Origin of the sequence: Streptomyces changanensis (assembly GCF_024600715.1) — a bacterium.
GTDB lineage: Bacteria > Actinomycetota > Actinomycetes > Streptomycetales > Streptomycetaceae > Streptomyces > Streptomyces changanensis.
This window is the reverse complement of the sequence record NZ_CP102332.1, coordinates 2,404,835-2,518,790: the sequence shown is the minus strand read 5'-3', so window position 1 is coordinate 2,518,790 and position 113,956 is coordinate 2,404,835. Positions and strand designations below refer to the sequence as shown.

Here is a 113,956-nt window from a genome sequence, read left to right as displayed (position 1 = left end):
GGTCGACGCGGGACCAGTCGGCGCCGCAGGCGGCCAGCAGGAAGTCGACGAGCTGGCGGTTGGTCAGCTCCGTGCCGCCGCCCACGTGGTAGACCTCGCCGGGCCGGCCGCGCCGCCGGACCAGCTCGACTCCGGCGACGTGGTCGCCCACGTACAGCCAGTCCCGCACGTGGGAGCCGTCCCCGTAGAGCGGCACCCGGCCGCCGGTGAGCAGACGCGTGGTGAAGAGGGGGACGGCCTTCTCCGGGTGCTGGCGCGGGCCGTAGTTGTTGGAGCAGCGCGTCACCCGCACGTCCAGGCCGTGCGTGCGGTGGTAGGCCAGCGCCATCAGGTCCGCGGCCGCCTTCGACGCCGCGTAGGGCGAGTTCGGCAGCAGCGGCGCGTCCTCGGTCCAGGCGCCCGTGTCGACCGACCCGTACACCTCGTCGGTGGAGACCTGCACGAACGTGCGGACGCCGCCGCGCAGCGCCGCGTCGAGGAGGGTCTGCGTGCCGAGGACGTTGGTGCGGACGAAGGGGGCGGCGCCGGCGATGGACCGGTCGACGTGCGACTCGGCGGCGAAGTGGACGACCTCGTCGTGCTCGGAGAGCACCTTGCCGACGAGCTCGGCGTCGCAGACGTCGCCGTGCACGAACGCGAAGCGGCGGTCGCCGCGGACCGCGTCGAGGTGGGCCGGGTCGCCGGCGTAGGTCAGCGCGTCGAGGACGGTGACCTCGACGGACGCCGCCGGGTCGGCCAGGAGGGTGCGCACGTAGTGGGAGCCGATGAAGCCGGCGCCGCCGGTGACCAGGATGCGCGTCACGGTGTTCATGCTGAGATCTGCACCTTGCTGTGATCGCCGAGCACCAGGCGGTGGGCGGCCGGGATGGGCGGGGCCGGGGTGATCTCGACGTTACGGCCGATCAGCGACGCCTCGACGCGCCCCACGCCGAGCAGCGACGAGCCGCTGAGCACGATGGAGTACTCGATCTCGCTGTCGGTCACCCGGCAGTTCTCCGCGATGGACGTGGACGGGCCGATGTAGGAGTTCTCCACCACCGTGCCCGCCCCGATGACGACCGGGCCGACGATCCGCGAGCCGCGCACCGTGGCGCCGGGGCCGATCTGCACCCGGCCGATGATCTCGGTGGTCGCGTCGACCGAGCCCTCGTTGAGCGGGGTCAGCAGCTCCAGCACCGACCGGTTCACCTCCAGCATGTCCGCCACGTTGCCGGTGTCCTTCCAGTAGCCGGAGACGATGGTCGACTTCACGGTGCGGCGCGCGTCGATGAGCCACTGGAGCGCGTCGGTGATCTCCAGCTCGCCGCGGGCCGACGGCTTGATGGCCCGCACCGCCTCGTGGACCGCGGGGGAGAACAGGTACACGCCGACCAGGGCGAGGTCGCTGCGCGGATTGACCGGCTTCTCCTCCAGCCGGGCCACCCGGCCGTCGACGTCCAGCTCCGCCACGCCGAACGCGCGCGGGTCGGCGACCTTCGTCAGCAGGATCTGCGCGTCGGGCCGGCGCGCCCGGAACTCCTCCACCAGGTCGGTGATGCCGCCGACGACGAAGTTGTCGCCGAGGTACATCACGAAGTCGTCCTCCCCGAGGAAGTCGCGGGCGATGAGCACGGCGTGCGCGAGGCCGAGCGGGGCGTGCTGCGGGATGTACGTGACGTCGAGGCCGAACCGCGCGCCGTCGCCGACCGCCGCGCGGATCTCCCGTTCGGTGGTGTCGCCGACGATGAGACCGACCTCCCGGACCCCCGCCGCGGCGATCGACTCCAAGCCGTAGAAGAGGACCGGTTTGTTGGCCACCGGCACGAGCTGTTTCGCCGATGTGTGGGTGATCGGGCGGAGCCGGGTACCGGCGCCGCCCGAGAGTACGAGTGCTTTCACTGGACTCAACCTGACCTGATCTGGAACGTGACCGGGACCGACGCGCCGGGCCGCGGAGAAGGGGCAGGTTGTGAACGACAGTTGAACGCCACGAATTACGTCGGATCATGGGCCATACGTGTGATTCGGCAATTCACCCGCGCGGCCAGGACAGGCGCCCGGGAACTTCGGCGCGGATTAAGTGTGTTAATCGGTGCTTCGCTCGTCCCCGGTGCGTTGCTACGTTCGTCAACCATGTACGGACGAATGTCGTCTCTGTCCTGGGACGCGAGGAAAGCCCGGATCGTCGTCCTGGGGGTCGCGGCGGTCGCGTTCCTCTCCAAGATGGCGCTCGCCGCCGCCACACAGGGCCCCGCTGACGTGCGGTTCTTCTATGGATTCGCGCGTGCCATCGCCCTGGCGGGACCCGTGCGCATCTACGCCGAACCCCTCCCGCACCTGCCGGTCTACAACCATCCGCCGCTGGCGAGCTGGATGCTCCTCGCCATGGAGAAACTCATGGGGATCGGGGTTCCGTTCGCCCCGATGATCCGTTTCCCGGCGTGTCTCGCGGATTTTCTCACCGTTCTTCTCGTGTTCGAGGTCGTACGGCGCAGGAGAACCCTGCGGACGGCCACGGCGTGCGCGCTCGGCGCCGCCCTGTGCCCCGTCCTCTTCGGAACGTCCGGCTATCACGGGAACACCGATTCCGTCGCCGTCATGTTCGCCCTCGCCGCCGCCTGGCTGCTCGCCGACCGCGCCCGGTTCGCCACGGCCGGTGTGGCGGCGGCCCTGTGCATCAGCGTCAAGTTCGTCCCCGTGGTGGTCGTCCCGCTGCTGTTCGTCGCCGCCTGGCGGGTCGGCCGCCCGGCCTTCGCCCGCTTCACGGCCGGCTTCGCGGCGCTGTTCCTCGCCGTGTGGGGCCCCGTCCTGGCGACCGTGCCGGCCGGGCTGAAGGCGAACGTCCTCGAGTACGCGGGCGGCAACTTCAGCTTCTGGGGCGTCGTGCAGTTCGCCCGCTGGGCGGAGGTCCCCGAGCCGTACATCGCCCTCGTCCGCGGCCCCGGCCACTACCTCGTCGTCGCCGCGATCGTCACCCTCGGCGCCTGGCTCGCCTGGCGCCGCCCCGCCGACACACCCGTCGCGGTCGCCGTCACCCTCGGCACGCTGCTGCTGCTCAGCACGGCCTCCGGGGTGCAGTACCTCGCCTGGCCCGCCGCCGGCCTGTTCCTCATCGGCCTGTGGCCCGGCCTCGCCTACGGCCTCGTCGTCGGCGGCGTCACGACCTCCGTCTACGGGATGCAGCGGCCCGTCCACTGGACCGACACCGAGATGGCGTTCGGCGCCCTCGGCTGGGCCCTGCTCGGTGCCTCCGTCGCCGTCGGCGTCCACCGGATCCTCACCGCCGCGCCCCTCGACATCACCCGCCCGCGCACCGAACCGCGGCCCTGGCCCGCCGCCCGCCCGGCGGCCGCCGCGCCACCGGGACCGCACCCCCCGGCCGCCGCCCCCGACCAGACCGCCCGCCCCGCAAGAGTGGAGAAGCACCCGTGACGGAAGGCCAGAGCCCCAGCCGCACGCCCCGCATCGGCATCCTGGTGGTGGCGTACAACGCGGAGTCCACCCTGGAGAGGACGCTCGACCGGATCCCGGACGACTTCCGCCCGAGGATCGCCGAGATCCTCGTCCTCGACGACGCCAGCCAGGACGCCACCTTCGCCGCCGGCCGCCGCTGGTCGCAGCGGCCCGGCCGGCCCCCCACCGTCGTCATGCGGCACACCAAGAACCTCGGCTACGGCGGCAACCAGAAGGCCGGGTACGCCCTCGCCGCCCGCCGCGGGCTGGACATCGTCGTCCTCCTCCACGGCGACGGCCAGTACGCCCCCGAACTCCTCCCGCAGCTCGTCGCCCCGCTGGAGCGCGGCGAGGCGGACGCGGTGTTCGGCTCGCGCATGATGCACCCCCGCGACGCCCTGCGCGGCGGCATGCCGCTGTACAAATGGGTCGGCAACCGCGTCCTGACCCGCGTCGAGAACGGGCTGCTCGGCACCGACCTGAGCGAGTTCCACTCCGGCTACCGCGCCTACCGCGTCGACGCCCTCGACCGCCTGCCCCTCGCCCACAACAGCGACGGATTCGACTTCGACACGCAGATCATCGTCCAGCTCGCCGACGCCGGCCTGCGCATCCGTGAGATCCCCATCCCCACCCACTACGGCGACGAGGTCTGCTACGTCGACGGACTGCGCTACGCCAAGGACGTCGTCAAGGACGTCCTGTCGTACCGGCTCGCGAAGAAGGGTTTCGGCACCTGCGAGTGGATCCCCCAGCCCGCCGGATACGCCTTCAAGGAGGGGGACGGCTCCTCGCACGCCCTCCTCCTCGACCGGCTGCGCGGCCTGCCGCCCGGCCGCGTCCTCGACGTCGGCTGCTCCGGCGGGCTCTTCGCCGAACGCCTCGAAGCCCTCGGCCACCAGGTCACCGGCATCGACGCCGTCGAGGTCGACGGCGTGCGCGACCGCTGCTCCCGCTTCCTCCTCGCCGACCTGGAGCAGGGCCTGCCCGAGGGGGTCGGCGACGGCTACGACTACGTCGTCGCCGGCGACGTCATCGAGCACCTGTCCCGGCCCGATCGGCTCCTCACCCAGCTCCAGGACGTCCTGCGCCCCGAGGGGCTGGTCCTGCTGTCCGTGCCGAACATCGGCCACTGGTACGCCCGGCTGCGCATCGCCCTCGGCCTGTTCGACTACGACCGGCGCGGCATCCTCGACACCACCCACCTGCGCTTCTTCAGCCGGGCCAGCCTCCGGCGCACCCTGCGCTCCGCCGGGTACGACGAACTGTCCCTCACCGCGACCGGCGCCCCCTTCTGGTCCGTCCTCGGCGGCGGGCCCCTCGCCCGGCTCCTCGGCCTGCTGTCCAGGGGCCTCACCCGGCTCCGGCCCACCCTCTTCGGCTACCAGTACGTCGCCCAGCTCACCCCGCACGCGGCCCGCACGGTCGTCGCCGGGCAGCACGTGCCCGTCCAGGACATCCTCAACCGCCAGTTCGTCCCCGTCGACCGGCCCACCGACCGGCCCGCCGACCGCGTCGCCGTCTGAGCGCCCGCCCACCCCACCGCCCCCCGACAAGGACCGCCCGTCCCCATGCTCAAGCTCAGCGTCATCGTGTCCGGCCGGGGCCCGCTGCCCCACCTGCGCGCCTGCCTCGACAGCGTCACCCGGCAGGCGTACCCCGGGCTCGACGTCGTCGTGGCCGCCCCCGAGGGCGGCACCGGCGACGACCCCGCCGCCCGCGCCCTCGCCGAGGCCCACGCCCTGCGCGACCCGCGCGTCACCGTCGTCCCCGTCCCCGCGCAGGCCCCGGCCGCCCGCGCCCGCGCCGCCGCCGCCCGGGCGGCGACCGGCGCCTACCTGCACTTCCTCCACCCCTCCGACCGGCTGCCCGCCGGCGCCGCCGAAGCCCTCGCCGACCGCCTCGCCCGCCACCCCGAGCCGCCCGACGTGCTGCTCTGCGACCACCACCGGGCCACCTGGCGGGACGACGCCGCGCCCGGCGGCGACGCCCCCGTCCTCACCCGCGGCCACGGCACCCCCGCCACCAGCCCCGCCCGGCGCCCCGACCTCCTCGACGTGACGCCCCTCCTCGGCAACCGCCTCGTCCGCGCCGGCCTCCTCACCGCCCACCCCGGGCTCCTCGACGGCGACGACCCCGACGAGCTGTACCTGGCGTACGCCGTGCTGCTCCTCGCCCGCCACGTCGCCTGCTGCGACACCGCCGCGGTCGTCCACCGCCAGGAGCGGCCCGCGCAGCGCCGCGCCGCCGGACCGGACCGGCACTTCGCGGTGTTCGCCCAGTACGAGCGGCTGCACCGGCTCGCCGCCGCCGTGTCCGCCCCGGCCGCGGTCCGGGCCCGGTTGTACGACCGCATGGTCGACGACCACCTCGCCGTGCTCGGCCGGCGCGACGGGTTCACCGGCGCCGAGGCCGCCGCGTACTTCCGCCGCGCCGCCGACCAGACCGCCCGCTTCCGCCCCGAGGGCCACCGACGCCCGGCCGGCGCCGACGGCGTCCGCCACGCGCTCCTCGGCCACCACGCCCACCTGTGCCACCGGCTGCTGTGCCTCGCCGACGAGGGCCGCCGCGCCCTGCGCGCCACGGGCGCCCGCCACCTCCGGCGGGCCGCCGGCGCCCGCGGCCGGCTCCGCTACCGGCGGGCCCTGCGCCGCCCCGTCGACGAGGACCTCGCGGTCTTCTCCGCCTACTGGGGTCGCGGCGTCCACTGCAACCCGGCCGCCGTCGCCGCCGAACTCGCCGAGCTCGCGCCCGACATCCGGCAGGTCTGGCTCGTCGAACCCGACCGCGTCCCCCTGCTGCCGCCCGGCACCGACCACGCCGTCAACGGCACCGCCCGCGCCTGGGACGTCCTCGCCCGCGCCAAGTACCTCGTCAACAACGTCAACTTCCCCGAACGGGTCGTCAAGCGCCGCGGGACCGTCCACCTCCAGACCCACCACGGCACCCCGCTGAAGGCGATGGGCGTCGACCAGGTCGGCCGCCCCGCCGTCGCCCGCGGCGTGGACTTCGAGGCGCTCCTCGCCCGCGTCGACCGCTGGGACTACAGCCTCTCCGCCAACGCGCACTCCACCGAGACCTGGCAGCGCGCCTACCCCTCCGGCTACCGCACGCTCGCCTACGGCTACCCCCGCAACGACGTGCTGTACCGGGCCACCGCCGCCGACGTGCGCGCCGCCCGCGCCGCCCTCGGCCTCGCCCCCGGGGCCCGCGCCCTGCTCTACGCCCCCACCCACCGCGACCACGAGGACCGCTGGCGCCCCCGCCTGGACCTCGCCCGCCTCGCGGACCGGCTCGGCGACGACACGGTCCTCCTCGTCCGCGGCCACTACTTCCACGCCGACGGGCCCCGCGTCGTCCCCCGCCACCCGCGCGTCCTCGACGTCACCCGCTACGAGCCCGTCGAACGGCTCCTCCTCGCCGCCGACGCCCTCGTCACCGACTACTCGTCGATCATGTTCGACTACGCCAACCTCGACCGGCCGATCGTCGTCCACGCCGACGACTGGGACGTCTACACCGCCACCCGCGGCGTCTGCTTCGACCTCACCGCCGAACCGCCCGGCCCCGTCGCCCGCTCCCAGGAGGACCTCACCCGCCTCCTCCTCGACCCCGACGAGTGGGCCGGCGAACCCGCGGCCAAGCTCCGCCACGACTTCCGGCTGCGGTTCTGCCAGTACGACGACGGGCGCGCCGCCGAGCGCGTCGTGCGCCGCGTCTTCCTCGGCGAGGGCGAGGAGAGCCTCCCGCCCGTCCTGCCCCTGGACCGCCGCACCCCCGCCCCGACCCCGCAGGAGGCCACCCGCCGATGACCACCACCCCCGCGGTCACGGTGATCGTCATCGTCCACGACGACGCGGCCCGCCTGCCGCGCGCCGTCGCCTCCGTACGCGACCAGACCCACCGCGCCCTCGAGATCGTCATCAGCGACGACCACTCCACCGACGACACCCCGAAGGTCGCCGCCGAGCTCGCCGAGCGCGACCGCCGCGTCCGCGTGCTGCGCCTGGAACGCAACAGCGGCGGCTGCTCCGCCCCCCGCAACCGCGCCCTGGACCTGGCCCGCGCGCCGTTCGTCATGTTCCTCGACAGTGACGACGAACTGCCCCCGAAGGCCGTCGAACTGCTCCTCGCCGCGCACGACGAGGACGACGTCGACTTCACGATGGGCGCCGTCGAACGCGTCCGCACCGACACCGGCGCCCGGGGCAGGTGGATGCCGTCGCTCTTCGACCGCCGCCGCACCGTCCACGGCCTCGCCGAGGAGCCGCGGCTGCTGTTCGAGCCGCTGTCCACCAACAAGCTGTACCGCAGGGAGTTCCTCGACCGGCACGCCCTGCGCTTCCCCGAGGGCCTGCACTACGAGGACCAGCTGTTCTCCGCCCAGGCGTACACCCTCGCCCGCGCCTTCCGGATCATCACCGAACCCGTCTACCGCTGGTACTACGCCCCGCACGCCCCCGCCGACGCGGCGACCCTCTCCAACCGCCGCCACCTCATCGCCAACGTCCGCGACCGCGTCGAGATCGCCCGGCGCATCGACGCGTTCCTCGCCGCGCACGGCGCCCCCGCCGGCTCCCCGCTGCGCGAGGAGAAGGACCACAAGTTCCTCGCCCACGACCTGCGCCTCTACGCCGGGGACCTGCCCCACCGGGACACCGCCTGGCTCACCGACTTCGCCGCGGAGGTCGTCCCGTACGTCACCGGGCTCGCCCCCGCGGCGTTCGACCGGCTCGGGCGGGTCGACCGGGCCGTGGTCGGGCTGCTCCGCGAGGGCCGGTACGTGGAGGCGCGCCGCGCCGCCCGGGGCCTCGCCCACGGCGTCGGCCCCCGCCGGGTCACCACGGCCGGCGGGCGCGTGTACTGGGGCGGTGCGGTGCCCGTGACGGAGGCGGCCCGCCGCGACCTGGACGTGACCGCCGCGGACCTCACCGGCTGCCCGTTCCACGCGGCCTGGTTCCGCCACGAGATCCTCGACGTCACCCCGGGACCCGGTGCCACCGTCGACCTCACGGTGCGCACCCACGACCCGGGCGGCCGTCTGCCGCTCGCCCCGGTCCCCGCCCGCGTCCACCTCTCCCCGGCCGGGCGCCGCACCACGGTGCCGCTGCGCCTGGACCCGGCGGGCCGGGGCGTCCACGAGGGGCACCTGCGCCTGGACCTCGCGGCGGTCGCCCTGCCCGCGTACGGCTTCCGGGGCGTGCGCCACCCGGTGCTGGAGCTCGCGCAGGACGGTGCGGCGAACACCGGCGTCCTGCTGGCACCGCTCCACTTCGCGCCGTTCACGGTGCCGGGGCCGGGGAACCACCGCGTCACGGTGGAGCCGGAGGGCCGCGACGCGGGCCGCCTCCAGATCCGCTGGGAGCCGCGCGGTCTGGTCGGGCGACTGCTCGGCCCGGTCGCGCAGCGGGGCCCGGTACGCCGCGCGGCCCGGGCGCTCCTCCACGGCTGACGGCAAGGCCGCGGTGCGCCGCGCCCGGGCGCGGTGCGCCGGCTGACGCACCGGCCCGGCGACGGGCGCGGCGACCGGCCCGACGGCCGTCCGGCGACGGGCCCGGCGCGTCAGGGGACGTCGGGCGTCAAGGGGCGTCGGGCGTCAGGGGACGTCGGGCGTCAGGGGACGGCGGGCGACCCGGCCCCCGTCCGCTGCGGGACCAGCGGGCCGCCCGCGCCGGGCGGCGTCCCCGGCGCGGGCGCCGGCCGCCGCTCTCCCGGCGGGACGACCGCCGGCAGCGCCTCCGGGGGCTCGCCGAGGAACACGTGCCGCACCACGCGCTCCGCGGCGTGCCCGTCGTCGTACGGGCAGAACCGCGCCCGGAACGCGGCGCGCAGCTGCGCCGAGCGGGAGCCGCGCCAGTGGCCGGTCGCGAAGATGCCGATCAGCTCGTCCTCGCAGCGGGCGACCGCGCCCGGCGGGCAGTCCCGCACGTCGAAGTAGGTGCCCCGGGCCGCCTGGTACGCCTCCCAGTCCTCCGTGTGGAGCACGATCGGCCGGTCGAGGACCGCGTAGTCGAACATGATCGACGAGTAGTCCGTGACGAGCGCGTCGGAGGCCAGGCACAGCTCCTCCACCGACGGGTGGCCCGACACGTCGAGGATCCGCGGGTGCTCGGGGAACCGGCCCGGGTCGCCGTGGGTCGGGTGGCTGCGGGCGAGGAGCGTGAAGCGCGGCCCGAGCGCCGTCACCACCCGCTCCAGGTCCACCAGACGGGGCTGCGGCGTGACGTAGTCGCGGTGCGTCGGCGCGTACAGGACCGCCGTGTGGCCCTCGGGGACGCCGAGCGCCGCGCGCAGGGCGGCGACGTCCTCGGCGGTGGCCCGGTGGAACACGTCGGTGCGCGGCGAGCCGTACTCCAGCGTCCGGTACGCCGCCGGGTAGACCCGCTCGAACACCGTCGTCGAGTGCCGGTTGCCGGACACCAGGTAGTCCCACTTGTCGACGGACCGCAGCAGCTCGGCGAAGTCCGTCGAGCCGCCCGCCGCCGGCCGGTGCCGCAGGTCCAGGCCCATGTGCTTGAGCGGCGTGCCGTGCTGGGTCTGCACCAGCACCTGGCCGCGCCGCTTCACCAGCCGCCGGTCGAGGTTGACGTTGCTCACCAGGTACCGGGAGCGGGCCAGCGCGGTCCAGTAGGCGGCGGTGCCGGGCCGCAGCGGGCGCGGGCCCGGCGGCAGGGTGTGGGCGTGTTCGGGGGCGCACACCCAGGCCGTGCGCATCCCTGGCACCAGCTCCCGCACGCGCTGCTCCAGGGCGGCGGGGGAGCAGGCGTACCCCCGGTTCCAGTACGCGCTGAACACGGCGTGCCCCGGCCGGACCGGCAGCAGCAGCTGGATCCGGTAGTGGACCTGCAGGAGCGCCGCGCGCAGCCCGCGCAGCACGGCCCGGCCGCGCAGGGTGGCGCGCGTCCGCAGGCCCCGCGCGGCGATGATCGCCCGGAAGGCGCGGTGCGCCCCCAGCCGGACCAGCGCGTGCCGCAGCCGGGTGGTGACCTTCGGCGCGGGGCCGGGCGTGCGGTAGCGCCGGTAGTGGGCGCGGGCGCGGCGGAAGAACGCGGCGCGGGTGCCCCGGGGCAGCCGGCCGCGCGCGGTGAACACGGACGTGAAGTGGTCGGCCATCCGCCGGAACAGCGGGGCCCGCCACCGCTCCAGGTCGGGCCGCGCGTCGAGGAAGGCGAACAGCCGGTCGTACTGGTCGAAGATCTCGAAGTGCCGCCGCGAGGTGGTGCGCAGGATGCTCCCGGTGCGCCGCTGCCGGTAGTGGACGCAGACCCGGTCCAGCGTGGCGAGGGACCGCGCGGTCATCAGCACCGGGTAGGTCCACGGCGTGTCCTCGTAGAAGCCGGGGAAGAAGCGGAACCCCTCCCGCGCCAGGAACTCCCGCTTGTACGCCTTGTTCCACACCACCATCAGGACGTGCAGCAGCCCGGGCCGGTCGTCGAGGGTGAACGGCACGGGCCCGGTCTCGGCGAGGTGGCGGCGGAACTCGTGGCCGACGGTCTCCCCGGACCAGTAGGTGCGGGCGTAGTCGTAGACGAGGACCTCCGGCGAGCCGGTCTCCTCCAGCCGGTCGGCGATCGCCCGGAAGGCCCCCGGCACGAGGGTGTCGTCGCCGTCGAGGAACAGCACGTAGTCGCCGGTGGCGCGGTCGAGACCGGCGTTGCGCGCGGGTCCGAGCCCGCGGTGCCCGGGGAGGTGGAGGGCGAGGACCCGGCCGTCCCGGGCGGCGAACTCGTCGATGACGGCACCGCTCCCGTCGGGCGAGCAGTCGTCCACGGCGATGAGCTCGAAGTCCTCGAACGACTGCGAGAGCACCGACTCCAGGCACGCGTGCAGATAGGACTGGACGTTGTACGCGGGGACGATGACGCTGAACCGGGGCATGGCCCGGCAACGCCCGATGGACCGACCGGGTTACGCGGCGCGTGGCATCCGGGGGACGTCCCCGGCGCCGCCCCCGCGATCACCGGCCGACGGCCGCGCGGGCGGGGTGGTGGCGCGGGTACGGGACGTGACCGGGTGTCAGTCCAGCGCCTCCGGGGCCACTTGGCGCGTCAACCCCCCGCGGAGGCGGGGCGGCCCGGGGCGGCGGCTCAGGCGTGGGGCGCGGCGCAGATGACGTCGTAGGGCCGGCCGATGGCCAGGGTCAGCCCCATCGGCTCGGTCGTGCCGGCGGGGCAGTTCTCCTTGCCCTCGACGAGGCCCAGCACCCGGTACGTGCCGGACCCGCCGGAGGCGCAGGCCACCTCCTGGGCGGTGGACGTCACGCAGTCGCCCTTCACCAGCTGCCCGCCGCCGGCGCCCGCGTCGCCGGGGTGGTCGCCGGAGAGGTTGCGGCCGCAGACGGTCTTGGTGGGGATGCCGCCGCCCTTGTCGGGGTCGCCGCCGTACGAGACGCTCACCCGGATGATCAGGTCCGTCCCGGCCGGGCACTGCACGGAGCCGGGCAGGAAGCTCGCCGGCATGACCTTCAGCGCGCTGAACGTCGCCCCCGGGTCCTCGCAGTCGAACGCCCGGTAGCCGTCGGGCCGGTCGTCCGGGTCGGGGCCGCCGCAGTCACCCACGTCCCACGACCCGCCCGGGCCGCCGGCGGCCGGCGCGGACGGCGACGCGGACGACGACGGGGACGCGGAGGAGGAACCGCCCCCGTCGTCGCCGAAGAGCTTCGACGCCCCGTACCCGAGGCCGAGCATCACGGCGACCACGACCACGAACGCCAGGCACCCGGAACTCCCGCGCCCGGCGTCCGCCGCTCCGCCTCGCGTGACCGTGGCCCGACTCCTTCGCGTCCGACAGGGGTGGCGCGTACGGAGGGGGGACGCGCCGAGCCCGGCGCGCGGTTGCGGTGCCGGGCCCCGACGCGGCCCGCCCGGCCCTCACTTCACCGCGCCGGCCATCACCCCCGACACGAACTGCCGCTGGAACGCGAAGAACACCGCCAGCGGGATCACCATCGACACGAACGCGCCCGGCGCGAGCACGTCGATGTTGTTGCCGAACTGGCGGACCTGCTGCTGGAGCGCCACCGTGATCGGCGGCGAGTCCGAGTCGGCGAAGATCAACGCGATCAGCATGTCGTTCCAGACCCACAGGAACTGGAAGATGCCGAGCGACGCGATCGCCGGACCGCCCAGTGGCAGCACCACCCGGGCGAACAGCCGGATCTCGCCCGCCCCGTCGAGCCGGGCCGCCTCCAGCAGCTCCCGGGGGATCTCCGCGAAGAAATTGCGCAGCAGGAAGATGGCGAAGGGCAACCCGAAGGCCGTGTGGAACAGCACCACGCCGAGCGTCGTCTCGAAGATGCCGACCTCGCCGAAGAGCTTCGACACGGGCACCAGCGCCACCTGCACCGGCACCACCAGCAGCCCCACCACCGCGAGGAACCACCAGTCCCGGCCCGGGAACTCCATCCACGCGAAGGCGTACCCGGCGAACGAGCCGATCAGCACGACCAGCACCGTCGCCGGAACGGTGATCAGCGCGGTGGAGAGGAGCGAGTCGGTGATCGTCTCGTTGCGCAGGATCGCCGCGTAGTTGTCGGCCGTCAGCTGCGCCGGCGCGGTCAGCGCCCGCCACCAGCCGCTGGCGTTGATGTCCGAGGGCGAGCGCAGCGAGGACAGCAGCAGCCCGACCGTCGGCATCAGCCAGAACAGGGCCACCACCACCAGGAACACCTGCACGGCCCCACCGGCCAACCGCGACACGACCCGCGCGGCCATCCGGGGGGCGGGCCGCGGCGACGGGGCCGGGGCGGAGGCGGGTGCGGGGGCAGGTGGCGGGGCCGCGGACGGGGCCGGCGCCGGGGCGTCATGAGAGGTCATCGCCGCGTCTCCCTCCGGATGCGCCGGACGTTGCTGTGTGTGCCCGGGGGGCGACCCCCGGACCCCCGGCAGGAGTGGGTCATCGCCGCGTCTCCCTCCGGATGCGCCGGACGTTGAAGAACATCACGGGGATCACCGACAGCAGCAGCAGGACCGAGATGGCGCTGCCCACGCCCAGGTGGGCGTCGGTGCCGAACGACGAGCGGTACAGCTGGAGCGCCAGGACGTTCGCGTCGTCCTGGACCGAGCCCGGCGCGATGATGAAGACCAGGTCGAAGATCTTCAGCACGTTGATCATCAACGTCACCAGCACCACCGCGAGCACCGGCGCGAGCAGCGGCACGGTCACGCGGCGGAACACCTGCCACTCGTTGGCGCCGTCCACGCGGGCCGCCTCCAGCAGCTCGCGCGGCAGCCCGGCGAGGCCCGCCGCGATGAGGACCATCGCGAAGCCCGCCCACATCCACACGTAGCTGCCGATGACGGCGGGCGTGACGAGGGTCGGGCCCAGCCAGTCGACGCCGCTGTACGGCTCCCGGAAGTTCGACTCCGGCAGGCGCAGCAGCGCGCCGTCCGCCGCCGCGGGCAGGGTGAACGAGCCGTCCGCCGCCGCCTTCGCCGTGGCGACGACCCGACCGTCCTTCACCGCCTCGATCGTCAGCCCCTTCAGCCCCAGCTCCCGGGGGTCGACGGTGTTCGCCGTGCCCCCGCCGCCGCGACTGAAGTCCAGCCAGGCCGTACCGGTCACCTTCCCCGGCTCCGCGGCGGGCTCGCGCGCCGGGCGGGCGTCGTCCGGCATCTTCGCGGGCGCCACGCCGACCAGCGGCAGCCGCGCGGGCGTCCCGGCCCGTACCGGCTCCTCCGTGACGAAGGCGCCGCCGCCCGCCGCCTCCAGCGGGTGGACCGGGAGCGGCCGCGCCTTCGGGTACCCGGCCGACTCGGCGAACGTGTCGTGGACGCCGACCCACACCGCGTTCGCCACACCCCGGTCCGGGTCCTGCTCGTACACGAGGCGGAAGATGATCCCCGCGGCGAGCATCGAGATGGCCATCGGCATGAAGACGACCAGCTTGAAGGCGGTGCCCCAGCGGACCCGCTCGGTGAGGACGGCGAAGATCAGGCCGAGTGCCGTGGCCACGGCCGGGGCGACGACCACCCAGACCACGTTGTTCCGCACGGCCGTCATGATCGTGTCGTCGGTGAAGATCTCGACGTAGTTGTCCAGGCCGGCGAAGCCCGCGCCGGACCGGTCGAAGAAGGACCGCTGGACCGAGTACCCGATCGGGTAGACCACGAGCGCGCCCAGCAGCGCCAGCGCGGGGAGCAGGAAGCCCGCCGCGACGAGACCGCGGGTCCCGGCGACGCCCCTCCGTGAGCCCCGCCGGGACCCCCGCCGCGGCGCGCCGGGCGGGCCGGCGGGCGGCGGGAGGGCGTCACCGGGCGGGGGAGCGGTGCCGGGCGGGGGGACGGTGGCCACGGCGTCAGCCCCCGCTCTTGTACGCCTTGGCCGCGTCGGCCTCCAGCCGTGCCTGCGTCCCCGCGATGTCCTTCGGGTTCTTCAGGAAGTCCTGCAGCGCCTTCCACTCGCCCTTGCCGGGCGTGCCGCCGAAGGACTGCGGCATCTGGTCCGACATGTCGAAGCGGAAGTCGTCGCCGGCGGCGATCAGCGCCTTCGCGATGGAGCGCTGCACGTCGTTCGGGTACGCGGCCGGGTCCAGCGACTTGTTCGGCGACAGGAATCCCCCCTCGCCCGCCCAGACGGCCGCCGCGTCGGGGGAGGCGAGGAACGTCAGCAGCGCCTGCGCGGCCGGCTTGGCCGTCAGCGCGACCGCGACGTCGCCGCCCGTGACGACGGGCGCCTCGCCGTCGCCGACGGCCGGGAACGGGAAGACCTTCGCGTCCGTACCGACCTTCGCCTCCGTCTGGGCGATGTTGATCGACACGAAGTCGCCCTCGAAGACCATGGCCGCCTTGGGCGCGTCCCCGCCGGTGAACGTCTGCGTCACCGAGGCGGGGAACTCCGTCTGGAGCGCCCCGGCCGCGCCGCCCGCGATCAGCTCCGGCCGGCCGAACAGCTCGCCGAGCGTCCCGAGCGCCCGGGCCACGGACGGGTCGGTCCACTTGATGCGGTGCTTCGCCAGCTGGTCGTACTTCTCCGGGCCCGCCTGCGACAGGTAGACGTTCTCGAACCAGTCCGTCAGCGTCCAGCCGTCCGCGCCGCCGATGGACACGGGCGTGACGCCGGAGGCGGAGATCGTCTCGGCGGTGGCGAGGAACTCCTTCCACGTCTTCGGCTCGGACGCGCCCGCGTTCTCGAAGACGGCGGTGTTGTACCAGACGAGGGACTTGTTGGCGGTCTTGAAGTACACGCCGTACTGCGTGCCCTCGACCGCGCCCAGGTCCCGCCAGCCACGGGAGTAGTTCCGGGTGAGCTGCGCCTTCGTCGCGGCGTCCGCCGGCTTGGCCCAGCCCCGCTCGACCGCCTGGTGGAGGGCGCCCACCTGCTGGAGCATCGCCACGTCGGGCGGCGCACCACCGGCGATCTTCGTGCCGATGTAGTTGAGCATCGCGTCCTGGGTGGGCACGTACGAGACGCGCGCGCCGGTGCGCCTCTCGAACTCCTTCAGCACCTTGGTGAACGCCTCCTGCTCCGGCCCCGTCCACACCGCGACGACCTGGAGCGTCTGGCCTTCCAGCTTCGGTAACCGGACCGTCTCCGCCGGCCCGGTGGTGCTCGCGCCCCCGGACGGGCCGTCCCCGTCCCCGTCGTTCCCGCCGCAGCCCGCCAGCGCGAGGGCGAGGGCCCCCGTGGCGGCGACGACCGCGACGGCCTTGCGCATGCGCGCAGTTGTCCGCATCACTGCCCCGTCTCTCCCGTGTGCGTCGTCCCTTGTGATCTGGTCTACGCCGGGTGCGGGGGCCCCGCAATACCGCCTTCCGCCCGTCCTCCCCGATCGTGATGGGCTCGTGACGTGCCGTCATGGGCGTGTCGCGCCGTCCTGACGCTTCGAGGAAATTCGAAAGGCTTCGGGGGGCGGTGGCCCGGGCCCGACGATGAGGACGGTCCGAGCCGAAGTTCCCCTCCGGTCGCGGCGACGCGCTGCCGGGTGAACACAAGCTCGGCCTGGCCGGCGTCTCCACCAACGCCTGGTACGCCGGCGCACGCTGCTGACGGCTCCGGGCGCGCGTCGACGCGCTCCGGCCGGTGATGTCGCCCGTGCGGGTGCGGGGGCCCGTGCGGGCGACGGGGGCCGGGGTGCCGGAGTGCCGGTCGGGTGCCGGAGTGCCGGGGGCCGGAGGGGCGGGGTGCCGGTCCGGGGCCTGTGCCGGTACCCCGCTCGGGTCGATCTCCGCGCACGTGACGAGGGCGGACCCCGGCAGCCGATCCGTGGCTGCCGGGGCCCGCGCGCGTCACCGCGCGGTGCCCGCCGTGCCGGAGGTGGGGGCGAGCGGCGGCACCGGGAGCGCCTCGACCGAGCGGGCCGCCCGGTCCAGCGCGCTCGCCAGCAGGGCCAGGTCCGTCGGGCCGTTGCCGAGCTCCCGCAGGGGGCGGCGGGCCGGCGGGTCGCCCATGCGCTCCCACTCCAGCGGGACGACCGTGGGCCGCAGCGTCGCCGTGCGCGGGATGCGCCCGGTGACCCGGCCCGCCTGGAACGGCGTCACCCGCCCGTCGGGGTGGCCCAACCGCCCCCGGCCCGGAGCGGGGTCGTCCGGCCCCGGGGCCACCGGCGGCGCGTCCAGCACCACCCGCAGCCGCGCACGGCGGGCCAACTCCGTGTCCGCCGTGCGCTCCGGGCTCGCCGAGGACGCCACCAGGTGGACGCCCAGCCGCTCGCCGTCCCGCGCCACCGCCTCCAGCGCCCGGACGACCGAACCGGCCGCCGGCCGGCCCGGGCTGCCGAGCGCGGGGGCGACCAGCGCGTCGTAGTCGTCGACCAGCACGACGAGGCGGGGGAGCGGCGCGGGCGCCTCGCTCCCGGCGGGGTCGGCCGCCCGCCCGGCGGCGCGCGGCCGGGGCGGGCCGCCGGCCGCCGGGGTTCGCGCCTCCGCGCCGCGCTGCTCCGGCAGCGCCCGTTCGCCCGGCGGCCGGCCCGCCGGCACTGCCGGGCCGGTCTGCCGCGGCCGTCCGGCCTGCCCCGTGGGCCCGGGCGGCCGCGTCGGGCCGGCCGGCCCGGGCTGCCCGGGCACCCCGGGGTGCGTGCGCTCGCCGGACCGCCCCGGCTCGGACCGCTCGCCCGGCCGCTCGCCGAACCACTCGCCCTGTCGTTCGCCCTGTCGTTCGCCCGGCCGCTCGCCCGGCTGGTCGCCGAACCACTCGCTCTGCCGTTCGCCCGTTCGACCTTCGGGCCGGCCTTCGGGGCTGGTGTACCGGTCCGTGAAGTCCTCGTACCCCAACAGCTCGGCCCGGCGCTTCAGCTCCGCGCCGAGCGACTGGGCGAAGGCCCGCATCCGTACCGGGTCGGAGGCGACCAGGTGCTCCGTGACGTGCGGCAGGTCCGTGCACGGGCCGAGCCCGTCGCCGCGCTCCCCGCCTGCGCCGTCCACCAGCAGCAGCCCCAGCCGGTCGGGGCGGGACCCCGCGGCCAGCGAGGCGGCGACCGCGCGCAGCAGCTCCGTACGGCCGCTGCCCGCCGGGCCCTCCACCAGGAGGTGCGGGCCCTCGACCGTCAGGTCCACCCGGACCGGGCCGCGCGGACCGGCGCCCAACACCGCCGTACCGTCCGGCGCGGACGCCCAGCGGGCCATCAGCGACGCGGGCGTGGCCCGGGCCAGTTCCAACTCGTCGAGGAGGCGCGACGACCGCGGCAGCGCCGCCGACGCGGCCCGGCCGCGCGGGGCGGGGCCCTCCGCCCGCAGCGGCGCCAGGGACCGCGCGAACCGCTCGGCCCACGCCCCCGACACCGCGTCGACCGTCGCCACCGTGCCGTGGCCCACCGGATGCCCGCCCGCCGCGCGCAGCACGCGCAGCGCCGTCGCCACGTCGCCCGTCAGCAGGCCGACCGCGCCGCACTCCCGGAAGGGCAGGGACGCGGCGCACGCCGTCTCGTACGCGGCGGCGACCGGGAACACCGCCGACGCCGGCGCCGTCTCGGCCAGGCAGACCAGGTGGATGCCGGCCGCCGCGCCCGCCCCGGCGAGCCGCGCCGTCGTCTCGCGCAGCGCCGCCGTGCCCGGGTCGCCGTCGACGACCACCACCGTGTACGGCCCGGGCGCCTGCGCGCCCCCCGCGGCGTACGCCCGGTCGAACCGCTCCGCCGCCTCCGCGACCATCCGGGCGTCGGCGTCGGCCCAACCGGGCCCGAGGGGCCCGTCGTCCAGGCGCCGGGTCAGCTCGGCGGCGCGGGCCGCCGCCTGGTCACGGTCGTACGCCAGCAGCAGCCGGCAGTCCTGTCCGTGCGCCGGCCGCGCGTGCGGCAGCCAGCCGAGCCACGACCAGTCCCGCCTGCGCTCCTCGACGGGCCGCGCCCGGTCCGCGCTGATCAGCACGATCTCCAGGTCGGCGGGGGCGTGCAGGGCGGCCAGCTGCGCCACCACCGAGCGGGTCAGGCCGATCAGCCGGGCGCGCGGCCCGGCCAGGCCGAGCGACCCGGCCTCGCGCAGCCCCACGGTCACCGGGACCGCCGCCAGCTCGGCCCGGTCGGTGGTGCCCAGCCGGACCACGAGCGACTCGGGGTGGCCGGGCGCCCGCTCCCAGACCCGGGGGCCGGGCCCGAGGGCGGTCAGCAGCACCGCGGCCGGGTCCGGCCACGCCTCGGCGGAGCGCCCGTACGGCACGGCGCCCTCCCGGCCGGGGGCCGCCCCTGCGCTCGCGGCGCCCTCACGACCGGTGTCGCCGTCCGTACGGCCGCCCGCCAGGCGGCGCGCCCACGCCCCTATGCCGCGCCGGCGCGGCGGTTCGCCGGGCAGCGCCGTGCCCCGCGCGGGCGTGGCCTGCGCCGGCGCGGCCGGTACGTCACCGACGGGCGCCGCGGCCCGGCCGTGCGGCGCCGTGCCTCCGGGCGGTACCGCGCCCGGGGTGAACTCCTGGTCGCGCGCCAGCCCGTCGTACGGCCGCCGCGCCCCGGGCACCATGCCCGCCGGCCCATCGCCGTACCCGGCGGCCGTGTCGTACGCGGGCCCGCTGCCGTACCCGCCCCTGCCGTCGTACCCGGTGCCGGTGCCGGTGCCGGCCCCGCCGGCGCGCCCGGCCGCCGCCCGGCCGCCGTCCGGCGTCCCGCCGCCGCCCGGGCCGCCCTGGCCGTACGCGGGGACGCCCGCCGCGCCGCCGCCCCCGGCAGCCGCGGCCCCCGCCGCCGGCCCGGCGGCCGAAGGCCCGCACCCGTGCCGGCGGCCACGGACCCCGTGCCGGGGCGCCCGCCGTACCGCCGTCGCCGGCGCCCCCGGGTCCCGCCGCGCGGGCCGGCAGCGTCACCCGTACGTACCCCTCGCCGTCCGGCACCGTGGCCGGCCCCCCGGCCGCCGCACCACGCCCGCCGCCCGGCGCACCGCCGCGGGCGTCCGCGCCCGGCGCCGCCGGCCCGGAGGCGCCGGCGGCGCCCACCACGAGCCGCAGCACCGACTCGCCCACCCGCAGCAGCGCGCCCGGGACGAGTCGCACCGGGCGGTCGCCGACGGGCTCGCCGTCCAGGGTCGTGCCGTTCGTGGAGCCCAGGTCCGCGACGGCCACCCGGCCGTCGGCGCCCACGCGCACCACGCAGTGCAGGCGGGACACGTCGGGATCGTCCAGCGGGACGTCGGCGTCGGCGGACCGCCCCACGCGGACGTCACCCGGATGGAGCAGGTGCACCCCGCCCGCGTCCGGTCCCGCCACCACGTGCAGACGGGCCGCGGTGTCGTCCGGGGCCCCCGCGTCCTCCGCGGGCACCTGGAGCGCCAGGACCGCGCCGTCCACCAGCGGCGGTTCGCCCAGGGCGCTGCGCTGGAGATCGAGCCGGTCGCGCCCGGCGTACAGCACGACGGGCCCCGTGCCCGCCGCGCCGTCCGGCCCGGCGACGGCGGTGGCGAGGCCGGACGCCACGGCGGCCAGCGCGGTGCCCGCGGGGGCGGTGACGAGCACGTCGCAGGCGCGCCGCGCGGTCTGCCCGCCGGGCGGCGCAGCGAGGACGGTCAGCCGGATCTGCATCGCCGTCAGCGGTCCCTTCTGCGCGGCGCGCCCGGCGGCAGGGGGACGGGGCCCTCGGTCTCCCCCCACCCGCGCGCGGACGCGTCGTCCGGTACAGGTCGGCACGGCCCGCGGGGCTCCCGACCCCGCGGTGCGCCGTGCAGGTGCATCCTCGCACCTGCCACCGACACCGCGCCCGCGTCCCGGCATCAAATGATCTTGAATTTTCGCGGCCGGTCGGCGAAACGCCTGCTTGTGCCCGTCTTGGGATCATGTGTGCGCCAGGCAACCGGGGACGCGGGCCGCACGTCTTCCCTGCCGTCACCCCCCGAGGGGGAACGTTCGAAGGACAATCGCCGGACATTCGAAGGAAGCGGAACGGCACTAGAGTGGGCCGGACGCAAGCTTCGGGACCACGATCGCAGGGAGCGCATGACCGTGCGGCCAGTCGGCAGCAAGTACCTGCTCGAGCAGCCGCTCGGACGCGGCGCCACGGGCACCGTCTGGCGCGCGCGCCAGAGGGAGACGGCGGGCGCCGAGGCGGCCGTGCCGGGCCAACCCGGGGAGACCGTCGCGATCAAGGTCCTCAAGGAGGAGCTCGCCAACGACGCGGACGTCGTGATGCGGTTCCTGCGGGAGCGCTCCGTCCTCCTGCGCCTGACCCACCCCAACATCGTCCGCACCCGCGACCTGGTGGTCGAGGGCGACCTCCTCGCCCTGGTCATGGACCTCGTCGACGGCCCGGACCTCCACCGGTACGTGCGGGAGAACGGCCCCCTGACGCCGGTCGCCGCCGCCCTGCTCATGGCCCAGGTCGCCGACGCCCTCGCCGCCAGCCACGCCGACGGCGTCGTCCACCGCGACCTGAAGCCGGCCAACGTCCTGCTCGCCGAGCGGGACGGGCGGATGCACCCGATGCTGACCGACTTCGGCATCGCCCGCCTCGCCGACTCCCCGGGCCTCACCCGCACCCACGAGTTCGTCGGCACCCCCGCCTACGTGGCGCCCGAGTCCGCCGAGGGCCGCCCGCAGACCTCCGCCGTGGACGTCTACGGCGCCGGGATCATGCTGTACGAGCTGGTCACCGGCCGTCCCCCGTTCGCGGGCGGCACGGCCCTGGAGGTTCTCCACCGCCACCTCAGCGAGGAGCCGCGCCGCCCCTCCACGGTGCCCGCCCCGCTGTGGACGGTCATCGAGCGGTGCCTCGGCAAGGACCCGGACGGCCGCCCCAGCGCCGAGAACCTCGCGCGCGCCCTGCGCACCGTCGCCGCCGGCATCGGCGTGCACGCCTCGGTCCCCGAGATCGAGGCGGCGGACGGTGTCGGCGCGCTGCTCGCCCCCGACCCGGCGCCCGCGCCCGTGCCGGACACGCCCGCCCCGCAGGTCACCGGCGCCTCCGACGCCACCCAGGTCCTGCCGAGCACCGGCCAGGGCGCCCCTGGGGCGCCCCACCACGACCCGGCCGCCGCCACCAGCGTCCTCCCGGCGACGGGCCCCGGCGCCGGCCGGCCCGGCGACGCCGCCGACCCGACGGCGGTGATGCCGCCCGTGCCGCCGGTGCAGCCCGAGGACCCGCACCCGTGGCAGACGCAGCTGCGCGCCGCCCGCGACCGCAACGAGCAGACCCAGGTGCAGTACCTGGACCCCGGCGAGGACCCGCTGCGCCGCCGCCCCCAGCGCCGGCCCCAGCAGCCGCCCCCGCCGCAGCAGCAGCCGCCGCAGTACCGGCCGCAGCACCAGCAGTACGGCGGTCAGCAGGCGCCGCACCAGCAGTACGGGCAGCAGCCCCAGCCGTACGCCCCGCAGCCCCCGCAGCACCAGCCCCAGCCGCCGCAGCGCCGGCAGCAGCGCCCGCCCGCGCCCCAGCCCCCGCGGCAGCAGTACGCCCCGCAGCCGCAGGCGCCCCAGCCCCCGCCGCCCGCCCCGCGGGCGCCCCGGCAGCGCAGCGCCAACCCCATGCGCATCCCGGGCCTCGGCTGCCTCAAGGGCTGCCTGTTCACGATCGTGCTGTTCGTCGTGGCCGGATGGCTCATCTGGGAGCTCACGCCCCTCCAGGGCTGGGTCGCCCAGGGCAAGGGGTACTGGGAGGCCATCGGTGACGCCGTCGCCTCCGTGAGCGACTGGATCTCCGGGCTCGGCAGCGCGAGCGGCGGCGGGACGGACACCCCCGCGCCGTGACCGGCGGCGGCCACCGAGTCGCTTTGTCGACTTCGGAGGGGTGATTTCCCCTCCGGCGTGAATACCGGCGCCCGCACCCGCGTAACTTGGTCGGGAACGCCAGCCGCTGAGGGAGCAGTCTTGGCACGGAAAATCGGCAGCCGGTACATGGCTCACCAGATCCTGGGGCGGGGCAGCGCCGGCACGGTGTGGCTCGGCGAGGGTCCCGAGGGGCCCGTCGCGATCAAGCTGCTCCGCGAGGACCTGGCCTCGGACCAGGAGCTCGTCGGGCGCTTCGTCCAGGAGCGCACCGCCCTGCTCGGTCTCGAACACCCCCGCGTGGTCGCCGTGCGCGACCTGGTCGTCGACGGCAACGACCTCGCCCTCGTCATGGACCTCGTGCGCGGCACCGACCTGCGCAGCCGCCTCGACCGCGAACGCCGGCTGGCCCCGGCCGCCGCCGTCGCGATCGTCGCCGACGTCGCCGAGGGCCTCGCGGCCGCGCACGCCGCCGGCGTCGTCCACCGGGACGTGAAGCCGGAGAACATCCTCCTCGACATGGAGGGGCCCCTCGGGCCGGGCGGCGCCCACCCGGCCCTGCTGACGGACTTCGGCGTCGCCAAGCTCATCGACACCCCGCGCCGCACCCGCTCCAACCGCATCATCGGCACGCCCGACTACCTCGCCCCCGAGATCGTGGAGGGCCTGCCGCCCCGCGCGGCCGTGGACATCTACGCCCTCGCGACCGTCCTGTACGAGCTGCTGGCCGGCTTCACTCCGTTCGGCGGCGGCCACCCCGGCGCCGTGCTGCGCCGCCACGTCACCGAGACCGTGGTCCCGCTCCCCGGCATTCCGGACGAGCTGTGGCAGCTGATCGTCCAGTGCCTGGCGAAGGCGCCCGCCTCCCGGCTGCGCGCCTCCGAGCTCGCCGCCCGCCTCCACGACCTCGCCCCGCTCGTCGCGGACATGCCGCCGCTCGACGTCGACGAGCCGGGCGCGGAGTCCGCGTCGGAGCCGTACGAGGACGACCCGTACCCGACCGTCCCCAACGGCCCGCGCAGGTCCGCCGTCCCCCTCGTCCCCGGCTCGGCCACGGACTCCAGCCGCGACACCCACACGTCGATGCGCGTCCCCGGGCCCGAAGAGCTCTCCGGCGGCCCCCTCGGCACCGCCCGCGCCCCCCGCGCGCCCGGCCAGCCCCGCCCCGGCTCGGCCCGCAACAAGCCCTCCGCCGTCCGCAGGCGCCGTCTGGCCATCTCGGTCGCCGGTGCCGCCCTGGCGGCCGCGGTGGGTGTCGGGGGCTGGTTCGCCACGGCGGGCGACGACACGGAGGCACCGCCGCAGGACTCCCGGCGCTCCGCCCCGGAGACCGTTCCCGACACGGCCCCCGCACAGCCCTGACCTGGCTGGCTCCCGGCCCCGGGAATCGTCCCGCCGGCGGCGCTGCCGGGGCCCTGGGGCAGGGGCCCGCGCTCACCGGGGCGGAACCCCCGGGGACCGCGGGAGACGGCTGCCGGGGCCTTGGGGAGGGCGTCCGCCGGCCCCCGGAGGGAGATCGCCGCGCTCCCGGGGAACGGCCGGCCCGCCCTCGGGGGAGGGGGCTGCCGCGGCCAGCCGTTACGCTGGACCCGTGGCAGTCGTCGACGTATCCGAAGAGCTCAAGTCCCTCACCTCGACCATGGGGTCCATCGAGGCGGTCCTCGACCTCGACAAGATGAGGGCGGACATCGCCGTGCTCGAGGAGCAGGCGGCCGCGCCGTCCCTCTGGGACGACCCCGACGCGGCACAGAAGATCACCAGCAGGCTGTCGCACCTCCAGGCGGAGGTGCGCAAGGCGGAGAGCCTGCGCAGCCGGATCGACGACCTCGCGGTGCTCTTCGAGCTCGCCGAGGCGGAGGACGACCAGGACACCCTCGTCGAGGCCGAGGCCGAGCTGACCGACGTCCGCAAGGCCCTCGACGAGATGGAGGTGCGCACCCTCCTGTCCGGCGAGTACGACGAGCGCGAGGCCCTCGTCACCATCCGCGCCGAGGCCGGCGGCGTCGACGCCTCCGACTTCGCCGAGCGCCTCCAGCGCATGTACCTGCGCTGGGCCGAGCGGCACGACTACAAGACGGAGATCTACGAGACGTCGTACGCGGAGGAGGCCGGCATCAAGTCGACCACCTTCGTCGTGCACGCCCCGTACGCCTACGGCACGCTCTCCGTCGAGCAGGGCACGCACCGCCTGGTCCGCATCTCCCCCTTCGACAACCAGGGCCGCCGCCAGACGTCCTTCGCCGGCGTCGAGGTGCTCCCGGTCGTCGAGCAGACCGACCACATCGACATCCCGGAGAACGAGCTCCGCATCGACGTGTACCGGTCCTCCGGCCCCGGCGGCCAGTCCGTGAACACCACGGACTCCGCGGTCCGCATCACGCACATCCCGACCGGCGTGGTCGTCTCCTGTCAGAACGAGAAGTCGCAGATCCAGAACAAGGCGTCCGCGATGCGCGTCCTCCAGGCCCGCCTGCTGGAGCGCCAGCGCCAGGAGGACCGCGCCAAGATGGACGCCCTGAAGGGCGACGGCGGCAGCTCCTGGGGCAACCAGATGCGCTCCTACGTCCTGCACCCGTACCAGATGGTGAAGGACCTGCGCACCGAGCACGAGGTCGGCAACCCGCAGGCCGTGCTCGACGGCGAGATCGACGCCTTCCTGGAGGCGGGCATCCGCTGGCGCAAGCAGCAGGAGAAGTAACCCCCCCCCGCACCACCGCACCACCGCACGACGGCGCCGCCCCTTCTCCGGGGCAGGCGCCGTCGCCGTTTTCCCTGCCAGGTCACCGTCCTGACGCGCTCTCAGCCGCACGGCCGCGTCGGAGGCGCTGCGGGGGACGGGCGTTGGCGATTCGCTGTCGCAAGGGATCGCTGACGCGCTCTCTCGCTTTGTCGACATGCCAACCACCCTTGTGGGGGCCGCCCTCCGGGGTTTCGTCACAGTTGCATCCCCGCGCCTCAGGCAAGGCCGTCCATTCCGGACATCGCGTGCGCAACGAGCTTGACGGTGCATTGAAAACTGGGAAAGCTGACGCGCGGCATGCGCATGTCCGGGGCGCGTGTGACCGGGGGAACGGCACGAAGCCCCCAGCGTCCGTTGCCCCTGAGCGCGCTGCCCTACTGACGAGATCGGCTACTGGGGGTAGCAGCTATATGACGAAGAAGATGCGAGTCAGGGTCGCGCGGATAGCCGCGGGCGCGGTGATCGCCGCGGGTGCGTCCCTGACCGCCGCCGGGGCCGCGCAGGCCACGGGCGTCGAGTTCGGGTTCTCGATCGAGAACGAGTGCCCGCCGATCGACCCGACCTGCGACGACCCGTCCGACCCGGACCCGACCGAGCCCACCACGGGCGGTACCACGGGCGAGACCGGCACCACGGGCACCACCGGTACGACCGGCACCACGGGTACGACGGGCGAGACCGGCACCACCGGTACGACGGGCACCACGGGTACCACGGGCACGACCGGCACCACGGGCGAGACCGGTACCACCGGCACCACCGGTACGACCGGCACCACGGGTACGACGGGCGAGACCGGCACCACCGGTACGACCGGTACGACCGGCACCACGGGTACGACGGGCGAGACCGGCACCACCGGTACGACCGGTACGACCGGCACCACGGGTACGACGGGCGAGACCGGCACCACCGGCACGACCGGCACCACGGGTACCACGGGCACGACCGGCACCACCGGTTCGACGGGCACCACGGGCACCACCGGTTCGACGGGCACCACTGGTTCGACCGGCACCACCGGCACCACCGGTTCGACGGGCACCATTGGCTCGACCGGCACCACGGGCACCACCGGCACCACCGGCGGCGACAGCTCCACCGGCGGTAACGCCGGCACCACGGGCTCCGCCACCATCGGCGGCAACGGCGGCAACGGCGGCTCCACCGGCGGCTGCGCCGTGACCGTCGACGGTGCCGAGTGCGCCGACACCAACAACCCCGACACGAACAACGTCGGCTCGCAGCCGGTGCAGCAGGGCGAGGCCAAGGAGGAGCTGGCCGAGACCGGCGCCGGCGAGACCACGTTCCTGCTGCTCGGCGCCGCGACGATGATCGCCGGTGGCGTCGGCTTCCGCCTGCTGCCGCGTCTGGTCGCCGGCGGCCGCACCATCGCCTGAGGCAGTACCGCCGTCTGAGGCGCCGCGGCAGTACGCTCCCGCGCCGCGCCACCCGCGCCGGCCGGCGCAGGGCCCACGGCCCACCGGCCGGCCCGCGGGAGGGCAAGCGGAAGGGCCCGGACCACCGTTTCCACGGTCGTCCGGGCCCTTTCGCTCGCTTCCGCGCGCTCGCGGCGTCCTAGGCGGGCTGGTGGGCCACCGCCAGCGCCGCCGCGGCCGCCACCAGGAGCAGGAGGAGCGCCAGCAGCGCGGCGGGGCTCAGGGCGCCCCAGGGGCTCTGCTGCATGCGCTCGCGGTTCGCCCGGCACACGGGGCAGCGTCCCTCGCTCACGGGCGCCGCGCAGTTGGCGCACACCAGTCGGTCATAGGTCATGCGCTCTCCTCCTCCCGCGCGGCGGAGCCGCTGGACGCGGAATGTCCACCCAGTTCTCTCCGCACAACGCTCAGGGAAACGCGTCCGTTCCCCCCACCACTGTGCCAGGTCCCACGACTTTAGGCGCGCGCCCCCGGATCCCCGCCGGTCAGGGCCCCCTACCACGACCGACGGGATCGGACAATCCGGGCAAGGCCGGACGGTGCCTGCACGGGACATCCCGGTTCGCGTATGGTCACGCTCACCTACTCCTCCCGGCCGACCGTGGGTGCACCCGTGATCCGATTCGACAACGTTTCCAAGTCCTACCCGAAGCAGAACCACGCCGCTCTCCGAGACGTCTCCCTGGAGATCGAGAAGGGCGAGTTCGTCTTCCTGGTGGGGTCCTCCGGTTCCGGGAAGTCCACCTTCCTGCGGCTGGTCCTGCGCGAGGAGCGCGCCAGCACGGGAACGGTGCACGTCCTCGGCAAGGACCTGGCCCGCCTGTCCAACTGGAAGGTGCCGCACATGCGCCGCCAGCTGGGCACCGTCTTCCAGGACTTCCGCCTGCTGCCGAACAAGACCGTCGCGCAGAACGTGGCGTTCGCGCAGGAGGTCATCGGCAAGCCGCGCGGCGAGATCCGCAAGGCCGTCCCCCAGGTCCTCGGGCTGGTCGGCCTCGCGGGCAAGGAGGACCGGATGCCCGGCGAGCTGTCCGGCGGTGAGCAGCAGCGCGTGGCCATCGCCCGCGCCTTCGTCAACCGGCCGATGCTGCTGATCGCCGACGAGCCGACCGGCAACCTCGACCCGCAGACCTCCGTCGGCATCATGAAGCTGCTCGACAAGATCAACCGCACGGGCACGACCGTCATCATGGCGACGCACGACCAGAACATCGTCGACCAGATGCGCAAGCGCGTCATCGAGCTCGACAAGGGCCGACTCGTCCGCGACCAGGCCCGCGGCGTCTACGGCTACCAGCACTGACCGGCGGCCGGCGGCGGCGGCAGTCCGCGGCGGCAGTCCTCACGCACGGCAAGGAAAGGCTCAACGCACCCGATGCGCGCCCAGTTCGTACTCTCGGAGATCGGTGTCGGCCTCCGTCGCAACCTCACGATGACCTTCGCCGTCATCGTCTCCGTGGCCCTGTCGCTGGCCCTGTTCGGCGGCGCCGTGCTCATGGGCCAGCAGGTCAACGCGATGAAGGACTTCTGGTACGACAAGGTCAACGTCACGGTCTACCTCTGCAACAAGAACGACGCCGAGGTCTCGGAGACCTGCTCCAAGGGCGCGGTCACCGCCCAGCAGAAGGAGCAGATCGAGTCCGACCTGAAGAAGCTCGACCTCGTCGAGTCCGTGCACCACGAGACGGCGGAGGAGGCGTACCGGCACTACCGGGAGCAGTACGGTGACACCGCCATCGCCAGCGTCATCACGCCGGACCAGATGCAGGAGTCGTTCCGGGTCAAGCTGAAGGATCCGGAGAAGTACGAGGTCGTCGCCACCGCGTTCTCCGGCCGGGCCGGCGTCCACTCGGTGCAGGACCAGCGGGGCATCCTGGAGAACCTCTTCAACATGATGCGCGGCATGAACGTCGCCGCCCTCGTCGTCATGGGCCTGATGCTGCTCATCGCGCTGATGCTGATCGTCAACACGGTGCGCGTATCGGCGTTCAGCCGGCGCCGCGAGACCGGCATCATGCGGCTGGTGGGCGCGTCGAGCTTCTACATCCAGATGCCGTTCATCATGGAGGCCGCCTTCGCCGGCCTCCTCGGCGGCCTGGTCGCCTGCGGACTGCTGCTCGTCGGCCGGTACTTCCTCATCGACGCGGGGCTCTCGCTCGCCGAGCAGATGCCGCTGGTCCAGTTCATCGGCTGGGACGCGGTGTTCTCCGTCCTGCCCCTGGTGCTGGTCATCGGCCTCCTGATGCCCTCGCTGGCCGCTGCGGTCGCCCTGCGCAAGTACCTGAAGGTGTGACGAGCGCCCCTGGCGCCGTACGGCCGACGCCCGTACGGCGCCGTCCGGTTGTCCTAGAGTGGGCGGCATGTCGCTGCCGGGTCCCGAGTCCGTGCCACGGCCCCACCGCATCCGGCGCGGGGCGGCGCTGACCGTGCTCTTCGCGACCGTCCTCGCGACGGCCGCCGCCACCGACTCCCTCCCGCACGACGACACCGGAGGCCCGCGCCCCGTCACCGGCGGTGCCGCGCACGCCGGCGGTGCCGTACGGGCGCCCGCCGCGACCGGCCGGGACGTGCCGGCCCCGCGGCGCGGCGGCACCGTGCGCGACGAGGTGGCCCGCGCCGCCGCCGAGGCCGCGGCCGACGGCAAGTCCGGCACCGAGGCCGCCCAGGAGGTCGTCAGCCGCAGCGGGGACCGCTGGGGCGCCGTCTACGACCGACGGGAGTACGAGGAGTTCCAGCGCGCCCTGGACGGGTCGTACACGGGCGTCGGGCTGTGGGCCCGCCGTACCGCCGAGGGGCACGTCGAGGTGGACCGGGTGCAGTCCGGCGGTCCAGCGGCCCGGGCCGGGCTGCGTCCCGGGGACCGGATCCGCGCGGTCGACGGCCGCGCCGCGCGCGGGCACACCGCCGCCGAGGTGGTCGCCCTGCTGCGCGGCGACGGCCCGGACGGCGGGACCGCGGCCGCCGGGGCCGGCTCCGCCGTCGTCCTCGACCTCCAGCGCGGCACGCGTGCCTGGACCGCGACCCTGCGCCGGGCCCGGCTCGCCACCGAGCCGGTCACCGTGCGCAGGCTCGGCGACGCCGTCGTGATCCGCGTCACCGCCTTCACCCGGGGCAGCGGCGCGCTCGTCCGCAGGGCCGTCGACCGCGCCCCCGAGGGCGCCGGGGTCCTGCTCGACCTGCGGGGCAACGGCGGCGGGCTCGTCACCGAGGCGGTCGCCGCCGCGTCGGCCTTCCTCGACGGCGGCCTCGTCGCCACGTACGACGTGCACGGCGCGGAGAACGCCCTGTACGCCGAGTCGGGCGGGGACACCGACCGGCCCCTCGTCGCCCTCGTCGACGGCGGCACGATGAGCGCCGCCGAGCTGCTCACCGGCGCCCTCAAGGACCGCGGCCGGGCCGTCACCGTCGGCTCGCGGACCTTCGGCAAGGGCTCGGTGCAGATGCCGAGCCGGCTGCCCGACGGATCGGTCGCCGAGCTGACCGTCGGCCACTACCGCACCCCGGCCGGCGCCCGCGTCGACGGACGGGGCATCACCCCCGACGTCCCCGCGCCCACGGGCACCGTGGAGCGGGCGCGCACGGTATTGAGTGGCCTCGGGGCGGGCACCTAGTGCGAAAATGACCGCACTATGGCTAAGGAAACAGGGCGCAAGATGATCGCGCAGAACAAGAAGGCGCGGCACGACTACCACATCATGGACACCTACGAGTGCGGTCTGGTCCTGACCGGCACGGAGGTGAAGTCGCTGCGCCAGGGGCGGGCCTCGCTGGTGGACGGCTTCGTCCAGATCGACGCGCACGAGGCGTGGCTGCACAACGTCCACGTGCCGGAGTACAGCCAGGGCACCTGGACCAACCACTCCGCGCGGCGCAAGCGGAAGCTGCTCCTGCACCGGGCCGAGATCGACAAGCTGGAGTCGAAGTCGCAGGAGACGGGTCACACGATCGTGCCCCTGGCGCTGTACTTCAAGGACGGCCGGGCCAAGGTCGAGATCGCGCTCGCGCGCGGCAAGAAGGAGTACGACAAGCGGCAGACGCTGCGGGAGAAGCAGGACCGGCGCGAGGCCGACCGGGCCGTGTCGGCGGTCCGCCGCCGCCAGCGCGCCTGATCCGCCGCCCGGGCGGGAATGCGCTGGCATCCGCACGCGTTGGTCACGTACGATGGCACCTGCCCCGCCTGGCGGGCGCACTTTGAAAAATCAACATGGGGATGATCGGTTTCGACAGCGGCTGTCGAAGCAGGGGAAGCGTGTCGAGGAAGCGGCAATGATCTCGTAAACCATATGTCGCAACCAATAATCGCCAACACCAAGCGCGATTCCTTCGCCCTCGCTGCCTAAGTAGCGAGCTTGCGAAGTGTCAGCCCGGGGCTGTTCCCGACCCGGATCCTGGCATCAGCTAGGGAACTAAACCTCTAGGCCCGGTCACGGGGCGTAGAGGGAAACCAAACAGTGACTGAGCCCGTCGGAGACTTGTCCGCGTGATCTCCGGGGCCGAGAAAATCGCAGCGGACTGCACACGGAGAAGCCCTGGTTCTGCACCGTTGGACGCGGGTTCGATTCCCGCCATCTCCACTCATCCCATGTGGGCAGGGGCCCGGCAGCCATCAGGCGGCCGGGCCTTTGTCGTACGCCCGGCCCGGCGTGGGCCCAGCCCCCGAGCCCTCGCCCCCACGGCCCGGCGTGAGGAGCCCTGGCCCGGCGTGAGCCCCGAGCCGCACACCCCGCGCCGGCCCGCCCGCCCCGGCGTACCCGCCCCGCCGTTGGTCGCGGGCGCCGGCCGCGTCGGTCAGGGCCGGGTGAGCAGGCGCCGGTAGCGCAGGCCCGGACGGCCGGTGAGGGTGAGGGTGCCGACGGTCTCGAAGGCGTTGCGCTCCAGCACGGCGCGGGAGGCCCGGTTGTCCACCGTCGTCACCGCCCGCAGCTCCGTGAGGCCGTACGCGTCGGCGGCGAGCCGGCACACCTCCGCGACCGCCGCCGTCGCCACCCCCCGGCCCGCCACCCGCTCGGCGACGCGGTAGCCGAGCTCGGGGCCGTTCTTTTCGGCGCAGACCAGGTTGACCCGGCCGACCAGCTCCCCCTCGTCGTCCAGGACGACGTGGAAGTGGCGCAGACCGGCCTCCTGCTCGGCGAGGAGCAGGCGGTGCCGCTCGTCGAACCCCGCGAAGTACGCGTCGCCCCGGTCCGGTATCGACCGGGCGAACCAGGCGCGGTTCTCCCGCTCGAACGCCAGCAGGGCGGGCGCGTGGTCAGCCCGCAGTCGCTCCACTGTCACCATGGGACGGAGCATAGGGCAGGGCCCGGCGGGGCGTGCCCGCCACCGCGAGGCACAGCGCCAGCCCCGCTGCCGCCACCGGCAGGACGTACGCCGTGCCGGCGCCCGCGTGCTCCACGAGCCAGCCGCCCGCCGCCGCGCCGGCCGAGACGCCGCCGAGGAGGGCCGTCACCGCGAGGGTCATGCCCTCGTTCAGCTGCCCGGCCGGGGTCAGGCGCTGCACCAGCGTCGTGCCCGTCACCATCGTCGGCGCCGTCGCCATCCCGGCCAGGAGCAGGGCGCCCGCCAGGACCGGGAGCGAGCCGGTGCCCGAGGCGAGCAGCGGGCCCGCCATGAGGACGGTCATCGCCACCAGGCACACCGGCAGCCGGCGTCCCGGGTCCGCGGCCGGGCGCGCGGAGCCGTAGGCGAGGCCCGCCAGGAACGAACCGAACGCCTGGAGGGCCATGACCGGGCCCGCCACCGGCCCGTCGACGAACGCCAGCGTCACGATCTCCAGGGAGCCGAAGACCGCGCCCGTCGCCAGGAACACCACCATCAGCGCGGGCATCCCGGCCACCCGCAGCGGGGAGCGAGGGCGGTGCCCGGCGCGGCGCGGGACGGCCGGTGGTTCGGTGGCGCGCTGCGCGGTGAACAGCAGCATGCCGGTGAGCAGCAGGACCGCCCCGACGAGGGTGCCCGCCTCCGGGAAGAGCGCCGCGCACAGGAACGCGGCGAGCACCGGGCCGAGCACGAAGCACAGCTCGTCCACGGCCTGCTCGAAGGCGTTCGCGGCGTGCACCGCCTCCGGGTCGCCCCGGTACAGGTGGGCCCAGCGGGAGCGGGACATGCCGCCGATGTTCGGGGTGGTCGCCGTCGCGGCGTACGCGGCGAACAGCGTCCAGTGCGGCGCCTGGTGACGGACGCACAGCAGCAGGGCGAGCGAGCCGAGCACCGCCAGCACGGTGGCGGGGACGGCGACGCGCGCCTGCCCGTACCGGTCGACGAGCCGGGCCGTGAACGGGGCCACGACCGCCGTCGCGGCCAGCCCCGTCGCGGTGACCGCCCCGGCGAGGGCGTACGAACCCCGGGTCTCCGCGATCATGATGACCGCGCTGACGGTGAACATGCCCATCGGGATCCGCGCGACGAGGTTCCCCGCGGTGAACGCGCGCGTGCCGGGCAGGGCGAAGAGCCGGGCGTACGGGTTGCGGACACGGGGGCGGCGGCCGGGGCGGGGCCCGGGGCCGTACGGGCGGGAGGGGCGCGGCGGACGGTCGCGGCCGGTACCGGGCCCGGGAGCGGGCGGGCCGCCCGGGCCGGGGCCGTGCGGGCGGTCGGGTCCGGTGCCGCGCGGGCGGGGCGGGGGACCCGGCTCGGTGTAGCGGGGGGCGAGGGCGAGGGCGCCGGGGGAGAGGGCCGGCACGGGGGCGGCCTGCGGCGGGTACGGGGACATGGCCCCACCCTCCGTGCCGCCCCCTCCCGGGGTCCAACACCTGATCAGCGGCGATTGACACACCTGTGTTGTAGGTTCCCGGTCGTGGTCCCCGACATCGATCCCCGGCTCCTGCGCGCCTTCACCGCCGTCGCCGACGAGCTGCACTTCACCCGCGCCGCCGCCCGTCTGTACGTCGCACAGCAGGCCCTCAGCCGGGACATCCGGCGCCTGGAGCGGGACCTCGGCACGGAGCTGTTCGTCCGCACCACCCGGCAGGTCTCCCTCACCGCGGCCGGCGAGCGCCTGCGGCCGTACGCCGAGGCCGTCCTCGCCGCGTACGACGACCTCGCCGCCGCCTTCACCGGCGCCGGGCCGCGCCCGCTGCTGGTCGACCTCAACACCCCGGCGATCTCCACCGGCCGGGTCCTGGAGCACGCCCGGCGCCTCGCGCCCGACTGCGAGCTGATGGCCCGCTACGAGAGCGGCCTGACCGGCGCCGCCGCGGAGATTCTCGCCGGCCGCCTCGACGTCTCCTTCGGCCGCGTCGCCGGGCTCGACCCCGCCGTCCGCGCCCGGCTCGCCTGGCAGCCCGTGCGGTACGAGCCGATGGCGGTGATCCTCCCGGCCGGACACCCGCTCGCCGACCGCGACGAGGTCGAGCTGTCCGCGCTCGCCGGGGAGGCGCTGTACGCCGGGGCGGGCAACCCGCGCACCCGCGAGTGGACCGACCTCGCCGCGCTGCTCTTCGCCGGCCACGGGGTGCGCGTCGCCCCGCCCGCCCCGCTCGCGGTCGGCGTGGAGGAGTTCCGCCGCGTCATGGCCAAGGGCCGTACGCCGGTGCTCGCCGTGGTCGACTTCCAGGCCATGCCGGACACCGTCCGCAGGCCGCTGGTACGGCCCGTACCCCTGTCACCCGTGGCGATGGTGTGGCGCAGGGGGCTGAAGCACCCCGGTCTCGACGCGCTGCGCACCGCCGCGGCCGAGCTCGCCGCCGCGGAGGAGTGGCTGGTCGTCCCGGACGGCGCCTGGCTCCCCGAGGCCGACGCCGCCCTCATGCGCGCCGGCGGCTGAACGGCGCTCACAGCGCGCCCCCGCCCCGGGTGAGAGCAAGGTTTCCGGCCGGTCACGTCGGATGACCCGGCCGAAACGCGCCCCGCCTAGCGTCGGCCCCCGGACGGCGTTCTGGGACCGACACAGCGGAGGTGCGCGATGGGCGGACGGTGGATCGAGGAGTGGGATCCGGAGGACGAGGTCTTCTGGCGGGAGAAGGGCGAGCGCGTCGCCAACCGCAACCTGCTCTTCTCCGTGGTCAGCGAGCACATCGGGTTCTCCGTCTGGACGCTGTGGTCCGTGATGGTCCTGTTCATGGGGCCGGAGTACGGCATCGACCCGGCCGGGAAGTTCTTCCTCATCGCGGTCGCCACGCTCGTCGGCGCGGTCATCCGCGTCCCGTACAGCTTCGCCGTCGCCCGCTTCGGCGGACGGAACTGGACGGTGATCAGCGCGCTGCTGCTCCTGCTGCCCACGGGCGCCGCCTACGCGGTGATGGAGCCCGGCACGTCGTACACGACCTTCGTCCTCGTGGCCGCGCTCACCGGGGTCGGCGGCGGCAACTTCGCCTCCTCCATGACCAACATCAACGCCTTCTTCCCCCTCCACCGCAAGGGCTGGGCGCTCGGCCTCAACGCCGGCGGCGGCAACATCGGCGTCCCCGTCGTCCAGCTGGTCGGCCTCGCGGTCATCGGCACGGCCGGCGCCGCCCACCCGCGGATCGTCCTCGGCCTCTACCTCCCGCTGATCGTCGTCGCGGCGGTCTGCGCGGCGCTCTTCATGGACAACCTCGCGCCCGTCAGGAACGACACCGGCGCCGTGAAGGAGGCCGCCCGCGACGCCCACACCTGGATCATGGCGTTCCTCTACGTCGGCACCTTCGGCTCGTTCATCGGCTACAGCTTCGCCTTCGGCCTCGTCCTGCAGACCCAGTTCGGGCGGACCCCGCTGGAGGCGGCGTCGCTCACCTTCGTCGGCCCGCTCCTCGGCTCCCTCATCCGGCCCGTCGGCGGCGCGCTGGCCGACCGGTACGGCGGCGCCCGCATCACCCTCGGCACCTTCCTGGCGATGGCCGCCGCGACCGGCGTCGTCGTGCTCGCCTCGCTCGCCGAGTCGTTCGCCGTCTTCCTCGTCGGCTTCACCTCCCTGTTCGTCCTCAGCGGCCTCGGCAACGGCTCGACGTTCAAGATGGTCCCGGCGATCTTCAAGGCGAAGGCGTACGCCGCGGGCCTGACCGGCGAGGAGGCCGACGCCTACGGGCGCCGCATCTCCGGCGCCTCCATGGGGCTCATCGGCGCGCTCGGCGCCGTCGGCGGACTCGGCATCAACCTCGCCTTCCGCCAGTCCTTCCAGACCGCCGGGACCGGCACGGCCGCCTTCGTCGCCTTCCTCGCCTTCTACGCCGCCTGCATCGCGGTGACGTGGGCGGTGTACCTTCGCAAGCCGGCGACGACCCGCGCGGCGGGCGCGACCGGCAGGACCGGCACGGCGGGCGCGACCGTCACGACCGGTGCCGTCGGCCCCACCGCCGCGTCCGTCACGGCCGGTCAGGGCGGCGCGGCGGACGCGGTCGACGCCGCCGACGCCGACGTCCCGGCGCGGAGCCGGTTCGGCTACTCGGAGGTGTGAGCGCACATGGTCCGTAACGGCGGGGAAACCTCGGCGAACCCCGGCTGTCACGCACCCTTGTCAGGCTCGGGCCCCATGCACGAGCAGCAGCAGGAACACGGCCCCCTCGCGGGCTTCACGGTCGGCGTCACCGCGGCCCGCCGCGCGGACGAACTGGGCGCGCTGCTGCAGCGCCGGGGCGCGGCGGTACTGCACGCCCCCGCGCTGCGGATCGTGCCGCTCGCCGACGACGCGGAGCTCCTCGACGCGACGAAGGCCCTCGTCGCCGACCCCCCGGACACCGTCGTCGCCACCACGGCGATCGGCTTCCGCGGCTGGCTGGAGGCCGCCGATGGCTGGGGGTACGGGGAGGACCTCGTCGACTGCCTGCGGCGCGTACGCGTCCTCGCCCGCGGCCCCAAGGTCAAGGGCGCGGTGCGGGCGGCGGGGCTGACCGAGGAGTGGTCGCCCGGCAGCGACTCCATGGCCGAGGTCCTCGACCGCCTCCTCGACCAGGGCGTCGCCGACAGCCGCATCGCCCTCCAGCTCCACGGCGAACCGCTGCCGGGCTTCGTGGAGGCCCTGGAGGACGCCGGGGCGGACGTGGTCGTCGTACCGGTGTACCGGTGGATGCCGCCCGAGGACCCGGCGCCCCTGGACCGGCTCCTCGACGCGACGCTGGCGCGGTCGCTGGACGCCGTGACGTTCACCAGCGCCCCCGCCGCCGCGTCCCTGCTGGCCCGTGCCCACGGCCGCGGCCTGCGCGCCGAACTGCTCGACGCCCTGCGCCACGACGTGCTGCCCGCCTGCGTCGGCCCGGTCACCGCCGTACCGCTGCAGAGCCACGGCGTGGACACCTACCAGCCCGCCCGCTTCCGGCTCGGCCCGCTGGTCCAGCTCCTGTGCCAGGAGCTGCCGGCCAGGGCGCGGACCCTGCCCGTCGCCGGGCGCCGCGTCGAGATCCGCGGCCACGCCGTCCTGGTGGACGGGGCGCTGCGGCCGGTACCGCCGGCCGGCATGTCGCTGCTGCACGCCCTGGCCCGCCGCCCCGGCTGGGTCGTCCCCCGCGCGGAGCTCCTGCGGGCGCTGCCCGGCGCCGGCCGGGACGAGCACGCCGTGGAGACGGCCATGGCCCGGCTGCGGTCCGCGCTGGGCGCACCGAAGCTGATCCAGACGGTCGTCAAGCGCGGCTACCGCCTGGCCCTCGACCCGACGGCGGACCCGGGCACCGACCCGACGGCGGACCCGGGTGCGGACCCGGCGGCGGACCCGGGTGCGGCCACCCCCGGCTGACCTCGCCCCGCGGCTCGTCACGGGCCCTGCGCCCGGCGCCGGCCGGCCCTCGACCACGGCCTCCCGCCCCGCCCGGCGCGTCATGTCCGGCCCGGCGGCGAGTGGATGCCGCGCGCGGCCTTCCCGGGGGGCCTCCTGGGGGGCACCCTGGGGACGGACGGTGGACGACGGACGACTCCGCGGTGACCCGAGGCGGTGACTGGCACATGGACGGCGACGAACGGCGGTTCGATCCCGGGCGGCGCTGCCTGGCCTTACTGGCCGAGCCGCCCACCGACCCCGGGCGGCTCGCGCGGTGGCTGCTCGGCTGCGGGCTCGTGCCGCCCGGCACGCCGCTCACCGCCGTGGACGACGACTGGGTCGAGCGCTTCGCCGAACTCCGCGTCCACATCGGCGTCCTGGTCCGCGCCGAGCTCGGCGCCCACACCCCCGACGTGCCCGCGGCGCTGGACCGGCTCAACGCCCTCGCGGCCGCCGCCGCGCCGCCCGCCCCCCGCGCCGTGCGCGGTGCCGACGGCCGGCTCGTACGGGCCCTGGGCGCGGCCCCGCGCTGCGCCCCGCTCGTCGCCACCGTCGCGCGCGACGCCGTCGACCTGCTGACCGACCCCGAGGCGCGCGCCCTGCTCCGCCAGTGCGAGGGCGACCACTGCCACCGCGTCTACCTGGACACCTCCCGCGGCGGGCGCCGCCGTTGGTGCTCCAGCGAGACGTGCGGCAACCGCGAGCGCGTGGCCCGCCACCGGGCGCGCGCCGTCCGCACCGCGGAACCCTCCGGAGGAAAATCCCGGCGCCGTTGAGACGTTCGGCTCCCCGCTCCGTAGTCATGGGGGCAAGGAGTCGGACAGGGTCTCGACCGGGAGGTTCGGGTGCGCAAGGATGCCGCCGTGGCCGATGACCGCCGTGGGGCGCGTCGGGCCCGGCACCGCGCGGAGTCGCCGCAGGTCAACACCCCCGGCCCTGACGAGGAGTTGATGCGGTCGCTCTACGGCGAGCACGCCGGACCGCTGCTCGCCTACGTGCTGCGCCTCGTCGCCGGCGACCGCCAGCGCGCCGAGGACGTGGTGCAGGAGACGCTCATCCGTGCCTGGAAGAACGCCGGTCAGCTCAATCGGGCCACCGGCTCCGTCCGACCCTGGCTGGTGACGGTCGCCCGGCGCATCGTCATCGACGGCCACCGCAGCCGGCAGGCCCGGCCGCAGGAGGTCGATCCGTCGCCGCTGGAGGTCATGCCCGCGGAGGACGAGATCGACAAGGCGCTGTGGCTCATGACGTTGTCGGACGCACTCGACGATTTGACCCCCGCCCATCGGGAAGTCCTCATCGAGACGTACTTCAAGGGGCGTACGGTCAACGAGGCCGCGCAGACCCTGGGGATACCGAGCGGGACCGTGCGGTCCCGGGTGTTCTACGCACTGCGGTCGATGAAGCTGGCACTGGAGGAGAGGGGGGTGTCGGCATGACGACGCACGGCTACGGCGAGGAGTACGCCGAGGGGTCCGTGCACGACGCCGTCGGCGCGTACGTGCTCGGGGTGCTCGACGACGCCGACGCCACCGCCTTCGAGGCCCACCTCGCCGGCTGCGGGGTGTGCGCGGCCCGCCTGGACGAGCTGGCCGGCATGCCGCCGATGCTGGCGCTCCTGGCGGAGGGCCCCGGCCCGGCGGAGCGGCCGGTGACCGCGCCGCCCCCACCGCCGCCCGCGCCCCACGCGCCCGGCGGCCCGCCCGGCCCGCCCCTGCTGAACCGGCTCGTCGACGAGGTGTCCGTGCACCGCGCCCGGCGCCACCGCAAGGCGCGGTACCTCGTCGCGGCCGTCGCGGTGCTGGTGATCGGCGGGCCGGCGCTCGCCGTGGGCGCCCTGTCCGGCGACGCGCCGACCACCACGCGCGTCACGGCGGAGGACGTCTTCTCCGGGCTGGCGCGGAAGGTCTCGGCGACCGACGCGACGACCCGGGTCAGCGCCACCGTCGGCATGGAGGCGAAGGGCTGGGGCACGGACGCCATGCTGGAGCTCAGGAACGTCAGGGGCCCGCTGAAGTGCCGTCTCGTCGCCGTCTCCAAGGAGGGCGAGGAGGAGGTCGTCACGTCCTGGTCCGTCCCGAAATGGGGGTACGGCATCGCGGACAGTCCGAACGAGACGGCGCGCGAGCCGCTGTACGTCCACGGTGCCGCCGCCATGGCCCCCGGCGCCATCGACCGCTTCGAGGTGCGCACCTTCGACGGACGGAGCCTGGTCACGATCCCCACCTGAAGCGTCCCCCCGGGACGGTCCGCCTGACACCGCGGCCCCCCGTGGCGTACCCTCGACGGCTGCCCAGTGCACGTCAGAAGGGGGCCCCTGGTGGCCGCGCAGGAAGCCGACCGTGTGGTCGTCGACACGATTCGGGACCGCGAGATCGGTGTCGAGCAGGACCACCTGGACCAGGTGTACCGCCGCTTGGAGGAGAAGATCCACGAGGCGGAGTTCCTCATGCGGGACGCCGCCCGGCAGGGGCAGGTCGGCACGCCCGGCGCGCTCGCCGAGCGGGACGCCCAGGTGTTCCGGGCGGGGGTCCACCTCAACCGCCTGAACAGCGAGTTCGAGGACTTCCTCTTCGGCCGCATCGACCTGCTGCGCGGCAAGGACGGCCAGAAGGGCCCGGACGGCGCCTACACCTCCGTCGAGCCCGCCGACGACGCGGTGCGGCCGGACGCCACCGCCGAGATCGCCGAGACGCTGCACATCGGCCGCATCGGCGTGCTCGACACCGACTACAGCCCGCTCGTCATCGACTGGCGCGCCCCCGCCGCCGCGCCGTTCTACCGGGCCACGCCCGTCGACCCCGGCCGCGTGGTGCGCCGCCGCGTCATCCGTTCCAAGGGCCGCAGGGTCCTGGGCGTCGAGGACGACCTGATGCGCCCCGAGCTGACCGCGACCCTCGGCGGGGCCGAACTGGCGGTGGTCGGCGACGGCGCCCTGATGGCCGCGCTGGGCCGGGCCCGCGGCCACACCATGCGCGACATCGTCGCGTCCATCCAGGCCGAGCAGGACCTGGTCATCCGGGCCCCCGCCGCGTCCGTGACGTACGTCGAGGGCGGCCCCGGCACCGGCAAGACCGCCGTCGCCCTGCACCGCGCCGCGTACCTGCTGTACCAGGACCGCCGCCGCTACGCCGGCGGCATCCTCGTCGTCTCGCCGACGCCGCTGCTCGTCGCGTACACCGAGGGCGTCCTGCCGTCCCTCGGCGAGGAGGGCCAGGTCGCGGTCCGCGCCGTCGGCAGCCTCGTCGACGGCGTCGAGGCCACCGCGTACGACGACCCGGCCGCCGCCCGCGTCAAGGGCTCCTCGCGGATGCTGAAGGTGCTGCGCAAGGCCGCCCGCGGCGCCCTGGAGCTCGGCGGCCCCCCCGACCGGCTGCGCGTCGTCGCCTTCGGGCGGCGCGTCGAGCTGGAGGCCGCCGAACTGGCCCGCATCCGGCAGGACGCCCTCGGCGGCACCGCGCCGGTGAACCTGCTGCGTCCGCGCGCCCGCCGGCTCCTCCTCGACGCCCTGTACGCGAAGACCGGCGCCGGCACCCGGCACGCCGACCCCGAGCTCGCCGCCGAGCTGCGCTCCTCCTTCGACGAGGACGTCACCACCGAGGACTCCTTCACCGGCTTCCTCGACGCCTGGTGGCCCGAGCTCACCCCCCGCGCGGTGCTCGCCGCCATGGCCGACGAGAAGCGCCTCGGCCGCTGGGCGCGCCGCGACCTCAACCCCGGCGAGGTGCGCCGGGTGGCCCGCTCGCTGCGCCGCGACGCCTACTCCGTGCACGACGTGGCCCTCCTGGACGAGCTCCAGACCCTCCTGGGCGCCCCGGCCAGACCGCGCCGCAGACGCGAGCTGGACCCGCTGGACCAGCTCACCGGCCTGGAGGAGCTGATGCCGGTACGGGAGGAGACGCAGCGCGAGCGCGCCGAGCGGCTGGCCCAGGAGCGCACCGAGTACGCCCACGTCATCGTCGACGAGGCGCAGGACCTCACGCCCATGCAGTGGCGGATGGTCGGCCGCCGCGGCCGGCACGCGACGTGGACGGTGGTCGGCGACCCGGCGCAGTCGTCCTGGTCGGCCCCGGACGAGGCCGCCGAAGCGCGCGACGAGGCCCTGGGCCGCCGCCCGCGCCGCCGCTTCACCCTCACGGTCAACTACCGCAACCCCGCCGAAATCGCCGAGCTGGCCGCCCGCGTCCTGGCGCTGGCGATGCCGGGCGCCGAGTCGCCGCGGGCGGTCCGCTCGACGGGCGTGGAGCCGCGCTTCGCCGCCGTCGGCGACCGGGGACTGGCGGAGGTCGTGCGGGACGAGGCGCGCCGCCTCCTGGAGCGCGTGGACGGCACCGTGGGCGTCGTCGTCGCCATGAACCGCCGCGAGCAGGCCGCCGGCTGGCTGGCCGGGCTCGGCGACCGGGTCGTGGCGCTGGGCAGCCTGGAGGCCAAGGGCCTGGAGTACGACGCGACGGTCGTCGTCTCGCCCGCCGAGATCGCCGACGAGTCCCCGGCCGGACTGCGGGTGCTGTACGTGGCGCTGACCCGGGCCACGCAGCAGCTCACGGTCGTCTCCGGCCACCGGGACGAGCCGGACGCGGCGGGGGTCCCGGACCTCCTGCGCGACTGAGCGGGGCCGTTCGGGGTGGATCCGGCCGTGTGGGGATCGCTTCCCGGCGGGGTTTGTTAGCCTGGATACGGCACCGGCTCGATCCAAGCCCCCGGGCCCAACCTTAGTCGCTCAGAGCGACCACTTGCCGCGAGGCGAGCATGGCGGGCCGGTGTCTCACACGTGGGAAGCGGGTCCACGTCATCCGAGGTGATGGCGTGGACCCGCTTCCTTTTTCGCTGCCTTCTCTCGTATGGTGGAAAACACTTTCCGAAAACAAAACGACCGTATTACCTGCTACTCGCAGGTAGGTGCGACCATCGGAGGGCCCCCTCACGGTCACCGCCGCGCCGGGGGTAGCAACGGAGCTAGGGAAAGCAGAGGAACTCGGTCATGGCAACGGCGCCCAGCGTCTCGTACTCGATGACGGTCCGGCTGGAGGTGCCCGCGAGCGGAACCGCGGTCTCCCAGCTCACCACGGCCGTGGAGTCCTCCGGCGGTTCCGTCACCGGCCTCGACGTGACCGCGTCCGGCCACGAGAAGCTGCGGATCGACGTCACCATCGCGGCGACCTCCACCGCGCACGCCGACGAGATCGTCGGCAAGCTCCGCGGCATCGAGGGCGTCGTCCTCGGCAAGGTCTCCGACCGTACGTTCCTGATGCACCTCGGCGGCAAGATCGAGATGGCGTCGAAGCACCCCATCCGCAACCGCGACGACCTGTCCATGGTCTACACGCCGGGTGTCGCCCGCGTCTGCATGGCCATCGCCGAGAACCCCGAGGACGCCCGCCGCCTCACCATCAAGCGCAACTCCGTCGCCGTCGTGACGGACGGCTCCGCCGTCCTCGGCCTCGGCAACATCGGCCCGATGGCCGCGCTGCCCGTCATGGAGGGCAAGGCGGCGCTGTTCAAGCGGTTCGCCGGCATCGACGCCTGGCCGATCTGCCTGGACACCCAGGACACCGACGCCATCGTCGAGATCGTCAAGGCCATCGCCCCGGGCTTCGCCGGCATCAACCTGGAGGACATCTCCGCGCCGCGCTGCTTCGAGATCGAGGCCCGGCTCCGCGAGGCCCTCGACATCCCCGTCTTCCACGACGACCAGCACGGCACCGCGATCGTCGTGCTCGCCGCCCTCACCAACGCCCTGCGGGTCGTCGGCAAGGCGATCGGGGACGTGCGGGTCGTCATGTCCGGCGCCGGCGCGGCCGGCACGGCCATCCTCAAGCTGCTCATCGCGGCGGGCGTCAAGCACGCCGTCGTCGCCGACATCCACGGCGTCGTCCACGCGGGCCGCGAGGACCTGGTCGACGCGGCCCCCGAGTCGCCGCTGCGGTGGATCGCCGACAACACCAACCCCGAGGGCGTCACCGGCACCCTGAAGCAGGCCGTCGTCGGCGCGGACGTCTTCATCGGCGTCTCCGCCCCGAACGTCCTCGACGGCGACGACGTCGCCGCCATGGCCGACGACGCCATCGTGTTCGCGCTCGCGAACCCGGACCCCGAGGTCGACCCGGCCATCGCCCGCCAGACGGCCGCGGTCGTGGCCACCGGCCGGTCCGACTTCCCCAACCAGATCAACAACGTGCTGGTCTTCCCGGGCGTGTTCCGCGGCCTGCTGGACGCCCAGTCGCGTACGGTCAACACCGACATGATGCTCGCGGCGGCGACCGCGCTGGCCGACGTCGTCACCGACGGGGAGCTCAACCCCAACTACATCGTCCCGTCGGTCTTCAACGACAAGGTCGCGGGCGCCGTGGCCGGTGCCGTACGCAACGCAGCGAAGGCGGCCCTGGCGGAGCAGCCCTCCCTCTGACGGCCCCGCCGGGCGGCGTGGTGTGGCGGAACGCACCTCGTGCCGCCTCCGGCGCGTCGCGGAGCGCGGGCGTCCGCCCCCGCCCGTAGGGTGGCGCTTCGTCGCCGGCAGGTCTCCAGGACGTCTCCGCGCGGCCGGTGCACGGCCGCGCGGACGTCACCGGGACCGGGCAGTGGCGCTCTTCGTGTGACTCCGGAGGGTGCCGGATTGGCTTTCCCGCCGCTGGTGGGGGCAGGATGCGTATTCGGGCGCGAGGGTCTGACGGCAGACCCGGGTCCGAGCACTGTCCTAGGGCCCTGGCAGCATCGGCTTCGATCTCACGCCTCACAGGCAAGAAGAACACGGGAGTAACAACATGAACCGCAGTGAGCTGGTGGCCGCCCTGGCCGACCGCGCCGAGGTGACCCGCAAGGACGCCGACGCCGTGCTGGCCGCGCTCGCCGAGACCATCGGTGAGGTCGTCGCCAAGGGCGACGAGAAGGTCACCATCCCCGGCTTCCTGACCTTCGAGCGCACCCACCGTGCCGCTCGCACCGCTCGTAACCCCCAGACCGGCGAGCCGATCGACATCCCGGCCGGTTACAGCGTGAAGGTCTCCGCGGGCTCGAAGCTCAAGGAAGCCGCGAAGGGCAAGTAAGGCCCCCAGGCGCGTGGAAAGGGCGGTCACCCTGCAGAGGGTGACCGCCCTTCCGTTCGCCCGCCTACGGCCCCTTCCAGGGCCTGTCGTCGGCACCCGCCACGACGACGGCCCCCCGTGGATCACGGGGGGCCGTCGTGTCAGGTGCGGGGTGACGCCGGGTCAGACGGTGGTGGCGCCCGGGAGTTCGACCTTCGCGCCCAGCTCGACCAACTTCTGCATGCTGTGTCTGCCCGGGGGACGCCCCCCGGACCCCCGGCCGGGGGCCCTGGGGGTGGCCGGTCAGACGGTGGTGGCGCCCGGGAGTTCGACCTTCGCGCCCAGCTCGACCAACTTCTGCATGCTGTGTCTGCCCGGGGGGCGCCCCCCGGACCCCCGGCCGGGGGCCCTGGGGGTGGCCGGTCAGACGGTGGTGGCGCCCGGGAGTTCGACCTTCGCGCCCAGCTCGACCAACTTCTGCATGAAGTTCTCGTAGCCGCGGTTGATCAGCTCGATACCGTGCACCCGGGACGTGCCCTGCGCCGCCAGGGCGGCGATCAGGTACGAGAAGCCGCCGCGCAGGTCCGGGATGACCAGATCGGCGCCCTGGAGCTTCGTGGGGCCCGAGACGACCGCGGAGTGCAGGAAGTTGCGCTGGCCGAAGCGGCAGTCGGAGCTGCCCAGGCACTCGCGGTACAGCTGGATGTGGGCGCCCATCTGGTTGAGCGCGGAGGTGAAGCCCAGCCGCGACTCGTACACCGTCTCGTGGACGATCGACAGGCCCGTGGCCTGCGTCAGGGCGACCACCAGCGGCTGCTGCCAGTCCGTCTGGAAGCCGGGGTGCACGTCCGTCTCCAGCGCGATGGACTTCAGCCGGCCGCCCGGGTGCCAGAAGCGGATGCCCTCGTCTCCGATCTCGAAGGCGCCGCCCACCTTGCGGTAGGTGTTGAGGAAGGTCATCATCGAGCGCTGCTGCGCGCCGCGCACGTAGATGTCGCCCTCGGTCGCCAGCGCCGCGGACGCCCACGACGCCGCCTCCAGTCGGTCCGACAGGGCGCGGTGCGTGTAGCCGCCGAGCTTGTCGACACCGGTGATCCGGATGGTCCGGTCGGTGTCCATCGCGATGATGGCGCCCATCTTCTGCAGGACGCAGATGAGGTCCTCGATCTCGGGCTCGACGGCCGCGTTGGAGAGCTCCGTCACACCCTCCGCGAGGACCGCCGTCAGCAGCACCTGCTCGGTCGCGCCGACCGACGGGTACGGCAGCCGGATCTTCGTGCCGCGCAGCCGCCGGGGCGCCTCCAGGTACTGGCCGTCGTCGCGCTTCTCGATCTTCGCGCCGAACTGCCGGAGCACCTCGAAGTGGAAGTCGATCGGCCGTCCGCCGATGTCGCAGCCGCCCAGGCCCGGGATGAAGGCGTGGCCGAGCCGGTGCAGCAGCGGGCCGCAGAAGAGGATCGGGATGCGGGAGGAACCCGCGTGGGCGTCGATGTCGGCGACGTTCGCGGACTCGACGTGCGTCGGGTCCATCACCAGCTCGCCCGGCTCCTCACCGGGGCGCACGGTCACGCCGTGGAGCTGGAGCAGACCGCGGACGACCCGGACGTCACGGATGTCGGGCACGTTGCGCAGCCGGCTCGGCCCGCTGCCGAGCAGTGCGGCGACCATCGCCTTGGGCACGAGGTTCTTCGCGCCGCGGACGCGGATCTCGCCCTCCAGCGGGGTTCCGCCGTGGACAAGCAGTACATCGTCGGTGCCGGTCATGTATCTCGCGTTCCGGTCGGGGGTGCCCCCGGGCGGACCGCGGGGGTGGTTCGGGCAAGGGCCAAGGGAAAAGGGTAAGGCGCTTCCACCCATGCCCCGTAAGGGTGGGGAGCGGGGGAGCGTGTAATGAATTCGCCACAACACCCTGTGTCCTCCGGACCTTGCGGAGGGTCACCGTCCGTTTGCGTGCCGGGGCGCGCGCACGGCCCGTGTCGGGGCTCCGGCAGGCGCCCCGTGCGGCGCGCCCTTCGGCCGACCGGCCCGCCCGCCCTCCGCGCGGGCCCGGCATGCGGGATCATGTCTGGCATGACCGAGGTGTCCTCGCTCGCAGGGCGGCTGCTCGTCGCCACCCCCGCGCTGTCCGACCCGAACTTCGACCGCGCGGTGGTGCTGCTGCTCGACCACGACGACGAGGGGTCCCTCGGCGTGGTCCTCAACCGCCCCACACCGGTCGGCGTCGGCGACGTCCTGGAGCCCTGGGCGGCGCTCGCCGGCGAGCCCGGCGTGGTCTTCCAGGGCGGCCCCGTCTCGCTCGACGCGGCGCTCGGCCTCGCCGTGATCCCCGGCGACGAGGGCCCGCTCGGCTGGCGCCGCGTCCACGGGGCGATCGGCCTGGTCGACCTGGAGACCCCGCCCGAACTGCTCGGGCCGGCGCTCGGCTCCCTGCGGATCTTCGCCGGGTACGCGGGGTGGGGCCCCGGCCAGCTGGAGGAGGAACTGGGCGACGGTGCCTGGTTCGTGGTCGAGTCCGAACCGGGTGACGTGTCCTCCCCGCACCCCGAGGGCCTGTGGCGTGCCGTCCTGCGCCGCCAGCGCAGCGAACTCGCCATGATCGCGACGTACCCGGACGACCCGACCCTGAACTGAAGCCGTGCCGGGTGAGTACCCTTGGCTGTTATGAGCACTCTCGAGCCCGAGCGCGGGGCAGGTACGGGGACCCTCGTAGAGCCGACGCCACAGGTGTCGCACGGTGACGGCGACCACGAGCGCTACGCCCACTACGTCCAGAAGGACAAGATCATGGCGAGTGCCCTCGACGGCACTCCCGTCGTGGCGCTCTGCGGCAAGGTGTGGGTACCGGGCCGGGACCCGAAGAAGTACCCCGTCTGTCCCATGTGCAAGGAGATCTACGAATCCATGGGCGCGGGTGGCGACAAGGACAAGGGCAAGGGCGGCAAGGACAAGCAGTAGTCCACCGGCCATGGCCCGCGAGTCAAGGGCCACGGGCCATCGTCCGGCAGCCACGGGCTCACGGCCCACGGCCTCACGGGCCATCGTCCGGCAGCCACGGGCTCACGGCCCCCCGGCTCACGAGCGCAGGTTCCGGCCACGGACCTCGGCCCTGACCTGAGGACCGATGGGCCGCGGGGTCACGGCGCGGGGCTCACGGTCCCCGGGTCTCGGGCCACCGCCAGGAACCGTGCAGGGCCCCCGGGAGGGCGGCGGCGCACCACGCGTGCGCGCCCCTCCCGGGGGCCCTGCGCCGTTCCCGGGGCCTTGTCGGTCGGCGGCGGCCCGCCCTAGGCTCCTCGCGGTCGTCCGCTACGAAACGTCCGTTGCACGGGGTGCAACGCCCTGGAGGGTCGAGTCGACGTGATGGACCTCGTTCCGGCACCCGCCTCCCACGTCCACCGCCCGGACCGCGCCGGGGTCGTGCTCGACGCCTCCACCGTGCTCGCCGCCGCCCCGGGTACCGGGACCGCGGAGCGCTGGCTGCGCACGACGCTCGGTGCCGCCTTCGGCCTCCCGCTGCCCCCCGCACCCGGCGGCACCGCACCCCACGGCACCGGACCGGGCGGCGTCATGGCCCTCCGGCTCGACCCGGGCCTCGGCCCCGAGGCGTACCGACTCACCACCACGGCCGACGGGGCCGTCGACATCGCGGGCGGCGACGCGGCCGGCGTCTTCTGGGGCGCCCAGACCCTCCGCCAGCTCCTCGGGCCCGACGCCTTCCGCCGCGCCCCCGTCCGCCCCGGTACCGCCCCCCGCCTCGCCGCCACCCGGATCGAGGACCGCCCGCGCTTCGCCTGGCGCGGGCTCCTCCTCGACGTGGCCCGGCACTTCCTGCCCAAGGACGACGTGCTGCGCCAGCTCGACCTGCTCGCCGCGCACAAGCTCAACGTCCTCCACCTGCACCTCACCGACGACCAGGGCTGGCGCGTCGAAATCCGCCGCCACCCCCGCCTCACCGAGGTCGGCGCCTGGCGGCCCCGCACGAAGCGCGGGCACCGCGCCTCACCCCTGTGGGACGACACCCCGCACGGCGGGTTCTACACGCAGGACGACCTCCGCGAGATCGTCGCGTACGCCGCCGACCGGCACATCCGCGTCGTCCCCGAGATCGACCTGCCCGGTCACTCGCAGGCCGCCATCGCCGCCTACCCGCACCTCGGCAACACCGACGTCGTCGACACCGCGGCGCTCGGCGTCTGGGACACCTGGGGGATCAGCCCCCACGTCCTCGCCCCCACCGAGGAGACCCTCCGCTTCTACGAGGGCGTGCTGGAGGAGGTCCTCGACATCTTCCCGGCCACCACCTCGCCGTTCGTCCACATCGGCGGCGACGAGTGCCCCAAGGGGCAGTGGCGGGCGTCCGCCACCGCCCAGGCCCGCATCAGGGAGCTCGGCGTGGGCGACGAGGACGGCCTCCAGGCGTGGTTCGTCCGCCACTTCGACCGCTGGCTCGCCGACCGCGGCCGGCGCCTCATCGGCTGGGACGAGATCCTGGAGGGCGGCCCGGCCCGCCCGTCTCCCGCCACCGCCCCGCCCGCGCCGCCCGCGGTCCTTCCTTCACCCGGCGCCGCCGTCTCCTCCTGGCGCGGGTACGCGGGCGGGGTGGCCGCCGCGCGGGCCGGCCACGACGTCGTCATGTGCCCCGAGCAGCACGTGTACCTGGACCACCGCCAGGACGGCGGCCCCGACGAGCCCGTGCCCATCGGCTACGTGCGCACCCTGGAGGACGTGTACCGCTTCGACCCGCTGCCGCCCGGCCTGCCCGCCGACGCGGCCGCGCACGTCCTCGGCGCGCAGGCCAACGTCTGGACCGAGGTGCTGGACAGCCGTTCCCGCGTCGACTACCAGACCTTCCCCCGGCTCGCCGCCTTCGCCGAGGCCGTCTGGTCGACGACCCTCCCCGCGCCCGCCGACCGCGACTTCCCCGACTTCGCACGGCGCATGACCACCCACTACCGGCGCCTCGACGCACTCGGGGTCGCGTACCGCCCGCCCGGGGGACCGGCCCCCTGGCAGCGGCGCCCCGGGGTGCTCGGACGCCCGATCGAGGGCGCGCCCCCGGACGTGTGAGCCGTGAGCCGGGTCGCCCGCCACGGCGCGACCCGCACGTGTCCGGGGACGGGAGGCGGGGCCGGGTGGGTTCGCCCCCGCAGGGGTCGGCGGAGAAGCGCGGGTGCCCCGGCCGGGACCCGAGCCCGCCGACCCCGAGGAGGTGAGCCCGCCCGGCCCCGCCGCACCCACCACCGCAGGGGCGGCACGGCCGACCTGAGGCGCCCAGCCCGGCGGCGCAACCATTCCGCGGTGCCCACCACCGGACCGGTGAAGGCCCCTCAGGAGCCATCCGTACGCGGGGGTTGGGGGACCGCCTGCCCCCTGCGCCGACAAAGCGGCCAAATCGGGCCATCCGCACGGTCCCGGGAGTTCACGGGAGGTCGGGGGCGGATCCGTCCTTCGTGGACCCTCGCGCCGGTCGTCCCCGAAGATGTGCCACAGTTTCCACGTCCGGGCCGTGAGCACGTACGGTACGGCAACACAGGCGGGACAGCCGGGACAGCCGGGACACCGGGAAGGGGCAGCTGGGTTGACCACGCACGCACCGCGGACGGCGCACTCCGTCACGCTGCCGGCCTCGCTCGACGAGGCCGTGGCGGCACTCACCGCCATGCCCGCCGCCGTGCCCGTCGCCGGCGGCACCGACCTGATGGCCGCCGTCAACAAGGGGCAGCTGCGCCCCGCCGGCCTCGTCGGCCTCGGCCGCATCAACGAGCTGCGCGGCTGGCAATACCAGGACGGTCACGCCCTGCTCGGCGCCGGCCTGACCCACGCCCGCATGGGCCGCCCCGACTTCGCCGCGCTCATCCCCGCCCTGGCCGCCGCCGCCCGCGCGGCCGGACCGCCGCAGATCCGCAACGCGGGCACCCTCGGCGGCAACGTCGTCACCGCCGCGCCGACCGGCGACTCCCTGCCCGTCCTGGCCGCCCTGGAGGCCGACCTCGTCGTCGCGGGCCCCGCCGGCGGCCGCGAGATCCCCGTCTCGCACCTCCTCGCCGGGCGCGAGATGCTCCAGCCCGGTGAGCTCGTCGCCTTCGTCCGGGTCCCGCTGCTGCACGCCCCGCAGGTGTTCCTCAAGGCGACCGGGCGGACGGGCCCCGGCCGCGCCCTCGCCTCGGTGGCGGTCGTCCTCGACCCGGCGCGCCGCGCGGTGCGCTGCGCGGTCGGCGCGATCGCCCCGATGCCGCTGCGTCCGCTGGAGGCCGAGCACTGGATCGCCTCGCTCGTCGACTGGGACGGCGAGCGGGGGCTGACGCCGGAGGCCCTGGTGGCGTTCGGCGAGTACGTCGCGGCCGCGTGCGTCCCGGACCAGCCGCCGGCCGCCGACGGCGAGGAGCCGCCCCCGCTGCCGCCCGCCGTACTGCAACTGCGCCGCACGGTCTCCGTGCTGGCCCGACGAGCACTGGGGAGGGCGCTGTCGTGACCACCGACGAGACGGGGAACGAGGAGCAGCGGCGGGGCGGCGGCTGGCAGCCGACCCCGCAGGGGGAGTACGACGGCGACGCCACCGCGTTCGTCCAGCTCCCGCCCGACGTGGGCCTGGACGGCATCCCGCTGGAGGCCCCCGGTCACGGCTACGTACCGCCGCACATCCCCGACCCGCACGCCACGGCGCAGTGGGACTTCCACGACGCCCTGGCCTCCGGCCCCGCGACGACCGGCGGCTCCGCGCCGACCGGGCAGTGGGCCGTGCCCGTCGCCCCGGGCGACCTGCCCGAGGAGTCCGGCGAGTACGCCCTCGGGACGCGGGAGCAGACGCAGACGTACGGCGGCGGGCAGCCGTTGGCCGCCTGGGCCGACGGCACCGCCCCGGCGACGCTGCCCGGCGGCGCCGCGGCGCCCTGGGCGGTCCCCGCCCGGCCGGAGCCCACGACGGACACGGCCCCGCCGGAGGGACCGTCACCGGACGCCGGGTACGCCTACGGGACGGACTACGGCACCGACTACGCCACGGGTCACGGCTCCGGCTACGACGGGGACCGGGGCACCGACTACGGCACCGGCCACGGTGCCGACGACGGCGCGGCCTACCTCCCCGGCCACGGACCGCAGGCCCCCGGCACACCGGAGCCGCCCACCTCCGGGACCGCGCCCGACGGGCCGGTGCCGGGGGAGTCAGGCCCCGCCGCACCGGACCACGGCCTGCCTGAGCACGCCGCGCCGGACCACGGCCTGCCTGAGCACGCCGCGCCGGACCACGGCCTGCCTGAGCACGCCGCGCCGGACCACGGCCTGACCCAACACGCCGCACCGGACCACGGCCTGACCCAACACGCCGCACCGGACCACGGCCTGCCCGACCACGGCCTGCCTGAGCACGCCGCACCGGACCACGGCCTGACCCAACACGCCGCACCGGACCACGGCCTGCCCGACCACGGCCTGCCTGAGCACGCCGCGCCGGACCACGGCCTGACCCAACACGCCGCACCGGACCACGGCCTGACCCAACACGCCGCACCGGACCACGGCCTGCCCGACCACGGCCTGCCTGAGCACGCCGCCGCGGACCACGACGTCCCCGGCCCGGACGCGGCCGACCCCGTCGCCGAGCCCCCCGCGACCGCCGGCCCGGAGCAGTACGCCCCCGCGGCCGACCCGGCGTACCCGCACCATGACCCGGACCCGGCCCGGGCCGCCGCCCCAATCGGTACGACGGCCGACGCCCCCGCCACCGCGGACGGCCCCGCGACCGCCGACGCCGCCGCCCCGGACGGTGACCCGGCACCCGAGGCCCAGGCCCTGCCCGAGGCCGAAGCCCTGCCGGAGACCCAGACCCTGCCGGAGCCGGAGCCGGAGCCGGAGCCGGAGCCGGGCCCGGAGCCCGTCCCCGTCGCGACGGGCGACGAGCACCCGCATGTCTCGTACGTCCTGCGTGTCAACGGCGCCGACCGCCCCGTCACCGACGCGTGGATCGGCGAGTCCCTGCTCTACGTCCTGCGCGAGCGCCTCGGCCTCGCCGGCGCCAAGGACGGCTGCTCGCAGGGCGAGTGCGGCGCGTGCAACGTCCAGGTCGACGGACGGCTCGTCGCGTCCTGCCTGGTGCCCGCGGCGACCGCCGCCGGAAGCGAGGTCCGCACCGTCGAGGGCCTGGCCGCCGGCGGCGAACCCTCCGACGTGCAGCGCGCCCTCGCCCGCTGCGGCGCCGTCCAGTGCGGCTTCTGCATCCCGGGCATGGCGATGACCGTGCACGACCTGCTGGAGGGCAACCACGCGCCCAGCGACGTGGAGGCCCGCCAGGCGCTCTCCGGCAACCTGTGCCGCTGCACCGGCTACCAGGGCGCCCTCAGGGCCGTACGGGAGGTCGTCGCCGAGCGCACGGCCGCCCAGCGGACCGGCGGCACCGCGGGCGGCCCGGACGAGTCCCCCCACGAGGTCCGCATCCCGCACCAGCTCCCCCACGCGCACGACGGAGGCACGGCGTGAGCAACGACGCGGCCACCGCCATCCCGGCGGTCGAGGCCCCCCCGCAGGAGCAGCCCCGCCAGGGCCTCGGCACGTCCCTGACGCCGGCCGACGCCCGCGCCAAGACGGAGGGCACCTTCCCGTACGCCGCGGACCTGTGGGCCGAGGGCCTGCTGTGGGCGGCGATCCTCCGCTCCCCGCACGCCCACGCGCGCATCCGGTCGATCGACACGTCCGCCGCCGCGGCGATGCCCGGCGTGCGCGCCGTCGTCACCCACGCGGACGTGCCCGGCGACGCCGCGTACGGGCGGACCGTCGCCGACCGCCCCGTCTTCGCCGCCGACCTCGTCCGCCACCACGGGGAGGCCATCGCGGCCGTCGCCGCCGACCACCCGGACACCGCCCGCCTGGCCGCCGCGGCGATCATCGTCGACTACGAGGTGCTCGACCCGGTCACCGACCCCGAGCAGGCGTTCTCCGCGCCGCCCCTGCACCCCGACGGCAACCTCATCCGGCACATCCCGCTCCGCTACGGCGACCCGGACGTGACGGGCGAGGTGATCGTGGAGGGCCTGTACCGCATCGGCCGGCAGGACCCGGCGCCCATCGGCGCCGAGGCGGGCCTCGCCGTGCCCCGCCCGGACGGCGGCGTGGAGATCTACACCGCCTCCACCGACCCCCACACCGACCGCGACCTGGCCGCCGCCTGCTTCGGCCTGCCGCCGGACCGGGTGAAGCTCGTCGTCACGGGCGTCCCCGGCGCGACCGGCGACCGCGAGGACCCCGGCTTCCAGATCCCGCTCGGCCTGCTGGCCCTGCGCACGGGCGCGCCGGTGAAGCTGGCCGCGACCCGCGAGGAGTCGTTCCTCGGCCACGCCCACCGCCACCCCACCCTGCTGCGCTACCGCCACCACGCGGACGCGGACGGCCGGCTGGTGAAGGTGGAGGCGCAGATCCTCCTCGACGGCGGCGCCTACGCGGACGCGTCGTCCGAGACGCTCGCGGCGGCCGTCGCCTTCGCCTGCGGCCCGTACGTCGTGCCGCACGCCTTCGTCGAGGGCTGGGTCGTCCGGACGAACAACCCGCCCTCCGGCCACGTGCGCGGCGAGGGCGCCCTGCAGGTGTGCGCGGCGTACGAGGGCCAGATGGACAAGCTCGCGGCGAAACTGGGCCTCGACCCGGCGGAACTGCGCCTGCGCAACGTCCTCGCCACCGGCGACCTCCTGCCCACCGGCCAGACCGTCACCTGCCCGGCGCCCGTCGCCGAACTCCTCGAAGCCGTACGGGAACACCCGCTGCCGCCGCTGCCCATGGACACCGCCGAGGAGGACTGGCTCCTGCCCGGCGGCCCCGAGGGCGCCGGCGAACCCAGCGCGGTCCGGCGCGGCGTCGGCTACGCCCTCGGCATGGTGCACATGCTGGGCGCCGAGGGCACCGACGAGGTCTCCACCGCGACCGTCAAGGTCCAGGGCGGTGTGGCGACGGTCCTGTGCGCGGCGGTCGAGACCGGCCAGGGCTTCACGACCCTCGCCCGCCAGGTCGTCCAGGACGTCCTGGGTGTGGAGGACGTCCAGGTGGCGCCCGTGGACACCGACCAGCCCCCGGCGGGCCCCGCCACGCACGGCCGGCACACGTGGGTCTCCGCCGGGGCGGTGGAACGGGCCGCCAAGATGGTCCGCACCCAGCTGCTCCAGCCCCTCGCCCACAAGTTCGGCATGTCGACGGAGCTCCTCCAGATCGCCGACGGCAAGATCACGTCGTATGACGGCGTCCTGTCGACGACCGTCGCCGAGGCGCTGGAGGGCAAGGAACTGTGGGCCACCGCCCAGTGCCGCCCCCACCCGACGGAACCGCTCGACGAGGCGGGGCAGGGCGACGCGTTCGTCGGCCTGGCGTTCTGCGCGATCCGCGCGGTCGTCGACGTCGACGTGGAGCTGGGCTCCGTCCGCGTCGTCGAGCTGGCCGTCGCGCAGGACGTGGGCCGCGTCCTCAACCCGGCCCAGCTCGCCACCCGCATCGAGGCCGGCGTGACCCAGGGCCTCGGCGCGGCCCTCACCGAGAACCTCCGCACCCCGCGCGGCCTGGTCCGCCACCCCGACCTGACGGGGTACGCCCTCCCCACGGCCCTCGACACCCCGGACATCCACATCGTCAGACTGGTCGAGGAACGCGACGTGGTCGCGCCCTTCGGCGCGAAGGCCGCGAGCGCGGTGCCCGTCGTGACGTCCCCGGCGGCCATCGCCTCCGCCGTCCGCGCCGCCACCGGCCGCCCGGTCAACCGCCTCCCGATCCGCCCCCAGTCCGCGGTGGTCCCCTCCACCCCGTGACACCCCGCCCCGCCCGGACACGCGGCCGGACCCGTTCGGGTGACCACCCGCCGACCCCGGCCCGCGCACGGTTTTGGCCGGTGACCGCGCGCTTCCGGTCATCCGCGCCGCGACACCACACCGGCGCGCGGGAATCCCCGCGGGCGGTGGTTCCGAGGTCACCTAGGGTGGAGAACTCCAGTTGATCAAGGGGGGCGGATGGCGTTCGAGGAAGAGTGGGACGACCTCAAGCAGGCGGCGGTGGAGCGCCGGACCGGCATGAGGCTCAACCAGCTGGCGCCCGAAGCGGGGGGCGGCGGCGCGGCGGACCTGAAGTCCGCGCCGGCGAGGAAGCGGGCGTTCGCCAACACGATCGAGACCCAGCTGGAGAAGCCCACGCGCGAGGCGGGGGACACCGTGGACGAGGCGACGGGCGCCGCCGCCCGGGCCTTCGCCGGCTGGGACACGGCCGCCGGCCTGAGGAAGTCCCACGAGAAGTGGGAGGACCAGGTCAACCGCCTCGTGGGACGGCTGGTGACGAACAAGACCCAGTTGCGCAACGCGGCCACGCAACTGGTGGGCACGGACCTCGACGTCGGACACACCCTGCGGCGACCGCAGTCGAACATCTCGGGTCTGTAGGGGGAGTCGTGCCGACGTACCAGCAGATCCTGGACATGGACTTCTCCGTCCTCACCAGCGCCGCCGACAGCTGGAAGACCACCGCCGCGCGGTACAAGTCGCTCGCGGACGTCTTCGACGAGGGGGTGCGGAGCCTCTCCGTCGGAACCGAATGGCGCGGGCTGAGCGCCGACGCGTCCCTCCAGCCGCTGGGGGTGACGAGCCGCGAGTACGCGGCGGCGCAGAAGCAGGCCCGCGCCATGGAATCCCTCCTCCGCGACGCCCACAGCACGTTCGTGCGGCTCAAGGCACAGCTCAAGTCGGCGGTGGCCGATGCCGTCGCCGCCGGCATGAAGGTCTCGGAGGGCGGCGTCGCGACGTACGACTTCAGCAAGGTCGACGCCGCCACCGCGCACAGCGTGCGCCACCAGCCGGACCTCCGCGAGGTCGAGCAGTCCTACACGAGGAACATCACGGCCGCGGTGAAGGCGGTCGACGACTTCGACGCGTACGTGAAGCGCGCCCTGATCAGCGAGACCGCATCGGACGGCACCTCACCCTTCGGGTTCAACGCCACGCCGGTCGGCGACATCGAGGCCGCGGCCGCCGTCGGCTTCGCCGAGAGGGTCCGTTCGGGGAAGGCCACGTCCGAGGAGCTCCGGGAGTTCCAGGGCCTGGTCCGTCAGCACTCCGGCGACAAGCACTTCAGCGAGGCGTTCCTGCACGCGCTGGGCGCCAAGGAGACCGTCCTGCTGTCCGACCAGATGAACCTGGCGGCGCACGAGCGCGGGGCGTCCGCGAGCGACCGGAAGCTCTACGAGTCCATCAACGCGGGCCTCGCCTCGACGCTCGCCTCCGGCACGAAGGACCCGAACAGCTACGCCTACCGGCCCTTCGTCGACGGCCTCAAGGCGTTCGGCGACGACTCCTGGGGCGGGACCACGCCGCTGCGGGGATACCAGGCGCTCGCGACCCTGATGTCGCACGGCGAGGGGTACGGCAAGCAGTTCCTCAACGAGATGGGCGACGCCGTCATCGCGACGGAGAAGGCCAACCCCCACATCTGGGACCACGCCTACGACGCCGAGCGCCCCGACCTCGTGACCGACCCCCTGGACGGCCTGCTGAAGACCATGAGCAAGGACCCGGCCGCGGCGGAGTACTTCCTCGACCCGGCCGCGGAGGGGAACAAGAACGACCACCTGAAGTACCTGCTCACCGAACGCGAGTGGAGCACCCCGTACATGGCGCCGCTGTACGGGACGCCGAGGGAGCTCGACGACCCGTACCGCGCCTCGGGTCTCGGCGCCGCCATCCAGGCCGCCGCGACGGGCCACGAACCCGGCGAGAAGCTCGGCCCTCCCGGCCCCCACACCGAGGGCCAGGCCCGCGTGATGCACGAGGCGATCCGCCTGCTGGACAAGGACGCGGGCGGCGACGAGTTCCCGGAGCACCTGGAGAACATCCGCCAGCCGATGGCCAGGGCGCTCGCCGACTACGTGGCGGACACACATCTCATTCTGGGCGGGCAGGAGTCCCGCCTCGGCGGCGTCGGTGGCAGCGAGTCCATCCACGTGGACGGGGACAAGGCCCATCTGGCCGTCGGCCAGGCGAGCCTGGTCCGGGTCATGCGCGGCATCGCCGACGACGCGCCCTCGTACGCCCTGCTGTACGAGACCGAGCGCGCCTACGCCGCTGATCAGCTGGCCAACGCGCCGGAATTCCACGGGGACAAGAAGCACGATATTAGCGCGGATTGGAATGACCGTGCACGAGACATCGGTGCGGCGCTGGGCGCCATCAACGGCGTGGGCGCCGACGTGTATCGGGACAAGCAGGCCGACAAGATCGAGTGGGCGGAGGATGCGGCGGAGTACTCGGCTATCGGAGCCAACGGTTTGATCGGTGAGATTCCGGTCGTGGGTACTGCTGGTGGAGCCTTGATCGACAGTGCCAAGTACGACTGGGTCAAGGACGTAACCAACCAAGCTGATCAGCAGGGCAAAGCCGATGCGAGCGGGAACTACGGACGTGGCATGGATGGCACCAACAAGCTACTCGACGAGTGGGCTGCCGACAGGCACATGGCGGGGGACGGCGCCTTCAAGGAGGCCAAGAACAGTGCGAACGATGGATTCACGTCCGGACAGAAGGCCACGTCGAGCCACCTGTGAGGATCGGCGCTCTCTCCGCAGGGGTACACGTTTCGCACTGGCCGTTGGATCGAGCTTGCTGCTGATCTCGTGCGGCGGGGGCGGCGCCAAGGAAGGGCTTGCCGACGACTACCTCTGTGACCTTCCGTCGAAATCCGTGGAAGAGGAAATCGTGCTGAAGGCGTTGGGCGGCGAGAAGGCGAGAACTACGATCTTCGCACAGCCTTCCGACCTTGTGGCGCGTATGGAGGGCCGACTTGGGGAGCTGGCATCGAGTGAAGATGCAACGGGTACAGATGTGTGCCTGTTCCAAACTCCGCTGATGAGTGGCTCCAAAGCATCAGTGCGCATCAGTTTCCAGTGGGCTGCGCCGGAGAAGGGAAAGGCGGCGGGTCGCCCGCTGAGGGACGCCAACCGCTACGTGGTGAACGGCCTTCCGGCGGAAGCCAACGAAGGTGATGTCAAGCTCAGCTTCTCCTGCGTAATGCCCGGTGAAAAGCGCGCTGCCTCGCGACAGGCTCAGCTGGTCGGGTGGGTGTCCCTCACTGGTGGGCCCCGTAAGGGCCCACAGAGAGAGTGGGATGTCCAGCACGTGACCTTGTCGTACCTCATGGCGCAGAGGACCGTCGAAGCGCTGGGGTGTGAGAAGAAGCCTCTCCAAGGCGAGCCCGTGGTGAAGCCCGTCGGCGAGTGACGCGGGGGCGTCGATGTGCGGGAAGGCAGGGGCCTTCCTCCTTTGGTGGAGGAAGGCCCCAGCCTTAGTTCAGACGTTGTGGCATGTGCAGGTGCACGTGATGGAGAAGAACGGCCGCTCGTCCGGGGCCGGGGTGTCGGACTCGTAGACCTCCATCGGGGTGCAGAAGTCGTGTTCGCCCGACTCGCACTCCTGCGTGCGGCCGGACTCCCTCGCGGCCGTGGCGATCTGCTCTGCTATGTGTTCGGACGTCATCGCCCACCGTCCAGGAGGTCCAGTACGTCGGGGACCGGCGGGAACAGCGGTGCGCACGCGGCGCACGCGTACACGGTGTATCCGGGCCCGCTGGCCGAGTGCACCTCGCAGACCACCACGGGCTCGTCCGTGATCCGGCCGCACCGGACGCACATCCGGACCGGCCTCCGCTCCGACGCGCTCACCGCGCCGCCCCCGCCCCGTGCAGGACCCGCGTGTCCAGGTCGATGCCGAAGTCGGCGGCGAGGACGAGGGTGAGCCTGCGCCGGGCCTGGTTCTCCTGGCGCTCGTGCGCCAGGAGGTAGGGGCGGACGAGGAGTGAGGCGCGACCGTCGAGCGGTTCGGTCGACCCGTACGGGGAGCGGAGTCGGGGGAGGGGCGCCCGAGGAGCTGCCCGGCGGATGGGGGTCGGGGCGCATGAGGGTGCGGCCCGGTGGGAGCCGGCGCGCCGTCGGCCGGAGCCCGGGGTGACCGCACCCAGCAGCCCGCCCAGGAGGGCATGGATAATGCCCACTGTCATCAACCTCCATGGGGTTGGTGGCCACGCCCCGGGAGTCCTGGCCGACTCGCCGGGGTCTTCTGTGTGCGCTCAAGGTAGCCGATGCCGAAAGCGGTCGGCAGCGGTAGACAGTGGTTGACAGCGGTTGACCACTGTTGGAGATGCGCGGCTGTTGCTGGACGTTTACGTTCACTTCCGTGACGGAGAAGATCAACCCCGGTGCGGCCGCCTATCACTACGAGCAGCTCGCGAACATCCTGGAACGCAAGATCAGGAGCGGAGAGTTCGCGCCCGGCTCCCGACTGCCCGGGGAGATGCTCCTCTCCCAGGAGTACGGCGTGGGTTCCAACACGGTGCGCCGGGCCCTCGACATCCTGCGCGAGCGGCAGCTCGTCGTGACCGTGCGAGCGAGGGGCTCGTTCGTGGTCGAGGAGCTGCCCGACGCCTCCGACAGCTGATCGGCGCGGGCATCCGGCGTACTGCGCGATGAGTTCCGGGGCTCCCGTGGGTCTACTCGTGTGAAGGCACACGGAGGGAAGGGACCCCGACATGCAGCAGAAGATCACGCCGTTCCTGTGGTTCGAGACCCAGGCGGAGGAGGCGGCCGAGCACTACACGTCGATCTTCGAGGGCTCGCGGATCGTGAAGGTCGACCGCTACCCCGAGGGGACCCCGATGCCGGCGGGCACGGTCATGACCGTCGAGTTCGAGCTGGCGGGGCAGCGCTACGTGGCGATGAACGGTGGGCCCGAGTTCACGTTCAACGAGGCGATCTCCCTGTCCGTGGCGTGCGAGGACCAGGAGGAGGTCGACTACTTCTGGGCCCGGCTCGGTGAGGGCGGCGAGGAGGGCCCCTGCGGGTGGCTCAAGGACAAGTACGGGCTGTCGTGGCAGATCACCCCGCGCGTCCTGGACGCGATGATGACCGACCCGGACCCCGACAAGGCCAGGCGCGCCGCCGAGGCGATGATGGGCATGAAGAAGCTCGACATCCAGGCCCTCCGGGCCGCGTTCGACGGGTGAGACCGGGGCGGGGTGCCCGCGGTCGTACGACCATGGGCGGAGCCCGTTCCCGTCGCGCGACAGGGGTCAAGTGCCCCGACGCCTCTTACTCTGGAGGTCATGAGCGCCCTGGATCCCCCCGACACCGACGCCGGCAGCGACAACGACCCCGCCGCCCCTTCCCTCCCGCCGCGGGAGCGGGGCGGCGGTGGCGTGCTCGACCGTGAGTACCGGGCGCTGAGCATCGGCATCGTCTCCGTCGTCCTGCTGATCGCGTTCGAGGCGACCGCCGTCGGCACGGCGATGCCCGTCGCCGCGCGGGAGCTGGACGGGGTGGCGCTGTACGCGTTCGCGTTCTCGGCGTACTTCACGACCAGCCTCTTCGGCATGGTCCTGGCCGGTCAGTGGGCCGACCGGGACGGGCCGCTCGGGCCGCTCGCGGCGGGGATCGCCGCGTTCGCCGCGGGCCTGCTGGTGTCCGGGACGGCCGGCACGATGTGGCCGTTCATCCTGGGCCGCGCGGTGCAGGGGCTCGGCGGCGGTCTGGTGATCGTCGCGTTGTACGTGGTCGTCAGCCGGGCGTACCCGGAGCGCCTGCGGCCCGCGATCATGGCGGCGTTCGCGGCGTCCTGGGTGATCCCGTCCGTCGTGGGTCCGCTCGCCGCGGGGACGGTGACCGAGCGGCTCGGGTGGCGGTGGGTGTTCCTCGGCATACCCGCGCTGGTCGTGGTGCCGCTCGTCCTGGCGCTGCCGGCGATCCGCCGTACCGCCTCCGGCCCGGCCGACCCCGGGGCGCCCGCCCCGGCGTTCGACCGGCGCCGGCTGCGGCTGGCGCTCGGCATCTCGCTGGGCGCGGGGCTCCTGCAGTACGCGGGGCAGGACCTGCGGTGGCTGTCCGTCGTCCCCGCCGTCGCGGGCGCCGCGCTGCTGGTGCCGGCCGCGCTGGGACTGCTGCCGCGCGGGACGTACCGGGCGGCGCGCGGGCTGCCGTCGGTGGTGCTGCTGCGCGGGGTGTCGGCGGGCGCGTTCATCTCCGCCGAGTCGTTCGTGCCGCTGATGCTCGTCACCCAGCGGGGCCTGAGCCCGACGCTCGCCGGGCTGTCCCTCGCCGTGGGCGGGGCGACCTGGGCGCTGGGCTCGTACGTCCAGTCGCGGCCCCGGCTGGAGCCGTACCGGGAGCGGCTGATGGTGGCCGGGATGCTGCTGGTGGCGGCGGCCATCGCGGCGGTGCCGCTGGTGCTGCTGCCGGCGGTGCCGGTGTGGATCGTGGGGGTGGCCTGGGGCTTCGGCTGCCTCGGCATGGGCATGGTGATCGCCTCGACGAGCGTGCTGCTGCTGAAGCTGTCCGCGCCGGAGGAGGCCGGGACGAACTCGGCCGCGCTCCAGATCTCCGACGGCCTGTCGAACGTCCTGCTCCTGGCGGCCGGCGGCGCCGCGTTCGCCGCGCTGGGCGGCGGCGCGGTCGCGGGCCACTCCGTGGCCGGTGCCGGGGCGTCCGGCGCGCACCCGGTCGCCTTCGCGGCGGTGTTCCTGCCGATGGCGTGCGTGGCGCTGTTCGGCGCCTGGGTCGCCACACGCGTACGGGTCCCGCAGGCGGCGGGGCATCCGCCGGTGGTACCGGAATGACCCCATGCGCTGGTGCCGTTTCGGTATGGCCATGAACCTGCGTCTTCGCGACGACCAGACCGACGCCCTGAAGCAGCGTGCAGAGCTGGAGGGAACCAGCATGCACGCCATCGTGCTCAAGGCCGTGGACCACTACCTGGCGCGGACCGCCCAGGAGGCCATCGTGCGCAAGACCGCGATGGCACAGGCGGCCAAGTGGCATGAGCTCATGGAGCGGCTCAAGTGACGTGTGTATACGTCAGCGCCGAGGACGGTAGGTCATCGCCGGCCATGCCATCGACGACCAGGACGTCGTCCTCCGGGACGCCGGGCTCCTGGAGTCGGCCGTGCACCGGCCGGCAGCGGCCGTGTTCGGTGAGGAGGCCTACCCCCGACTCGTCGAGAAGGCCGCCGCCCTGCTCCAGTCACTCGCGGTGAACCACCCGTTCTTCGACGGCAACAGGCGCACCGCCTGGCTGTCCTGTGTGACGTTCCTCGCCATCAACGGCGTGAACCTCCGGCCTGACATCGACGCGGCGGAACGGCTGGTCATCGATGTGGCCACAGACCGGGCGGACGAGGTGGAGAACATCGCCGAGAGGCTCCGCGCGCTCGTGGTGTGACGCCGCTCGCACTCCGCGAGGTCACGGTGTCGTCCCGCCCGGGGGCGGGGCGGGGCACCGGTAGGGTGGCCCGGTTGTCGTACGCGAACCGTGCGCACCCCCCTGCGTCCGAGAGCCCCGAATCGGAGACCGTGACTACTACCGCCTCCCATCACCTCTCTCCCGCCTTCCCCGGCCGGGCCCCCTGGGGCACCGCCAACAAGCTGCGCGCCTGGCAGCAGGCGGCCATGGAACGGTACGTCCAGGAGCAGCCGAGGGACTTCCTGGCGGTCGCCACGCCCGGCGCCGGCAAGACGACCTTCGCGCTGACGCTGGCGTCCTGGCTGCTGCACCACCACGTCGTCCAGCAGGTGACCGTCGTCGCGCCGACCGAGCACCTGAAGAAGCAGTGGGCGGCCGCCGCCGCGCGGATAGGCATCAAGCTCGACCCGGAGTACAGCGCCGGGCCGCTGAGCAAGGAGTACCAGGGCGTCGCCGTCACCTACGCCGGTGTCGGCGTGCGGCCGATGCTCCACCGCAACCGCTGCGAGCAGCGCAAGACGCTCGTCATCCTCGACGAGATCCACCACGCCGGCGACTCCAAGTCGTGGGGCGAGGCGTGCCTGGAGGCGTTCGAGCCCGCGACGCGGCGCCTCGCGCTGACCGGTACGCCGTTCCGCTCCGACACCAACCCCATCCCCTTCGTCACGTACGAGGAGGGCAACGACGGCATCCGGCGCTCCTCCGCCGACTACACCTACGGTTACGGCAACGCCCTCGCCGACGGCGTCGTCCGCCCGGTGATCTTCCTCAGCTACAGCGGCAACATGCGCTGGCGCACCAAGGCCGGTGACGAGGTGGCCGCCCGGCTCGGCGAGCCGATGACGAAGGACGCCGTCTCGCAGGCGTGGCGCACCGCCCTCGACCCGCGCGGCGACTGGATGCCGAACGTGCTGCGCGCCGCCGACCAGCGGCTGACCGAGGTCCGCAAGGCGATCCCGGACGCCGGCGCCCTGGTGATCGCCTCCGACCAGGACTCCGCCCGCGCGTACGCCAAGCTGATCCGCGAGATCACCGGGCACGGCGCGACCGTGGTCCTCTCCGACGACGCGGGCGCGTCGAAGCGGATCGACGAGTTCAGCGAGGGCGACGACCGCTGGATGGTCGCCGTCCGCATGGTGTCGGAGGGCGTCGACGTGCCGCGCCTCGCGGTCGGCGTGTACGCCACGACGATCTCCACGCCGCTCTTCTTCGCGCAGGCCGTCGGGCGTTTCGTCCGGTCGCGGCGGCGCGGCGAGACCGCGTCGGTCTTCCTGCCGACCATCCCCATGCTCATGGGCTTCGCCAACGAGATGGAGGTCGAGCGCGACCACGTCCTCGACCGGCCGAAGAAGGAGGGCGAGGAGGACCCGTACGCCGAGTCCGAGAAGGAGCTCGACGAGGCGAACAAGCAGCAGGACGAGGACACCGGTGAACAGGACATGCTGCCCTTCGAGGCGCTGGAGTCCGACGCCGTCTTCGACCGGGTCATGTACAACGGCGCCGAGTTCGGCATGCAGGCCCACCCCGGCAGCCAGGAGGAGCAGGACTACCTCGGCATCCCCGGCCTGCTGGAGCCCGACCAGGTGCAACTGCTGCTGCAGAAGCGGCAGGCCCGGCAGATCGCGCACAGCCGGCAGAAGCCCTCGGAAGAGGCCGACCTGCTGGAGCTGCCCGCGGAGCGGCGGCCCGTCGTCTCCCACAAGGAGCTGATGGAGCTGCGCAAGCAGCTGAACACCATGGTCGGCGCGTACGTCCACCAGAGCGGCAAGCCGCACGGCGTCATCCACACCGAGCTGCGCCGGGTGTGCGGCGGCCCGCCGAGCGCGGAGGCCACGGCCGGGCAGATCCGCGAGCGGATCAAGAAGGTCCAGGAGTGGGCCACGCGGATGCGCTGAGCCGCCGGTCCCGTACGGTCCCGGCGGGTCCCGTACGGTCCCGGCGGGTCCCGTACGGTCCCGGCGGGTCCCGTACGGTCCCGGCGGGTCCCGTACGGTCCCCGGGCGGTCCCGTACGGTCCCGTCCCGTACGTGTCCGGTCGGTCCCGTACGTTCCCCGGTCGGTCTCGGGCAGGCTCCGGCCGGTGTGGGGCAGGCCCCGGGCGGTCCCGTACGCCTCCGGCCGGTTCGGGGAGGTGCTGGGCACGGGCGGCGCAGAGGCCCGCAGGCCCCGCAGGTCCGGGGCCGCTCGCGTCCGTCCCGGGCAGGGGCGCGGCAGGCGCCCGTGGGCCCCGCAGGTGCGGCCGGGCGTCGGCAGGCCACCGGGCGGGGCACACGAGTTCCGGCTCGTGGGGCCGGGCTCCGACAGGTACCGGTAGGCCCGGCCCCGTAGACCCGGCCCCGCAGGTCCGGACGGGCATCGGCGGACACACAGGTTCCGGCACGGGCGGCCGGGGTCCGGCAGGACCCGGCAAGGTCGTCGCAGGTCCGGGCAGGCGCCCCGAAACCGCCCGTTTTCGGGTACGGCTTCGGGGCGCTCCCGCAGGGAACCGCGCATTCCTGGATCAAGCCCCCATGGCCGCCCGGATTCTGGACGAGGTCTTCCGCTGAGCGGAGCCGCTCGCTACTGTCCCGGGCACATGCAAACGCCCCGTGGCAGCGCCGCCGCGGAGCGCAGCCGGTGTGCCATGGCCTGCCGGCGGCCTCTCGGTGCGTCGCTCAAGGGACGGGTGTCGCAGCAGCGTTGGGAGTGTCCGCCGTCACTCACTCCGAAGGAGGGGGCGTCGTGACCGCGGAAACCTCCCAGACGCTCGACCGGGGACTGCGCGTCCTCAAGCTGCTCGCCGACACCGACCACGGGCTGACCGTCACCGAGCTGTCCCACCGGCTCGGCGTCAACCGCACGGTCGTCTACCGTCTGCTCGCCACGCTGGAGCAGCACGCCCTCGTCCGCCGCGACCTGGGCGGCCGGGCCCGCGTGGGGCTCGGCGTGCTGCGGCTCAGCCGCCAGGTGCACCCCCTCGTACGCGAGGCGGCGCTGCCGGCGCTGCGCTCGCTCGCCGAGGACATCGGGGCCACCGCCCATCTCACCCTGGTCGACGGGGCGGAGGCGCTGGCCGTCGCCGTCGTCGAGCCGACCTGGACCGACTACCACGTGGCCTACCGGGCCGGCTTCCGCCACCCGCTCGACCGGGGCGCCGCGGGCCGGGCCATCCTCGGCGCCCGCCGGGCGGGCGGCCCCGGAGAACCGGGCTACACGCTCACCCACGGCGAGCTGGAGGCGGGTGCGAGCGGGGCCGCCGCGCCGCTGCTGGGCGTGACGGGTGTCGAGGGCAGCGTCGGGGTGGTGATGCTCACCGACGCCGTACCGGAGCGGGTCGGCCCGCGCGTCGTCGACGCCGCCCGCGAGGTCGCCGACGCCCTGCGCTGAGGGCGGCGCCGGGACCGGGACGGTGCCCTGCGCCGAGGGCGGCGCCGGGGCCGGAGGGCCGGTGGGCCCCGCGCCGAGGGCGGCGCTCAGGGCGGAGGGCCGCCGGTGCCCTGGGCGCCGCGGCCCGGTGCCCGGCGCCCGGTGTCGGTGTCCCATGCCCGGTGTCCGTGTCCGTGTCCGTGTCGGTGTCGGTGTCGGTGTCCCATGCCGTACCGGCGCCCGGTGCCGCGGGCCGGTGTGCCCGTACGGTGCGGGCCGCGGCCCCGTGACACGACCGTGCGGGCCACGGCCCGGTGACACGAGCGGGCGCGTCAAGGCTCGGTGACCCGACCGTGCGCGTCAGGGCCCGGTGACCGTGCGGGCCGCGCCCGGAGGCGTACGGGGGCGCCGGGGTGGGCGCCGGTAGATTGACCCCGTGCTCTCCCGTCTCACGCGCCCCCGCGTCCTCGCCCTGTGCGCCCTGCCGATCCTCGCGCTCTTCGCGGTGGCCGCGTTCGCGCCGTTGCCGTTCACGATCGCGTACCCGGGATCGACGGCGGACGTGCTCGGCGTCGACAAGGGCCGACCGGTGATCACCATCTCCGGCGCCCCCGTCCGCCGGACGACGGGTCAACTGCGGATGGTCACCATCGTGGCGACCGCGCCCCGCAGCGACATCGGCTACCAGGACGTCGTCCGCGCCTGGTTCCGCACCGACCAGGCCGTGCTGCCGCACGACTCGGTCTACCCGGCCGGCAAGTCCGACGCCGAGATCGAGAAGCGCAACCTTGGGCAGATGCGGCAGTCGCAGGACGACGCCGTCGCCGCCGCCCTCGACCACCTCGGCAGGAGCGGAGACGACATCGACGTCCGGCTCCACCTCGCCGACATCGGCGGCCCCAGCGCCGGTCTGCTCTTCTCCCTCGGCGTCATCGACAAGCTGGCCGGCGACGGCGACGGCGGCGACCTCACGGGCGGGCGGATCGTCGCCGGCACGGGGACCATCTCGCCGGACGGGAAGGTCGGCGCGGTCGGCGGGGTCTCCCTCAAGACGCAGGCCGCCGCGCGCGACGGGGCGACGGTGTTCCTGGTGCCCCGCGCGGAGTGCGAGGACGCCGAGGCCACGCGCCCGGAGAAGCTGCGGCTGGTCCCCGTGACGACCCTCAAGGACGCGGTGGCCTCCCTGGAGGCCCTGGCGGACGGCGGCCGGGTCCCCAGCTGCTGACCGTCCCGCGCCACCCCCCCCGGCGGGCGGCCGCCCACCGCGGGCCGGCCGGGCGGCGGGCGCCGTGCCGTAGGCGCCCACCGCCCCCCGTACCGCCCAGGGCACCCCGCTTCCGGCCACGCCGTCACGCGCGGCGCGGCGGGGCCGGGTCCTCGTCCGTGGCCGCCTGCTCCACCAGCGGGATGAGCCGCAGCGGTACCGGGTTCTCCATCACGATCGCCGTCGACGCGCGCATGATCCCCTCGAAGCCCACCACGCGGTCGATCACCCGCTGGAGGTCGGCGTTCGACCGCGCCACCAGCCGGCACAGCATGTCGCCGTGGCCCGTCGTCGTGTGCAGCTCCAGCACCTCCGGCACGCCCGCCAGGTGCTCGCGCACGTCCGCGCCCTGCCCCTGCTTGATCTCCAGCGTCGCGAACGCCGTCACCGGGTAGCCCAGCGCGGCCGGGTCCACCTCCGGGCCGAAGCCCCGGATCACGCCGTTCGCCTGGAGCCGGTCCAGGCGCGCCTGCACCGTGCCGCGCGCCACCCCGAGCCGCCGGGAGGCCTCCAGCACCCCGATGCGGGGTTCGCGCGCCAGCAGGGCGATGAGCCTGCCGTCCAGATGATCGATCGCCACGGCCGCCTCCCAGTGGTCATCCTGTACAGAACGCCTGCCCATAGTGGGGCCCGGCTGTGCACATTGACCAGGGGATGCGCGAACTATTGCGCAGCTTGTGGAACGGAGAGAACCTGCCGCCATGACTGAGATCCTGCATGAGACCCCCGGCACCGCACGGCAGGCGGACCCCTTCCCGGTGAAGGGCATGGACGCGGTCGTGTTCGCCGTCGGCAACGCCAAGCAGGCCGCGCACTACTACTCCACGGCCTTCGGCATGAAGCTCGTCGCCTACTCCGGACCGGAGAACGGCAGCCGTGAGACGGCCAGTTACGTGCTGACGAACGGCGCGGCCCGCTTCGTGCTGACCTCCGTCATCAAGCCCACCACCGACCGGGGCCGGTTCCTCGCGGACCACGTCGCCGAGCACGGTGACGGCGTCGTCGACCTCGCCATCGAGGTCCCCGACGCCCGCGCGGCCTACGCCTACGCGGTGGAGCAGGGCGCCACCGGCGTCACCGAGCCGTACGAGCTGACGGACGAGCACGGCACCGTCGTCCTCGCCGCCATCGCGACCTACGGCAAGACCCGCCACACGCTCGTCGACCGCTCCCGCTACAGCGGCCCGTACCTGCCCGGGTTCGTCGCCGCACGGCCGCTGGTCGAGCCGCCGGCCAAGCGCACCTTCCAGGCGATCGACCACTGCGTCGGCAACGTCGAGCTCGGCCGGATGAACGAGTGGGTCGCCTTCTACAACAAGGTCATGGGCTTCACCAACATGAAGGAGTTCGTGGGCGACGACATCGCCACCGAGTACTCCGCCCTCATGTCGAAGGTGGTCGCCGACGGCACGCTGAAGGTGAAGTTCCCGATCAACGAGCCGGCCATCGCGAAGAAGAAGTCGCAGATCGACGAGTACCTGGAGTTCTACGGCGGTGCCGGCGTCCAGCACATCGCGCTCGCCACGAACGACATCGTCGCCACCGTGCGCACCATGCGCGCCGCGGGCGTGCAGTTCCTCGACACCCCGGACTCGTACTACGACACCCTCGGCGAGTGGGTGGGCGACACCCGCGTGCCGGTGGAGACCCTGCGCGAGCTGAAGATCCTCGCCGACCGCGACGAGGACGGCTACCTCCTGCAGATCTTCACCAAGCCCGTCCAGGACCGCCCGACGGTCTTCTTCGAACTCATCGAACGGCACGGTTCGATGGGCTTCGGGAAGGGCAACTTCAAGGCCCTGTTCGAGGCGATCGAGCGCGAGCAGGCGAAGCGCGGCAACCTCTGACGCCGCACGCCCCCCGGTACTTGTGGCCCCGCGGACCTGACCCGCGGGGCCACAGGCCGTCCCGGGCCGCCCGGGCCGCACCGGCCGTCCCGGGCCGCCCGGCCGTCCCGGGCCGCCCGGGCCGCTCCCGATCCGGGTGTCCCGGTCCGGCCCGGCCGCTCCCCGGCCCGCCGGACCGCTCCCGTCCGCCCCGGCCGCTCTCGTCCGCCCCGGCCGCTCCCGGGGACGCTCCCGGCCGCCTGTCCGCTCCCCAGCCCCGCCCCCGCCCCCGCCCCCGGCCTCACCGGCGCGGTGGTGGTCCCGACGGCTCGCCCAGCGCCTCCAGCGCCCGCCGTGCCTCCGGGGCGTACAGCGGAGAGAAGCGCGGGTTGGTCCGCAGCGCCTCCGCCAGATGGCGGCGGGCCTCGCCGGTCATGCCGAGCGCCCGCTCCACCTCCCCCCGGTGGTACGCGAACAGCGCGCTGCGCAGCCCCTGTTCGGTGGCGAGCCGCGCGTACGGCAGCGCTTCCCGGGCCCGGCCCGCCCGCAGCAGCGCCCACCCCAGGGCGTCCGCCACCTCCGCGGACCGGTGCCCGCGCCGCCACTCCGCGCGCAGCCACGCCACCGCGGTGAGCGGCCGGCCGTGGTCCGCCTCGTACCGGGCCAGCACCAGCGACTGGTCCACGCCGTGCGCGAACGCCTCCGCGGCCCGCGCGTGCAGCAGTTCGTACCCGGCCCGCGCCTCCGCCTCCCGGCCCAGCGCCGCGTACAGCTCGCCCGCCTCCAGCGCGTACTCCGGCACCGGCCGCAGGTCCAGCGCCGCCCGGTAGTCCCGTACGGCCTCGTCGGTGCGGTCCAGCGCCGCGAGCGTCCGGGCCCGGCCCGCCAGCGCGGGCGCGTCCCGCGGGGCCAGCTCCAGTGCCGCCGCGTACTGGCGGAGGGCCTCCTCCGGCTCCCCCCGCTCCCACGCGAGGTCCCCCAGCCGCCGCAGGCACGCCGCCCTCTCGGTGGGCGTCCCCGCCCGCCCCACCGCGTCGTACGCCACCGCCGCGGCGTCCTCCCGCCAGCCCCGGTCCCGGTACACCTCCGCCGCCCGGGTCAGCGCCGCCGTACCCGTGTGCATCTCCCGCAGCCGGGCCAGCGCCTGCTGGGCGGCCGTCTGGTCGCCGAGCCCCCGGTACGCGTCGACCAGCACCGCCTGGACCCGCCACCGGCGCGGCGCCCGCTGGCGCGCCTCCTCCGCCCACCGCCGCGCCGCCGCGAAGTCGCCGCGCGCGTGGGCCAACGCCCCCATGCCGAGCGCCGCGTCGACGTTGCCCTCGGCCACCGGGTGCGCGTCCAGGGAGCGCCGCAGCGCCCGCTCGGCCTTCGGGTACGCCGCCGGGTCCCCGGTCCGCGCGCCCCGCTCCGCGTACGCGGCGCCCAGCACCGCCCACGACGCGTCGTCACCCGGATGGCCGCGCAGCCACGCCTCCCGTTCCCCGATCAGCGCGGTCAGCTCCGGCAGGGACGCCGGCGCGCCCGCCCGCACGGCCACCGCCGCCCGCGCCGCCGGCCCCGGGGCGGGCGGCACCCCGCCACCGCCGCGCAACCCCGTCATCCCGTCGGCCAGGAACAGCGCCACCGCGCCCGCCAGCACCGCGCTCGCACCGGCGAGCAGCACCACCTGAGAGACCCGTTCCGTCTTCATGCCGCTCACTGTGCGCGCGCCACCGGCGGGGCCCCGCGCGCCGGCGGCCGGTACACGCCCGGTTCACACCGATGGCCCCCGGGTGCCACGCTGGGATCATGGACGATCTGCTGCAGCGGCTGCGCGCCGGTCTCCCCGCCGAGGCCCTGATCACCGACCCGGACGTCACCCCCTCCTACTCCCGCGACATGGCGGGCTTCTGCGCCGCCGGCACCCCGGCCGTCGTGGTCCTGCCCCGTACCGTCGAACAGGTCCGGCACGTGATGCGCACCGCCACCGCGCTGCGCGTCCCCGTGGTGCCCCAGGGCGCCCGCACCGGCCTGTCGGGCGCCGCCAACGCCACGGACGGGTGCATCGTGCTGTCCCTCGTCCGGATGGACCGCATCCTGGAGATCGACCCGGTCGACCGGATCGCCGTCGTCGAGCCGGGCGTCGTCAACGCCGTCCTCTCCCGCGCCGTCGCCGCGCACGGCCTGTCCTACCCGCCGGACCCGTCCAGCTGGGAGACGTGCACCATCGGCGGCAACATCGGCACCGCCTCCGGCGGGCTGTGCTGCGTCAAGTACGGCGTCACCGCCGAGTACGTCCTCGGCCTGGACGTCGTCCTCGCCGACGGGCGGCTGCTGTCCACCGGCCGCCGGACCGCCAAGGGCGTCGCCGGATACGACCTCACGCGGCTGTTCGTCGGCTCCGAGGGCAGCCTCGGCGTCGTCGTCCGGGCCGTGCTCGCGCTCCGGCCGAAGCCGCCGGAGCAGCTCGTCCTCGCCGCCGAGTTCGCCTCCGCCGCCGACGCGTGCGCCGCCGTCTGCGCCATCATGGAGAACGGCCATACCCCCTCCCTGTTGGAGCTGATGGACCGCACCACGGTCCGGGCCGTCAACCGCCTGGGCCGCATGGGGTTGCCCGACACCACGGCCGCGCTGCTCCTGGCCGCCTTCGACACCCCGGACCCGGCCGCCGACCTGGCCGCCGTCGCGAAGCTGTGCACCGGGGCGGGCGCCACGCAGGTCGTCCCGGCCGAGGACGCCGCCGAGTCCGAACTGCTCATGAACGCGCGGCGGATGTCCCTGCCCGCCCTGGAGACCGTCGCCAGCGCCACGATGATCGACGACGTGTGCGTACCGCGCTCGCGGCTCGCCGAGATGCTCGACGGGACGGCCGCCATCGCCGAGGAGTACGGCCTGACGATCGGCGTGTGCGCCCACGCCGGCGACGGCAACACCCATCCCGTGGTGTGCTTCGACCACACCGACGCGGACGAGTCCCGGCGCGCCCGTGCGTCCTTCGACGCCATCATGGCCCTCGGTCTGGAGCTCGGCGGCACCATCACCGGGGAACACGGGGTCGGCGTCCTCAAGAAGGAGTGGCTCGCCCGCGAACTCGGTCCCGTCGGACTGGAGCTCCAGCGCGGCATCAAGCGGACCTTCGACCCGCTCGGCATCCTCAACCCGGGCAAACTCTTCTGACCCCCCCGCCACCCCGCCGGCGGCCGGCCACCCGCCCGGCCGCCGGTCGTCGGCCCTCGCCCACGCACGGCGTCTTCCGGCCCTTCCTCACCCCGGTCCCCCGGCCACGCCTCACCCCCTCACCCCCCTCGCCCCCTCGCCCCCTCACCCCCCTCGCCCCCTCACCCCCTCACGCCTCCGCGCCTCACCCCCTCACGCCTCCGCCGACAGCAGCGCGGTCAGCTCCTCGTCGATGCCGAGCCGCTCCGACTCCGTCCCCGGCGGCACCGCCCGCAGCGTGTGCTCCAGCCACGCCGACACCTGCGCGGTCGGCGCCTCCAGCAGCGCCTCGCCGTCGGGGGACGACAGCGCCATGAGCACCACGCCGCCGCCCTCCGCCTTCGACGGCCAGATCCGCACGTCGCCGTCGCCGCACGGCCGGAACACCCCCTCCACCAGCAGCTCCCGGGCGAACGTCCAGTACACCGGGTGCTCCGAGCCGATGTGGAAGGCGATGTGGACGGCGTAGGGGTCGGCCGTCCGGTAGGTCAGCCGGGCCGGCACCGGCACGCTGTGGTCCGGGGACAGCACCAGCTTGAGTTCCAGTTCCCGCTCCACCACCGTGGTCTCCTCCATGGTCGGTCCTCCCTCTCGGCGTGCGGACGGGCCCCCACCGGACCCGCGCGGAAGGAGGGAGCTGTTTTCCTCCCCGCCATTACGCGACTTTCACCGGCGAACTTCTGTTACTTTGCGTGACACCGCTGTGACCGGATGGTGGCCCTGGCGATCGGATCGGCCCGGGGGCATCCGGCGGTCTGATAGATGTGGTGCCTTGAATTGAGGCCCTCGAGGAGATACGGGACCACGGTGATGAGCGCCCCAACCCCGGCAACCGGCGACGGCAGCCCCGAAGCCGGTTACTACCCAGATCCCTCCATTCCCGGATACATCCGGTACTGGAGCGGTGCCGCCTGGGTCCCCGGTACGAGCCGTCCCGCGCCCGGGGACGGTGAGGCGATGCCGGCGCCCCCGGGCGCGGCGGCCCCCGCGCCCGCCGTCGCGCCGGCCGCGCGGGCGAACCCGGGCCCGTCGGTGGAGGAGACGGGCCCCGTCTTCCTCGACGAGGACCCCGAGTTGGCCTCGGAGGCCGGCCCCGCCACCGGCCCGCAGCCGCGGGCGGAACGCGAAGCGGAACGGGACGCCGAGCCCGCGTCCGCGTGGCAGGCCGACCTCTCCCGCCAGCGCGGCTTCGGCGACCACCATGACGAACAGGTCTCGTGGGGGGCGCCCGGCCGCCGGGACCCCCGCGTGGCGGACCCGGCCGACCCGACGGGCGGCGCCCTCCCCGGGGTGCGCCGGGTGGACCCGGAACCGGCGGCGCGGCCCGCCCCCGAGGGCACGATGACGATCCGCCCGTCGAAGTCCGCGCCTTCGGACACCTCCCGGGCGGCGGACGTCCCGGCGCAGCAGGGTCCGCGGACCCAGCAGCCCGCCCGCGCCCCGGCCCCCTCCACCGCCGCGGCGCACGACGACTCCCGGCAGCAACTGCAGCCCCACCAGCCCCACCAGGCCCCCGCCCAGGCCCGGCCCCCGGCGCAGCAGGCCGGCGCCCACCCCGGCGCGCCCGTGCGGCCTGAGCCGTACGCGCCCGTGCGGGCGCAGTCGGCGACCGCCGGGGCCGTACCGCCGCAGGCGGCGGCCGCGCCGCACGCGCAGGGCCCGGTGGCCGGCGTGCCCGTCACGGCCGGCGCCGGGGGTGGTGCCGCGTCATGGGCGCAGCAGGTCCACCAGCTCGCGCAGCAGCAGCCGCCCACCCCGGCGGCGACCGCCCCGGTGTCCCCGGGGGCGCCGGCCGCCGCCGGACCGGACGCGGCGGGACAGCCGGTCGTCCCGTGGAAGCCGCCGGTCAGCGACCCGTTCCTGCGGGCCGCGCAGGAACGGGCCTCCGCCCGCCCCGCCGGGCTCGGCAGGCGGCTCGCCGCCCGCGTCGTCGACACCCTCGTCCTCGGCGGGCTCGCCGGCGCGGCCGCCGCGCCCTTCGTGGCGAACGGCGTCGACCACATCCTGGACAAGATCGAGCAGGCCAAGCGGTCGGGCGAGACGGTCACCGTGTGGCTCGTCGACGGCACGACGTCCGTCCAGTTCGGCATCGCGCTCGGCATCCTGCTGGTCCTCGGCGTCCTGTACGAGGCGGTGCCCACCGCCCGGTGGGGCCGCACCCTCGGCAAGAAGCTCTGCGGCCTGCAGGTGCGAGGCATCGAGTCCCACGAGCCGCCGACGTTCGGCGCCGCGCTGCGCCGCCGTCTGGTCTACTCGGTGCTGGGGCTGCTGGTGATCGGCGTGCTGAACGTCCTGTGGTGCCTGGTCGACCGGCCGTGGCGGCAGTGCTGGCACGACAAGGCGGCCGGGACGTTCGTGGCACGGCACTGACGCCGTCCCCCGAACGGCACGCGACCGGATGCGGCCCCGGTCGCGGCGGGATGCACTGCCCCCATGAGCCACGAACCGCCGACGCCCGGTCAGCCGCCCGAGGACGACCCGTTCCGCAAGCGCCCGCAGGAGCCGTCAGAGCCCCCGCAGGGCGGCGGCACCCCACCTCCGCCGCCCCCGCCGGGCGGTGAGGGCCCCTACCCGGGCGGCCCGCCCGGCGGCGGTGATCCGTACGGCGGTGGCCCCTACGGATCGCCGCCGCCCCCCGGTGGTGGCGGGCCCTACGGGGCGCCCCCGCCCGGTGGTGGGGGACCCTATGGTGGCGGGCCCTATGGCGGAGGCCCGTACGGCGGCGGGCCCTATGGTTACGGCGGAGCCGACCCGCTCGGCGGGATGCCGCCCCTCGCCGAGACCGGCAAGCGTGTGCTCGCGCGCCTCGTCGACTGGCTGGTCATCGCGGTGCCACTGGCGATCATCGGCATCCCGTTCGGTGTCTACGACCGGGTGAACGAGGACTCCGGCGACTTCGGTGCCGTGTGGACCGCGAGCGCGGAGGGCGGACAGTGGGCCTTCCAACTCATCACCCTCGTGGCGTACGTCGCCTACGACACCCTCATGACGGCGAAGGCGAACGGGCAGACGCTCGGCAAGCGGATGACGGGCCTGCGCGTGGCCATGCTGAACGACGGGACCACCCCGCCCACCGGCGCCGCGCTCATGCGGGCGCTCGTGCTCTGGCTGCCCGCCCTGATCTGCTGCGCGTGCCTGTGGCCGCTCCTGCTGCTCATCCTGATCCTCGTGGACAAGCCCTACAAGCAGGGCCTCCACGACAAGGCGGCCAGGACCGTGGTGGTGTCAGCGACGCAGTGACGGCTGCCGGTCGGGCGCCGCGGCGGGCGTCGGCGCCGCCCCGGCCCCCCGGCCCCGGCCGCGCGCCCGGGCCGGCGCGCCCAGGGCCACGCCCGCGCCGAGGAGCAGCGCGACCGTCCCGACCAGGGCGGTCCAGGCGCCCTCGGCCGCGGGGAACAGCAGGAGCAGGACGACGGTGGAGCAGACCACAGTGGCCGAACCGTAGGCGAGCCGTACGGCGGTCGGACGCGGCATGGCGGTGTTCCGTCCTCGTGGTGGAGTTCGCGGCACGGTCGCACAGGTGGACGACCCTACGACGCTGGATGCCCGGGCGGAACCGTCGGTAAGCGTGACCTGACCCACCGTGCGGAGCACGGGGGGCGCACCGGTTCACGGGAGCACAGGGGAGGACGGCAGCGGATGTCGCGCACGTCACGCGGGTGGTGCGTCGCCTCCGCCGTACTCGCTGCCCTCGTCCTGGCCGCCGCGCCGGCCGCCCCCGCCGCGCCGCGCGCCGGGGCACCCGCCCCACCCGCGCCCGCCCCTGCCCCACCCGCGACCGCCCCCGCGCCGCCCGCGACCGCCCCCGCGCCGCCCGCCGGCCCGCTGCCCGCCGGGTGGCCACCCGCGGCCACGCCCGCCCCACCACCGCCCGCACCGCCCGCCCGGCCGTCCGCCGCCCCCGCCCCGCCGCCCGCGGCGGCGCCGGTGCCCGCGCGGGGTCCGGGGGACGGGCACGTCATCGACGGCCCGTACAGCGCCGTGACGCGACTGCACCGCCAGGCCGCGCTGGAGCAGGTCCTCACGGGGCGGGCCACGGCCGAGCGGCGGGGCGCCTCCCGCGTCGTGCGGCTGGGCGACGGCAAGTACGCGGAGCTGGGCCGGGAGCGCACGGACCGGATCCTCACCGTCCTCGTCGAGTTCGGCGACGAGGTGGACGACACCACCCTGTACGACCCGGACGGGCCCCGCGGCCCCAAGCCGCCCGTCGTGAAGTACGGCGGCACGCCCGGCCCCCGGCACAACGGGATACCCCGGCCGGACCGCACCCGGGACAACTCCACCGACTGGCGCCCCGACTACGACCGCGCGCACTACCAGCGGCTCTACTTCGGCGAGGGTCCCGGCACCGAGTCGCTCCGGACGTACTACGAGAAGGTCTCGTCGGGCCGCTACTCGGTGGAGGGCGAGGTCTCGGACTGGGTCCGCGTCCCGTACAACGAGGCCCGCTACGGCTCGAACTACTGCGGCGCCCACAACTGCCCGAACGTCGAGGACCTCGTGCGGGACGCCGTCGCCGCCTGGGTGGCGGGGCTGCGGCGGGACGGCTGGACGGAGGAGCGGATCGCCGCGCACGTGGCGACGTTCGACGTGTGGGACCGCACGGACCACGACGGCGACGGCGACTTCGACGAACCGGACGGCTACGTCGACCACTTCCAGCTGGTCCACGCCGGCGAGGACGGCTCGGCGGGCGGCGGCGCCCAGGGCGGCGACGCGCTGTGGGCGCACCGGGGGTACGCGTACGGCCACGACGACGGCGAGACCGGGCCCGAGCGGTTCCGGGCGGGCGGGGTGCGCGTGGGGGACACCGACGTCTGGGTCGGGGACTACACGATGCAGCCGGAGAACGGCGGCCTCGGCGTCTTCGCCCACGAGTACGCGCACGACCTCGGCCTGCCCGACCTGTACGACACCAACAACGTGCCCGGCGCGGAGAACTCCGTGGGGTTCTGGTCGCTGATGGCGTCCGGGTCCTGGCTGGGCACCGGCGGTGACGCGATCGGCGACCTGCCCGGCGACATGACGGCCTGGGACCGGCTGCAGCTGGGCTGGCTGACGTACGAGAAGGCGGCGGCGGCCACGCCGTCCCTGCACCACCTGGGCGTCTCCGCGCACGGCGCGGGCCGGCCGCAGGCGCTCGTCGTGGAGCTCCCGCGCAGGACGGTCACCACGCCGGTGGTGCGGCCGGCGGCCGGCGCGCGGCAGTGGTGGAGCGGCCAGGGCGACAACCTCTCGCAGACCCTGACCCGCACGCTCGACCTGCGGGGCGGCACCCGGGCGTCGCTGGAGCTGGACGGCTGGTGGGACATCGAGAAGGGGTACGACTTCCTGTACGCGCAGGTCTCCGTGGACGGCGGCGCCGCCTGGCGGACCCTCGACGGCACCGCCGACGGCGAGGCGCTCCCGCGCGACGGCGGCGGCAGGCCGGCCCTCACCGGCGCGTCCCGCACCCACCGCAGGCTGGTCTACCCGCTGGACGCGTACGCGGGGCGGGAGGTCGCGCTGCGCTTCCGGTACCGGACGGACGGGGGCGTGGCGGGGCGGGGCTTCACGGCGGACGGCATCACCGTGCGGGTGGACGGCGAGGCGGTCCTCACCGACGGGGCGGAGGACGCCCCCGGCGGGGACGGAACCGGCGGGGACGGAACCGGCGGGGACGGAACCGGCGGGGACGGAACCGGCGCGGACGGCTCCGGGGGTGTGGGCGGCGGGGACGGCTCCGGGTGGCAGGCGCGCGGCTTCACGCGTGTCGGGGCGTCGGTGACGGGCGCGTACCCGCGGTTCTACCTGGTGGAGAACCGCCAGTACGCGGGCTTCGGGCGGACGTTGGAGGCGGGCCCGTACCACTTCGGCTTCGCGGCGCCGCTGGAGCGCAGGGTGGAGCACTACGCGTACCGGCCGGGGCTGCTGGTGTGGCAGTGGGACACCTCGCAGCGGGACAACAACGTCAGCGACCACCCGGGGGAGGGGCTGCTGCTCCCGGTCGACGCGCACCCGGAGCCGATGCGGTGGGCGGACGGGTCGCCGATGCCAAACCAGGTGACGCCGTACGACGCGGCGTTCGGGCCGTGGCCGGTGCCCGGTTTCACGCTGCACAAGGCGGGCGAACCGACGCGTATCCCGCCGCACCGGGGCAACCGGGTGTTCGACGACCGCACGGGCGTCTACTGGTTCGACGAGAGCCCCTACGCCAGTGTGCGGACGGTGGACACCAACACCCGGATCGATGTGGTCGCGCAGTCGCCCAGCGGCTCGTGGATGACGGTCCGGGTGGGCCCCTCCACCCCGTCGACCGGCTGATTCCCGCGTCCGCTATACGGATCGGGGTGTCCACATAGGGCACTTGGCCTGTGCAAGTCAAGACTGTCTTTTCTCGCGTAAGTCCGGTCGAATGTCGTCACTTGTGGCGCGACACCGCACGCGGATAAACACGTGACCCCCCATCCGCGGCTGCGGTGCGCAGGGGAGGAAACGTACAAGTGACCAGCAGACGACGGGCGTTCCGCGCCTCCGCGGTGATCGTGGCCCTGGCCGCGACCGCCGCGACCGCCGGGGCCCTCACCACGGCCCAGGCCGACAACCGCCCGGACACGGGCATCGAGCGCCACGACCCGGCTCCGGGCGCGGACCATGGCCACAGCCATGGCCACGACAAGGCCGCCGGTGTCGACCACGACCTCGAAGGCCCCTTCAGCGAGCAGCAGGACAAGGAGCGCCAGGCCGCCCTGGAGCAGGTGCTCTCCGGCGAGTCCACGGTGGAGCGCCGCGGCGCCTCCAAGGTCGTGAAGCTCGACGCCAAGAAGTACGTCGAGCTCGGCCGGGAGAAGACCGACAAGATCTTCACCATCCTCGTCGAGTTCGGCGACAAGGTCGACAACGAGACGCTGGTCGACCGCAAGGACGACGACACCGACGAGCTGAAGCCGAAGTTCGGCGGCACGCCCGGTCCGCTGCACAACCGGATAGCCAAGCCGGACCGCACGAAGGACAACTCCACCGCCTGGCAGGCCGACTACGACCGGGAGCACTTCCAGGACTTGTACTTCGGCACCGGCAAGGACGCCGAGGGCAAGCAGAAGCACTCGCTCAAGACCTACTACGAGCGCACCTCGTCCGGCCGCTACTCGGTCGACGGCACCGTCTCGGACTGGGTCAAGGTCGAGTACAACGAGGCCCGCTACGGCTCCAACTACTGCGGCCAGACCAACTGCTCCAACGTCTGGGACGCCGTCCGCGACGGCGTGACCGCGTGGGCCGCCGACCAGAAGGCCAAGGGCCAGACCGACGCCCAGATCAAGGCCCAGCTGGCGCAGTACGACCAGTGGGACCGGTACGACTTCGACGGCGACGGCAACTTCAACGAGGCCGACGGCTACATCGACCACTTCCAGATCGTCCACGCGGGCGAGGACGAGTCGGCCGGCGGCGGCGCCGAGGGCACCAACGCCCTGTGGGCCCACCGCTGGTACGCCTACGGCACCGACGCCGGCAAGACCGGCCCGGCGAACAACAAGGCCGGCGGCACCCAGATCGGCAACACCGGCATCTGGGTCGGTGACTACACGATGCAGCCCGAGAACGGCGGCCTCGGCGTCTTCGCCCACGAGTACGGCCACGACCTCGGCCTGCCGGACCTGTACGACACCTCCGGCCGCGCCGGCGCCGAGAACTCCACGGGCTTCTGGTCCCTGATGTCCTCCGGCTCCTGGCTGGGCACCGGCAAGGACGCCATCGGCGACATGCCGGGCGACATGACCGCCTGGGACAAGCTGCAGCTGGGCTGGCTCAACTACGAGAAGGCCAAGGCCGCCACCCCGTCCCGCCACAAGCTCGGCGTCGCGGAGTACAACACCAAGAACCCGCAGGCGCTCGTCGTCGAGCTGCCGAAGAAGAAGGTCACCACCCCGATCGTCAAGCCCGCCCAGGGCGCCACCCAGTGGTGGAGCAACATGGGTGACGACCTCAAGAACACCCTCAGCCGCTCCGTCGACCTGACGGGCAAGTCGAAGGCCGCCCTGACCCTCGACGGCTGGTGGGACATCGAGGAGGAGTACGACTACCTCTACGCCGAGGTCTCCACGGACGGCGGCGCGCAGTGGACCGCCCTCGACGGCACCGCCGACGGCGCGCCGATCACCAAGGACGCCGGCGGCGCCACCGCCCTGACCGGTGTCTCCGGGGCCTTCAAGAAGCTGGCCTACCCGCTCGACGCGTACGCCGGCAAGAAGATCGACATCCGCTTCCGCTACCAGACGGACGGCGGCGTCGCGCAGAAGGGCTTCGCGGCGGACGACATCGCCGTGACCGCCGACGGCGCGCCGCTCTTCGCGGACGACGCCGAGACCGAGGTCGCCGGCTGGACGTCCAAGGGCTTCTCCCGCATCGGCGAGGCCATCACGGACGAGTACCCGCAGTACTACCTCGCGGAGAACCGCCAGTACGTCTCGTACGACGCGACCCTGGAGGTCGGCCCGTACAACTTCGGCTTCGGCGGCGACAAGGCCAGCTGGGTGGAGCACTACCCGTACCAGACCGGTCTGCTGATCTGGAAGTGGGACACCTCCCAGAAGGACAACAACACGGCCGTCCACCCCGGTGAGGGCATGGTCCTCCCGATCGACGCCCACGCCAAGCCGCTGACCTGGAAGGACGGGACGCTGATGCGCAACCGCGTGCAGTCGCACGACGCGCCGTTCAGCCGCTTCCGCACCGACCGGATCACGCTGCACAACGCGGACGTGCCGCAGCGGATCGGCGGCCTCGCGGGCAACCCGGTCTTCGACGACCGCAAGGGCGTCTACTGGTTCGAGACCAACCCGCGCGCCGGCGTCAAGGTGACCGACACCAACACCCGGATCGCGATCACCGACCAGCCGCGCAACGGCCGGACGATCAGCGTCCAGGTCGGCCCGTCGAGCAAGTGAGTCGTTAGACCGCAGGCCAACGCGTGATCGGCCGTCGCCCCCTGGCGGGCGGCGGCCGATCGTGTTTAGGTGCAGCTGACCGGTTTCTCATGACCCACAGCTCGACGGGGGAGCGTTCGACATGCCCGGTGGTGGTTTCTGCAGGTTGCCCGGCGGCAACATGGTGGTCGCGCTCAGCCTGCCCCACCCGGCCGGCGACGGCGACGTCCGGATACTCGTCCACGCCGCCAACCGCCCCCGCGCCCTGACCCGCCTGCGCAACCTCGGCTTGCGCGCCCACCTGCGCGGCAACACCCACCCGCCGACACCCGACGAGATCACGGCGGTCCTCCACCACCCGGACGGGCTGCTGTGGCGCACCGCCCCCGGCCGCGACCAGGACCTCTGGCGACCCATCCGCGCCCTGCTGCGCTGACCGCCGGGCGGCCCACGCGGCCGGGCGGGCTCAGACCACCGGCTTGCCGGTCAGTTCCACCCCCGCCGCGCGCAGCTCCTCCAGGGCCTTCTCCGTGGTCGCCGCGGCCACGCCGGCCGTCAGGTCGAGCAGCACCTGCGTACGGAACCCCTCGGCGACGGCGTCCAGGGCGGTCGCGCGCACGCAGTGGTCGGTGGCGATGCCCACCACGTCCACCTCGGTCACGCCGTGGGCGCGCAGCCAGTCGGCGAGGCGGACGCCGTTCTCGTCGCTGCCCTCGAAACCGCTGTACGCGGCGGAGTACGCCCCCTTGTCGAAGACGGCCTCGACGGCGCCCGAGGCGACGGCGGGCGCGAAGTTCGGGTGGAAGCCGACGCCCTCCGTCCCGGCCACGCAGTGCGGCGGCCACGAGCGGACGAAGTCGGGGGCGGCGGAGAAGTGGTCCCCGGGTTCGACGTGGTGGTCCCGGGTGGCGACCACGTGCCGGTACACCACCCCGGCGGTCTCGCCCACCAGGTCCGTGACGGCGGCGGCGACGTCCGCACCCCCCGCCACCGCGAGGCTGCCGCCCTCACAGAAGTCGTTCTGAACGTCGACGACGATCAATGCGCGGTGCATGGCGGTTGTCCTTACGGTGGGGGAGCGGTCGGGGGACGGGGGTGGGGACGACTTCGAGCGTAGAGACTTCCCCTCCCCGAGGGGAGGGGGCCCGCCCACCCGCCGTGCGGCGGTCACGGCGTCACGTACTCCGTCGGCAGGACGGCCTCGCCGCGCGACAGCTGCACCGCCGACAGCGGCAGGCCCGCCCGTGCGGCGATGTGCCGCTCGCGCGCCGCCTCCAGCGGCTCGCGGGCGACGACCTTCCCGGCCTCGACCAGCCGCGTCAGCAGCTGCCGTCCGGCCAGCTCGGCCGGCACCTCGCCGGTGCCCACGACCTCCGCCTCCGCGACGCCGTGCGCGTCCAGCCGCCGGGCCGCCCACTTGCGGCCGCCGACGGACGCCTTCCCGCCGAGGGACCGCTTGGCGACCGGCCGCAGCGGCGCCGCCGGGTCGGCCGAGTCGGCGCGGGCGACCAGCTTGTAGACCATCGACGCGGTCGGGTGGCCGCTGCCGGTCACCAGCTGCGTCCCGACGCCGTACGCGTCGACCGGCGCCGCCGCGAGCGAGGCGATGGCGTACTCGTCGAGGTCCGACGTGACGACGATCCGCGTGTCGCGCGCGCCCAGCTCGTCCAGCTGCTGCCGCACCCGGTGCGCCACCAGCAGCAGGTCGCCGGAGTCGATGCGGACCGCGCCGAGCTCCGGCCCGGCGACCTCCACCGCCGTCCGGACGGCCTCCGTGACGTCGTAGGTGTCGACGAGGAGGGTGGTGCCCCGCCCCAGCGCGTCCACCTGCACGCGGAACGCGTCCCGCTCCGTGTCGTGCAGCAGGATGAAGGCGTGCGCGGAGGTGCCCACCGTCGGGATGCCGTAGCGGAAGCCGGCCGCCAGGTCGGACGTCGAGTCGAAGCCGCCGACGTACGCGGCGCGGGCCGCCGCGACCGCGGCGAGCTCGTGGGTGCGCCGGGCGCCCATCTCGATCAGCCCGCGCCCGCCGGCCGCGGCGGACATGCGGGAGGCCGCGGCGGCGATCGCCGAGTCGTGGTTGAGGATCGACAGGATCACCGTCTCCAGGAGCACGCACTCGGCGAAGGAACCCTCGACGCGCAGGATCGGCGACCCGGGGAAGTACACCTCGCCCTCGGGGTAGCCCCACACGTCGCCGCGGAAGCGGTACTCCGCCAGCCAGGCGAGGGTCGCCTCGTCCACGATGCCCCGCTCGCGCAGGAAGGCCAGCTGGGGCTCGTCGAAGCGGAAGTTCTCCACCGCGTCCAGGACGCGGCCGGTGCCGGCCACGACCCCGTAGCGCCGGCCCTCGGGGAGGCGGCGCGTGAAGACCTCGAAGACCGAGCGGCGGTCGGCGGTACCGCCCCGCAGGGCGGCCTGGAGCATGGTCAGTTCGTACTGGTCGGTGAAGAGCGCGGTGGACGGCACAGCCACCGGAAGCCCTAGGTCCGCAGCGTTCATGCCAGGATCGTACCCCCTATCTCGTCAGAGTGACGATTTCTCTTTCCCGGCGGGCCCGGGCGCGGTGTGGTGGCGGGCCCGGCCGGGGTGGGGCGGTGGCCGGGGCGGCGCGCGACGGGGGCGCGGCGGGGGCGCGGCGGGGGCGCGAGGGGGGTCCGGCGGCGGGGCGCGAAGCGGACGATCAGCTTCCGTTTGTGCGGCACGCCACCCTCGATGGCAGCATTGGGGGAGTGAGTGTCGCACCCGTAGAGATCGAACGCACGGCCCCGGCGGAAGAGGGCCACGCCGTGGCGGAACCCGACGTCCCGTGGGTGACGATCGTCCACAATGACCCGGTCAACCTGATGAGCTACGTGACCTACGTCTTCCAGACGTACTTCGGTTACTCCAAGGACAAGGCGCACAAGCTGATGCTCGACGTGCACCACAAGGGCCGGGCCGTGGTCTCCAGCGGCACGCGCGAGGAGATGGAGCGCGACGTGCAGGCGATGCACGGCTACGGGCTGTGGGCGACCCTCTCCCAGGACCGCGGCTGATGAGCGGGCACTTCGAGGCGCTGCCCGGCGGCGGCGCGGCCGTGCCGCTGGACGAGGTGGAGGTCGCCATCCTGCGCTCCCTCGCCGTCCAGATGCTGGAGCTGATCGGCCCCGGCGACCAGCCCGCGCAGGGCGAGGACCCCCTCGCCGCCCTCTTCCGCGACGGCCCCAGCGAACCGCCGTCCGACCCGGCACTGGCCCGCCTCTTCCCCGAGGCGTACGGCGACGGCGACGACGAGGCGCGGGCGGCGTCCGCCGAGTTCCGCCGCTTCACCGAGAACGACCTGCGCACCCGCAAGCGGGAGGACGCGCTCACCGTCGTCCGCAGCCTCGACCGCCTGACCGCCGCCGGTGGCCCCGGCGGCCGGCTGGAGCTCGACGTCGAGGAGTCCCGCGGCTGGCTCGGCGCGCTCAACGACCTCCGCCTCACCATCGGCACGCGTCTGGAGGTCGGCGACGAGGACGAGAGCAGCGGTCTGTACCGCCTGCCGGACTCGGACCCGCGCAAGCCGATGGTGATGGCGTACCTGTGGCTCGGCGCCCTCCAGGAGACGCTCGTCGAGACGCTCATGCCGTAACGGGCCAGCACCGTGTTCGCTCAGCGGACGCTCAATTCCGTATAACGATCCGCTCAAGAATCCCCACCCTTTTCGCCAACGGGAGCGAGGATTCGTCCTGATTTCGCCGTGACCCGGGTCACAGGGCGCTTCGTCCCTTATGTGTGCGGCCGTGATACATCTGCACGACCGCCCGGGTGCGCCACCCATGTGCCCGGGGGCGCCGCGACCGGCCGACCGCCGGCGGCACTCCAGCCATGTCCGGGGGGATCAGCGTGGAGAAAGGCGCACAGAAGAACATGACCTCAGTGAAGGTCGAGACAGACCACCACGGCGACGAGGCCGTCGGCGAGGGCTATCACCGGGGCCTCGGCGCCCGGCAGATCCAGATGATCGCCATCGGCGGGGCCATCGGCACGGGCCTCTTCCTCGGCGCGGGCAAGGCCATCTCCAAGGCCGGCCCGAGCCTCATCCTGGCGTACGCGCTCGCCGGCCTCGTCATCTTCTTCATCATGCGGGCCCTGGGCGAGCTGCTCATGTACCGCCCGGTCTCGGGCTCCTTCGCGGAGTACGCCCGCGAGTTCGTCGGCCCCTTCGCCGGCTTCGTCACCGGCTGGACGTACTGGCTCTTCTGGGTCGTCACCGGCATCACCGAGGTCACCGCGGCCGCCACGTACATGACGTACTGGTGGAACATCCCGCAGTGGGTCTCCGCGCTGGTGTTCACGGTCATCCTGTACGGCGCGAACCTCATCTCCGTGAAGCTCTTCGGCGAGCTCGAGTTCTGGTTCTCGATGGTCAAGGTCACCGCCATCGTCGGCATGATCCTGATCTGCGCCGGCATCCTCACCATCGGCTTCTCCGACGCCGGCGACACCGCGTCCATGTCCCTGCTCTGGTCCGAGGGCGGCTTCTTCCCCAAGGGCGTCGGCGGCACGCTGATGACCCTCCAGATCGTGATGTTCGCCTTCCTCGCGGTCGAGCTGGTCGGCGTCACCGCCGGCGAGTCGAAGGACCCGAAGGTCACCCTGCCGAAGGCCATCAACACCGTCCCGTGGCGCATCGCGGTCTTCTACGTCGGCGCGCTGATCATGATCCTCTCGGTCGTGCCGTGGACGCACTTCAAGCCGGGCGTCTCGCCCTTCGTCGCGGCCTTCGAGCAGATGGGCCTCGGCGTCGGCGCCGCGATAGTGAACTTCGTGGTGCTGACCGCGGCCCTGTCCTCCTGCAACTCCGGCATGTACTCCACCGGCCGCATGCTGCGCGACCTCGCGCTCAACGGCCAGGGCCCGAAGGTCTTCACCAGGCTGACCAAGTCCGGCGCCCCGCTGATCGGCCTCACCTTCTCGGCGGCGCTGATGCTCGTGGGCGTGTGGATCAACTACGTCGCCCCCGGCAAGGCCTTCGAGTACGTCGTCTCCTTCGCCACCATCTCCGGCATGTGGGCCTGGATCATGATCCTGATCTCGCAGATCCGCTACCGGGCCGCCGTCCGGCGCGGTGAGGCCCCGGAGTCGGAGTTCAAGGCCCCCGGAGCGCCGTTCACCAGCTGGTTCGCCCTGCTCTTCATCGGCATGGTCATCGTGATGATGGGCATCGACGAGGGCGCGCGGGTCTCCCTGTACTGCGCCCCGCTGTGGGCCCTGCTGCTCGGCGTCTCCTACCTGGTCCTGAAGTCCCGGAACCCGGAGAGCGCCTCCTTCAAGCGCCGCTGACCGGCACCGCCGTCCAGCATGTGGGCCCGTCCGTACCGACCCTCGGTACGGACGGGCCCTCTGCTTATCCTGAACCCCATGCTGACCATCACACGGGCTCTGTACGACCAGATCGTCGCGCACGCGCGCGCCGACCACCCGGACGAGGCCTGCGGCGTGGTCGCCGGCCCGGCCGGCTCCGGACGCCCCGAGCGCTTCGTCCCGATGCTCAACGCCGCCCGCTCGCCCACCTTCTACGAGTTCGACTCCGGCGACCTGCTGAAGCTCTACCGCGAGATGGACGACCGCGACGAGGAGCCGGTCGTCATCTACCACTCGCACACCGCCACCGAGGCGTACCCGTCCCGCACCGACGTCTCGTACGCCAACGAGCCCGGGGCCCACTACGTCCTCGTCTCCACCGCCGACACCGACGGCGCGGGTCCCTTCCAGTTCCGCTCGTACCGCATCGTGGACGGCGAGATCACCGAGGAAGACGTCGAGGTCGTCGAAACGTACTGACCTGCGTCTCCCCCCGCCCTGTTCCGTATGGCGAGCGGCACCTGTCCGGAATGCGAGATCACACTCCGGGCGGAGGGCCGGGAATCGATACGATGAGCGCATGGTTCTCCTCGACGTGAGCGAAAAGACGCCGGGCACCGTCCTGCTCGTCGCGCGGCTGCACGTCGACCTGTGCCGCCTCGCCAGCGCCATGTGTCCCCGCGGCGCTGCCGCCTGAGACGCGGCCCCCCGCGCACCACGCCGCACCACCCCTCCCGCACGCGCGCACCGCCCGCGCCCGCTTCCGGGCGCGCGGCGCGACCTGCCCCCGCACGTCCGCAGCCCCTTTCCTTCCAGGAGTCCCCATGGCCATCGAGGTCCGCATCCCGACCATCCTCCGCACCTACACCGACGGCGCCAAGGCCGTCGAGGGCAGCGGGGAGACCCTCGCCGAGCTGTTCGCCGACCTCGAGTCCCGCCACACGGGCATCCAGGAGCGCATCGTGGACCGGTCCGCCGGCGGCGAGCTGCGCCGCTTCGTGAACGTGTACCTCAACGACGAGGACGTCCGCTTCCTCGACGGCATCTCCACCAAGCTGGCCGACGGCGACAACGTCACGATCCTCCCGGCCGTGGCCGGCGGCATGCGCTGATGCGCTACGACAGCCCCCTCGCCGCCGTCGGGAACACCCCGCTGGTCCGCCTGCCGCGCCTGTCCCCGTCGGACGACGTCCGCATCTGGGCCAAGCTGGAGGACCGCAACCCCACGGGCTCCGTCAAGGACCGGCCGGCCCTGCACATGATCGAGCAGGCGGAGAAGGACGGCCGTCTCACCCCGGGCTGCACCATCCTGGAGCCCACCAGCGGCAACACCGGCATCTCCCTGGCCATGGCGGCCCGCCTCAAGGGGTACCGCATCGTCTGCGTCATGCCGGAGAATACCTCGCAGGAACGGCGCGACCTGCTCACCATGTGGGGGGCGGAGATCATCCCGTCCCCCGCCGCGGGCGGCTCCAACACCGCCGTACGCGTGGCCAAGGAGCTCGCGGAGCAGAACCCCGACTGGGTGATGCTCTACCAGTACGGCAATCCGGACAACGCCGCGGCCCACTACGCCACGACCGGCCCCGAGATCCTCGCCGACCTTCCGTCGATCACTCACTTCGTCGCCGGCCTCGGCACCACCGGCACCCTCATGGGCGTCGGCCGCTACCTGCGCGAGCACAAGCCCGACGTACGGATCGTCGCCGCCGAACCGCGCTATGACGACCTGGTGTACGGGCTGCGCAACCTCGACGAGGGCTTCGTCCCCGAGCTGTACGACGCCACCGTCCTCACCACCCGCTTCTCGGTCGGCTCCGCCGACGCGGTCACCCGCACCCGGGAGCTCCTCCAGCAGGAGGGCATCTTCGCGGGCGTCTCCACGGGCGCGGCCCTGCACGCCGCGATCGGCGTCGGCCGGAAGGCCGTGAAGGCGGGCGAGACGGCGGACATCGTCTTCATCGTCGCGGACGGCGGCTGGAAGTACCTGTCGACGGGCGTCTACACGGCCCGGACGACGGAGGCCGCCATCGAAACCCTCCAGGGCCAGCTCTGGGCCTGACCCACCCGGCCGGGCGGCCCCCCATTCCCTGACCGACAGGCCCCGCGGGGCGGCCCCCCGCCCGACGAACGCCCCACGCCCCGCCCGCCCGTCGCCCCTCCCGCCGGGCCCGCGCGCCGCCCCTCCCGCCGGGCCGGCGCGACGGGGAGCGAGGACCGCCTGCCCGACCCGCCCGGCGACGGCGCGGCCCCGAGGCCCCTGCGACTCCCGACCCGCCAGGCGACGGCGCGACCCCCAGGGCCCCTGCGACCGACGGCGCGGCTCCCGGGGCCCCTGCGGCTGCTGGTGTGTGGCCCGTGCGCGTTCGTGCGGGCCGGTCTGCCGGCCCGCATATCGGGCGCCTTCCCGGCCGGGCTGCGGGCGCGACGGGTTGCGTGGTTGGGGCGGGGCGCGGTGCGCCGGCTGTGGAGATCGGCTGGGTGTGCAACCGCCTGGCCGGCCGGGTGCTTTCCCGTTGGTCGTCTGTCCGGCCTGGGGGAGGGTGTCCGTCCGGGCCGGCGACGACGCGACCCGACCCCCGGGGCCCCTGCGGCTGCTGGTGTGTGGCCCGTGCGCGTTCGTTCCGGCCGGTCTGCCGGCCCGCATATCGGGCGCCTTCCCGGCCGGGCTGCGGGCGCGACGGGTTGCGTGGTTGGGGCGGGGCGCGGTGTCCCGGCTGTGGAGATCGGCTGGGTGTGCAACCGCCTGGCCGGCCGGGTGCTTTCCCGTTGGTCGTCTGTCCGGCCCGGGGGAGGGTGTCCGTCCGGGCCGGTGACGGCGCGGCGCGACCCCTGCGGCTCCCGGCCCGGGGCCCGGCACGCGGTCACCCCGGCCGGCCCGCCGCCCGGGCCGCAGCGGTCCGCCCGGGCCGGCCGGCGGTGTCAGTCGGTCGTCAGGTGGCGGACCTGGTCCCAGACCAGGGGGTCCACCGCGCCCACGCGGCGGCGGAACTCCCACAGGGCCACGTCGCGCAGTTCGTCCGTCTCCAGGAAGCTCGGCCTGCCCCGGGCGTCGCCGACCGAGCCCGGTGGCAGCACGATCACCCCGGCCCGCTCGTCCCGGTACCTGCTCGTGATCTTCGCGACGAGCGCCGCGTCCCCGCGTACCGCCAGCACCAGGCACGGCCGGTCCTTCGAGCCGGGCCCGTCCTCGTACGGCACGTCGGCCCACCAGATCTCGCCCGGCTCCGGCCGCCGCTCGGGCGGCGCCTGGCCCGGCCGCCGGGGCCCGGCGGGACGGCCCGCCGGCTGGCGCCCCGGCCGCGCCGGGGGCCGCGTGCTCCCGCCCGGCCGCCGCCCGCGCGGCCCGCCCCGCCCGCGCCCGTCGGCCGAGGCCGCGACCAGGGCGAGCACCACGACGGCGCCGAGCGCCAGCCACCAGGACGTGTCCATACCCCCGGACGTTACCGGCCACCGCCCCGCACCGCCCGACCGCACCCCGGCCACCGTCCATCCGAACCGGTGACAGCACGGGTGAGTTCCCCCACAACGGGCCGCTGCGGAGGAGCGTGCCGCCGTGCCGCGCCTTACGCTCGTCGCACCGCACGACCTCCCCCCGCCAGCGCTGCCCCGCTCCCGTCCACGGAGGTTCACGCTCCATGAAGCTCACCGTCGTCGGCTGTTCCGGGTCGTTCCCGTCCGTGGACTCGGCCTGCTCGAGCTACCTCGTAGAGGCCGACGGCTTCCGGCTGCTCCTCGACATGGGCAACGGCGCCCTGGGCGAGCTGCAGCGCCACTGCGGTCTGTACGACCTCGACGCCATCTTCCTCAGCCACCTCCACGCCGACCACTGCATCGACATGTGCGGGTACTTCGTCGCCCGCTACTACCGCCACGAGGGGGGCCGTTGCGACGCCCTCCCGGTGTACGCGCCGGACGGCGCCGAGCAGCGGCTGACCACGGCGTACGCGGACACCCCGTCCCCGACGGCGATGAGCGAGGTCTTCGACTTCCGCACGCTCCGCTCCGGGAGCTTCGACCTGGGCCCGTTCCGGGTGCGGACCGAGCGGGTGTGCCACCCCGTCGAGGCGTACGGCATCCGCGTCGAGCACGGCGGCAAGTCCCTCGCGTACTCCGGGGACACCGGCGTGTGCGACGCCCTGGACGAGCTGGCGGTCGGCACGGACCTGTTCCTCTGCGAGGCGTCCTTCACGCACGGCAAGGAGGACATCCCCGAGCTGCACCTGAACGGCCGCGAGGCGGGCGCCACCGCCGCCCGCGCCGACGTCGGGCGCCTCGTCCTGACGCACGTCCCGCCGTGGACGGACGGCGAGCGGAACCTCGCCGACGCCCGTTCCGTGTACGGCGGCCCGGCGGAGCTGGCCCGCCCGGGCACGGTCTACGAACTCTGACGGCCCCCGGGCCCGCCGAGCCCCGCCGGCAGCGCCCGCAACCGCTCCGGGTCCTCGGCCAGGCCCTGCCCGGCACCCCGCTCCGCCGCGGCCCGCAGCGCCGCCGGCACCAGGTCGTACCGGCCGCCGGCCGGCGCCACCGTCGCCCGCACCTCGTACAGCTGCCCCCTCAGGTGCCGGTCGTCGAACGTCTCCCACCGCCGTCCCCGTGATCCGGTCCGCGAGCTGCGACAGCCGGCCCAGGACGCGACGCGACTCCATCAGCGCGGTGTAGTACGCCGCTTCGACCCGCCGGCCCGCGCCGTCGAGCCGGGCGGCGTACGCGGTGAGCCGCTCCCGGCGGCCGAAGCCGAGGGCGAGCCGGGCACAGCAGCGCCCACGCGTCGACGTGCCGTTCCGTCAGGAACGCCAGGGCGTCGTCGGCAGCGGCCGCTCCACGGCCGCCTCTTACGCACGGGCCCGCTTGATGATCAGGGTCCGGGTCCATGGGGGGATCTCTCCCGTGTCGATGCCACGGACGTCCGGCGCCGCCTGTCAGGGGGGCGCTGCGTGTCAGGGGGCGCGGCGTGGGGGCTGGCGCCGCGCGGGGCGCCCGGCGACCGGGTGCGGGTGCAGGTGCGGGTGCGGACGCGGGTCGGGCCCGGGTCCGGGTACGGCGAAGCCCGGCCGTCGGGTGGGACGGCCGGGCCTCGGGGTGCCGCCGATCAGGTCGGCTCGCGGGGCGTGGTTACTTCGCCTCCGCCTTCTGCAGCTCCGCCAGTTCCTCGTCGGACTCGCGGCCCGGCGTCGGCAGGTCGAACTTGACGATCGCGAAGCGGAAGACCACGTAGTAGACGGCCGCGAAGCACAGGCCGACCAGGGCGAGGCCCCACGGGTTGGTGGCGATGCCCAGGTTGAGGAAGAAGTCGACCGCGCCGGCGGAGAAGCCGAAGCCGTCCTTCATGCCGAGCGCCCAGGTCAGCGCCAGCGAGACGCCGGTCAGCACCGCGTGCAGGGCGTAGAGGACGGGGGCGATGAACATGAAGGTGAACTCGATCGGCTCGGTGACACCGGTGACGAACGAGGTCAGCGCGAGCGAGAACATCATGCCGCCGACGACCTTGCGGCGCTCGGGGCGGGCGCAGTGGACGATGGCGAGGCAGGCCGCCGGGAGGGCGAACATCATGATCGGGAAGAAGCCGGTCATGAACTGCCCGGCGGTCGGGTCGCCTTCGAGGAAGCGGGCGATGTCACCGCTCTTGCCGTTGTACTCGCCCGCCTGGAACCACGGGAAGGAGTTCAGCAGGTGGTGCATGCCGACCGGGATCAGGGCGCGGTTGGCGACACCGAAGATGCCCGCGCCGACGGCGCCGGAGTTGACGAGGCTCTCGCCGAACCAGTGCAGACCCGCGCCGAGCCAGGGCCAGATGAGCCCGAAGACGATGCCGGTGAGCAGACCGGCGAAGGCGGAGAGGATCGGGACGAGCCGGCGGCCGCCGAAGAAGCCCGCCCAGTCGGGCAGCTTGGTGCGGTAGAAGCGCTGGTAGAGCAGGGCCACGATGATGCCCATGACCACGCCGCCGAGCACCTTGGCGTCGACCGCCTGCTCCACCATGACGATCTTGCCGTCGACGATGGCTTCCTTCTTCGGCAGGCTGCTGTCCGTGAAGGTGCCCAGCACGCTCTTGAAGACCAGGTAACCCGTCACCGCGGCCAGGGCGGTCGACCCGTCGGACTTCTTCGCGAAGCCGATCGCGATGCCGACCGCGAAGAGCAGCGCCATGTTGTCGAGCAGCGCGCCACCGCCCGCGGCCATGTACCCTGCGATCTTGGTGATGAAGGCCGGGAACGACTCCCTGCCGAGCATGTCGGGCTGGCCGAACCGCACGAGGAGCGCGGCGGCGGGCAGCACGGCGACCGGCAGCATCAGGCTGCGGCCGATGCGCTGCATGACAGCCATCGCGCCCGCGCCCTTCTTCTTCTCCGCCGCGGGGGCGGTGCTGGCCGTACTCATCTACTTCCTCCAGTGGGCAAGGCGCCGCCCGGGGAAGGAAAAAGAGGGACGGCGGCGTCTCGGGGGACGCGGCACGGGGGACGGGGCCGCGTGGTCTACACCATTGCTGGTGTAGACCTGTTGTAGCACGGTCGGGGATAGATAAGGAACCTGCAAATTCGTGACGCGTCCCCTACAGCCCGTGCGCGGTCCGCGAGCTTTTGGTGAAGGCGCGCGTGAAGCCCCCGGACCGGGCGGTCCGGGGGCTTCACCGGAGCTGTTTCCCGGGGGTGGGAGCGCGGCCCGGGGCCTCGCCCCGGCCGGTACGGCTCGCCCCGGGGGCCGGCCGGGGAGGCGTACGCGGGGCCGGCCGGGGAGGCGTACACGGGTGGGGTCCGCCTACGGCGCCGCCGCCCGCTGCTCGGGCTCCTCCTGCACCTCCTCCGGCTCCCGCCCCGGCGTCGGCAGGTCGAAGAACGTGATCGCGAAGCGGAAGACCACGTAGTACACCACCGCGAACCCCAGGCCGATCGGGATGATCAACCACGGTTTGGTGTCCAGGTGCCAGTTCACGACGTAGTCGATCAACCCCGCCGAGAAGCTGAACCCCGCGTGCACCCCGAGCGCCCAGGTGATCACCATCGACGCACCCGTCAGCACCGCGTGCAGCCCGTACAGCAGCGGCGCCGCGAACATGAACGAGAACTCGATCGGCTCCGTCACCCCCGTCACGAACGACGTCAGCGCCACCGACACCATCAGCCCCGTCACCTCGTGCCGCCGCTCCGGCCGCGCCGTGTGCGCGATGGCGAGCGCGGCCGCAGGCAGGCCGAACATCATGATCGGGAAGAAGCCCGACATGAACTGCCCGGCCGTCGGGTCCTCCGCGAAGAACCGCGTCAGGTCACCCCGCACCACCGTCCCGTCCGGCTTCCTGAACTCACCCGCCTGGAACCAGAAGAACGTGTTCAGGAACTGGTGCATCCCCACCGGGATCAACAACCGGTTCGCCAGGCCGAAGATGCCCGCGCCCCACGCGCCCAGGTCGATCAGGTGCCGGGCGAACCACTCCAGCGCCACGCCGACCGGCTCCCACAGCAGCCCGAACAGCACACCGAGGACCACGCACAAGAACGCCATCTGGATCGGGACCAGCCGGCGCCCGTTGAAGAAGCCCAGCCAGTCGACCAGCTTCGTCCGGTGGTACCGCTGCCACACCACGGCCGTCAGCAGACCGATCAGGATGCCCCCCAGCACCCCCGGGTTCTGCGGCACCCCCTCCGGCAGCTCCTCCGTCACCGTCCCCTCGCGCGGGAACGCCTGGAGCACGTTGAAGTACACGAGGAAACCGACCACCGCAGCCAGCGCCGTCGACCCGTCCGCCTTCTTCGCGAACCCGATCGCCACACCGATGCAGAAGAGCAGCGGCAACCCGAACGAACCGTCGAGGATCGCGGTACCGCCCTTCAGCAGCACGTCCGACGTCCGCTCCCAGAAGGGCCCGTCCAGGTACGCCGAGAACAGGTTGCCCAGACTCACCAGCAGACCGGCGGCGGGCAGCACCGCCACCGGCAGCTGCAGGCTCCGGCCGACCTTCTGCAGCCCCTGGAACAGCCCGCTCCACCGTGACTTGCGCGGGGCGGCCGTGCCCTCCGTACGCTCCTTGCTCATCCGCGTCCTCCCGGAACAGACTGGTGTAGACCAGTTGCGATAGGCTCCCCGGAGCCCGGCCGCGGGCAGGGTGCCGGTGATCGTCATGTTCGAGGACGGGGCGGCGACTCGCCTGCGTAGATGGGCCAACCGTGAGTTACCGTGACAAACGCGGACGAACGGCGCGCCGAGACTGCGCTCTTTGAACACAGGGAGAAAGACATGGCCAGCAAGGCTGAGAAGATCGTCGCCGGGCTCGGTGGGATCGACAACATCGAAGAGGTCGAGGGCTGCATCACCCGCCTCCGCACCGAGGTCAACGACCCCGCCCTGGTCGACGAGACCGCGCTGAAGGCCGCCGGCGCCCACGGCGTCGTCAAGATGGGCTCCGCCATCCAGGTCGTCATCGGCACCGACGCCGACCCCATCGCCGCCGAGATCGAAGACATGATGTGACCCGCCGCTGAACGGCACGACACCTCACCGGGCCCGCCCCCGCACCGCCCACCGGGCAGTACGGAGGCGGGCCCCGTCACGTTCCCACCCCCACCCCCGCCCCGCTCCCGCCCACCCGGCACACGCCACCCCCGCCAGCCCCTAGGCTCTTCGCCATGACCCGAATCGACGGCCGCACCCCCGAACAGCTCCGCCCGGTCACCATCCACCGCGGCTGGAGCAAGCACGCCGAGGGCTCCGTCCTCATCTCCTGCGGCGACACCCGCGTCCTGTGCACCGCCTCCGTCACCGAGGGCGTCCCCCGCTGGCGCAAGGGCAGCGGCGAAGGCTGGGTCACCGCCGAGTACTCCATGCTCCCCCGCGCCACCAACACCCGCGGCGACCGCGAGTCCGTCCGCGGCAAGATCGGCGGCCGCACCCACGAGATCTCCCGCCTCATCGGCCGCTCCCTGCGCGCCGTCATCGACTACAAGGCCCTCGGCGAGAACACCATCGTCCTCGACTGCGACGTCCTCCAAGCCGACGGCGGCACCCGCACCACCGCCGTCACCGGTGCCTACGTCGCCCTCGCCGACGCCATCGCCTGGGCCCAGGCCAAGAAGCTCGTCAAAGCCGGCCGCAAGCCCCTCACCGGCACCGTCGCCGCCGTCTCCGTCGGCATCGTCGACGGCACCCCCCTCCTCGACCTCCGCTACGAGGAGGACGTCCGCGCCGAGACCGACATGAACGTCGTCTGCACCGGCGACGGCCGCTTCGTCGAGGTCCAGGGCACCGCCGAGGCCGAGCCCTTCGACCGCAAGGAGCTCAACGCCCTCCTCGACCTCGCCACCGGCGGCTGCGCCGACCTCGCCCTCCTCCAGCGCCAGGCGCTCGACACCACCCTCTGAGCAACCACGCCGCCCCCCGGCGGCGTCCCACCGAACACGGGCGCACGGACACACCCGTGCGCCCGCACCGACCAGGGGAGAACCCACCCATGCGCCGACACCGCACCACCACCCTCATCGCCGGCACCGCCCTCACCGCCGCCCTCACCCTCACCGGCTGCGGCACCCTCGACACCGCACTCGGCTGCGTCCAGGCCGCCGACGCCATCGCCACCAGCGTCGACCGCCTCAGCCAGGCCGCCTCCAATGCCGGCGACCCCACCCAGATCGAGGAATCCCTCACCGCCATCGACCAGGAACTCGCCACCCTCAAGGAGAAGACCGGCAACGCCGACCTCTCCAAGGCCGTCGACGACCTCGCCGGCGGCGTCGACCAGGTCCGCACCGCCGTCAACAACGGCGACACCACCCCCGACCTCAAGCCCGTCACCGACGCCGCCGCCGAGGTCGGCAAGGTCTGCACCCCGTGACCCCGTGACCCCGTGACCCCGTGACCACCCGGCCCCTGGCGATACTGGACCCCATGACCCGCCTGATCCTCGCCACCCGCAACGCCGGGAAGATCACCGAACTCCGCGCCATCCTCGCCGACGCCGGACTCCCCCACGAACTCGTCGGCGCCGACGCCCATCCCGACGTCCCCGACGTCCGGGAGACCGGCGTCACCTTCGCGGAGAACGCCCTCCTCAAGGCCCACGCCCTCGCCCGCGCCACCGGCCACCCCGCCGTCGCCGACGACTCCGGCCTCTGCGTCGACGTGCTCGGCGGCGCCCCCGGCATCTTCTCCGCCCGCTGGGCCGGCCGCCACGGCGACGACAAGGCCAACCTCGACCTCCTCCTCGCCCAGCTCGCCGACATCGACGCCCCCCACCGCGGCGCCCACTTCGCCTGCGCGGCCGCCCTCGCCCTCCCCGACGGCACCGAACGCGTCGTCGAAGGACGCCTCGACGGAACCCTCCGGTACGCCCCCGAGGGCAGCGGCGGCTTCGGCTATGACCCGATCCTCCAGCCCGACGGCGACACCCGCACCTGCGCGGAACTCAGCGCGGCCGAGAAGAACGCCATCAGCCACCGCGGCAAGGCCTTCCGCGCCCTCCTCCCGTCCCTCCGGGAACTGCTGGGCTGACGCAACGGAACGGCCCCGCACCTTCGGTAAGGGAAGCGCGGGGCCGTCTCTCCGTGGGCCCGGTGGGACTCGAACCCACGACACACCGGACCTAAACCGGCGCCCTCTCGGCCAGCTGGGGTACGGACCCGTCCCGGCCTACTCTAGCGGGCCGCTCATGCCCCGGGAGTGGGGCACCGACGGGAGAAACCGCCCGTCTGACTGTGGCACGAAGGGCACAAGTAGCGGAGGTTCTCCCGGCGGTTGTCCAGCCGGTCACCGTTGACGTGGTCGATCTCCAGGACCAGCCGTCGGTCCTGCCACGTGTCACCGGTCCCGCACGCGGCGCAGACGCGGGGCACCCCCAGGTCGTCCAGTGCCCGCCGCAGCACGACGGTCTTCACGCGCGGCGAACCGGGCGGTCGCCTCCGCAGGACCTCGCCGGTGGACCTCCGGGTGGGCGCGACCGTGCCGCGGCGATGGGCCTGTCCCGTGAAGTGGGCGGTGGACAGGCCGTGCGCCTCCAGCCCGCGCTTCACCCGGGCGCGTGCGGCACCGGTGTCGCGGAGGCCGAGGACTCTCAGCACTCCCGCCACGCTCGTCGACCCGGCGACGGCGGACGCCAGTGGCTCGCGGGGGAGCGGGCCCGGCCCGTGCCTACGGCCACCGGTGAAGTGCGAGGTGTCAATGCCGAACCGGTCGAGCCTCTTCCTGATGTGACCGTACGAGCCGTCCTGCGGTGGGCAGCCCAGGTGTTCCAGCACCTCCCGGATGCTGTGGGAGCGGGCGGCCGCTTCCTCCAGCCGCTCCCTGGAGTAGGTGCGCTTCTCCCGGGAGGGGAGGGTCTCCTCCACGAAGTGGGACGTGTCCGTCCCGTAGTGCGCGAGCCTCCGGCGCAGGTACCTCAGGGGGCCGGCGCCGACGGGTGTGCCGAGACGCCGCAGGAGGTCCACGAGGCTGGACGACGAGGCGGCGGTCCTCGCCAGGACGTCGCGGGTGTACCGGGGCGTGCTCATGCCGTCGTCCTCCGCCTACGACCCCGGTGGGTGTCGGTGACGGCGTGGCAGTTCGGGCAGAGCAGGCGGAGGTTCCCCGGGCGGTTGTCCCACCAGTCCCCGCTGATGTGGTCGACTTCCAGCCGGAGGGGTGCGCCGTTCCACTCGGGCCCGGTGCCGCACGTCGCGCACCGCTCCGGCACCCCGGTCCTGAGCAGCTCGCGTCGGAGCCGCTCGCCGCGCACCCGGCCCTCCTCCGGCGCCCGGAGGGTCAGCAGCGGCCGCCGTGCCCGCCTGGAGCCGGCCCCCCGTGGTGCCGCGAAGTGCGAGGTGTCGATGCCGAGCGCTGCGATCCGGCGGCTGATGTGGGCTTGGTTCCCACCGACCGGACGGAGTCCGAGGCGGCGCACGACGTCGCTGACACCGTTCGAGAGGGCGACCGCCTCGCGCAGGGTCTCCTCCGTGTGCCGGGCCCACCGTGCGGGGAAGTGGGAGGTGTCCACGCCGGCCTCCGCCATCTTCCTGCGCAGGTAGCGTCGACTGCCCGCCGTGGGTGTGCCACCGCACCAGCGCACCGCTTCATGCCAGTCGTTCGTCGCGCGTGCCGCCTCCGCGAGCAGTTCCCGGGTGTACCTGACCACCGCCATCGCGCTCCCCTCCCCATCCGGCCGTACGTTCGTGGCCTCGTACGGGTCAACGAAACGCTTGTCCGGTGGTCACGTTCGGCGGGCGGAAGGGCCCGGGCCGCCGGTGGGGCGGTGCGGGCCGTTCGTGGTGGGGGTGCGAGGGGGCGCGCCGGGGTCAGATGCCGAGGTCCTTGATGATCTTCGCGACGTGGCCGGTGGCCTTCACGTTGTACAGGGCGCGCTCGACCTTGCCGTCGGCGTCGACGATCACGGTGGAGCGGATGACGCCCGTCACCGTCTTGCCGTAGAGCTTCTTCTCGCCGAAGGCGCCGTACGCCTCCAGGACCTTCTTCTCCGGGTCGCCGACGAGCGTGACCCGCAGGTCCTCCTTCTCCCGGAACTTCGCCAGCTTCTCCGGCTTGTCCGGCGAGACGCCGATCACGTCGTACCCGGCGTCGGCCAGGACGTCGAGGTTGTCGGTGAAGTCGCACGCCTGCTTGGTGCAGCCGGGGGTGAGGGCGGCCGGGTAGAAGTAGACGATGACCTTGCGGCCCTTGTGGTCCGCGAGCGAGACCTCCTTGCCGTCCGCGTCGGGCAGGGTGAAGGCGGGGGCGGTGTCGCCGGGCTGCAGTCGCTCGCTCATGGTCGTGGCTCCTCACGGGGGTGTGGTGGTACCGGACCGAGCCTAATGGGGGTCTGTGACAGCCTGCGGGCCGCGGAGCTGACAAACTGTGCGGGACGACCGGAGATCCACGACCACCTACGGAGGCAGCTCGGTGTCGGACGCCAGGACCCCCGCGCAGATCGAGGCGGACATCGTCCGCCGGCGCGAGCAGCTCGCCGTCACGCTCGACGAGATCGGCGTACGGATGCACCCGAAGACGATCATGGGCGACGCGAAGGCGAAGGTGGCGTCCACGGTCGACGAGACGGCCGGCCGGGCCTACGTCGCCGTGAACCGGGTGGTGGCCGACGTCAAGGCGGGCCTGGTGACCGAGGACGGTGGCCCGCGCCTGGAGCGGGTGATCCCGGTGGCGCTGCTCGCCGTCGGTGTCGTCGGCCTGATCGTGCTGTCGGGCCGCGGCAAGCGCCGGAAGTAGTCCCCCGGCCGGCGCCGCCCCGCCTCCCGGCCGGTCCCCGCCGGTCCGCCGCGGTTCGCGCCGCCCCCCGTCGGTCCGCGGCGTTCCGGCGGGGGGCGGGGCGCCGCTCGCGGTCGGGGTTCCGGCCGTGTGCGGGGCCCCTCCGGCGCCGGTGTGCGGCCCGGCCGGGTAAGTTCGTGGCGTGAGCGAGAACACCCACGACAAGTTGCCCATCCGGATGCTGCACGACCGGGTGCTGGTCCGGTCCGACGTTCCCGAGGGCGAGCGGCGCTCGGGAGGCGGCATCCTCATCCCCGCGACCGCGGCGGTGGGCCGCAGGCTGGCCTGGGCCGAGGTGGTCGCGGTCGGTCAGAACGTCCGGACCGTCGAGGCGGGCGACCGCGTCCTGTACGACCCCGAGGACCGTGCCGAGGTCGAGGTGCGGGGCGTGGCGTACGTGCTGATGCGGGAGCGGGACCTGCACGCGGTGGCCGCCGACCGCTTCGAGGGGTCGGAGGACTCCACGGGGCTCTACCTCTGAGCGTTCCGGCCCCCGCCGCCCGTCCCCCCGGGTCCGGTTACCCTGGGGGGAACCCGACGAGACGCGCCGTACCGGGTCCGAAGGCAAAGACGACGCACCGCCTGTTGCTCTCGTCTCGAAGGGTGCGTGTCGCCATGGCCTGGGTCCTGCTCGTCGTCGCCGGTCTGCTGGAGGTCGGCTGGTCGGTGGGGATGAAGTACACCGACGGGTTCACGCGGCTGTGGCCGAGCGTGCTGACGTGTCTGGGGATCGCCGCCAGCATGGTGTTGCTGGCGCGGGCGGCCCGGACGCTGCCGATCGGCACGGCGTACGGGGTGTGGGTGGGGATCGGCGCCGCCGGTGCGGCGGTGCTGGGGATGGTCGTCTTCGACGAGCCCGCGACCGCCGCCCGGATCTTCTTCGTCTGTCTGCTGCTGGTGGCCGTGGTGGGGCTGAAGGCCACGTCGGGTCACTGACGGCCGGCCGCGGGCCCCGTCCGGACGGTGCCGCCCGCGGGGGCCGCGCCCGGGCCCGGTGCCGGGGCGGGGGCGGGTGGTCGCTGTTCCGGTCCGTTCCCCGGGGTCGCCGTCCGTCCCCGGCGCTGTTCGCCGCCGGGTGCCTGCGCCCGGGTCATGGCTGTGCCTGTCCCGGGTTCCGTGCCTGCCCTTGGTTCTCGGACTGGTCCTGTGCCTGGTCCTGGGTCCGGGTCCGGCCGGGGGGTTGTTCCGGCCGTGCGGCGGGGGTGCGGCCGGGGCCGTGGTCGCCCTCGTCGTACCGTTCGCCGTCCGGCGCCCACACCTCCTCCTCGTGCGGCCCCTCCCAGGGGGCCTCCGACCCGGGCGGCCGGTCGGTGCCCCAGGGCGCGTCGAACGGGAAGTCGGCGCCTTCGGCGACCTCCAGGTCGAAGTCCCGGACCGGTGTGCCCTCCAGGGCGGTTCCCGTGTAGTGGGCCCAGATCTCCGCGGGCGGGCCGCCGCCGTTGACGCGGTCCAGGCCGAGCGCCCCGTACAGCGGCCGCTGGGCGCCCGTGTCGGGGTCCTGGCCCATGAGGGCGACGACGGTGGCGAGGTCGGGCGTGTAACCCGCGAACCAGGCGGCCTTGTCGTCCTCGGCGGTGCCGGTCTTGCCGGCGGCGGGGCGTCCCGCGGCGCGGGCGGCGGTGCCGGTGCCGCCCTCGACGACGCCGCGCAGCACGGCCGTGGTGGTGTCGGCGGCCTCGCGGCTGACGGCCTGGCGGACGGTGGCGCCGGCGGCGGGCAGGGGCAGGGGCTGGTCGCCGGCGGGGTCGATCCGTTCGACCTTGTCGACGAGGGTGTACAGGCCGCGCCGGCCGTGGTTGGCGAGCGTCGCGTACGCCTCCGCCATGTCGAGGACGCTGGCGGTGGCGGGGCCCAGGGCGATCGACGGGGAGGCGTTGAGGTCGGGGGTGTCGGCGGGCAGGCCGAGGGCGATGGCGGTGCGCTTGACCTTCTTCGGTCCGACGTCGACGGCGAGCTGCGCGTACACGGCGTTGACGGACCGGTCGGTGGCGGTGCGCAGGGGGATGCCGCCGTAGTTGACGTCGTCCTCGTTGGCGGGGGCGTAGAGGGCGCCGGTCCAGCCTTCGACGGGGCGTTTGTTGCTGCCGTCGTAGACGGTGTTCGGGGTGATGGGTTCGCCGGTCTGCGTGGTGGCGCCGTGGGCCACGGCGGAGGCCAGGACGAACGGTTTGAAGGTGGAGCCGACCTGGTAGTCGCGGCGGGTGGCGTTGTTGACGTACTGCCGGGTGTAGTCGACGCCGCCGTAGAGGGCGACGACGCGGCCGGTGGCGGGTTCGATGGAGGCGCCGCCGACCCGTACGTACCGGTCGGCGGGGTTGGCGGCCGGGTCGAGCCGGTCGGTCACCTGTGCGCGTACGGCGTCGGCGAAGGCGTCCATGCGGCCCTTCTCCAGGGTCGTGGTGATGCGGTAGCCGCCGGCGGCGATGGCCTGTTCGCTGAGGATGCCGTTGCGGGCGAGGAAGGCGTCGACCGCCTGGACGGCGTAGCCGCGCTGGCCGGCCAGGCCGGCGGTGGGCCGGGCGGGGAGGACCGCGGGGAAGACGAGGCCCTTCCGTTCGGCCGCGGTGAGCCAGCGTTCCTGGACCATGGCGTCGAGGACGTAGTTCCAGCGGGCGAGGGCGCGGGGGCGGTTGGTGGGGCGGGCGCCGACGTCGTAGGCGCTGGGGGCGTTGAGGAGGGAGGCGAGGTAGGCGCCCTCGGCGGTGCTGAGGTCCTGGACGTCCTTGCCGTAGTAGGCGCGGGCGGCGGCCTGGGCGCCGTAGGCGTTGCGTCCGTAGTAGCTGGTGTTGAGGTAGCCCTCGAGGATCTGGTCCTTGGTCTGGCTGCGGTCGAGTTTGATGGCGATGAAGAACTCCTTCACCTTGCGGGTGAGGGTGCGCTCCTGGCCGAGGTAGTAGTTCTTCACGTACTGCTGGGTGATGGTCGATCCGCCCTGCGTGCCCTTGCCGGTGACGGTGTTCCAGGCGGCGCGGACGAGGGCCTCGGGGTCGACGCCGGGCTCGGTGTGGAAGTCGCGGTCCTCGGCGGCGAGGACGGCCTGGCGCAGAGGGCGGGGGACGCGGGCGAGGGGGACGCTCTCGCGGTTCACGCGGCCGCCCTGGGCGAGGGGGGTGCCGTCGGCGTACAGGTAGACGTTGGCCTGGGCGGTCGCGGCGGCGTTGGCGGGCGGGACGTCGACCAGGTGGTAGCCGGCGAGGAGGCCGCCGGTGGCGAGGAGGACGAGGAGGAGGAACCCGCCGAGGACGGTCCGCCGGGTGGGGATGATCCTGCGCCATCCGGTGCGCCGCTTCCGCCGGCGGATGCGGAGGCGGGCGCGGCGGGGCGGTCGGGCGGGTGTGCCGCCGGGGGTGTGGACGGTGGGGTCACGGGGTTCCCAGCCTCCGGTGGTGGGCTGCGGCGGGTCGTCGCTCATGGGTCTCCGGCACGGTCACGATCGCGGTCACTGTCCGACTGTCCGACATGTGGCGGTTTGTCGCCTGTCTCATAGTGCACCGGCCCGACGCCCTTCTCGTGGATCTGACGACCGGACCCGGCCGGACCGACCGGACCCGGCAGGACCGACCGCACCCGACTGGACCCGCCGCTCCCGGCGGGCCGCTCCGGGCGGCCGCCCGCCATCCCCGCCCGCCATCCCCGCCCGCCACCCCAGGCCGCCGCCCCCGACCGGCCGGGCGCGGCCGGAAAAACGGTCGCGCTCCCCGCGGGCGACTGGCTACGCTCACCCGCTTCGGCCGAGCGTCGGCCGCGCGGGACGGGAGAGGGCGGAGGCGGCGTCATGCGGCTGTACCTGGCCGTGCTGAGCGGCGGTTTCCGGCGCCACGCCACCTACCGGATGGCCACCGCCGCCGGGGTCTTCACCAATACCGTCTTCGGCTTCGTCCTGGCGTTCACCTACACGGCCCTGTGGGAGGAGCGCCCCCGGCTCGGCGGCTACGACCTGCCCGAGGCCCTCGCGTACGTCTGGCTCGGACAGGCGCTGCTCGCCGCCTGCTCCCTCATGGGCGGCGGCTTCGAGGACGAGCTGATCGAGCGGATCAGGACCGGTGACATCGCCGTGGACCTCCACCGTCCCGCCGACCTCCAGGCGTGGTGGCTCGCCGCCGACCTGGGGCGCGCCGCGTTCCAGCTGCTGGGGCGGGGGGCCGTGCCGATGGCGGTGGGCGCGTGCGCGTTCGACCTGGCCCTGCCCGAACACCCGCTCACCTGGCCGGCGTTCCTGGTGTCGGTGGCGCTCGGGGTCGTGGTGAGCTTCGCGGTCTGGTTCCTGGTGGCGCTGTCGGTGTTCTGGTTGATGGACGGCGCGGGCGTGGTGCAGGTGGCGTGGTTGTCGGGGCTGTTCTTCTCGGGGATGCTGCTGCCGCTGACGGTCTTCCCGGGCGGGCTGGGGGAGGTCGCGCGGATGCTGCCCTGGGCGTCGATGCTCCAGGTCCCCGCCGACGTGTTCCTGGAGAAGCGGACCGGCTGGGGGCTGCTGGAGGCGTACGCCTTCCAGGCGGGCTGGGCGCTGGTGCTGCTGGGGGCGGGCCGGCTGCTCCAGGCGGTCGCGACGCGCCGAGTGGTGGTGCAGGGTGGTTGACGATCCCGGTGGGCCGGTGGGCCGTGCCGCGTGGGGGGCGCGGGCGTACGGGCTGATCGCCTTGATGTGGATCCGCTCGACGATGACGTACCGCTTCTCCTTCGTGATGACGCTGTTGTCCAACGCGGTGGCGAACTTCTTCGACTTCGTCGTGATCCTGATGATGTTCACGCACGTGCGGGGACTCGGCGGGTTCTCCTTCGCCGAGGTGGCGTTCCTCTACGGGACGACCGGCACCGCCTTCGGCCTGGCGGACCTGGCGATCGGTCAGGTGGGGAAGGTCGGCCGGCGCGTGCGGGACGGCACCCTCGACACGCTGCTGGTGCGGCCGGTGCCGGTGCTGGCCCAGGTGGCGGCGGACCGGTTCGCGCTGCGGCGGCTGGGCCGCGTCACGCAGGGGCTGCTGGTGCTGGTGTGGTCGCTGGTGGTGCTGGACGGGGTGGAGTGGACGCCGCTGAAGGTGGCCATGGTGCCGCTGATGACCCTGACGGGCGCCTTGATCTTCGGCTCGCTGATGACGGCCGGGGCCGCGTTCCAGTTCTGGGCGCAGGACGGCGCCGAGGTCGCCAACTCCTTCACGTACGGCGGGAACACCCTCCTGCAGTACCCGCCGTCCGTCTTCGCCGGCGACCTGGTGCGCGGCGTCGTCTACGTCGTGCCGCTGGCGTTCGTGAACTGGGTGCCCGCCCTGTACGTGCTGGGGCGCGACGCCCCGGCGGGCCTGCCGTCGTGGGCGGCCTTCGCCCCGCCGCTCGTCGCCGCCGTGTGCGTGGCGGCGGCGGGCCTGGCCTGGCGGGCCGGTCTGCGTTCGTACCGATCGACGGGGAGCTGAGGCGTGAGCACCACGGAAGCGGACTTCATCGAGCTGGATGACGTCGAGAAGGTCTTCGACGTCCGGCGCAGGGCGGGTCTGCTGCGCCGGGAGAGGCGGCAGGTGCGGGCGGTGGACGGCATCGGCTTCCGTGTGGCGCGCGGTGAGATGGTCGGGTACATCGGCCCCAACGGCGCCGGCAAGTCCACCACCGTGAAGATGCTCACCGGCATCCTCACGCCGAGCGGCGGCAGGCTGCGGGTCGCCGGCATCGACCCGTCGCGGGAGCGGACGCGCCTGGCCCGCCGGATCGGTGTCGTCTTCGGCCAGCGGACCAGCCTGTGGTGGGACCTGCCGCTGCGCGACTCGTACCGGCTGGTGCACCGTCTGTACCGGGTCCCGGACGCCCGGTTCCGCGAGAACCTCGACCGCTGCGTCGAACTGCTCGACCTGGGCGACCTGCTGGAGGTGCCCGTCCGGCAGCTCTCGCTCGGCCAGCGGATGCGCGGCGACATCGCGGCGGCGCTGCTCCACGACCCGGACGTCCTCTACCTCGACGAGCCGACGATCGGCCTGGACGTCGTGTCGAAGGCGAAGGTCCGCGCGTTCCTGCGGGACCTCAACGCCGACCGCGGCACGACGGTCCTGCTCACCACGCACGACCTCGGCGACATCGAGCAGCTGTGCCGGCGGGTGATGGTCATCGACCACGGGCGGCTCGTCCACGACGGCACCGTGGAGGAGCTGTACGCGGCAGGGGCGGGCGAGCGCACCCTCGTCGTCGACCTGGAGCGCGAGCTGCCGCCCCTGGAGGTCGCCGGCGCGCGCGTCGTCCGGGTCCAGGGGTCGCGGCAGTGGCTGGCCTTCCCGGCGTCGGCGTCGGCCGCGCCGCTCGTCGCCGCGGTCGCCGCCGCCTGTCCGCTGGTCGACCTGTCGGTGCGGGAGCCGGACATCGAGGCGGTCATCGCGAGGATGTACGCCGAACGCCGCACGCCTTAGGGGTGTCCCGGTGGGGAGGGGGAAGGCGTGCCGCGAGAAGGTGAGAATGATCGATTCCGAACGGTCGGGAAGACGGCCGGTCCTGGAACCAGCGGCCTGCCCCGGGAGTAGGTCCTGGAGGACAGGAGACGGCGACGAGGGCGGAGCGCATGACCGGTACCGGCACGAACACACCGACGGCCAGGGCCGCGCGGACGGCGGGAGCCGCGGGCTTCGCGTACACGGCGGAGGACGAGGAGCGGCGCCGCGGCGTGCGCCGGATGAAGGCGGCGGCGACGGCACTGCTGTTCCTCGTGGCGGTGGTCTACGCCCTGGCGACCTGGGCGGAGGCGTCCGGTGTGACGGGCTGGCCGGGGTACGTCGCGGCGGCCGCCGAGGCGGGCATGGTGGGCGCCCTCGCGGACTGGTTCGCGGTCACGGCGCTGTTCCGCCGCCCGATGGGCCTGCCGATCCCGCACACGGCGATCATCCCGACGAAGAAGGACCAGCTGGGCGAGTCCCTCGGCACGTTCGTCGGGGAGAACTTCCTCTCCGCCGATGTGGTGCGCGTCCGGCTGCGGGCGCTGGACGTCGCCGCCCGCCTCGGCACGTGGATGGCGGAGCCCGCGCACGTGGACCGGGTGACGGCCGAGCTGGCCACGGCGCTGCGCGGCGCGCTGACGGTCCTGCGGGACGCCGACGTCCAGGCCGTCGTCGGGGAGGCGATCACCCGGCGGGCGGAGGCCGTCGAGATCGCGCCCGGCATCGGCAAGACCCTGGACCGCGTCGTCGCCGACGGGGCGCACCACCGGGCGGTCGACCTGGTCTGCGCCCGCGCCCACGACTGGCTGGTCACCCACGGCGACTCGGTGATGGACGCCGTGCAGGGCGGGGCGCCCGGGTGGACCCCGCGCTTCGTCGACCGGAAGGTCGGCGAGCGGGTCTACAAGGAGCTCCTGCGGTTCGTCACCGAGGTGCGCGACATGCCCGGCCACCCGGCGCGCGGCGCGATCGACCGCTTCCTCGCCGACTTCGCCGGCGACCTCCAGGCGGACACCGACACGCGGGCGCGCGTCGAGCGGCTGAAGTCGGAGCTGCTGGCCCGTCCCGAGGTGCAGGACGTCATCGCCTCCGCGTGGGCGTCGATCCGCGCCATGATCATGTCGGCGGCGGAGGACGAGAACAGCGAGCTGCGGCTGCGCGCCCGCGCGTCCCTGCTCTCCCTCGGCGTCCGGCTGAAGACGGACACCCGGCTCCAGGGGAAGGTCGAGGGCTGGCTGGAGGACGCCGCCGCGTACGTGGTGACGACGTACCGCGCCGAGATCACCTCGCTCATCACCGACACGGTGGCGAGCTGGGACGCGGACCAGACCTCGCGGAAGATCGAGGCCCACATCGGCCGGGACCTCCAGTTCATCCGCATCAACGGCACGGTCGTGGGGGCGCTGGCCGGGCTCGTCATCCACACCGTCTCCCACTCCCTGGGCGGGTGACCGGCCCCTGCCGGTCGGCCACCCGCCCAGGTACTACGGGGAGGTGCCCATGAGTACGCACCCGGCCCGCGCCGTGTTCAACGGCCGCTCACCTTTCGCGGCGCGTCACCGCCCACGAGGCCAGCGCCATGCCGCCGGCCACGGAGAACACCGCCGGCCACGCCCCGACCTTCTTCGCCAGCGGGTGCGACGCGGCGAACGCGGCGACGTACGCGGCGCCCAGCGCGACCGCCGCCGGGGTGCCGCTGCGCCGCCGCCACTCGCGGCCGGCCACCGCCCCGGCCGCGGCCAGCGCCACGCCCCCGAGCGGCCGCCTGCCCGTCCACCGGGCGACCCCGTAACCCCCGACGAGCCCACCCGCGGCAACCGCCGCCACCGGAACCCTGGCCATCGCGAACCCTCCTGACTGATCGACTACGCCCCCGAGGCTAACCCGCCTCCCCCACCCGCCTCGCCGCTGCCGGAGCGTGATGGTGTGGGTGCGGTGCGTAAGGGCGGGCGCGGGTGGGGAGTGTTGGCGCATGCCCATGCCCGGACCCACCGCACCCCGCCCCGCGCCCGCCCCCACCGCCGTGCCGGAGCCCGCGGCTGCTCCCGGGGGCCTCGCCGCCGTACCCGCCACCACCGCCGTACCGGCGTACGCCGTCGACCCGGCCGCGGTCGGCCCCGACCTCGCCGCCTGCGCTTGCGCCGCCTGTGCCGCCTGTGCCGCCTGTGCCGCCGACCCGCTCGTCGTCGCCCAGGACGGCCTCGCGACCGTCCACCAGCTCCAGGCCATCGGCTGCGCCGCGCACGTGGTCACCGAACGCTGCCGGCCCGGCGGCCCCTGGCGGCGGGTGCTGCCCCGTGTCGTCCTGCTGCGCGGCACCGCCCCCACCCCCCGGCAGCGGCTGCGCGCCGCCCTCCTCTACGCCGGCCCCGACGCGCTCCTCACCGGCGCCGCCGCCCTCGCCCTGTACGGCGCGCGGTCCCCCGCGGCGCCGCCGGACGTACCGCAGACGGTCGACGTGCTGGTCTCCTCCGCCGCGCACCCCCGCAGCCACGCGTACGTACGCGTCCACCCCACCCGCCGGCCCGAACGGCGCGTCCCCGTCGGGGGCCTGCCGTGCGCTCCCCTCCCACGGGCCCGGGAGGACACACTGGCCCTGTGACGGAACTCGACGGAACCCCCGCCGGCGCCGACCAGCTCAGGGCCCTCGCCCTGACCAACTACGGCCACTTCACGACCCTGCGCGTCGAGGACGGGCGCGTCCGCGGTCTCGCCCTGCACCTGGAGCGCCTCGCCCGCGACTGCCGGGCGGTCTTCGGGACGGACCTCGACACGGACCGGGTGCGCGAGCTCGTGCGCCGCGCGGTGCCCGCGCCGCCGGGCGGCCCCCTCGTCGTACGCGTCACGGTCTACGACCCGGAGCTCGACCTCGGCCGGCCCGCCGCCCCCGCCACCCCGCGCGTCCTGGTCACCACCCGCCCGGCCGGCCCGCCGGCGCCGCCCCCGCTGCGGCTGCGGACCCTGACGCACGTCCGCGACCGGGCGGCCGTCAAGCACGTCGCCCTCTTCGGCGTCCTCCACACCCGCCGCGCGGCCCAGCTCCAGGGGGCCGACGACGCGCTCTTCACCGACCGGGACGGCCACGTCACCGAGGGCCCCACGTGGAACGTCGGCTTCGTCGACGCGGCGGACCGGGTGGTCTGGCCCGAGGGCGAGGCCCTGCCCGGCGTCACGATGGCGCTGCTGCGCCGCCTCCACGCGCACACCACGGCGCCGGTCACACCGGCGGAAGCCCTCGGGATGCGGGCGGCGTTCGTCACCAACGCGGCGGTCGGCGTCCGCGAGGTCGCCTCCGTCGACGGCGTCCCCCTCGCCACCGGCGACCCCGTGGTGACCGCCCTCCGGTCCGCCTACCGCGACCTGCCGGGGGACCCCCTCTGAGCCGCAGCGGCCGCCGCACAGGTTGTCCGCCGGGGGGGGGAGACGGTCCCTCAGCCCTCGCAGCCGACGCCGTCGCCGTCGCGGTCGAGGTGCAGGCCGTAGCCGGGGTCGCCCCGGCGGACGGGGGCCGCGCCGGCCGCGCGGGCCTCCGAGCAGTTGCCGTAGTACGCGGCGCTCCCGCCGCCGGACGTCGACCCGCCGCCGCTCGTGTCGTCGGCGCCCGCCTCCTCGGCGGGCGCCCGCCGGGTGACGGTCGCCGTCGCCGTGACCGTCGCGGTGGCCGTGGCCGTGGCCGTGGCCGTCGCGGTCGCGGTCGCGGTGACCGTCGCCGCCGGTGCGGGGGCGGCGGGCGTCGCGGTGACCGTGGTGGTGGCGGTGGACGTCACGGTGGCGGCCGGCGCGGCGCCGTCGGTGGGCTTCGCGGCGTCCGCGCCGTCCAAGGCGGCGCCGCAGCCGGAGCCGATGAGCAGCAGGAGCAGCCCCCCGCCCCACACCCGCTTCATCCGGTGCAGCGGCCTCGGCTCCGCGGGGGCGACGGACGGGTCGGGGAACGGCCGGGGCTGCTGGGCCGGCTGGTACGGGTTGCTCATGGCGCACGTCTCCCTCGCACACGGGACCGCGGGGCGTGTGGGGGGTCCGGCGGGCCGGCCGGCGGTCGTTCACCGTGAAACTAGTGCACGGGAGAGGCGCGGCGGGCGGAAACGGCCGAACCCGTTACGCCCGGCCCCCGCGCCCGCCGTCTCGCCCCCGCCCGGCCTCCGCGTCCCCCGCCCGGCCTCCGCGTCCCCCGCCCGGCCGTCTCGCCCCCGCCCGGCCTCCGCGTCCCCCGCCCGGCCTCCGCGCTCGCCCGGGACCCGCGCTCGCCGGGCCTCTCGCCCGGGACTCGCCCCGCCTCCGTTCCGACCGGCCGCGCTACGGCAGTTCCTTGCCGTGGCAGTCGGCATACGGGCCGCCGGAGCCGCACCAGCACGGGGCCGTGCGCTCCGGGGGCCACGGCACCGCCCGGCCCCGGGCGGCCAGGGTCGTGGCGTACTGGGGGAGCAGGTCGGCGTCGGCCGGCGACGCGCCCTCGGACGCGGCGAACGCCTCGTACGACGGGACCGTGCCCCGGACGACGCCGAGGTTCGGCGTGCCCGCGGCGGCCAGCTCGCGCAGCGACGCCTCCAGGTCGGTGAGGTGCGCGTCGTACGTCGGGTACTCCGCCTCCAGCTCCGGGTAGGCGGTGAGCAGTTCGGTCAGCTCCTCGCGCGGCCACAGCAGCACCGCGACCGGGAACGGCCGGGACAGCGCCGTGCGGTACGAGCCGAGCTCGCTGCGCAGCCGGGTGATCTCCGCCTGGAGCTCGGCCGGGTCCGACGAGCCGAGCGCCCACGTGCGCTTCGGGTCGTGCAGCTCGTCCAGCGGGACGGTGCCCGTGTGCAGCCGGTCCGCCAGGACGTCCCAGTCGTCGTGCTCGCGCGCCAGCAGGCGGCGCACCCGGTGGCGGGAGACCAGCAGCGACACGGCGGCGTACGGCACCTCCTGCTCGTGGGGGAGTGGCACGAGGGCCTTCACCGCCGTCGAGAACGTCTCCTCCGACGCCTCCAGTTCGTCGTGGGCCTCCAGCGCCTCCCCGACGATCTCCCAGGCGGACGGGGACTCGGGCGCCGTGGCCCGCAGGCCCGCGATGATCGCCCGGGCCTCCGCCTCGTGCCCGTACTCCCACAGGTTCGCCGCCTTCAGCGCCCGCACCAGGTGCGGGTCCTCCGGGGCCGGGGGAGTGGACAGCAGCGTGTCGTAGAGCGTCGTCGCCCGGGCGCGGTCGCCGGCCAGCTCCAGGTGCGCGGCGGCCCTCAGGAGGAGCGGCTCACGGTCCCCGGGGTACTGCTCCGCGGTGCGCAGCAGGCGCTCGGCTTCGTTCGTGTGGTCAGCAGGCGTGTCGAGGCGCATGGTCACCACCGTACTGCCGTACGGCGCGGCTCCGGCGGGGTTGTGCGCGGACCGGACGGCGACGCGGTCGCGGGGGGTGCGCGGGGTGGGGTTCCGGGACGGTTCCGTGACACGTGCGGCCTGCCGCCGGCCCGGTGAACTCCTGTACGGTGACGGGCAGAAGAGCCGGATCCGGCGAGAGGAGGCAGCGTGTACGGAACGCTCATGCGCCTGCTCCTGCCCCTCCTCCTCGCAGTCGTCCTCCTGGCCGACGGGCCGTCGCTCCCGGCCGTCGCCCTCGTCGCGGCCGCGCTCGTCGCGTGTGCGGTCGTCGCTGCCCGCAGCGTGCCGGCCGTGCCGCCCACCCGGGTGCGCACCGCCCTGCGGGAGCGGGACCGGCGCACGGCCTTCCTCCCGCAGCGCGACCCCGACGCCTCCGGGCGTCGGCGGCCCCGGGCGCCCGGCCACCGCCGTCCGGCGGCGGTCGCGCACGCGTAACCGGGGACGCTCTCCACCTCTCCCCGTACGTCGTACGTCCTCCCGTCCCGCCGCGCCGCGTGCCGGTCCTCCCGGCACGACGACCGGGCCCGCCGCGCCGCCCGGGTGTGCGAAGCACCCGGGCCCCGGCCGCCCCGGCACCACTCGGCCTGCCCGTCGGTACGACGAAACGACGGATGACGACGACCCAGGGGTCCCCCTTTGTCTGCTTTCACGGAATTCTTCGCGTGGTTCTCCGGGCTGGTCACGGCCCCCGCCGCGATCGTCCTGCTCACCCTCCTCGTCCGCACGGCCCTGCTGCCGCTTGCGCTCGCCTCGGCGCGCGGGCAGCGGGCCCGTGCCCGGCTGGCGCCGCAGGTCGCGGCCGTGCGCAAGCGGTACGCGAGGGACCCGGAGCGGTTGCGGCGGGCCGTGCTGGAGCTGCACGCCCGGGAGAAGGTGTCCCCGCTCGCCGGGTGCCTGCCCGGCCTCCTCCAGCTGCCCGTGTTCTTCCTGCTGTACCACCTCTTCTCCGGCCCCGGCCGGGTCGGCGGGCCCTTCCTCGGGGCGCCGCTGGACGGCCGGTGGGTCGACGCCCTCGCGCAGGGCGGCGCGTTCGGGAGGGCCGGGCTGGTCTACCTGGCGCTCTTCGCGCTCGTGGCGGCCGTCGCCACCTGGACGTACCGGACGACCAGGGCGCAGCTCGCCGCCGCCGGGGGTGACGCCGGGGCCGACGCCGGGCCGCCCGGGGCGGCGGCGGTGGCCCGGGTGGCGCCGCTGCTGTCGTTCGGGACGCTCGTGACCGTCGCCGTCGTCCCGCTGGCGGCGGCGCTGTACGTCGTGACCAGCGCGACGTGGAGCGCGGCCGAGCGAGCGGTCCTCCACCGACCGGAGCGCGGGCGTGACCGGTCCAGTACGTGAACACGGGCTTGCGGAGTGGTTCGGTCTCTTGGAGGATCAGCCAAACCTGACGATGGCCGCACCCCATCGGCCGGGGATCACCCTCGACCACCGGGAGACTGACCATGAAGCTGCTGCGTGTCGGACCGGCGGGTGCCGAACGGCCCGCCCTGCTCGACCCGGACGGCACCCTGCGCGACCTGTCCGCGCTCGTCGCGGACGTGGACGGGGCCCTGCTCTCGGACGCGGGCGCGCTGGACCGGGTACGGGCCGCGGCGGGCGCGGGCGTCCTGCCCGCCCTGGACGCGACCGGGCTGCGGGTGGGACCCCCGGTCGCCCGGATCGGCAAGGTCGTGTGCATCGGGCTGAACTACTTCGACCACGCCCGCGAGACCGGCGCCGAGCCGCCCGCCGAGCCGGTCGTCTTCCTCAAGGCCGCCGACACCGTCGTCGGCCCGTACGACACCGTCCTCGTCCCGCGCGGGAGCCGAAAGACGGACTGGGAGGTCGAGCTCGCCGTGGTCATCGGCCGCACCGCCCGCTACCTGGAGTCGGCGAAGGACGCGCTGTCCCACGTCGCCGGGTACGCGGTCGGCCACGACGTCTCGGAGCGGGAGTTCCAGATCGAGCGCGGCGGCACGTGGGACAAGGGCAAGAACTGCGAGACGTTCAACCCGCTCGGCCCCTGGCTGGTCACCGCCGACGAGGTGCCCGACCCGCAGGCCCTGCGGCTGCGGCTGTGGGTCAACGGCGTGCTGCGGCAGGACGGCAGCACCGCCGACCAGATCTTCCCCGTCGGGGAGGTCGTGCGCTACGTCAGCCACTTCATGACGCTCCACCCGGGCGACGTCGTCACCACCGGCACGCCCGCGGGTGTCGCCCTGGGGCAGCCCGAGCCGAAGCCGTACCTGCGGGCCGGGGACGTGGTGGAGCTGGAGATCGACGGGCTCGGACGCCAGCGGCAGGAGCTGAAGGACGCCTGACGCGCACGGGCCGGTCCGTCGGCCCGGCCGCCGCCACCGCGCGTCGGGAGGCCTCCCGGGGCCGCGACGCGTGCGCGCCGGGAGGCGACCCGGGCCGCGCCGCGTGCGCGCGCCGGGCGCCGGCCGGGGCGGGCCGCCCCCGGGGGAGGGCGGCCCGCCGGTCCGGGTGGGCG

Annotated in this window: 100 protein-coding genes, 1 tRNA gene, 1 other RNA gene, 1 pseudogene and 1 riboswitch (1 of these 104 only partly in view); of the genes and pseudogenes, 70 read left to right on the top strand and 33 right to left on the bottom strand. The window is 74.4% G+C overall.

All coding sequences use genetic code 11. The features are described 5' to 3' along the window. Positions 1–811, bottom strand: partial view of a dTDP-glucose 4,6-dehydratase gene (gene rfbB / locus NRO40_RS11185; RefSeq protein ID WP_058944358.1) — the 5' portion only. The gene continues 176 nt to the left of window position 1, outside the view; only the first 811 of its 987 coding nucleotides appear in the window; its start codon is at positions 809–811; its stop codon lies off the left edge, out of view. After that, on the bottom strand, positions 808–1,878 hold the full coding sequence (locus NRO40_RS11180; RefSeq protein ID WP_058944357.1) for a glucose-1-phosphate thymidylyltransferase: 1,071 nt from the start codon (positions 1,876–1,878) through the stop codon (positions 808–810). Before NRO40_RS11180 ends, rfbB begins: the two co-directional genes overlap by 4 nt. 246 nt (positions 1,879–2,124) lie before the next feature. Here NRO40_RS11180 and NRO40_RS11175 point away from each other — a divergent pair, with 246 nt between their 5' ends. Genes NRO40_RS11175 through NRO40_RS11160 form a run of 4 tightly spaced genes read left to right on the top strand, consistent with a single transcriptional unit; the run spans position 2,125 to position 8,884 of the window. After that, positions 2,125–3,411, top strand: coding sequence for a glycosyltransferase family 39 protein (locus NRO40_RS11175; RefSeq protein ID WP_058944356.1), 1,287 nt, complete (start codon positions 2,125–2,127; stop codon positions 3,409–3,411). After that, positions 3,408–4,958 (top strand): bifunctional glycosyltransferase/class I SAM-dependent methyltransferase, encoded by a 1,551-nt coding sequence (locus tag NRO40_RS11170; RefSeq protein ID WP_058944355.1) that lies wholly within the window; start codon positions 3,408–3,410, stop codon positions 4,956–4,958. Before NRO40_RS11175 ends, NRO40_RS11170 begins: the two co-directional genes overlap by 4 nt. A 45-nt stretch (positions 4,959–5,003) precedes the next feature. Next, complete coding sequence (locus tag NRO40_RS11165; RefSeq protein ID WP_058944354.1) at positions 5,004–7,244, top strand: CDP-glycerol:glycerophosphate glycerophosphotransferase; 2,241 nt, start codon at positions 5,004–5,006, stop codon at positions 7,242–7,244. Further along, positions 7,241–8,884: a glycosyltransferase family 2 protein gene (locus NRO40_RS11160; RefSeq protein WP_058944353.1), complete on the top strand. Its 1,644-nt coding sequence runs from the start codon at positions 7,241–7,243 to the stop codon at positions 8,882–8,884. The genes NRO40_RS11165 and NRO40_RS11160 overlap by 4 nt, the downstream gene beginning before the upstream one ends. Before the next feature lie 161 nt (positions 8,885–9,045). On the opposite strand, the gene NRO40_RS11155 is transcribed toward NRO40_RS11160, so the two are convergent. The 7 genes from NRO40_RS11155 to NRO40_RS30540 all read right to left on the bottom strand — a co-directional run bounded on the left by NRO40_RS11155 (position 9,046) and on the right by NRO40_RS30540 (position 20,370). Then, the gene (locus NRO40_RS11155) at positions 9,046–11,310 is read right to left on the bottom strand and encodes a bifunctional glycosyltransferase/CDP-glycerol:glycerophosphate glycerophosphotransferase (RefSeq protein ID WP_079047385.1); all 2,265 of its coding nucleotides are present in this window, start codon (positions 11,308–11,310) and stop codon (positions 9,046–9,048) included. 209 nt (positions 11,311–11,519) lie between these two features. After that, positions 11,520–12,119, bottom strand: a complete 600-nt coding sequence (locus tag NRO40_RS11150) for a hypothetical protein (protein WP_232791222.1) — start codon at positions 12,117–12,119, stop codon at positions 11,520–11,522. A 183-nt stretch (positions 12,120–12,302) separates the two neighbouring features. After that, positions 12,303–13,247, bottom strand: coding sequence for a carbohydrate ABC transporter permease (locus NRO40_RS11145; protein WP_079047384.1), 945 nt, complete (start codon positions 13,245–13,247; stop codon positions 12,303–12,305). Positions 13,248–13,326: 79 nt separating this feature from the next. Further along, positions 13,327–14,724 (bottom strand): carbohydrate ABC transporter permease, encoded by a 1,398-nt coding sequence (locus tag NRO40_RS11140; RefSeq protein WP_058944350.1) that lies wholly within the window; start codon positions 14,722–14,724, stop codon positions 13,327–13,329. Between the two features lie 4 nt (positions 14,725–14,728). Continuing rightward, the gene (locus NRO40_RS11135; protein ID WP_058944349.1) at positions 14,729–16,105 is read right to left on the bottom strand and encodes an ABC transporter substrate-binding protein; all 1,377 of its coding nucleotides are present in this window, start codon (positions 16,103–16,105) and stop codon (positions 14,729–14,731) included. Between the two features lie 553 nt (positions 16,106–16,658). After that, a complete protein-coding gene (locus tag NRO40_RS30760) occupies positions 16,659–17,993 on the bottom strand; it encodes an FtsK/SpoIIIE domain-containing protein (protein WP_408057083.1) in 1,335 nt (444 codons plus the stop codon). Positions 17,994–19,200: 1,207 nt separating this feature from the next. Then, positions 19,201–20,370 carry an FHA domain-containing protein gene (locus NRO40_RS30540; RefSeq protein ID WP_306674861.1) on the bottom strand — a complete coding sequence of 390 codons (1,170 nt, stop codon included), beginning with the start codon at positions 20,368–20,370 and terminating at the stop codon, positions 19,201–19,203. 417 nt (positions 20,371–20,787) lie between these two features. Between NRO40_RS30540 and NRO40_RS11120 the strand changes: the two genes are divergently transcribed. The 4 genes from NRO40_RS11120 (at position 20,788) to NRO40_RS11100 (ending at position 26,685) form a co-directional block, all read left to right on the top strand. Then, positions 20,788–22,527 (top strand): serine/threonine-protein kinase, encoded by a 1,740-nt coding sequence (locus tag NRO40_RS11120; protein ID WP_058945455.1) that lies wholly within the window; start codon positions 20,788–20,790, stop codon positions 22,525–22,527. 120 nt (positions 22,528–22,647) lie between these two features. Then, positions 22,648–23,907: a serine/threonine-protein kinase gene (locus tag NRO40_RS11115; RefSeq protein ID WP_058945454.1), complete on the top strand. Its 1,260-nt coding sequence runs from the start codon at positions 22,648–22,650 to the stop codon at positions 23,905–23,907. A gap of 229 nt (positions 23,908–24,136) precedes the next feature. Beyond that, on the top strand, positions 24,137–25,243 hold the full coding sequence (gene prfB / locus NRO40_RS11105; protein WP_058945453.1) for a peptide chain release factor 2: 1,107 nt from the start codon (positions 24,137–24,139) through the stop codon (positions 25,241–25,243). A gap of 464 nt (positions 25,244–25,707) precedes the next feature. Continuing rightward, on the top strand, positions 25,708–26,685 hold the full coding sequence (locus tag NRO40_RS11100) for a hypothetical protein (protein WP_306674860.1): 978 nt from the start codon (positions 25,708–25,710) through the stop codon (positions 26,683–26,685). A 178-nt stretch (positions 26,686–26,863) separates the two neighbouring features. Here NRO40_RS11100 and NRO40_RS11095 read toward each other — a convergent pair whose 3' ends face one another. Next, positions 26,864–27,058 (bottom strand): hypothetical protein, encoded by a 195-nt coding sequence (locus NRO40_RS11095; RefSeq protein WP_058945498.1) that lies wholly within the window; start codon positions 27,056–27,058, stop codon positions 26,864–26,866. Positions 27,059–27,334: 276 nt separating this feature from the next. Here NRO40_RS11095 and ftsE point away from each other — a divergent pair, with 276 nt between their 5' ends. The 5 genes from ftsE (at position 27,335) to ssrA (ending at position 31,298) form a co-directional block, all read left to right on the top strand. After that, positions 27,335–28,024, top strand: coding sequence for a cell division ATP-binding protein FtsE (ftsE, locus tag NRO40_RS11090; RefSeq protein WP_058945500.1), 690 nt, complete (start codon positions 27,335–27,337; stop codon positions 28,022–28,024). A 72-nt stretch (positions 28,025–28,096) separates the two neighbouring features. Next, the gene (gene ftsX / locus NRO40_RS11085) at positions 28,097–29,014 is read left to right on the top strand and encodes a permease-like cell division protein FtsX (RefSeq protein WP_058945497.1); all 918 of its coding nucleotides are present in this window, start codon (positions 28,097–28,099) and stop codon (positions 29,012–29,014) included. Between the two features lie 67 nt (positions 29,015–29,081). Then, entirely contained in the window at positions 29,082–30,332 is a 1,251-nt protein-coding gene (locus NRO40_RS11080) for a S41 family peptidase (protein WP_058945499.1), read from the top strand. Between the two features lie 18 nt (positions 30,333–30,350). Continuing rightward, a complete protein-coding gene (gene smpB, locus NRO40_RS11075; protein WP_257375394.1) occupies positions 30,351–30,830 on the top strand; it encodes an SsrA-binding protein SmpB in 480 nt (159 codons plus the stop codon). A 97-nt stretch (positions 30,831–30,927) separates the two neighbouring features. Beyond that, positions 30,928–31,298, top strand: a transfer-messenger RNA (tmRNA) gene (gene ssrA / locus NRO40_RS11070). Positions 31,299–31,509: 211 nt separating this feature from the next. On the opposite strand, the gene NRO40_RS11065 is transcribed toward ssrA, so the two are convergent. Beyond that, on the bottom strand, positions 31,510–31,998 hold the full coding sequence (locus NRO40_RS11065; protein WP_058944822.1) for a GNAT family N-acetyltransferase: 489 nt from the start codon (positions 31,996–31,998) through the stop codon (positions 31,510–31,512). Then, positions 31,970–33,430: an MFS transporter gene (locus tag NRO40_RS11060; protein WP_079047458.1), complete on the bottom strand. Its 1,461-nt coding sequence runs from the start codon at positions 33,428–33,430 to the stop codon at positions 31,970–31,972. The genes NRO40_RS11065 and NRO40_RS11060 overlap by 29 nt, the downstream gene beginning before the upstream one ends. An 84-nt stretch (positions 33,431–33,514) precedes the next feature. On the opposite strand from NRO40_RS11060, the gene NRO40_RS11055 reads away from it, so the two are divergent. The 9 genes from NRO40_RS11055 (at position 33,515) to NRO40_RS11015 (ending at position 44,427) form a co-directional block, all read left to right on the top strand. After that, positions 33,515–34,483 carry a LysR family transcriptional regulator gene (locus NRO40_RS11055; protein WP_058944810.1) on the top strand — a complete coding sequence of 323 codons (969 nt, stop codon included), beginning with the start codon at positions 33,515–33,517 and terminating at the stop codon, positions 34,481–34,483. A 138-nt stretch (positions 34,484–34,621) separates the two neighbouring features. Continuing rightward, the gene (locus NRO40_RS11050) at positions 34,622–36,091 is read left to right on the top strand and encodes a nitrate/nitrite transporter (RefSeq protein ID WP_079047459.1); all 1,470 of its coding nucleotides are present in this window, start codon (positions 34,622–34,624) and stop codon (positions 36,089–36,091) included. Positions 36,092–36,166: 75 nt separating this feature from the next. After that, complete coding sequence (locus NRO40_RS11045) at positions 36,167–37,363, top strand: uroporphyrinogen-III synthase (protein WP_079047460.1); 1,197 nt, start codon at positions 36,167–36,169, stop codon at positions 37,361–37,363. 206 nt (positions 37,364–37,569) lie between these two features. Further along, complete coding sequence (locus NRO40_RS11040; RefSeq protein ID WP_058944811.1) at positions 37,570–38,160, top strand: CGNR zinc finger domain-containing protein; 591 nt, start codon at positions 37,570–37,572, stop codon at positions 38,158–38,160. A 69-nt stretch (positions 38,161–38,229) separates the two neighbouring features. Next, complete coding sequence (locus NRO40_RS11035; RefSeq protein WP_058944812.1) at positions 38,230–38,823, top strand: sigma-70 family RNA polymerase sigma factor; 594 nt, start codon at positions 38,230–38,232, stop codon at positions 38,821–38,823. Then, the gene (locus tag NRO40_RS11030; RefSeq protein WP_058944813.1) at positions 38,820–39,614 is read left to right on the top strand and encodes an anti-sigma factor family protein; all 795 of its coding nucleotides are present in this window, start codon (positions 38,820–38,822) and stop codon (positions 39,612–39,614) included. Before NRO40_RS11035 ends, NRO40_RS11030 begins: the two co-directional genes overlap by 4 nt. 90 nt (positions 39,615–39,704) lie before the next feature. Then, a complete protein-coding gene (locus NRO40_RS11025) occupies positions 39,705–41,993 on the top strand; it encodes a HelD family protein (protein WP_058944814.1) in 2,289 nt (762 codons plus the stop codon). 372 nt (positions 41,994–42,365) lie between these two features. Then, positions 42,366–43,790, top strand: coding sequence for an NAD-dependent malic enzyme (locus tag NRO40_RS11020; protein WP_058944815.1), 1,425 nt, complete (start codon positions 42,366–42,368; stop codon positions 43,788–43,790). A gap of 355 nt (positions 43,791–44,145) precedes the next feature. Beyond that, entirely contained in the window at positions 44,146–44,427 is a 282-nt protein-coding gene (locus tag NRO40_RS11015; RefSeq protein ID WP_058944816.1) for an HU family DNA-binding protein, read from the top strand. Between the two features lie 402 nt (positions 44,428–44,829). On the opposite strand, the gene murA is transcribed toward NRO40_RS11015, so the two are convergent. After that, positions 44,830–46,170 carry a UDP-N-acetylglucosamine 1-carboxyvinyltransferase gene (gene murA / locus NRO40_RS11010; RefSeq protein WP_058944817.1) on the bottom strand — a complete coding sequence of 447 codons (1,341 nt, stop codon included), beginning with the start codon at positions 46,168–46,170 and terminating at the stop codon, positions 44,830–44,832. Positions 46,171–46,476: 306 nt separating this feature from the next. On the opposite strand from murA, the gene NRO40_RS11005 reads away from it, so the two are divergent. The 9 genes from NRO40_RS11005 to NRO40_RS10965 all read left to right on the top strand — a co-directional run bounded on the left by NRO40_RS11005 (position 46,477) and on the right by NRO40_RS10965 (position 58,634). After that, the gene (locus NRO40_RS11005; protein WP_058944818.1) at positions 46,477–47,037 is read left to right on the top strand and encodes a YqgE/AlgH family protein; all 561 of its coding nucleotides are present in this window, start codon (positions 46,477–46,479) and stop codon (positions 47,035–47,037) included. A 30-nt stretch (positions 47,038–47,067) separates the two neighbouring features. Next, a complete protein-coding gene (locus tag NRO40_RS11000) occupies positions 47,068–47,361 on the top strand; it encodes a DUF3039 domain-containing protein (RefSeq protein WP_058944819.1) in 294 nt (97 codons plus the stop codon). A 405-nt stretch (positions 47,362–47,766) separates the two neighbouring features. Continuing rightward, a complete protein-coding gene (locus NRO40_RS10995; RefSeq protein ID WP_058944820.1) occupies positions 47,767–49,473 on the top strand; it encodes a beta-N-acetylhexosaminidase in 1,707 nt (568 codons plus the stop codon). A gap of 511 nt (positions 49,474–49,984) precedes the next feature. Continuing rightward, positions 49,985–50,878 (top strand): FAD binding domain-containing protein, encoded by an 894-nt coding sequence (locus NRO40_RS10990; RefSeq protein ID WP_058944821.1) that lies wholly within the window; start codon positions 49,985–49,987, stop codon positions 50,876–50,878. After that, on the top strand, positions 50,875–52,881 hold the full coding sequence (locus NRO40_RS10985; protein ID WP_257375393.1) for a 2Fe-2S iron-sulfur cluster-binding protein: 2,007 nt from the start codon (positions 50,875–50,877) through the stop codon (positions 52,879–52,881). Before NRO40_RS10990 ends, NRO40_RS10985 begins: the two co-directional genes overlap by 4 nt. Then, positions 52,878–55,187 carry a xanthine dehydrogenase family protein molybdopterin-binding subunit gene (locus NRO40_RS10980; protein WP_058944579.1) on the top strand — a complete coding sequence of 770 codons (2,310 nt, stop codon included), beginning with the start codon at positions 52,878–52,880 and terminating at the stop codon, positions 55,185–55,187. The genes NRO40_RS10985 and NRO40_RS10980 overlap by 4 nt, the downstream gene beginning before the upstream one ends. Before the next feature lie 198 nt (positions 55,188–55,385). Then, positions 55,386–55,808, top strand: a complete 423-nt coding sequence (locus NRO40_RS10975) for a hypothetical protein (RefSeq protein WP_058944578.1) — start codon at positions 55,386–55,388, stop codon at positions 55,806–55,808. 8 nt (positions 55,809–55,816) lie between these two features. Further along, complete coding sequence (locus NRO40_RS10970) at positions 55,817–57,961, top strand: DUF6571 family protein (RefSeq protein ID WP_058944577.1); 2,145 nt, start codon at positions 55,817–55,819, stop codon at positions 57,959–57,961. A 55-nt stretch (positions 57,962–58,016) separates the two neighbouring features. Beyond that, positions 58,017–58,634 carry a hypothetical protein gene (locus tag NRO40_RS10965; protein ID WP_058944576.1) on the top strand — a complete coding sequence of 206 codons (618 nt, stop codon included), beginning with the start codon at positions 58,017–58,019 and terminating at the stop codon, positions 58,632–58,634. 69 nt (positions 58,635–58,703) lie between these two features. Here NRO40_RS10965 and NRO40_RS10960 read toward each other — a convergent pair whose 3' ends face one another. Together NRO40_RS10960 and NRO40_RS10955 are read right to left on the bottom strand one after the other, a co-directional pair. Continuing rightward, positions 58,704–58,889 carry a hypothetical protein gene (locus tag NRO40_RS10960; RefSeq protein ID WP_058944575.1) on the bottom strand — a complete coding sequence of 62 codons (186 nt, stop codon included), beginning with the start codon at positions 58,887–58,889 and terminating at the stop codon, positions 58,704–58,706. Between the two features lie 181 nt (positions 58,890–59,070). Further along, the gene (locus tag NRO40_RS10955) at positions 59,071–59,409 is read right to left on the bottom strand and encodes a hypothetical protein (protein ID WP_058944574.1); all 339 of its coding nucleotides are present in this window, start codon (positions 59,407–59,409) and stop codon (positions 59,071–59,073) included. Positions 59,410–59,585: 176 nt separating this feature from the next. Between NRO40_RS10955 and NRO40_RS10950 the strand changes: the two genes are divergently transcribed. The 8 genes and pseudogenes from NRO40_RS10950 (at position 59,586) to NRO40_RS10915 (ending at position 67,209) form a co-directional block, all read left to right on the top strand. Next, on the top strand, positions 59,586–59,846 hold the full coding sequence (locus NRO40_RS10950) for a GntR family transcriptional regulator (RefSeq protein WP_232791235.1): 261 nt from the start codon (positions 59,586–59,588) through the stop codon (positions 59,844–59,846). A gap of 91 nt (positions 59,847–59,937) precedes the next feature. After that, positions 59,938–60,411 carry a VOC family protein gene (locus NRO40_RS10945; RefSeq protein ID WP_058944572.1) on the top strand — a complete coding sequence of 158 codons (474 nt, stop codon included), beginning with the start codon at positions 59,938–59,940 and terminating at the stop codon, positions 60,409–60,411. A 99-nt stretch (positions 60,412–60,510) separates the two neighbouring features. After that, entirely contained in the window at positions 60,511–62,016 is a 1,506-nt protein-coding gene (locus NRO40_RS10940) for an MFS transporter (RefSeq protein ID WP_058944571.1), read from the top strand. Between the two features lie 25 nt (positions 62,017–62,041). Then, the gene (locus NRO40_RS10935; RefSeq protein WP_058944570.1) at positions 62,042–62,242 is read left to right on the top strand and encodes a ribbon-helix-helix protein, CopG family; all 201 of its coding nucleotides are present in this window, start codon (positions 62,042–62,044) and stop codon (positions 62,240–62,242) included. Continuing rightward, a pseudogene (locus NRO40_RS10930) lies at positions 62,239–62,618 on the top strand (type II toxin-antitoxin system death-on-curing family toxin). Before NRO40_RS10935 ends, NRO40_RS10930 begins: the two are co-directional and overlap by 4 nt. 131 nt (positions 62,619–62,749) lie before the next feature. Beyond that, positions 62,750–64,534: a DEAD/DEAH box helicase gene (locus NRO40_RS10925; RefSeq protein ID WP_058944569.1), complete on the top strand. Its 1,785-nt coding sequence runs from the start codon at positions 62,750–62,752 to the stop codon at positions 64,532–64,534. Positions 64,535–65,360: 826 nt separating this feature from the next. Continuing rightward, positions 65,361–66,005 carry an IclR family transcriptional regulator gene (locus tag NRO40_RS10920; protein WP_058944568.1) on the top strand — a complete coding sequence of 215 codons (645 nt, stop codon included), beginning with the start codon at positions 65,361–65,363 and terminating at the stop codon, positions 66,003–66,005. A 415-nt stretch (positions 66,006–66,420) separates the two neighbouring features. Further along, the gene (locus NRO40_RS10915; RefSeq protein WP_058944567.1) at positions 66,421–67,209 is read left to right on the top strand and encodes a S16 family serine protease; all 789 of its coding nucleotides are present in this window, start codon (positions 66,421–66,423) and stop codon (positions 67,207–67,209) included. Positions 67,210–67,333: 124 nt separating this feature from the next. Here NRO40_RS10915 and NRO40_RS10910 read toward each other — a convergent pair whose 3' ends face one another. After that, complete coding sequence (locus NRO40_RS10910) at positions 67,334–67,828, bottom strand: Lrp/AsnC family transcriptional regulator (protein WP_058944566.1); 495 nt, start codon at positions 67,826–67,828, stop codon at positions 67,334–67,336. A 121-nt stretch (positions 67,829–67,949) separates the two neighbouring features. Between NRO40_RS10910 and hppD the strand changes: the two genes are divergently transcribed. Next, positions 67,950–69,095: a 4-hydroxyphenylpyruvate dioxygenase gene (hppD, locus tag NRO40_RS10905; RefSeq protein ID WP_058944565.1), complete on the top strand. Its 1,146-nt coding sequence runs from the start codon at positions 67,950–67,952 to the stop codon at positions 69,093–69,095. A 280-nt stretch (positions 69,096–69,375) separates the two neighbouring features. Here hppD and NRO40_RS10900 read toward each other — a convergent pair whose 3' ends face one another. Continuing rightward, positions 69,376–70,764: a tetratricopeptide repeat protein gene (locus tag NRO40_RS10900; protein WP_058944564.1), complete on the bottom strand. Its 1,389-nt coding sequence runs from the start codon at positions 70,762–70,764 to the stop codon at positions 69,376–69,378. 98 nt (positions 70,765–70,862) lie between these two features. Between NRO40_RS10900 and NRO40_RS10895 the strand changes: the two genes are divergently transcribed. Further along, positions 70,863–72,230, top strand: coding sequence for an FAD-binding oxidoreductase (locus NRO40_RS10895; protein WP_058944563.1), 1,368 nt, complete (start codon positions 70,863–70,865; stop codon positions 72,228–72,230). A 192-nt stretch (positions 72,231–72,422) separates the two neighbouring features. On the opposite strand, the gene NRO40_RS10890 is transcribed toward NRO40_RS10895, so the two are convergent. Further along, complete coding sequence (locus tag NRO40_RS10890) at positions 72,423–72,845, bottom strand: SsgA family sporulation/cell division regulator (protein WP_058944562.1); 423 nt, start codon at positions 72,843–72,845, stop codon at positions 72,423–72,425. Between the two features lie 234 nt (positions 72,846–73,079). On the opposite strand from NRO40_RS10890, the gene NRO40_RS10885 reads away from it, so the two are divergent. Both NRO40_RS10885 and NRO40_RS10880 read left to right on the top strand, forming a co-directional pair. Continuing rightward, positions 73,080–74,639: an RDD family protein gene (locus tag NRO40_RS10885; protein ID WP_058944561.1), complete on the top strand. Its 1,560-nt coding sequence runs from the start codon at positions 73,080–73,082 to the stop codon at positions 74,637–74,639. A 63-nt stretch (positions 74,640–74,702) separates the two neighbouring features. Then, entirely contained in the window at positions 74,703–75,509 is an 807-nt protein-coding gene (locus NRO40_RS10880) for an RDD family protein (protein WP_079047423.1), read from the top strand. On the opposite strand, the gene NRO40_RS10875 is transcribed toward NRO40_RS10880, so the two are convergent. Then, entirely contained in the window at positions 75,495–75,743 is a 249-nt protein-coding gene (locus tag NRO40_RS10875; protein WP_257375392.1) for a hypothetical protein, read from the bottom strand. The two genes, NRO40_RS10880 and NRO40_RS10875, sit on opposite strands and share 15 nt — an antisense overlap. Positions 75,744–75,908: 165 nt before the next feature. On the opposite strand from NRO40_RS10875, the gene NRO40_RS10870 reads away from it, so the two are divergent. The 3 genes from NRO40_RS10870 (at position 75,909) to NRO40_RS10860 (ending at position 81,611) form a co-directional block, all read left to right on the top strand. Then, positions 75,909–78,572 (top strand): immune inhibitor A, encoded by a 2,664-nt coding sequence (locus tag NRO40_RS10870; RefSeq protein ID WP_257375391.1) that lies wholly within the window; start codon positions 75,909–75,911, stop codon positions 78,570–78,572. 179 nt (positions 78,573–78,751) lie between these two features. After that, entirely contained in the window at positions 78,752–81,196 is a 2,445-nt protein-coding gene (locus tag NRO40_RS10865) for an immune inhibitor A (RefSeq protein ID WP_257375390.1), read from the top strand. Between the two features lie 121 nt (positions 81,197–81,317). Beyond that, on the top strand, positions 81,318–81,611 hold the full coding sequence (locus NRO40_RS10860; RefSeq protein WP_058945493.1) for a hypothetical protein: 294 nt from the start codon (positions 81,318–81,320) through the stop codon (positions 81,609–81,611). Positions 81,612–81,641: 30 nt separating this feature from the next. On the opposite strand, the gene NRO40_RS10855 is transcribed toward NRO40_RS10860, so the two are convergent. Together NRO40_RS10855 and NRO40_RS10850 are read right to left on the bottom strand one after the other, a co-directional pair. Further along, a complete protein-coding gene (locus NRO40_RS10855) occupies positions 81,642–82,229 on the bottom strand; it encodes an isochorismatase family protein (RefSeq protein WP_058945492.1) in 588 nt (195 codons plus the stop codon). A 113-nt stretch (positions 82,230–82,342) separates the two neighbouring features. Next, positions 82,343–83,677, bottom strand: coding sequence for a nicotinate phosphoribosyltransferase (locus NRO40_RS10850; RefSeq protein WP_257375389.1), 1,335 nt, complete (start codon positions 83,675–83,677; stop codon positions 82,343–82,345). A gap of 230 nt (positions 83,678–83,907) precedes the next feature. On the opposite strand from NRO40_RS10850, the gene clpS reads away from it, so the two are divergent. From clpS to NRO40_RS10815, 7 genes are all read left to right on the top strand, one after another. Beyond that, the gene (gene clpS / locus NRO40_RS10845) at positions 83,908–84,213 is read left to right on the top strand and encodes an ATP-dependent Clp protease adapter ClpS (protein ID WP_031135634.1); all 306 of its coding nucleotides are present in this window, start codon (positions 83,908–83,910) and stop codon (positions 84,211–84,213) included. Further along, positions 84,213–84,791: a DUF2017 domain-containing protein gene (locus NRO40_RS10840; RefSeq protein WP_058945479.1), complete on the top strand. Its 579-nt coding sequence runs from the start codon at positions 84,213–84,215 to the stop codon at positions 84,789–84,791. Before clpS ends, NRO40_RS10840 begins: the two co-directional genes overlap by 1 nt. Before the next feature lie 278 nt (positions 84,792–85,069). Then, positions 85,070–86,485, top strand: coding sequence for an amino acid permease (locus tag NRO40_RS10835; RefSeq protein WP_058945480.1), 1,416 nt, complete (start codon positions 85,070–85,072; stop codon positions 86,483–86,485). Positions 86,486–86,563: 78 nt separating this feature from the next. After that, positions 86,564–86,986, top strand: a complete 423-nt coding sequence (locus NRO40_RS10830) for a Mov34/MPN/PAD-1 family protein (protein WP_058945481.1) — start codon at positions 86,564–86,566, stop codon at positions 86,984–86,986. 100 nt (positions 86,987–87,086) lie between these two features. Further along, positions 87,087–87,203 carry a putative leader peptide gene (locus NRO40_RS30695; protein ID WP_328517154.1) on the top strand — a complete coding sequence of 39 codons (117 nt, stop codon included), beginning with the start codon at positions 87,087–87,089 and terminating at the stop codon, positions 87,201–87,203. A 127-nt stretch (positions 87,204–87,330) separates the two neighbouring features. Then, positions 87,331–87,618, top strand: coding sequence for a MoaD/ThiS family protein (locus tag NRO40_RS10820; RefSeq protein WP_058945482.1), 288 nt, complete (start codon positions 87,331–87,333; stop codon positions 87,616–87,618). Further along, positions 87,618–88,568 carry a PLP-dependent cysteine synthase family protein gene (locus NRO40_RS10815; protein ID WP_058945483.1) on the top strand — a complete coding sequence of 317 codons (951 nt, stop codon included), beginning with the start codon at positions 87,618–87,620 and terminating at the stop codon, positions 88,566–88,568. Before NRO40_RS10820 ends, NRO40_RS10815 begins: the two co-directional genes overlap by 1 nt. 860 nt (positions 88,569–89,428) lie before the next feature. On the opposite strand, the gene NRO40_RS10810 is transcribed toward NRO40_RS10815, so the two are convergent. Beyond that, the gene (locus NRO40_RS10810) at positions 89,429–89,938 is read right to left on the bottom strand and encodes a type II toxin-antitoxin system PemK/MazF family toxin (protein ID WP_257375388.1); all 510 of its coding nucleotides are present in this window, start codon (positions 89,936–89,938) and stop codon (positions 89,429–89,431) included. A 206-nt stretch (positions 89,939–90,144) separates the two neighbouring features. Between NRO40_RS10810 and NRO40_RS10805 the strand changes: the two genes are divergently transcribed. Beyond that, the gene (locus NRO40_RS10805; protein WP_058943943.1) at positions 90,145–90,897 is read left to right on the top strand and encodes an MBL fold metallo-hydrolase; all 753 of its coding nucleotides are present in this window, start codon (positions 90,145–90,147) and stop codon (positions 90,895–90,897) included. Here NRO40_RS10805 and NRO40_RS10800 read toward each other — a convergent pair. The 3 genes from NRO40_RS10800 to NRO40_RS10790 form a co-directional block, all read right to left on the bottom strand. After that, a complete protein-coding gene (locus NRO40_RS10800) occupies positions 90,885–91,037 on the bottom strand; it encodes a hypothetical protein (protein WP_157901908.1) in 153 nt (50 codons plus the stop codon). The two genes, NRO40_RS10805 and NRO40_RS10800, sit on opposite strands and share 13 nt — an antisense overlap. Before the next feature lie 587 nt (positions 91,038–91,624). Further along, positions 91,625–92,890 carry a PTS transporter subunit EIIC gene (locus NRO40_RS10795; RefSeq protein WP_058943942.1) on the bottom strand — a complete coding sequence of 422 codons (1,266 nt, stop codon included), beginning with the start codon at positions 92,888–92,890 and terminating at the stop codon, positions 91,625–91,627. Between the two features lie 378 nt (positions 92,891–93,268). Further along, positions 93,269–94,540, bottom strand: a complete 1,272-nt coding sequence (locus NRO40_RS10790) for a PTS transporter subunit EIIC (protein WP_058943941.1) — start codon at positions 94,538–94,540, stop codon at positions 93,269–93,271. Between the two features lie 141 nt (positions 94,541–94,681). Between NRO40_RS10790 and NRO40_RS10785 the strand changes: the two genes are divergently transcribed. The 4 genes from NRO40_RS10785 to rdgB all read left to right on the top strand — a co-directional run bounded on the left by NRO40_RS10785 (position 94,682) and on the right by rdgB (position 96,988). Next, positions 94,682–94,975, top strand: a complete 294-nt coding sequence (locus NRO40_RS10785) for a glucose PTS transporter subunit EIIB (protein WP_079047323.1) — start codon at positions 94,682–94,684, stop codon at positions 94,973–94,975. A gap of 155 nt (positions 94,976–95,130) precedes the next feature. Then, positions 95,131–95,862 carry a ribonuclease PH gene (rph, locus tag NRO40_RS10780; protein WP_058943939.1) on the top strand — a complete coding sequence of 244 codons (732 nt, stop codon included), beginning with the start codon at positions 95,131–95,133 and terminating at the stop codon, positions 95,860–95,862. An 89-nt stretch (positions 95,863–95,951) separates the two neighbouring features. Further along, the gene (locus NRO40_RS10775) at positions 95,952–96,332 is read left to right on the top strand and encodes a hypothetical protein (RefSeq protein ID WP_058943938.1); all 381 of its coding nucleotides are present in this window, start codon (positions 95,952–95,954) and stop codon (positions 96,330–96,332) included. A gap of 53 nt (positions 96,333–96,385) precedes the next feature. Next, complete coding sequence (gene rdgB / locus NRO40_RS10770; protein WP_058943948.1) at positions 96,386–96,988, top strand: RdgB/HAM1 family non-canonical purine NTP pyrophosphatase; 603 nt, start codon at positions 96,386–96,388, stop codon at positions 96,986–96,988. A 54-nt stretch (positions 96,989–97,042) separates the two neighbouring features. Here rdgB and NRO40_RS10765 read toward each other — a convergent pair. The 4 genes from NRO40_RS10765 to bcp form a co-directional block, all read right to left on the bottom strand. After that, a tRNA-Leu gene (locus NRO40_RS10765) sits at positions 97,043–97,118 on the bottom strand. A 25-nt stretch (positions 97,119–97,143) separates the two neighbouring features. Beyond that, positions 97,144–97,983, bottom strand: coding sequence for an HNH endonuclease signature motif containing protein (locus tag NRO40_RS10760; protein WP_058943937.1), 840 nt, complete (start codon positions 97,981–97,983; stop codon positions 97,144–97,146). Beyond that, positions 97,980–98,609, bottom strand: coding sequence for an HNH endonuclease signature motif containing protein (locus NRO40_RS10755; RefSeq protein WP_058943936.1), 630 nt, complete (start codon positions 98,607–98,609; stop codon positions 97,980–97,982). The genes NRO40_RS10760 and NRO40_RS10755 overlap by 4 nt, the downstream gene beginning before the upstream one ends. A 154-nt stretch (positions 98,610–98,763) precedes the next feature. Beyond that, positions 98,764–99,231 (bottom strand): thioredoxin-dependent thiol peroxidase, encoded by a 468-nt coding sequence (bcp, locus tag NRO40_RS10750; RefSeq protein WP_058943935.1) that lies wholly within the window; start codon positions 99,229–99,231, stop codon positions 98,764–98,766. A 133-nt stretch (positions 99,232–99,364) separates the two neighbouring features. On the opposite strand from bcp, the gene NRO40_RS10745 reads away from it, so the two are divergent. The 3 genes from NRO40_RS10745 (at position 99,365) to NRO40_RS10735 (ending at position 100,663) form a co-directional block, all read left to right on the top strand. Continuing rightward, positions 99,365–99,688: a DUF3618 domain-containing protein gene (locus NRO40_RS10745; protein ID WP_058943934.1), complete on the top strand. Its 324-nt coding sequence runs from the start codon at positions 99,365–99,367 to the stop codon at positions 99,686–99,688. Between the two features lie 181 nt (positions 99,689–99,869). Then, positions 99,870–100,208 carry a GroES family chaperonin gene (locus tag NRO40_RS10740; protein WP_058943933.1) on the top strand — a complete coding sequence of 113 codons (339 nt, stop codon included), beginning with the start codon at positions 99,870–99,872 and terminating at the stop codon, positions 100,206–100,208. Between the two features lie 35 nt (positions 100,209–100,243). Further along, positions 100,244–100,307: riboswitch (guanidine-III (ykkC-III) riboswitch) on the top strand. 35 nt (positions 100,308–100,342) lie between these two features. Then, positions 100,343–100,663 carry a DMT family transporter gene (locus tag NRO40_RS10735; RefSeq protein WP_058943932.1) on the top strand — a complete coding sequence of 107 codons (321 nt, stop codon included), beginning with the start codon at positions 100,343–100,345 and terminating at the stop codon, positions 100,661–100,663. A 154-nt stretch (positions 100,664–100,817) separates the two neighbouring features. On the opposite strand, the gene NRO40_RS10730 is transcribed toward NRO40_RS10735, so the two are convergent. Then, entirely contained in the window at positions 100,818–103,139 is a 2,322-nt protein-coding gene (locus tag NRO40_RS10730) for a transglycosylase domain-containing protein (RefSeq protein WP_107115178.1), read from the bottom strand. A gap of 363 nt (positions 103,140–103,502) precedes the next feature. Between NRO40_RS10730 and NRO40_RS10725 the strand changes: the two genes are divergently transcribed. From NRO40_RS10725 to NRO40_RS10710, 4 genes are all read left to right on the top strand, one after another. Then, positions 103,503–104,303, top strand: coding sequence for an ABC transporter permease (locus NRO40_RS10725; protein WP_058943931.1), 801 nt, complete (start codon positions 103,503–103,505; stop codon positions 104,301–104,303). 64 nt (positions 104,304–104,367) lie between these two features. Continuing rightward, positions 104,368–105,135, top strand: a complete 768-nt coding sequence (locus NRO40_RS10720; protein WP_079047325.1) for an ABC transporter permease — start codon at positions 104,368–104,370, stop codon at positions 105,133–105,135. Positions 105,136–105,138: 3 nt separating this feature from the next. Continuing rightward, entirely contained in the window at positions 105,139–106,113 is a 975-nt protein-coding gene (locus NRO40_RS10715; protein WP_058943929.1) for an ABC transporter ATP-binding protein, read from the top strand. A 149-nt stretch (positions 106,114–106,262) separates the two neighbouring features. Further along, positions 106,263–107,585: a DUF445 domain-containing protein gene (locus tag NRO40_RS10710; protein WP_058943928.1), complete on the top strand. Its 1,323-nt coding sequence runs from the start codon at positions 106,263–106,265 to the stop codon at positions 107,583–107,585. An 88-nt stretch (positions 107,586–107,673) separates the two neighbouring features. On the opposite strand, the gene NRO40_RS10705 is transcribed toward NRO40_RS10710, so the two are convergent. Further along, entirely contained in the window at positions 107,674–107,976 is a 303-nt protein-coding gene (locus tag NRO40_RS10705; RefSeq protein WP_058943927.1) for a hypothetical protein, read from the bottom strand. A gap of 130 nt (positions 107,977–108,106) precedes the next feature. On the opposite strand from NRO40_RS10705, the gene NRO40_RS10700 reads away from it, so the two are divergent. Both NRO40_RS10700 and NRO40_RS10695 read left to right on the top strand, forming a co-directional pair. Further along, complete coding sequence (locus tag NRO40_RS10700; protein ID WP_058943926.1) at positions 108,107–108,736, top strand: hypothetical protein; 630 nt, start codon at positions 108,107–108,109, stop codon at positions 108,734–108,736. Further along, entirely contained in the window at positions 108,733–109,515 is a 783-nt protein-coding gene (locus NRO40_RS10695; RefSeq protein ID WP_058943925.1) for an aminotransferase class IV, read from the top strand. Before NRO40_RS10700 ends, NRO40_RS10695 begins: the two co-directional genes overlap by 4 nt. A 50-nt stretch (positions 109,516–109,565) precedes the next feature. Here the strand turns inward: NRO40_RS10695 and NRO40_RS10690 are convergent, their stop codons facing one another. Then, positions 109,566–110,105: an excalibur calcium-binding domain-containing protein gene (locus NRO40_RS10690; RefSeq protein WP_257375387.1), complete on the bottom strand. Its 540-nt coding sequence runs from the start codon at positions 110,103–110,105 to the stop codon at positions 109,566–109,568. A gap of 322 nt (positions 110,106–110,427) precedes the next feature. Next, positions 110,428–111,444, bottom strand: coding sequence for an SEC-C domain-containing protein (locus tag NRO40_RS10685; protein ID WP_058943947.1), 1,017 nt, complete (start codon positions 111,442–111,444; stop codon positions 110,428–110,430). Between the two features lie 204 nt (positions 111,445–111,648). On the opposite strand from NRO40_RS10685, the gene NRO40_RS10680 reads away from it, so the two are divergent. From NRO40_RS10680 to NRO40_RS10670, 3 genes are all read left to right on the top strand, one after another. Beyond that, positions 111,649–111,921, top strand: a complete 273-nt coding sequence (locus NRO40_RS10680) for a DUF6412 domain-containing protein (RefSeq protein ID WP_058943946.1) — start codon at positions 111,649–111,651, stop codon at positions 111,919–111,921. A gap of 201 nt (positions 111,922–112,122) precedes the next feature. Continuing rightward, positions 112,123–112,821: a YidC/Oxa1 family membrane protein insertase gene (locus tag NRO40_RS10675; RefSeq protein WP_058943924.1), complete on the top strand. Its 699-nt coding sequence runs from the start codon at positions 112,123–112,125 to the stop codon at positions 112,819–112,821. A 104-nt stretch (positions 112,822–112,925) separates the two neighbouring features. Beyond that, on the top strand, positions 112,926–113,783 hold the full coding sequence (locus NRO40_RS10670; protein WP_058943923.1) for a fumarylacetoacetate hydrolase family protein: 858 nt from the start codon (positions 112,926–112,928) through the stop codon (positions 113,781–113,783). Positions 113,784–113,956 lie beyond the last annotated feature (173 nt).

Bases quoted from the DNA above. Each gene is read 5' to 3' on its own strand.
- NRO40_RS11175 (WP_058944356.1), top strand. From the start codon at position 2,125: ATGTCGTCTCTGTCCTGGGACGCGAGGAAAGCCCGGATCGTCGTCCTG.
- NRO40_RS11165 (WP_058944354.1), top strand. From the start codon at position 5,004: ATGCTCAAGCTCAGCGTCATCGTGTCCGGCCGGGGCCCGCTGCCCCAC.
- NRO40_RS11160 (WP_058944353.1), top strand. From the start codon at position 7,241: ATGACCACCACCCCCGCGGTCACGGTGATCGTCATCGTCCACGACGAC.
- NRO40_RS11155 (WP_079047385.1), bottom strand. From the start codon at position 11,310: ATGCCCCGGTTCAGCGTCATCGTCCCCGCGTACAACGTCCAGTCCTAT.
- NRO40_RS11150 (WP_232791222.1), bottom strand. From the start codon at position 12,119: ATGCTCGGCCTCGGGTACGGGGCGTCGAAGCTCTTCGGCGACGACGGG.
- NRO40_RS11145 (WP_079047384.1), bottom strand. From the start codon at position 13,247: ATGACCTCTCATGACGCCCCGGCGCCGGCCCCGTCCGCGGCCCCGCCA.
- NRO40_RS11135 (WP_058944349.1), bottom strand. From the start codon at position 16,105: ATGCGGACAACTGCGCGCATGCGCAAGGCCGTCGCGGTCGTCGCCGCC.
- NRO40_RS30760 (WP_408057083.1), bottom strand. From the start codon at position 17,993: ATGGCCCGCTGGGCGTCCGCGCCGGACGGTACGGCGGTGTTGGGCGCC.
- NRO40_RS30540 (WP_306674861.1), bottom strand. From the start codon at position 20,370: ATGCAGATCCGGCTGACCGTCCTCGCTGCGCCGCCCGGCGGGCAGACC.
- NRO40_RS11100 (WP_306674860.1), top strand. From the start codon at position 25,708: ATGCGAGTCAGGGTCGCGCGGATAGCCGCGGGCGCGGTGATCGCCGCG.
- NRO40_RS11095 (WP_058945498.1), bottom strand. From the start codon at position 27,058: ATGACCTATGACCGACTGGTGTGCGCCAACTGCGCGGCGCCCGTGAGC.
- ftsX (WP_058945497.1), top strand. From the start codon at position 28,097: ATGCGCGCCCAGTTCGTACTCTCGGAGATCGGTGTCGGCCTCCGTCGC.
- NRO40_RS11080 (WP_058945499.1), top strand. From the start codon at position 29,082: ATGTCGCTGCCGGGTCCCGAGTCCGTGCCACGGCCCCACCGCATCCGG.
- smpB (WP_257375394.1), top strand. From the start codon at position 30,351: ATGGCTAAGGAAACAGGGCGCAAGATGATCGCGCAGAACAAGAAGGCG.
- NRO40_RS11065 (WP_058944822.1), bottom strand. From the start codon at position 31,998: ATGGTGACAGTGGAGCGACTGCGGGCTGACCACGCGCCCGCCCTGCTG.
- NRO40_RS11060 (WP_079047458.1), bottom strand. From the start codon at position 33,430: ATGTCCCCGTACCCGCCGCAGGCCGCCCCCGTGCCGGCCCTCTCCCCC.
- NRO40_RS11050 (WP_079047459.1), top strand. From the start codon at position 34,622: ATGGGCGGACGGTGGATCGAGGAGTGGGATCCGGAGGACGAGGTCTTC.
- NRO40_RS11045 (WP_079047460.1), top strand. From the start codon at position 36,167: ATGCACGAGCAGCAGCAGGAACACGGCCCCCTCGCGGGCTTCACGGTC.
- NRO40_RS11040 (WP_058944811.1), top strand. From the start codon at position 37,570: ATGGACGGCGACGAACGGCGGTTCGATCCCGGGCGGCGCTGCCTGGCC.
- NRO40_RS11030 (WP_058944813.1), top strand. From the start codon at position 38,820: ATGACGACGCACGGCTACGGCGAGGAGTACGCCGAGGGGTCCGTGCAC.
- NRO40_RS11020 (WP_058944815.1), top strand. From the start codon at position 42,366: ATGGCAACGGCGCCCAGCGTCTCGTACTCGATGACGGTCCGGCTGGAG.
- NRO40_RS11015 (WP_058944816.1), top strand. From the start codon at position 44,146: ATGAACCGCAGTGAGCTGGTGGCCGCCCTGGCCGACCGCGCCGAGGTG.
- murA (WP_058944817.1), bottom strand. From the start codon at position 46,170: ATGACCGGCACCGACGATGTACTGCTTGTCCACGGCGGAACCCCGCTG.
- NRO40_RS11005 (WP_058944818.1), top strand. From the start codon at position 46,477: ATGACCGAGGTGTCCTCGCTCGCAGGGCGGCTGCTCGTCGCCACCCCC.
- NRO40_RS11000 (WP_058944819.1), top strand. From the start codon at position 47,068: ATGAGCACTCTCGAGCCCGAGCGCGGGGCAGGTACGGGGACCCTCGTA.
- NRO40_RS10995 (WP_058944820.1), top strand. From the start codon at position 47,767: ATGGACCTCGTTCCGGCACCCGCCTCCCACGTCCACCGCCCGGACCGC.
- NRO40_RS10975 (WP_058944578.1), top strand. From the start codon at position 55,386: ATGGCGTTCGAGGAAGAGTGGGACGACCTCAAGCAGGCGGCGGTGGAG.
- NRO40_RS10960 (WP_058944575.1), bottom strand. From the start codon at position 58,889: ATGACGTCCGAACACATAGCAGAGCAGATCGCCACGGCCGCGAGGGAG.
- NRO40_RS10955 (WP_058944574.1), bottom strand. From the start codon at position 59,409: ATGACAGTGGGCATTATCCATGCCCTCCTGGGCGGGCTGCTGGGTGCG.
- NRO40_RS10945 (WP_058944572.1), top strand. From the start codon at position 59,938: ATGCAGCAGAAGATCACGCCGTTCCTGTGGTTCGAGACCCAGGCGGAG.
- NRO40_RS10940 (WP_058944571.1), top strand. From the start codon at position 60,511: ATGAGCGCCCTGGATCCCCCCGACACCGACGCCGGCAGCGACAACGAC.
- NRO40_RS10935 (WP_058944570.1), top strand. From the start codon at position 62,042: ATGGCCATGAACCTGCGTCTTCGCGACGACCAGACCGACGCCCTGAAG.
- hppD (WP_058944565.1), top strand. From the start codon at position 67,950: ATGACTGAGATCCTGCATGAGACCCCCGGCACCGCACGGCAGGCGGAC.
- NRO40_RS10900 (WP_058944564.1), bottom strand. From the start codon at position 70,764: ATGAAGACGGAACGGGTCTCTCAGGTGGTGCTGCTCGCCGGTGCGAGC.
- NRO40_RS10895 (WP_058944563.1), top strand. From the start codon at position 70,863: ATGGACGATCTGCTGCAGCGGCTGCGCGCCGGTCTCCCCGCCGAGGCC.
- NRO40_RS10890 (WP_058944562.1), bottom strand. From the start codon at position 72,845: ATGGAGGAGACCACGGTGGTGGAGCGGGAACTGGAACTCAAGCTGGTG.
- NRO40_RS10885 (WP_058944561.1), top strand. From the start codon at position 73,080: ATGAGCGCCCCAACCCCGGCAACCGGCGACGGCAGCCCCGAAGCCGGT.
- NRO40_RS10880 (WP_079047423.1), top strand. From the start codon at position 74,703: ATGAGCCACGAACCGCCGACGCCCGGTCAGCCGCCCGAGGACGACCCG.
- NRO40_RS10875 (WP_257375392.1), bottom strand. From the start codon at position 75,743: ATGCCGCGTCCGACCGCCGTACGGCTCGCCTACGGTTCGGCCACTGTG.
- NRO40_RS10870 (WP_257375391.1), top strand. From the start codon at position 75,909: ATGTCGCGCACGTCACGCGGGTGGTGCGTCGCCTCCGCCGTACTCGCT.
- NRO40_RS10860 (WP_058945493.1), top strand. From the start codon at position 81,318: ATGCCCGGTGGTGGTTTCTGCAGGTTGCCCGGCGGCAACATGGTGGTC.
- NRO40_RS10855 (WP_058945492.1), bottom strand. From the start codon at position 82,229: ATGCACCGCGCATTGATCGTCGTCGACGTTCAGAACGACTTCTGTGAG.
- NRO40_RS10850 (WP_257375389.1), bottom strand. From the start codon at position 83,677: ATGAACGCTGCGGACCTAGGGCTTCCGGTGGCTGTGCCGTCCACCGCG.
- NRO40_RS10840 (WP_058945479.1), top strand. From the start codon at position 84,213: ATGAGCGGGCACTTCGAGGCGCTGCCCGGCGGCGGCGCGGCCGTGCCG.
- NRO40_RS10835 (WP_058945480.1), top strand. From the start codon at position 85,070: ATGACCTCAGTGAAGGTCGAGACAGACCACCACGGCGACGAGGCCGTC.
- NRO40_RS10830 (WP_058945481.1), top strand. From the start codon at position 86,564: ATGCTGACCATCACACGGGCTCTGTACGACCAGATCGTCGCGCACGCG.
- NRO40_RS30695 (WP_328517154.1), top strand. From the start codon at position 87,087: ATGGTTCTCCTCGACGTGAGCGAAAAGACGCCGGGCACCGTCCTGCTC.
- NRO40_RS10820 (WP_058945482.1), top strand. From the start codon at position 87,331: ATGGCCATCGAGGTCCGCATCCCGACCATCCTCCGCACCTACACCGAC.
- NRO40_RS10815 (WP_058945483.1), top strand. From the start codon at position 87,618: ATGCGCTACGACAGCCCCCTCGCCGCCGTCGGGAACACCCCGCTGGTC.
- NRO40_RS10810 (WP_257375388.1), bottom strand. From the start codon at position 89,938: ATGGACACGTCCTGGTGGCTGGCGCTCGGCGCCGTCGTGGTGCTCGCC.
- NRO40_RS10805 (WP_058943943.1), top strand. From the start codon at position 90,145: ATGAAGCTCACCGTCGTCGGCTGTTCCGGGTCGTTCCCGTCCGTGGAC.
- NRO40_RS10795 (WP_058943942.1), bottom strand. From the start codon at position 92,890: ATGAGTACGGCCAGCACCGCCCCCGCGGCGGAGAAGAAGAAGGGCGCG.
- NRO40_RS10790 (WP_058943941.1), bottom strand. From the start codon at position 94,540: ATGAGCAAGGAGCGTACGGAGGGCACGGCCGCCCCGCGCAAGTCACGG.
- rph (WP_058943939.1), top strand. From the start codon at position 95,131: ATGACCCGAATCGACGGCCGCACCCCCGAACAGCTCCGCCCGGTCACC.
- NRO40_RS10775 (WP_058943938.1), top strand. From the start codon at position 95,952: ATGCGCCGACACCGCACCACCACCCTCATCGCCGGCACCGCCCTCACC.
- rdgB (WP_058943948.1), top strand. From the start codon at position 96,386: ATGACCCGCCTGATCCTCGCCACCCGCAACGCCGGGAAGATCACCGAA.
- NRO40_RS10760 (WP_058943937.1), bottom strand. From the start codon at position 97,983: ATGAGCACGCCCCGGTACACCCGCGACGTCCTGGCGAGGACCGCCGCC.
- NRO40_RS10755 (WP_058943936.1), bottom strand. From the start codon at position 98,609: ATGGCGGTGGTCAGGTACACCCGGGAACTGCTCGCGGAGGCGGCACGC.
- bcp (WP_058943935.1), bottom strand. From the start codon at position 99,231: ATGAGCGAGCGACTGCAGCCCGGCGACACCGCCCCCGCCTTCACCCTG.
- NRO40_RS10735 (WP_058943932.1), top strand. From the start codon at position 100,343: ATGGCCTGGGTCCTGCTCGTCGTCGCCGGTCTGCTGGAGGTCGGCTGG.
- NRO40_RS10730 (WP_107115178.1), bottom strand. From the start codon at position 103,139: ATGAGCGACGACCCGCCGCAGCCCACCACCGGAGGCTGGGAACCCCGT.
- NRO40_RS10725 (WP_058943931.1), top strand. From the start codon at position 103,503: ATGCGGCTGTACCTGGCCGTGCTGAGCGGCGGTTTCCGGCGCCACGCC.
- NRO40_RS10720 (WP_079047325.1), top strand. From the start codon at position 104,368: ATGTGGATCCGCTCGACGATGACGTACCGCTTCTCCTTCGTGATGACG.
- NRO40_RS10710 (WP_058943928.1), top strand. From the start codon at position 106,263: ATGACCGGTACCGGCACGAACACACCGACGGCCAGGGCCGCGCGGACG.
- NRO40_RS10705 (WP_058943927.1), bottom strand. From the start codon at position 107,976: ATGGCCAGGGTTCCGGTGGCGGCGGTTGCCGCGGGTGGGCTCGTCGGG.
- NRO40_RS10700 (WP_058943926.1), top strand. From the start codon at position 108,107: ATGCCCATGCCCGGACCCACCGCACCCCGCCCCGCGCCCGCCCCCACC.
- NRO40_RS10690 (WP_257375387.1), bottom strand. From the start codon at position 110,105: ATGAGCAACCCGTACCAGCCGGCCCAGCAGCCCCGGCCGTTCCCCGAC.
- NRO40_RS10685 (WP_058943947.1), bottom strand. From the start codon at position 111,444: ATGCGCCTCGACACGCCTGCTGACCACACGAACGAAGCCGAGCGCCTG.
- NRO40_RS10680 (WP_058943946.1), top strand. From the start codon at position 111,649: ATGCGCCTGCTCCTGCCCCTCCTCCTCGCAGTCGTCCTCCTGGCCGAC.
- NRO40_RS10670 (WP_058943923.1), top strand. From the start codon at position 112,926: ATGAAGCTGCTGCGTGTCGGACCGGCGGGTGCCGAACGGCCCGCCCTG.